Source organism: Streptomyces sp. S063 (genome assembly GCF_002832675.1).
GTDB classification, from domain to species: Bacteria; Actinomycetota; Actinomycetes; order Streptomycetales; family Streptomycetaceae; genus Streptomyces; species Streptomyces sindenensis.
Map to the genome: position 1 here is coordinate 1,599,423 of NZ_CP021707.1, position 113,752 is coordinate 1,713,174.

The 113,752-nt window shown below is 71.7% G+C and carries 101 protein-coding genes, 4 pseudogenes and 2 riboswitches (2 of these 107 only partly in view); of the genes and pseudogenes, 42 read left to right on the plus strand and 63 right to left on the minus strand.

Annotated elements, in window-relative coordinates; translation table 11 throughout:
* A protein-coding gene (ileS, locus tag CCZ36_RS07150) for an isoleucine--tRNA ligase (protein WP_128817226.1) crosses the window boundary here: on the plus strand, window positions 1-1,744 show its 3' portion. The gene continues 1,400 nt to the left of window position 1, outside the view; the window shows 1,744 of its 3,144 coding nt (coding positions 1,401-3,144); its start codon lies beyond the left edge, outside the window; the stop codon is at window positions 1,742-1,744.
* Between the two features lie 269 nt (window positions 1,745-2,013).
* Here ileS and CCZ36_RS07155 read toward each other — a convergent pair whose 3' ends face one another.
* From CCZ36_RS07155 to rsmH, 16 genes and pseudogenes are all read right to left on the minus strand, one after another.
* Window positions 2,014-3,156 carry a DivIVA domain-containing protein gene (locus CCZ36_RS07155; RefSeq protein WP_128817227.1) on the minus strand — a complete coding sequence of 381 codons (1,143 nt, stop codon included), beginning with the start codon at window positions 3,154-3,156 and terminating at the stop codon, window positions 2,014-2,016.
* Window positions 3,157-3,205: 49 nt separating this feature from the next.
* On the minus strand, window positions 3,206-3,490 hold the full coding sequence (locus CCZ36_RS07160) for a YggT family protein (protein ID WP_006123846.1): 285 nt from the start codon (window positions 3,488-3,490) through the stop codon (window positions 3,206-3,208).
* A 91-nt stretch (window positions 3,491-3,581) separates the two neighbouring features.
* Entirely contained in the window at window positions 3,582-4,223 is a 642-nt protein-coding gene (locus CCZ36_RS07165; protein WP_030805820.1) for a cell division protein SepF, read from the minus strand.
* 125 nt (window positions 4,224-4,348) lie between these two features.
* Window positions 4,349-5,068 (minus strand): YggS family pyridoxal phosphate-dependent enzyme, encoded by a 720-nt coding sequence (locus CCZ36_RS07170; RefSeq protein ID WP_128817228.1) that lies wholly within the window; start codon window positions 5,066-5,068, stop codon window positions 4,349-4,351.
* Between the two features lie 6 nt (window positions 5,069-5,074).
* The gene (gene pgeF, locus CCZ36_RS07175; protein ID WP_128817230.1) at window positions 5,075-5,815 is read right to left on the minus strand and encodes a peptidoglycan editing factor PgeF; all 741 of its coding nucleotides are present in this window, start codon (window positions 5,813-5,815) and stop codon (window positions 5,075-5,077) included.
* Complete coding sequence (gene ftsZ, locus CCZ36_RS07180; protein WP_128817232.1) at window positions 5,812-7,041, minus strand: cell division protein FtsZ; 1,230 nt, start codon at window positions 7,039-7,041, stop codon at window positions 5,812-5,814. Before ftsZ ends, pgeF begins: the two co-directional genes overlap by 4 nt.
* A 276-nt stretch (window positions 7,042-7,317) precedes the next feature.
* Window positions 7,318-8,112 carry a cell division protein FtsQ/DivIB gene (locus CCZ36_RS07185; protein ID WP_069744444.1) on the minus strand — a complete coding sequence of 265 codons (795 nt, stop codon included), beginning with the start codon at window positions 8,110-8,112 and terminating at the stop codon, window positions 7,318-7,320.
* Between the two features lie 62 nt (window positions 8,113-8,174).
* Window positions 8,175-9,263, minus strand: a complete 1,089-nt coding sequence (murG, locus tag CCZ36_RS07190; RefSeq protein WP_065490252.1) for an undecaprenyldiphospho-muramoylpentapeptide beta-N-acetylglucosaminyltransferase — start codon at window positions 9,261-9,263, stop codon at window positions 8,175-8,177.
* A 6-nt stretch (window positions 9,264-9,269) separates the two neighbouring features.
* Complete coding sequence (gene ftsW / locus CCZ36_RS07195; protein ID WP_206515714.1) at window positions 9,270-10,715, minus strand: putative lipid II flippase FtsW; 1,446 nt, start codon at window positions 10,713-10,715, stop codon at window positions 9,270-9,272.
* Window positions 10,716-10,778: 63 nt separating this feature from the next.
* Complete coding sequence (gene murD, locus CCZ36_RS07200) at window positions 10,779-12,221, minus strand: UDP-N-acetylmuramoyl-L-alanine--D-glutamate ligase (protein ID WP_176735253.1); 1,443 nt, start codon at window positions 12,219-12,221, stop codon at window positions 10,779-10,781.
* Window positions 12,203-13,273, minus strand: coding sequence for a phospho-N-acetylmuramoyl-pentapeptide-transferase (mraY, locus tag CCZ36_RS07205; RefSeq protein WP_030583424.1), 1,071 nt, complete (start codon window positions 13,271-13,273; stop codon window positions 12,203-12,205). Before mraY ends, murD begins: the two co-directional genes overlap by 19 nt.
* Window positions 13,270-14,690, minus strand: a pseudogene (locus tag CCZ36_RS07210) (UDP-N-acetylmuramoyl-tripeptide--D-alanyl-D-alanine ligase). The gene mraY and the pseudogene CCZ36_RS07210 overlap by 4 nt, the downstream one beginning before the upstream one ends.
* A 4-nt stretch (window positions 14,691-14,694) precedes the next feature.
* Window positions 14,695-16,410 (minus strand): UDP-N-acetylmuramoyl-L-alanyl-D-glutamate--2,6-diaminopimelate ligase, encoded by a 1,716-nt coding sequence (locus CCZ36_RS07215; protein WP_079149583.1) that lies wholly within the window; start codon window positions 16,408-16,410, stop codon window positions 14,695-14,697.
* 40 nt (window positions 16,411-16,450) lie between these two features.
* Window positions 16,451-18,456: pseudogene (locus CCZ36_RS07220) on the minus strand (peptidoglycan D,D-transpeptidase FtsI family protein).
* A 4-nt stretch (window positions 18,457-18,460) separates the two neighbouring features.
* Entirely contained in the window at window positions 18,461-19,009 is a 549-nt protein-coding gene (locus CCZ36_RS07225; protein WP_069737792.1) for an FtsB family cell division protein, read from the minus strand.
* A gap of 37 nt (window positions 19,010-19,046) precedes the next feature.
* Window positions 19,047-20,012 (minus strand): 16S rRNA (cytosine(1402)-N(4))-methyltransferase RsmH, encoded by a 966-nt coding sequence (gene rsmH, locus CCZ36_RS07230; RefSeq protein ID WP_069737791.1) that lies wholly within the window; start codon window positions 20,010-20,012, stop codon window positions 19,047-19,049.
* A gap of 429 nt (window positions 20,013-20,441) precedes the next feature.
* Between rsmH and CCZ36_RS07235 the strand changes: the two genes are divergently transcribed.
* The 4 genes from CCZ36_RS07235 (at window position 20,442) to CCZ36_RS07250 (ending at window position 26,081) form a co-directional block, all read left to right on the plus strand.
* Window positions 20,442-21,005 (plus strand): beta-class carbonic anhydrase, encoded by a 564-nt coding sequence (locus tag CCZ36_RS07235; RefSeq protein ID WP_069737790.1) that lies wholly within the window; start codon window positions 20,442-20,444, stop codon window positions 21,003-21,005.
* A 251-nt stretch (window positions 21,006-21,256) separates the two neighbouring features.
* Window positions 21,257-22,300, plus strand: a complete 1,044-nt coding sequence (locus tag CCZ36_RS07240) for an AAA family ATPase (RefSeq protein WP_069737789.1) — start codon at window positions 21,257-21,259, stop codon at window positions 22,298-22,300.
* A complete protein-coding gene (locus tag CCZ36_RS07245; protein ID WP_128817233.1) occupies window positions 22,300-23,667 on the plus strand; it encodes a DUF58 domain-containing protein in 1,368 nt (455 codons plus the stop codon). The genes CCZ36_RS07240 and CCZ36_RS07245 overlap by 1 nt, the downstream gene beginning before the upstream one ends.
* A complete protein-coding gene (locus tag CCZ36_RS07250) occupies window positions 23,664-26,081 on the plus strand; it encodes a transglutaminase TgpA family protein (protein ID WP_128817235.1) in 2,418 nt (805 codons plus the stop codon). The genes CCZ36_RS07245 and CCZ36_RS07250 overlap by 4 nt, the downstream gene beginning before the upstream one ends.
* 288 nt (window positions 26,082-26,369) lie before the next feature.
* Here the strand turns inward: CCZ36_RS07250 and CCZ36_RS07255 are convergent, their stop codons facing one another.
* From CCZ36_RS07255 to CCZ36_RS07265, 3 genes are all read right to left on the minus strand, one after another.
* Complete coding sequence (locus CCZ36_RS07255; RefSeq protein ID WP_006123866.1) at window positions 26,370-26,774, minus strand: DUF3040 domain-containing protein; 405 nt, start codon at window positions 26,772-26,774, stop codon at window positions 26,370-26,372.
* A 247-nt stretch (window positions 26,775-27,021) separates the two neighbouring features.
* The gene (locus tag CCZ36_RS07260) at window positions 27,022-27,780 is read right to left on the minus strand and encodes a methyltransferase (protein WP_069737787.1); all 759 of its coding nucleotides are present in this window, start codon (window positions 27,778-27,780) and stop codon (window positions 27,022-27,024) included.
* A gap of 105 nt (window positions 27,781-27,885) precedes the next feature.
* A complete protein-coding gene (locus tag CCZ36_RS07265; protein WP_006123869.1) occupies window positions 27,886-28,413 on the minus strand; it encodes an SAV_6107 family HEPN domain-containing protein in 528 nt (175 codons plus the stop codon).
* Window positions 28,414-28,581: 168 nt separating this feature from the next.
* Here CCZ36_RS07265 and CCZ36_RS07270 point away from each other — a divergent pair.
* The 5 genes and pseudogenes from CCZ36_RS07270 to CCZ36_RS07290 all read left to right on the plus strand — a co-directional run bounded on the left by CCZ36_RS07270 (window position 28,582) and on the right by CCZ36_RS07290 (window position 34,624).
* Window positions 28,582-29,381, plus strand: a pseudogene (locus CCZ36_RS07270) (ATP-binding cassette domain-containing protein).
* Window positions 29,353-31,440: a YhgE/Pip family protein gene (locus CCZ36_RS07275; protein ID WP_069737785.1), complete on the plus strand. Its 2,088-nt coding sequence runs from the start codon at window positions 29,353-29,355 to the stop codon at window positions 31,438-31,440. Before CCZ36_RS07270 ends, CCZ36_RS07275 begins: the two are co-directional and overlap by 29 nt.
* Window positions 31,441-31,493: 53 nt before the next feature.
* Window positions 31,494-32,105, plus strand: a complete 612-nt coding sequence (locus CCZ36_RS07280) for a TetR/AcrR family transcriptional regulator (protein ID WP_030805877.1) — start codon at window positions 31,494-31,496, stop codon at window positions 32,103-32,105.
* A 361-nt stretch (window positions 32,106-32,466) separates the two neighbouring features.
* The gene (locus CCZ36_RS07285) at window positions 32,467-33,084 is read left to right on the plus strand and encodes a DUF4126 domain-containing protein (protein ID WP_128817237.1); all 618 of its coding nucleotides are present in this window, start codon (window positions 32,467-32,469) and stop codon (window positions 33,082-33,084) included.
* 31 nt (window positions 33,085-33,115) lie between these two features.
* Complete coding sequence (locus CCZ36_RS07290) at window positions 33,116-34,624, plus strand: phytoene desaturase family protein (RefSeq protein ID WP_206515715.1); 1,509 nt, start codon at window positions 33,116-33,118, stop codon at window positions 34,622-34,624.
* A 121-nt stretch (window positions 34,625-34,745) separates the two neighbouring features.
* Here the strand turns inward: CCZ36_RS07290 and CCZ36_RS07295 are convergent, their stop codons facing one another.
* The 6 genes from CCZ36_RS07295 to CCZ36_RS07320 all read right to left on the minus strand — a co-directional run bounded on the left by CCZ36_RS07295 (window position 34,746) and on the right by CCZ36_RS07320 (window position 39,634).
* A complete protein-coding gene (locus CCZ36_RS07295) occupies window positions 34,746-35,681 on the minus strand; it encodes a US12 family protein (RefSeq protein ID WP_069743786.1) in 936 nt (311 codons plus the stop codon).
* Between the two features lie 49 nt (window positions 35,682-35,730).
* A complete protein-coding gene (gene metF / locus CCZ36_RS07300; protein ID WP_128817239.1) occupies window positions 35,731-36,648 on the minus strand; it encodes a methylenetetrahydrofolate reductase [NAD(P)H] in 918 nt (305 codons plus the stop codon).
* A 136-nt stretch (window positions 36,649-36,784) separates the two neighbouring features.
* Window positions 36,785-37,444 carry a thiamine phosphate synthase gene (thiE, locus tag CCZ36_RS07305; protein ID WP_069743785.1) on the minus strand — a complete coding sequence of 220 codons (660 nt, stop codon included), beginning with the start codon at window positions 37,442-37,444 and terminating at the stop codon, window positions 36,785-36,787.
* 103 nt (window positions 37,445-37,547) lie between these two features.
* Window positions 37,548-37,913: an Rv2175c family DNA-binding protein gene (locus CCZ36_RS07310; protein ID WP_069737780.1), complete on the minus strand. Its 366-nt coding sequence runs from the start codon at window positions 37,911-37,913 to the stop codon at window positions 37,548-37,550.
* Window positions 37,914-37,995: 82 nt separating this feature from the next.
* Window positions 37,996-39,171: an NAD(P)/FAD-dependent oxidoreductase gene (locus tag CCZ36_RS07315; protein WP_234427720.1), complete on the minus strand. Its 1,176-nt coding sequence runs from the start codon at window positions 39,169-39,171 to the stop codon at window positions 37,996-37,998.
* 118 nt (window positions 39,172-39,289) lie between these two features.
* A complete protein-coding gene (locus tag CCZ36_RS07320) occupies window positions 39,290-39,634 on the minus strand; it encodes a hypothetical protein (RefSeq protein ID WP_069743782.1) in 345 nt (114 codons plus the stop codon).
* A gap of 109 nt (window positions 39,635-39,743) precedes the next feature.
* Window positions 39,744-39,857: riboswitch (TPP riboswitch) on the plus strand.
* Here CCZ36_RS07320 and thiO point away from each other — a divergent pair.
* From thiO to CCZ36_RS07345, 5 genes are all read left to right on the plus strand, one after another.
* Entirely contained in the window at window positions 39,854-41,059 is a 1,206-nt protein-coding gene (gene thiO / locus CCZ36_RS07325; RefSeq protein WP_128817243.1) for a glycine oxidase ThiO, read from the plus strand. (Overlaps the previous riboswitch by 4 nt.)
* On the plus strand, window positions 41,056-41,319 hold the full coding sequence (gene thiS, locus CCZ36_RS07330; RefSeq protein ID WP_237302603.1) for a sulfur carrier protein ThiS: 264 nt from the start codon (window positions 41,056-41,058) through the stop codon (window positions 41,317-41,319). The genes thiO and thiS overlap by 4 nt, the downstream gene beginning before the upstream one ends.
* Window positions 41,320-41,321: 2 nt before the next feature.
* Window positions 41,322-42,116: a thiazole synthase gene (locus tag CCZ36_RS07335; protein WP_069737776.1), complete on the plus strand. Its 795-nt coding sequence runs from the start codon at window positions 41,322-41,324 to the stop codon at window positions 42,114-42,116.
* A gap of 152 nt (window positions 42,117-42,268) precedes the next feature.
* On the plus strand, window positions 42,269-44,203 hold the full coding sequence (gene pknB, locus CCZ36_RS07340) for a Stk1 family PASTA domain-containing Ser/Thr kinase (protein WP_128817245.1): 1,935 nt from the start codon (window positions 42,269-42,271) through the stop codon (window positions 44,201-44,203).
* Window positions 44,204-44,209: 6 nt separating this feature from the next.
* The gene (locus CCZ36_RS07345; protein WP_069737774.1) at window positions 44,210-45,082 is read left to right on the plus strand and encodes a deoxyribonuclease IV; all 873 of its coding nucleotides are present in this window, start codon (window positions 44,210-44,212) and stop codon (window positions 45,080-45,082) included.
* A gap of 53 nt (window positions 45,083-45,135) precedes the next feature.
* On the opposite strand, the gene CCZ36_RS07350 is transcribed toward CCZ36_RS07345, so the two are convergent.
* Window positions 45,136-45,768, minus strand: coding sequence for a sulfite oxidase-like oxidoreductase (locus CCZ36_RS07350; protein ID WP_069737773.1), 633 nt, complete (start codon window positions 45,766-45,768; stop codon window positions 45,136-45,138).
* A gap of 158 nt (window positions 45,769-45,926) precedes the next feature.
* Between CCZ36_RS07350 and bfr the strand changes: the two genes are divergently transcribed.
* A complete protein-coding gene (gene bfr, locus CCZ36_RS07355) occupies window positions 45,927-46,406 on the plus strand; it encodes a bacterioferritin (protein WP_007451289.1) in 480 nt (159 codons plus the stop codon).
* A 15-nt stretch (window positions 46,407-46,421) separates the two neighbouring features.
* Here the strand turns inward: bfr and CCZ36_RS07360 are convergent, their stop codons facing one another.
* Together CCZ36_RS07360 and CCZ36_RS07365 are read right to left on the minus strand one after the other, a co-directional pair.
* The gene (locus CCZ36_RS07360) at window positions 46,422-46,664 is read right to left on the minus strand and encodes a (2Fe-2S)-binding protein (RefSeq protein ID WP_128817247.1); all 243 of its coding nucleotides are present in this window, start codon (window positions 46,662-46,664) and stop codon (window positions 46,422-46,424) included.
* A gap of 163 nt (window positions 46,665-46,827) precedes the next feature.
* Entirely contained in the window at window positions 46,828-48,174 is a 1,347-nt protein-coding gene (locus CCZ36_RS07365; RefSeq protein ID WP_069737831.1) for a class II 3-deoxy-7-phosphoheptulonate synthase, read from the minus strand.
* Between the two features lie 102 nt (window positions 48,175-48,276).
* Between CCZ36_RS07365 and CCZ36_RS36885 the strand changes: the two genes are divergently transcribed.
* Both CCZ36_RS36885 and CCZ36_RS07375 read left to right on the plus strand, forming a co-directional pair.
* A complete protein-coding gene (locus tag CCZ36_RS36885; RefSeq protein WP_107403777.1) occupies window positions 48,277-48,345 on the plus strand; it encodes a trp operon leader peptide in 69 nt (22 codons plus the stop codon).
* Window positions 48,346-48,481: 136 nt separating this feature from the next.
* A complete protein-coding gene (locus CCZ36_RS07375) occupies window positions 48,482-50,425 on the plus strand; it encodes an anthranilate synthase family protein (RefSeq protein ID WP_128817249.1) in 1,944 nt (647 codons plus the stop codon).
* 15 nt (window positions 50,426-50,440) lie between these two features.
* On the opposite strand, the gene CCZ36_RS07380 is transcribed toward CCZ36_RS07375, so the two are convergent.
* The 4 genes from CCZ36_RS07380 to CCZ36_RS07395 form a co-directional block, all read right to left on the minus strand.
* Window positions 50,441-51,436 carry a 2-hydroxyacid dehydrogenase gene (locus CCZ36_RS07380; protein ID WP_069737770.1) on the minus strand — a complete coding sequence of 332 codons (996 nt, stop codon included), beginning with the start codon at window positions 51,434-51,436 and terminating at the stop codon, window positions 50,441-50,443.
* 84 nt (window positions 51,437-51,520) lie between these two features.
* On the minus strand, window positions 51,521-52,225 hold the full coding sequence (locus tag CCZ36_RS07385; RefSeq protein ID WP_069737769.1) for a response regulator: 705 nt from the start codon (window positions 52,223-52,225) through the stop codon (window positions 51,521-51,523).
* Window positions 52,222-53,475 carry a MacS family sensor histidine kinase gene (macS, locus tag CCZ36_RS07390; protein ID WP_069743777.1) on the minus strand — a complete coding sequence of 418 codons (1,254 nt, stop codon included), beginning with the start codon at window positions 53,473-53,475 and terminating at the stop codon, window positions 52,222-52,224. The genes CCZ36_RS07385 and macS overlap by 4 nt, the downstream gene beginning before the upstream one ends.
* A gap of 49 nt (window positions 53,476-53,524) precedes the next feature.
* On the minus strand, window positions 53,525-54,262 hold the full coding sequence (locus CCZ36_RS07395) for a lysophospholipid acyltransferase family protein (RefSeq protein WP_176734666.1): 738 nt from the start codon (window positions 54,260-54,262) through the stop codon (window positions 53,525-53,527).
* Window positions 54,263-54,501: 239 nt separating this feature from the next.
* On the opposite strand from CCZ36_RS07395, the gene CCZ36_RS07400 reads away from it, so the two are divergent.
* Window positions 54,502-55,281, plus strand: coding sequence for an alpha/beta hydrolase (locus CCZ36_RS07400; RefSeq protein WP_010070450.1), 780 nt, complete (start codon window positions 54,502-54,504; stop codon window positions 55,279-55,281).
* A complete protein-coding gene (locus CCZ36_RS07405) occupies window positions 55,274-55,969 on the plus strand; it encodes a hypothetical protein (protein ID WP_128817251.1) in 696 nt (231 codons plus the stop codon). Before CCZ36_RS07400 ends, CCZ36_RS07405 begins: the two co-directional genes overlap by 8 nt.
* A gap of 1 nt (window position 55,970) precedes the next feature.
* Here the strand turns inward: CCZ36_RS07405 and CCZ36_RS07410 are convergent, their stop codons facing one another.
* The 6 genes from CCZ36_RS07410 to CCZ36_RS07435 all read right to left on the minus strand — a co-directional run bounded on the left by CCZ36_RS07410 (window position 55,971) and on the right by CCZ36_RS07435 (window position 60,935).
* Window positions 55,971-56,726, minus strand: coding sequence for an endonuclease/exonuclease/phosphatase family protein (locus tag CCZ36_RS07410; RefSeq protein ID WP_069737764.1), 756 nt, complete (start codon window positions 56,724-56,726; stop codon window positions 55,971-55,973).
* Between the two features lie 80 nt (window positions 56,727-56,806).
* Window positions 56,807-57,748, minus strand: coding sequence for an ROK family glucokinase (locus CCZ36_RS07415; protein ID WP_069737763.1), 942 nt, complete (start codon window positions 57,746-57,748; stop codon window positions 56,807-56,809).
* A gap of 75 nt (window positions 57,749-57,823) precedes the next feature.
* Window positions 57,824-58,294 (minus strand): DUF5304 domain-containing protein, encoded by a 471-nt coding sequence (locus tag CCZ36_RS07420; protein WP_069737762.1) that lies wholly within the window; start codon window positions 58,292-58,294, stop codon window positions 57,824-57,826.
* Window positions 58,295-58,376: 82 nt separating this feature from the next.
* On the minus strand, window positions 58,377-59,564 hold the full coding sequence (locus tag CCZ36_RS07425; protein WP_128817253.1) for an ArsA family ATPase: 1,188 nt from the start codon (window positions 59,562-59,564) through the stop codon (window positions 58,377-58,379).
* Window positions 59,565-59,569: 5 nt separating this feature from the next.
* Entirely contained in the window at window positions 59,570-60,019 is a 450-nt protein-coding gene (locus tag CCZ36_RS07430; RefSeq protein WP_069737760.1) for an SRPBCC family protein, read from the minus strand.
* A gap of 109 nt (window positions 60,020-60,128) precedes the next feature.
* Complete coding sequence (locus CCZ36_RS07435) at window positions 60,129-60,935, minus strand: metallophosphoesterase family protein (RefSeq protein ID WP_069737759.1); 807 nt, start codon at window positions 60,933-60,935, stop codon at window positions 60,129-60,131.
* Between the two features lie 278 nt (window positions 60,936-61,213).
* Here CCZ36_RS07435 and CCZ36_RS07440 point away from each other — a divergent pair, with 278 nt between their 5' ends.
* Entirely contained in the window at window positions 61,214-63,010 is a 1,797-nt protein-coding gene (locus CCZ36_RS07440) for an AMP-dependent synthetase/ligase (protein WP_069737758.1), read from the plus strand.
* A 110-nt stretch (window positions 63,011-63,120) separates the two neighbouring features.
* Here the strand turns inward: CCZ36_RS07440 and CCZ36_RS07445 are convergent, their stop codons facing one another.
* Window positions 63,121-64,263 carry a glycosyltransferase family 4 protein gene (locus tag CCZ36_RS07445; protein ID WP_069737830.1) on the minus strand — a complete coding sequence of 381 codons (1,143 nt, stop codon included), beginning with the start codon at window positions 64,261-64,263 and terminating at the stop codon, window positions 63,121-63,123.
* Window positions 64,264-64,371: 108 nt separating this feature from the next.
* On the opposite strand from CCZ36_RS07445, the gene CCZ36_RS07450 reads away from it, so the two are divergent.
* Window positions 64,372-65,631, plus strand: a complete 1,260-nt coding sequence (locus CCZ36_RS07450; protein ID WP_128817255.1) for a glycosyltransferase 87 family protein — start codon at window positions 64,372-64,374, stop codon at window positions 65,629-65,631.
* Here CCZ36_RS07450 and CCZ36_RS07455 read toward each other — a convergent pair.
* The 5 genes from CCZ36_RS07455 to CCZ36_RS07475 all read right to left on the minus strand — a co-directional run bounded on the left by CCZ36_RS07455 (window position 65,607) and on the right by CCZ36_RS07475 (window position 71,135).
* Window positions 65,607-66,863 (minus strand): hypothetical protein, encoded by a 1,257-nt coding sequence (locus CCZ36_RS07455; protein WP_128817257.1) that lies wholly within the window; start codon window positions 66,861-66,863, stop codon window positions 65,607-65,609. The two genes, CCZ36_RS07450 and CCZ36_RS07455, sit on opposite strands and share 25 nt — an antisense overlap.
* A gap of 16 nt (window positions 66,864-66,879) precedes the next feature.
* Window positions 66,880-67,908, minus strand: coding sequence for a C40 family peptidase (locus tag CCZ36_RS07460; RefSeq protein ID WP_069737756.1), 1,029 nt, complete (start codon window positions 67,906-67,908; stop codon window positions 66,880-66,882).
* Between the two features lie 264 nt (window positions 67,909-68,172).
* The gene (locus tag CCZ36_RS07465) at window positions 68,173-69,198 is read right to left on the minus strand and encodes a C40 family peptidase (RefSeq protein WP_069737755.1); all 1,026 of its coding nucleotides are present in this window, start codon (window positions 69,196-69,198) and stop codon (window positions 68,173-68,175) included.
* Window positions 69,199-69,491: 293 nt separating this feature from the next.
* On the minus strand, window positions 69,492-70,853 hold the full coding sequence (locus tag CCZ36_RS07470; protein ID WP_069737754.1) for an NYN domain-containing protein: 1,362 nt from the start codon (window positions 70,851-70,853) through the stop codon (window positions 69,492-69,494).
* 39 nt (window positions 70,854-70,892) lie between these two features.
* Complete coding sequence (locus CCZ36_RS07475) at window positions 70,893-71,135, minus strand: hypothetical protein (RefSeq protein ID WP_003969643.1); 243 nt, start codon at window positions 71,133-71,135, stop codon at window positions 70,893-70,895.
* A 194-nt stretch (window positions 71,136-71,329) separates the two neighbouring features.
* On the opposite strand from CCZ36_RS07475, the gene CCZ36_RS07480 reads away from it, so the two are divergent.
* Complete coding sequence (locus CCZ36_RS07480) at window positions 71,330-72,079, plus strand: rhomboid family intramembrane serine protease (RefSeq protein ID WP_128817259.1); 750 nt, start codon at window positions 71,330-71,332, stop codon at window positions 72,077-72,079.
* On the plus strand, window positions 72,076-72,357 hold the full coding sequence (locus CCZ36_RS07485; RefSeq protein ID WP_003969641.1) for an Lrp/AsnC family transcriptional regulator: 282 nt from the start codon (window positions 72,076-72,078) through the stop codon (window positions 72,355-72,357). Before CCZ36_RS07480 ends, CCZ36_RS07485 begins: the two co-directional genes overlap by 4 nt.
* Before the next feature lie 64 nt (window positions 72,358-72,421).
* Here CCZ36_RS07485 and CCZ36_RS07490 read toward each other — a convergent pair whose 3' ends face one another.
* From CCZ36_RS07490 to ctaE, 6 genes are all read right to left on the minus strand, one after another.
* Window positions 72,422-73,801: an aminotransferase class V-fold PLP-dependent enzyme gene (locus tag CCZ36_RS07490; protein WP_128817261.1), complete on the minus strand. Its 1,380-nt coding sequence runs from the start codon at window positions 73,799-73,801 to the stop codon at window positions 72,422-72,424.
* Between the two features lie 288 nt (window positions 73,802-74,089).
* Window positions 74,090-74,207: riboswitch (SAM riboswitch) on the minus strand.
* A gap of 96 nt (window positions 74,208-74,303) precedes the next feature.
* A complete protein-coding gene (gene trpD, locus CCZ36_RS07495; RefSeq protein WP_069737751.1) occupies window positions 74,304-75,368 on the minus strand; it encodes an anthranilate phosphoribosyltransferase in 1,065 nt (354 codons plus the stop codon).
* A 124-nt stretch (window positions 75,369-75,492) separates the two neighbouring features.
* Window positions 75,493-77,142: a cytochrome bc1 complex cytochrome b subunit gene (gene qcrB, locus CCZ36_RS07500; RefSeq protein WP_069737750.1), complete on the minus strand. Its 1,650-nt coding sequence runs from the start codon at window positions 77,140-77,142 to the stop codon at window positions 75,493-75,495.
* Window positions 77,139-78,191 (minus strand): cytochrome bc1 complex Rieske iron-sulfur subunit, encoded by a 1,053-nt coding sequence (gene qcrA / locus CCZ36_RS07505; protein ID WP_069737749.1) that lies wholly within the window; start codon window positions 78,189-78,191, stop codon window positions 77,139-77,141. Before qcrA ends, qcrB begins: the two co-directional genes overlap by 4 nt.
* Window positions 78,188-78,997 (minus strand): cytochrome bc1 complex diheme cytochrome c subunit, encoded by an 810-nt coding sequence (qcrC, locus tag CCZ36_RS07510; RefSeq protein ID WP_069737748.1) that lies wholly within the window; start codon window positions 78,995-78,997, stop codon window positions 78,188-78,190. Before qcrC ends, qcrA begins: the two co-directional genes overlap by 4 nt.
* Before the next feature lie 55 nt (window positions 78,998-79,052).
* Window positions 79,053-79,673: an aa3-type cytochrome oxidase subunit III gene (gene ctaE, locus CCZ36_RS07515; protein WP_003969635.1), complete on the minus strand. Its 621-nt coding sequence runs from the start codon at window positions 79,671-79,673 to the stop codon at window positions 79,053-79,055.
* Window positions 79,674-79,872: 199 nt separating this feature from the next.
* Between ctaE and CCZ36_RS07520 the strand changes: the two genes are divergently transcribed.
* Entirely contained in the window at window positions 79,873-80,274 is a 402-nt protein-coding gene (locus CCZ36_RS07520; RefSeq protein WP_069737747.1) for a response regulator transcription factor, read from the plus strand.
* An 84-nt stretch (window positions 80,275-80,358) separates the two neighbouring features.
* Here the strand turns inward: CCZ36_RS07520 and CCZ36_RS07525 are convergent, their stop codons facing one another.
* The 4 genes and pseudogenes from CCZ36_RS07525 to ctaC all read right to left on the minus strand — a co-directional run bounded on the left by CCZ36_RS07525 (window position 80,359) and on the right by ctaC (window position 84,849).
* Window positions 80,359-81,612, minus strand: coding sequence for a L,D-transpeptidase (locus tag CCZ36_RS07525; RefSeq protein ID WP_069737828.1), 1,254 nt, complete (start codon window positions 81,610-81,612; stop codon window positions 80,359-80,361).
* A gap of 141 nt (window positions 81,613-81,753) precedes the next feature.
* Window positions 81,754-82,152, minus strand: coding sequence for a cytochrome c oxidase subunit 4 (locus CCZ36_RS07530; RefSeq protein ID WP_010057805.1), 399 nt, complete (start codon window positions 82,150-82,152; stop codon window positions 81,754-81,756).
* Window positions 82,149-83,885, minus strand: a complete 1,737-nt coding sequence (ctaD, locus tag CCZ36_RS07535; RefSeq protein ID WP_069737746.1) for an aa3-type cytochrome oxidase subunit I — start codon at window positions 83,883-83,885, stop codon at window positions 82,149-82,151. The genes CCZ36_RS07530 and ctaD overlap by 4 nt, the downstream gene beginning before the upstream one ends.
* Window positions 83,882-84,849, minus strand: a pseudogene (ctaC, locus tag CCZ36_RS07540) (aa3-type cytochrome oxidase subunit II). The gene ctaD and the pseudogene ctaC overlap by 4 nt, the downstream one beginning before the upstream one ends.
* A 273-nt stretch (window positions 84,850-85,122) precedes the next feature.
* On the opposite strand from ctaC, the gene CCZ36_RS07545 reads away from it, so the two are divergent.
* Entirely contained in the window at window positions 85,123-86,511 is a 1,389-nt protein-coding gene (locus CCZ36_RS07545; protein ID WP_128817263.1) for a cysteine desulfurase/sulfurtransferase TusA family protein, read from the plus strand.
* A gap of 15 nt (window positions 86,512-86,526) precedes the next feature.
* Here the strand turns inward: CCZ36_RS07545 and CCZ36_RS07550 are convergent, their stop codons facing one another.
* A complete protein-coding gene (locus CCZ36_RS07550; protein ID WP_006123924.1) occupies window positions 86,527-87,501 on the minus strand; it encodes a carbohydrate kinase family protein in 975 nt (324 codons plus the stop codon).
* A gap of 156 nt (window positions 87,502-87,657) precedes the next feature.
* On the opposite strand from CCZ36_RS07550, the gene CCZ36_RS07555 reads away from it, so the two are divergent.
* Both CCZ36_RS07555 and CCZ36_RS07560 read left to right on the plus strand, forming a co-directional pair.
* On the plus strand, window positions 87,658-87,855 hold the full coding sequence (locus tag CCZ36_RS07555; RefSeq protein ID WP_006123925.1) for a hypothetical protein: 198 nt from the start codon (window positions 87,658-87,660) through the stop codon (window positions 87,853-87,855).
* 206 nt (window positions 87,856-88,061) lie between these two features.
* Window positions 88,062-89,504, plus strand: coding sequence for a hypothetical protein (locus CCZ36_RS07560; protein WP_128817265.1), 1,443 nt, complete (start codon window positions 88,062-88,064; stop codon window positions 89,502-89,504).
* 91 nt (window positions 89,505-89,595) lie between these two features.
* On the opposite strand, the gene CCZ36_RS07565 is transcribed toward CCZ36_RS07560, so the two are convergent.
* A complete protein-coding gene (locus CCZ36_RS07565) occupies window positions 89,596-89,952 on the minus strand; it encodes an iron-sulfur cluster assembly accessory protein (protein WP_006123927.1) in 357 nt (118 codons plus the stop codon).
* A gap of 252 nt (window positions 89,953-90,204) precedes the next feature.
* Here CCZ36_RS07565 and nadA point away from each other — a divergent pair, with 252 nt between their 5' ends.
* Window positions 90,205-91,383, plus strand: coding sequence for a quinolinate synthase NadA (gene nadA / locus CCZ36_RS07570; RefSeq protein ID WP_069737827.1), 1,179 nt, complete (start codon window positions 90,205-90,207; stop codon window positions 91,381-91,383).
* Window positions 91,384-91,582: 199 nt separating this feature from the next.
* Window positions 91,583-92,008 carry a hypothetical protein gene (locus CCZ36_RS35595; RefSeq protein ID WP_237302604.1) on the plus strand — a complete coding sequence of 142 codons (426 nt, stop codon included), beginning with the start codon at window positions 91,583-91,585 and terminating at the stop codon, window positions 92,006-92,008.
* Window positions 92,009-92,105: 97 nt separating this feature from the next.
* On the opposite strand, the gene CCZ36_RS07580 is transcribed toward CCZ36_RS35595, so the two are convergent.
* The 5 genes from CCZ36_RS07580 to CCZ36_RS07600 all read right to left on the minus strand — a co-directional run bounded on the left by CCZ36_RS07580 (window position 92,106) and on the right by CCZ36_RS07600 (window position 98,750).
* Window positions 92,106-95,261 (minus strand): efflux RND transporter permease subunit, encoded by a 3,156-nt coding sequence (locus tag CCZ36_RS07580; RefSeq protein ID WP_128817267.1) that lies wholly within the window; start codon window positions 95,259-95,261, stop codon window positions 92,106-92,108.
* A gap of 185 nt (window positions 95,262-95,446) precedes the next feature.
* On the minus strand, window positions 95,447-96,175 hold the full coding sequence (locus CCZ36_RS07585) for a response regulator (RefSeq protein WP_069737742.1): 729 nt from the start codon (window positions 96,173-96,175) through the stop codon (window positions 95,447-95,449).
* A complete protein-coding gene (locus CCZ36_RS07590; RefSeq protein WP_128817269.1) occupies window positions 96,172-97,500 on the minus strand; it encodes a sensor histidine kinase in 1,329 nt (442 codons plus the stop codon). The genes CCZ36_RS07585 and CCZ36_RS07590 overlap by 4 nt, the downstream gene beginning before the upstream one ends.
* Window positions 97,501-97,675: 175 nt before the next feature.
* On the minus strand, window positions 97,676-97,954 hold the full coding sequence (gene pspAA, locus CCZ36_RS07595) for a PspA-associated protein PspAA (protein ID WP_006123934.1): 279 nt from the start codon (window positions 97,952-97,954) through the stop codon (window positions 97,676-97,678).
* Between the two features lie 10 nt (window positions 97,955-97,964).
* Window positions 97,965-98,750 carry a PspA/IM30 family protein gene (locus tag CCZ36_RS07600; RefSeq protein ID WP_069737741.1) on the minus strand — a complete coding sequence of 262 codons (786 nt, stop codon included), beginning with the start codon at window positions 98,748-98,750 and terminating at the stop codon, window positions 97,965-97,967.
* A 319-nt stretch (window positions 98,751-99,069) separates the two neighbouring features.
* Here CCZ36_RS07600 and CCZ36_RS07605 point away from each other — a divergent pair, with 319 nt between their 5' ends.
* The 3 genes from CCZ36_RS07605 (at window position 99,070) to CCZ36_RS07615 (ending at window position 101,620) form a co-directional block, all read left to right on the plus strand.
* A complete protein-coding gene (locus CCZ36_RS07605) occupies window positions 99,070-99,669 on the plus strand; it encodes a DUF3043 domain-containing protein (RefSeq protein WP_069743760.1) in 600 nt (199 codons plus the stop codon).
* 83 nt (window positions 99,670-99,752) lie between these two features.
* Window positions 99,753-100,460 carry a methyltransferase domain-containing protein gene (locus CCZ36_RS07610; protein WP_079134263.1) on the plus strand — a complete coding sequence of 236 codons (708 nt, stop codon included), beginning with the start codon at window positions 99,753-99,755 and terminating at the stop codon, window positions 100,458-100,460.
* Between the two features lie 71 nt (window positions 100,461-100,531).
* The gene (locus tag CCZ36_RS07615; RefSeq protein ID WP_128817271.1) at window positions 100,532-101,620 is read left to right on the plus strand and encodes a S1C family serine protease; all 1,089 of its coding nucleotides are present in this window, start codon (window positions 100,532-100,534) and stop codon (window positions 101,618-101,620) included.
* A gap of 69 nt (window positions 101,621-101,689) precedes the next feature.
* Here CCZ36_RS07615 and CCZ36_RS07620 read toward each other — a convergent pair whose 3' ends face one another.
* Window positions 101,690-101,899: a hypothetical protein gene (locus CCZ36_RS07620; protein ID WP_010057779.1), complete on the minus strand. Its 210-nt coding sequence runs from the start codon at window positions 101,897-101,899 to the stop codon at window positions 101,690-101,692.
* 78 nt (window positions 101,900-101,977) lie between these two features.
* Here CCZ36_RS07620 and CCZ36_RS07625 point away from each other — a divergent pair, with 78 nt between their 5' ends.
* From CCZ36_RS07625 to CCZ36_RS35060, 3 genes are all read left to right on the plus strand, one after another.
* The gene (locus tag CCZ36_RS07625) at window positions 101,978-103,180 is read left to right on the plus strand and encodes a bifunctional adenosylcobinamide kinase/adenosylcobinamide-phosphate guanylyltransferase (RefSeq protein ID WP_128817273.1); all 1,203 of its coding nucleotides are present in this window, start codon (window positions 101,978-101,980) and stop codon (window positions 103,178-103,180) included.
* Window positions 103,181-103,382: 202 nt separating this feature from the next.
* The gene (gene cobT, locus CCZ36_RS07630; protein WP_069737736.1) at window positions 103,383-104,498 is read left to right on the plus strand and encodes a nicotinate-nucleotide--dimethylbenzimidazole phosphoribosyltransferase; all 1,116 of its coding nucleotides are present in this window, start codon (window positions 103,383-103,385) and stop codon (window positions 104,496-104,498) included.
* Window positions 104,499-104,642: 144 nt separating this feature from the next.
* Window positions 104,643-105,392 (plus strand): hypothetical protein, encoded by a 750-nt coding sequence (locus CCZ36_RS35060; RefSeq protein ID WP_069737735.1) that lies wholly within the window; start codon window positions 104,643-104,645, stop codon window positions 105,390-105,392.
* Here CCZ36_RS35060 and CCZ36_RS07640 read toward each other — a convergent pair.
* On the minus strand, window positions 105,340-106,104 hold the full coding sequence (locus tag CCZ36_RS07640; protein WP_069737734.1) for a hypothetical protein: 765 nt from the start codon (window positions 106,102-106,104) through the stop codon (window positions 105,340-105,342). The genes CCZ36_RS35060 and CCZ36_RS07640 overlap by 53 nt on opposite strands.
* 88 nt (window positions 106,105-106,192) lie before the next feature.
* On the opposite strand from CCZ36_RS07640, the gene CCZ36_RS07645 reads away from it, so the two are divergent.
* The 6 genes from CCZ36_RS07645 to aceE form a co-directional block, all read left to right on the plus strand.
* A complete protein-coding gene (locus CCZ36_RS07645; protein WP_069743755.1) occupies window positions 106,193-106,975 on the plus strand; it encodes an adenosylcobinamide-GDP ribazoletransferase in 783 nt (260 codons plus the stop codon).
* A 202-nt stretch (window positions 106,976-107,177) separates the two neighbouring features.
* Window positions 107,178-108,725 (plus strand): leucyl aminopeptidase, encoded by a 1,548-nt coding sequence (locus CCZ36_RS07650; protein WP_069743754.1) that lies wholly within the window; start codon window positions 107,178-107,180, stop codon window positions 108,723-108,725.
* A gap of 333 nt (window positions 108,726-109,058) precedes the next feature.
* Window positions 109,059-110,447 carry a dihydrolipoyl dehydrogenase gene (gene lpdA / locus CCZ36_RS07655; protein WP_010070471.1) on the plus strand — a complete coding sequence of 463 codons (1,389 nt, stop codon included), beginning with the start codon at window positions 109,059-109,061 and terminating at the stop codon, window positions 110,445-110,447.
* Between the two features lie 62 nt (window positions 110,448-110,509).
* Window positions 110,510-112,312, plus strand: coding sequence for a 2-oxoglutarate dehydrogenase, E2 component, dihydrolipoamide succinyltransferase (gene sucB / locus CCZ36_RS07660; RefSeq protein ID WP_128817275.1), 1,803 nt, complete (start codon window positions 110,510-110,512; stop codon window positions 112,310-112,312).
* 148 nt (window positions 112,313-112,460) lie between these two features.
* On the plus strand, window positions 112,461-113,084 hold the full coding sequence (locus CCZ36_RS07665) for a GntR family transcriptional regulator (protein WP_128817277.1): 624 nt from the start codon (window positions 112,461-112,463) through the stop codon (window positions 113,082-113,084).
* A 268-nt stretch (window positions 113,085-113,352) separates the two neighbouring features.
* Window positions 113,353-113,752: the start of a pyruvate dehydrogenase (acetyl-transferring), homodimeric type gene (gene aceE, locus CCZ36_RS07670; RefSeq protein WP_069737912.1), read on the plus strand. Its footprint extends 2,273 nt past the window's final position; 400 of the gene's 2,673 nt are visible here — the first part of the coding sequence; the start codon lies at window positions 113,353-113,355; the stop codon falls past the right edge of the window.

Genomic DNA, 113,752 nt, shown 5'->3' on the forward strand with positions numbered 1-113,752 from the left:
GCGCTGCGAGGACAACCACCTGACGTGCGTGGGCTCGCGCGCCGAACTGAGTGAACTCACCGGCAGGGACCAGTCGTCCCTCGACCCCCACCGCCCCTTCATCGACGAGATCACCTTCACCTGCACGCAGGAGAACTGCCAGCTGGAGGCGTATCGCGTCCCGGAGGTCATCGACGCCTGGTACGACTCGGGTTCGATGCCGTTCGCGCAGTGGGGCTACCCGTACAAGAACAAGGAGATCTTCGAGAGCCGCTACCCGGCGCAGTTCATCTCGGAGGCCATCGACCAGACCCGCGGCTGGTTCTACACGATGATGGCGGTCGGCACGCTGGTCTTCGACAAGTCGTCCTACGAGAACGTGGTCTGCCTGGGCCACATCCTGGCCGAGGACGGCCGCAAGATGTCCAAGCACCTGGGCAACATCCTCCAGCCGATCCCGCTGATGGACCAGCACGGGGCGGACGCGGTGCGGTGGTTCATGGCGGCGGGCGGCTCCCCGTGGTCGGCACGCCGGGTGGGCCACGGCACGATCCAGGAGGTCGTCCGCAAGACGCTCCTGACGTACTGGAACACGGTGGCATTCCAGGCCCTGTACGCACGTACCTCGTCCTGGGCCCCGTCGGCGGCCGACCCGGCGCCGGCGGACCGTACGGTCCTGGACCGCTGGCTGCTGAGCGAACTCAACGCGCTGGTCGACCAGATGACCGTCGCGATGGAGGGTTACGACACCCAGCGCGCCGGCAAGCTGCTCTCGGCGTTCGTGGACGACCTCTCCAACTGGTACGTACGCCGCTCGCGCCGCCGCTTCTGGCAGGGCGACAAGGCGGCGCTGCGCACGCTGCACGAGGTCGTCGAGACGGTGACCCGGCTGATGGCCCCGCTGACCCCGTTCATCACGGAGCGGGTGTGGCAGGACCTGATCGCGCCGGTCACGCCGGACGCCCCGGAGTCGGTGCACCTGGCGTCGTGGCCCAAGGCGGAGGTTTCGGCGATCGACCCGACCCTCTCCTCCCAGATGGCGCTGGTGCGCCGCCTGGTGGAGCTGGGCCGGGCGACGCGGGCGGAGTCGGGCGTGAAGACGCGCCAGCCCCTGTCCCGGGCCCTGGTAGCGGCGAACGGCTTCGAAGCGCTGCCCGCCGGCCTTCGGGCGCAGATCACGGAAGAGCTGAACGTCACATCGCTGGCCTCGCTCTCCGAGGTGGGCGGCTCGCTGGTCGACACCACGGCGAAGGCGAACTTCCGGGCGCTGGGCAAGCGGTTCGGCAAGGGCGTGCAGGCGGTGGCCAAGGCGGTGGCGAACACGGACGCGGCCGCGCTCTCCCTCGCCCTGCGCGAAGGCACGGCGTCGGTGGAGGTGGAGGGCGAGCAGATCACGCTCTCCCCCGACGAGGTGATCATCACGGAGACCCCGCGCGAGGGCTGGTCGGTCGCCTCGGACTCGGGCGCGACAGTGGCCCTGGACCTGGAGATCACCCCCGAGCTGCGCCGGGCGGGCCTGGCCCGTGACGCGATCCGCCTGATCCAGGAGGCCCGCAAGAACAGCGGGCTCGACGTGGCGGACCGCATCGCCGTCCGCTGGACGTCGACGTCCGAGGCCACGCGGGAGGCGCTCACGGAGCACGCCCCCCTGATCTCGGACGAGGTCCTGGCCGTGGACTACGCGGAGGGAGAGGCGGACGAGACGTACGGCACGCCGTTCGAGGACGAGGGCCTGGCGCTGACGTTCCGCCTGCGCAAGCGGTAAGGGAAGCAGCCCGCACGAAGAGGAGAAGGGCCCGCCGGAACGATTCCGGCGGGCTTTTCCCGTACCTCCTCAGGGGCTCCGCCCCCGAACCCCCGCGCCTCGATCGCCGACGAGGCTGGATGTGCCCTTCCGCGCCCGAGAACCCCAGGCCGGGCCATATCCAGCCCGTCCGGCGGTTCAGGACCCACGGCAAAGGGCCGGGCCCCGGGAAATCCCGGGGCCCGGCCCTTTGCCTGCCGACGGCTACGCGCTCAGCGAGCGCACACCGCTCAGTTGTCGTCCTCGTCGATCAGGAACCCACGCATCGGCGAAGGCGCCTGCTGCATCGGCTGCGGCGCCTGCGGCCGCACCGGCGCCATCGGCTGCGTCATGGCCGGCGACATCTGCTGCTGACCACCGTAGGACGGTCCGCTGCCCATCGACTGACCGCCACCCATCTGCTGGCCGCCGTGGCCACCGTGGTTGGAGCCGCCCATGGAGTGGCCCATCGCACCCGCACCGGCCGGGGCCAGCGAGGGGGACGGCGGCAGCGAAGCGGCGGCCGGCGTCCGCGGCGGGGCGAGCGAGTCGTCCGCCTGGGTCTCCAGCTGACGCAGCTGGCTCTCCAGGTAGGACTTCAGACGCGTACGGTACTCGCGCTCGAAGCCACGCAGGTCCTCGACCTTGCGCTCCAGCGTCGCGCGGGCCGACTCCAGCGAGCCCATCGCCACACGGTGCTTCTCCTGCGCGTCCCGCTCCAGGGCGTCGGCCTTGGCACGTGCGTCGCGCTCCAGGCCCTCGGCGCGGCTGCGCGCCTCGCCGACGATCTTGTTGGCCTCGGAACGGGCCTCCGCGATCGCCTGGTCGGCGGTCTGCTGCGCGAGAGAGAGGACACGGGCGGCGCTGTCGCCACCGGGGCCCTGCCCCTGCTGCTGCATCTGCGGCGGCTGCATCTGCTGCTGGGGGTGCTGACCCATGGGGCCGCCCATCGGGCCGCCCATGGGACCGCCCTGCATCGGGCCGGGGCCGTGCGGGCCCTGCGGACCGGGACCGTGGCCACCCTGGGGGCCATGGCCACTGGGACCTGCGGGCAGCTGCGGCGCGCCACCGGGCAGCTGGGGCGGACCCATCTGCGGGGGCTGCTGCTGCTGCGGCGGTCCAGATATGGCGGCGGGAACGGGCGCGCCGGGGCGGTCCTGCTGCTCCGGGGGCTTGCGCATGCCCTGCTGCTGCTGTTGCTGCTGCTGGTTCTGCGCGGCGGCGCGCGTCGCAGCGGCCAGTTTGGCGCGCAGGTCCTCGTTCTCACGGAGCAGACGGGTCAGCTCCGCTTCGACCTCGTCGAGAAAGGCATCGACCTCGTCCTCGTCATAGCCTTCTCGGAGGCGGACGGTCGTGAACTGCTTGTTCCGCACGTCCTCGGGGGTCAACGGCATCTCTTCTTCACCTCTACGTAGTCGTCGGCAGTCGGCAAGACCGTATCGCTCACAACCTGACCACAACGCTGATCAGGATGTAGACGATGATCATCAGAACGAAGAAGGACAGGTCGAGTGCCACGCCCCCGAGACGCAGCGGCGGAATGAACCGCCGCAGAAGCTTGAGCGGTGGATCGGTGACAGTGTAGGTGGCCTCAAGTACGACCACCATCGCCTTGCCGGGTTGCCATGAACGTGCGAACTGGAAGACGTAGTCCATGACCAGCCGGAAGATCAGCACGATGAGGAAACACATCAGCGCGATATAGACCACATCCAGTGCGACGCCCATGTCTCGCGCTTCCCTCTCCCCTGGCTCTCGTCAGCTCCGGCCTCTCGGCCGGCACCGGCCTCGCGGCCGGGTCGTTCCCGGTGTCGTGTTCTCAGCTCTGGTTGAAGAATCCGCCCTCTGCGATGCGGGCCTTGTCCTCCGCCGTGACATCGACGTTAGCAGGCGACAACAGGAACACCTTCTGCGTCACGCGTTCAATGCTGCCATGGAGACCGAAGACGAGTCCTGCGGCAAAGTCGACAAGTCGCTTCGCGTCCGTATCGTCCATCTCCGTGAGATTCATGATCACCGGAGTGCCCTCACGGAAGTGTTCCCCGATGGTACGGGCCTCGTTGTAGGTCCTGGGGTGCAGCGTGGTGATGCGGTACGGCTCCCGCTCGGACACGACCTTGGGCATGATCACCGGTGCGTTCTTCTCCATGTTCGGGCGTTCAGGTGTGATGGATGCCACGGGTGCGATCCGGGCGGGTCGCACGCTTTCCGCAGGGAGCTGAACCGGCTCGCGCTGGGCGGGCGGCTGCACTACTCGTACCGGTTCATCCCTTTCGCGCTCCCGCTCGCGGTCGCGCTCCCGGTCTCTCTCCACCTGGTGCGGGGGCTGGTGCCGCCGCCGGTCGCGCTCGGGCTCCGGCTCAGGTTCGAATTCGTCGTCGGGGTCGAACCCCGGACCGTCGTACCCATCGTCCTCCACGAGGCCGAGGTAGACCGCCATCTTGCGCATCGCGCCGGCCATGCTCCGAGTCCTCCGCTCTGTGGTGGATCGGCATTCGTCACCAAGTGCCAGCGATCCACTGTGGTCTGCCCGCTAGAAGTGGGAATGACCATATTTTCTGCTGTGGTCCGACTTGCTTCGCGACGTTACCCGAGCCGGGGTCGGACTCCGAGTACCGCCGTACCGACGCGTACATGTGTCGCTCCGGCCGCCACCGCGTCCTCCAGGTCCCCGCTCATACCGGCGGAGACCATGGTGGCAGCCGGATGACCGGCGCGCAGGCGGGATGAGATTTCCATCAGCCGGTCGAACGCGGCCCGTTGCCGGCCGGCGTACTCCCCGGCCAGCGGCGCCACGGTCATCAGCCCGTCGAGCCGGAGTCCGGGAGCCGAGTCGATCGCGGCCGCCAACTCCTCGACCCCGTCCGGCGCGACACCGCCGCGCTCACCGCGCTCGCCGCTCTCCGCGTCCAGCGCGACCTGGATCAGACAGCCGAGTTCGCGCTCCCCGCGCACCGCGGCGGCGGAGAGAGCGGTGACCAGCTTGGCGCGGTCCACCGACTGCACCACATCGGCATAACCGGTCACAGAACGAACCTTGTTCGTCTGCAATTGTCCGACAAAGTGCCATGTCAGCGAAAGATCCGCACAAGCGGTCGCTTTGGGAGCGGCGTCCTGGTCACGATTCTCCGCGACATGGCGCACACCGAGTTGATGCAGGATCCGCACATCGCTCGCGGGGTAGGTCTTCGTGACCACGATCAGGGTCACTTCCTCACGCCCGCGACCCGCGGCGGCACAGGCGGAGGCGATCCTTTCCTCCACCTGTGCGAGATTCGCCGCGAGTTGAGCCTTACGGTCCGTCATGCCCTATCAGTCCAACCAGACATATCCGGCGAGCCGCCCGGTGATGCGGTCGCGGCGGTACGAGAAGTGGTCGCCCGATTCCCGGGTGCAGTACGGCGAGGAGTGCCGGTCCGTCACACCGAGAGCGGCGAGCTGGGCGTGGACCCCGCCGGTGACGTCCACCGCCGGCGTTCCCCAGCTGGTCTCGGACCAGGTGCCGGGGACGGCCTCGGCGACCTCGGCCCGCATCTCCTCCGGTACTTCGTAGCACCGTCCGCAGACGGCCGGTCCGGTGTGCGCGGTGATCCGGGAGGGGTCTGCGCCGAGCGCGATCATCGCCTCGACCGCCGCCGGTACGACTCCGGCGACCAGTCCCGGCCGCCCGGCGTGCGCCGCCCCGACGACTCCGGCGACCGGGTCGGCGAGGAGGACGGGCGTGCAGTCGGCGGTGAGGACCGCGAGCGGCAGCCCGCGCCGGGCGGTCACCACCGCGTCCACGGCCGGAATCTCCGCGTCCGTACCCCAGGGTCCGTCCACCACCGCGACGTCCCGGCCGTGCACCTGGTTCATCCAGACGACGAGCGCCGGGTCGATACCGAGGTCGCGCGCCGCACGCTCCCGGTTCGCGCCGACGGCGGCGGGGTCGTCTCCGACCGCGCCGCCGAGGTTGAGTTCGCCGTACGGAGCGGCGCTCACTCCGCCCCACCGGTCGGTGAAGGCGAAATGAGCGCTGCCCGTGACGGTTTCCGTCCGGTGCTGATCTATCACTTCAAGAAGTCCGGTACGTCCAGCTCTTCGGCCTGGGTGTCCTGGTAGGGACGGGCCGGCGGGACGTGCGGCGGGGAGACGGGCGGGAGCGTGCTCTCACCCGAGGCCGGAGCCGGCGCCGGGGCGGGCTCGGCCGGGGCCGGGCTCTCCTCGCGCGGGGGCACGGAACCGAGTCCGCCGGACGGACGCGCGGGCTCGGGGGCGGACCTGGCCGGGGCGGCCGGCTCCTCGCGCTTGGCGCTGTTCGCACCGAGGACGTTCTCCCGGCGGGCCGGCGGCTGACCGCCGTCGAAGCCCGCGGCGATCACGGTGACCCGGACCTCGTCGCCCAGGGCGTCGTCGATGACGGCGCCGAAGATGATGTTGGCCTCGGGATGGGCCGCCTCGCTCACCAGCTGGGCGGCCTCGTTGATCTCGAAGAGACCGAGGTCGCTGCCGCCGGAGATGGAGAGCAGGACCCCGCGGGCGCCGTCGATGGAGGCTTCCAGGAGGGGCGAGGAGATCGCCATCTCCGCCGCCGCCACCGCGCGGTCGTCGCCGCGCGCCGAGCCGATGCCCATGAGTGCCGATCCGGCCTCGGACATGACCGACTTGACGTCGGCGAAGTCGAGGTTGATCAGGCCCGGGGTGGTGATGAGGTCGGTGATGCCCTGGACACCCGAGAGCAGCACCTGGTCGGCCGACTTGAACGCGTCGAGCACGCTGACCTGGCGGTCCGAGATGGACAGCAGGCGGTCGTTGGGGATGACGATGAGGGTGTCGACCTCTTCGCGGAGTTCGGCGATGCCGTCCTCCGCCTGGTTCGCGCGCCGCCGGCCCTCGAAGGTGAACGGGCGGGTGACCACGCCGATCGTCAGGGCGCCGAGCGAGCGGGCGATGTTGGCGACGACGGGTGCGCCGCCGGTGCCGGTGCCGCCGCCTTCTCCGGCGGTGACGAAGACCATGTCGGCCCCCTTGAGGACCTCCTCGATCTCCTCACGGTGGTCCTCTGCCGCCTTACGACCGACGGCCGGGTTCGCCCCGGCGCCGAGGCCCCGGGTGAGTTCGCGGCCGACGTCGAGCTTGACGTCGGCGTCGCTCATCAACAGGGCCTGTGCGTCCGTGTTGATCGCGATGAACTCGACGCCCTTGAGACCGACCTCGATCATTCGGTTGATGGCATTGACACCACCGCCGCCGACACCGATGACCTTGATGACTGCGAGGTAGTTCTGCGGTGCTGCCACGTCGAAGGCCTCTCGCCTCGAGTTACGTGTCGTCGCTCTGCGGTGGCCCCGCGGCGACGACTGATGTCGATGGGGACGGTCCGAACGCCGACCCAAACCCTAACGCTGAAGTTTAGGGTTACCAGTGTGTCTGCTTCCTGGACTCTTCCGAACAGGACACTAAGTCGACAAGTGGCGCACGTTCAACGAACACGCCGAACCTCCCGTTTTTCTTTTCACCCTATGTGATCACCCGTAGCGCTGACCAACCAGGGTGCTGGCCAGCACAAATACCCGTCAACTCCCCGATACCGCCGGGGCGGTGGGAGCGCTTACGTCGAACTGTCCCGCTTTGGGCGCCGCCTTCATGAGCGCGGTGAGGACGAGCGCCTTCGCCGTGCCGTTCTCGCCGCTGCCCCAGATCACCTCGCGATCCCGGGCGAGCCGCAGGGAGATCGCGTCGAACGAGGCGACCCGGACGACCTCGGTGTCCTTGGCGACGGCCGCAGGAAGGTCGCCGGTGACCCGGACCGCTTCCCGCAACAGACGGTCACCCCCGAAGCGGCGGAGGCTCGCGGACGGTTCGGGCTTCAGTTCCAGCAGGGGCACACCCTTCGGCGCCGTGTCCACCGTGGCGTAGCGCACGCCCTTGGCGTCCACTTCCACGAACTTCCCGCCCTTTTCGACCAGAAGGACCGGCTTTCGCTCCGTCACCTTAAGGCTGATTCCGTCCGGCCAGGACCGAACGACATCAACTCTGTCGATACGGGGCAACTTCTGGCGCAACCGGTGTTCCATCGCGTCGGTGTCCACGGAGACCAGCGGGGCGCCGATCGGTGTCGCGGCAACCGCTTCCACTTCTTCGCGCGTGAGAACCTCGGCGCCGCTCGTGGTGACCTTCTCGACCCGGAACCAGGAGGACCCGTAGAGCGCCCAGATCACGAACGCGATGAGGAGGGCGGCCGCGGCGCCGATCAGGATCAGCAGCAGCCGACGGCTGCTCCGGGACCCCTCGGGGCCGATGTGCGGCGGGCGCGCGGAGGTGTCCGCCCGCCCGGGTGCACCGCGCTGGGCGGTCGTCGGTCCGGCCACGCTCGCTCCTTCGCCGGACCCGGGACGCCCGCCCCGGGTCCGCACCGCATCGCGCCGCACGCCTAGTGACGCGAGGCGATCGCTTCGTACACCATGCCGACGAGCAGGTCGTCGGCGTCGCGCCGGCCGAACTCTGCGGCGGCGCGGGACATTTCGTACAGCCGGTGGGGGTCCGACAGCACCGGCAGGACGTTGGACTGCACCCACTCGGGGGTGAGCGCCGCGTCGTCCACCAGCAGGCCGCCGCCGGCGTTGACCACCGGCTGGGCGTTGAGCCGCTGTTCGCCGTTGCCGATGGGCAGCGGGACGTAGGCGGCGGGGAGCCCGACGGCGGAGAGTTCGGCGACGGTCATCGCGCCCGCACGGCAGAGCATCATGTCGGCCGCGGCGTACGCGAGATCCATCCGGTCCACGTACGGTACCGGGATGTAGGGCGGCATCCCGGGCATGTTGTCGATGCGCGGCAATTCGTTCTTCGGGCCGACCACATGGAGGATCTGGATCCCCGAGCGCTGGAGCAGCGGCGCGACCCGCTGGACCACCTCGTTGAGATGGCGCGCCCCCTGCGAGCCGCCGGAGACCAGCAGCGTGGGCAGGTTGGGGTCGAGGCCGAAGGAGGCGCGGGCCTCGGGGCGGACCCGGGCGCGGTCCAGGGTGGCGATGGTGCGGCGCAGCGGGATGCCGATGTAGCGGGCGCCGCGCAGCTTGCTGTCCGGGGTGGAGACGGCGACCCCGTGGGCGTACCGCGAGCCGATCTTGTTGGCCAGGCCCGGGCGGGCGTTGGCCTCGTGGACCACGATCGGCACCCCGGCCCGCTTGGCGGCCAGGTAGCCGGGCAGGGCCACATAGCCGCCGAAGCCGACCACGCAGTCCGCCTTGGTGCGCTCCAGGACCTGCTCGGCGGCCTTGATCGTGCCGCGCAGCCGGCCCGGGACGGTGATCAGTTCGGGCGTGGGCTTACGGGGCAGTGGCACGGCGGGGATGAGTGCCAGCTCGTACCCCCGCTCGGGTACGAGCCTGGTCTCCAGGCCGCGTTCCGTTCCGAGGGCCGTGATTCCCACGGTCGGGTCCTGCCTGCGCAGGGCGTCTGCGAGGGCAAGCGCGGGCTCGATGTGTCCGGCGGTCCCCCCGCCGGCGAGTACGACATGCACCGAAATTCACCGCTCTCCGGACGAACGCTTCTTGACGCGCCGTCTCATCGTCTTCCATCTCACCCCGGGCCTCCGCATGGCCAGGGCCGCCTTCGCCGCGGGGTCCTCCCGTGCGAAGGCGATCATCAGCCCGACCGCGAACATCGTCGGCAGCAGGGCCGATCCCCCGTAGGAGAACAGCGGGAGCGGGACCCCGGCGATCGGCAACAGGCCGAGCACCGCACCGATGTTGATCACGGCCTGGGCCGTGATCCACGTGGTCACGCCTCCCGCGGCATACCTCACGAAGGGGTCCTCCGTACGTCCGGCCACGCGGATACCCGCATAGCCTAGAGCCGCGAAGAGGGCGAGCACGGACAGCGTCCCCGCCAGACCCAGTTCCTCACCGGTGATCGCGAAGATGAAGTCGGTGTGAGGTTCCGGGAGTTGGCCCCATTTTTCCACACTCGCACCCAGCCCGGAACCGAACCATCCGCCGGACGCCAGAGCATAGATTCCGTGGGCCGCCTGCCAGCAGCCGCCCTCCGGGTCTGGCTCGCTCACACCCATGCAGGCGAGCCGGGACATCCGGTTGGGGCTGGTTCTGATCAGCAGGAACGCGAGGACGGCGGCGAAGCCGAGGACTCCGGCGAAGAGGCGGGTGGGGGCGCCGGCCAGCCAGAGCAGACCGAACAGGATCGCCGTGAGAATGATCGCTGTTCCCATGTCGCCGCCGAGCATGATCAGTCCGAGCAGCATGAAGGCGACCGGGACGAGCGGCACGAGCATGTGCTTCCACTGCGTCAGCAACCGCTTGTCCTGCTTGCGGGCCAGCAGGTCCGCCCCCCACAGGATGAGCGCCAGCTTGCCGAACTCGCTGGGCTGGAGCTGGAACGGGCCGCCCAGGTAGATCCAGTTCTGGTTGCCGTTGACCGACATCCCTATCCCCGGCACCTGGACCAGGACCATCAGGAAGACGGTGACCATCAGTATCGGGTAGGCCAGGCCCCGGTGGAGTTTCACGGGCATCTTGGCGGCGATCAGCATCAGCCCGCCCCCGATGGCGGCGGCGAGGAACTGCTTGCCGAAGAAGTACGTCGAGGGCTTGCTGATGTCCAGCGCCTTGATCATCGAGGCGGAGTAGACCATCACCAGGCCCAGCACGGTGATCAGGAGGCTGGAGCCGAGGATCACGTAATAGGCGGTCAGGGGTCGGTCCCAGGCCCGCCGCGCCCGCTCGTAGGCCCGCCGCGGTCCGCCGCCGCGCCCCGAGCGCGGGGTACGGGAGCCGGATCCGCCGCGTCCGGAGCCACGGGCTGTCTCGGGGCGCCGGGCGCCGGTGGCGAGCCGGCCGCGCAGGGCCAGCCCGGGGGGCAGGGGGACGCCGGCGGGGGCGGGCGCCGCGGTGAGGGGGCGGGGTGCCGGGGCCCGTGCGCTCTCCCGCCGTACGGCGAATCTCTCGTCGGCCGGCATTGTCGCTGTCCCCTCCACTGCTCGTACCCGGGGCCCGTGACCCGGGGCGCGGAGCCCGGTCGGTCAGGCGCTCTCGTCGGCGCGTGCCCGGACCGCGTCCGCGAACGCCTCGCCCCGCTTGTTGTAGTTGGTGAACATGTCCATCGAGGCACAGGCCGGGGCCAGCAGTACCGTATCGCCCGGCCGGGCGAGCTCGGCGGCCCGCGCGACCGCTTCGGACATCGCCCCAGTGTCGGTCCGGTCGAGGTCGACCACCGGGACCTCCGGGGCGTGTCGCGTCAGGGCTTCGCGGATCAGGGCGCGGTCGGCGCCCATCAGCACGACGCCGCGCAGCCGCTTCGCCGCGCCGGTGACCAGCTCGTCGAAGGTGGCGCCCTTGGCCAGTCCGCCCGCGATCCAGACGATGGAGTCGTAGGCGGCCAGGGAGGCCTCGGTGGCGTGGGTGTTGGTGGCCTTGGAGTCGTCCACGTAGGCGACTTCGCCGATGTCCGCGACGTGTTCGATGCGGTGGGCGTCGGGGCGGAAGGCGCGCAGCCCGTCGCGGACGGCGGCCGGTTCCACGCCGAAGGCGCGGGCGAGGGCGGCGGCGGCGAGGGCGTTGGCGATGTTGTGCGGAGCCGGCGGGTTGACGTCGCCGACCTCGGCCAGCTCCTGGGCCTGCTTCTGCCGGTTGGCGACGAACGCCCGGTCGACGAGGATGCCGTCCACCACGCCGAGCTGGGAGGGGCCGGGGGCGCCGAGGGTGAAGCCGATGGCGCGGCAGCCCTCCTCGACGTCGGCCTCGCGGACCAGGTCCTCGGTGGCCGGGTCGGCCACGTTGTAGACGCAGGCCACGGTGTTGCCCTCGTAGACGCGGCCCTTGTCGGCGGCGTACGCCTCCATCGAGCCGTGCCAGTCGAGGTGGTCCGGGGCCAGGTTGAGGACGGCGGCGGAGTGGGCGCGCAGGGAGGGCGCCCAGTGCAGCTGGTAGCTGGAGAGTTCGACGGCGAGGACGTCGTACTCCGTCTCGCCGAGCACGGCGTCCAGCAGCGATACGCCGATGTTGCCGACGGCCGCGGTGCGCAGGCCCGCCGCCTCCAGGATGGAGGCCAGCATGCGTACGGTCGTGGTCTTGCCGTTGGTGCCGGTGACCGCGAGCCAGGGGGCGGCCTTCCTGCCGTTGTCGCCGCGCAGGCGCCAGGCCAGTTCGACGTCGCCCCAGACCGGGACGCCCGCCTCGGCGGCAGCCAGGAAGAGCGGCTTGTCCGGCTGCCAGCCGGGGGCGGTGACGACGAGTTCCGTGGACGGCGGCAGGGTCGCGCCGTCGCCGAGGCGCACGGTGATGCCGAGCGCCTCCAGTTCGGCCGCCTGCGCGCGGGCGCGTTCGTCGTCGCCGTCGTTGACGACGGTGACAAGCGCGCCACGCTCGTGCAGGGCGCGGGCGGCGGGGATTCCGCTGACGCCGAGCCCGGCGACGGTGACGTGCTTGCCCTGCCAGTCCACGGTGCTCACTTCTTGGCTGCCCATCCCGCGTAGAAGAGGCCGAGTCCGACGATCACGCACATGCCCTGGATGATCCAGAAGCGGACCACGACCAGGACCTCGGACCAGCCCTTGAGTTCGAAGTGGTGCTGGAGCGGCGCCATGCGGAACACGCGCTTGCCGGTCATCTTGAACGAACCGACCTGGATGACCACGGACATGGTGATCATCACGAAGAGGCCGCCGAGGATGGCGAGCAGGAACTCGGTGCGCGACAGGATCGCGAGACCCGCGAGCGCGCCTCCGAGGGCGAGCGAGCCGGTGTCGCCCATGAAGATCTTGGCGGGCGAGGTGTTCCACCACAGGAAGCCGAAGCAGGCGCCCATCAGGGCCGCGGCGACGACGGCGAGGTCGAGCGGGTCGCGGACCTCGAAACAGGCGCTGGGGTTGGTCAGGTTGTCCGCGTTGGCGCAGGACTCCTGGAACTGCCAGAGGCCGATGAAGGTGTAGGCGCCGAAGACCATCACCGAGGCGCCGGTGGCCAGTCCGTCGAGGCCGTCGGTGAGGTTCACGCCGTTGGACATGGCGAGGATCATGAACAGCGCCCAGACACAGAACAGCACCGGGCCGATCGACCAGCCGAAGTCCTCGACGAACGAGAGCCGGGTGGAGGCCGGGGTGTAGTTCATGGAGTTGGGGAACTGGAGCGAGAGCACCGCGAACGCGATGCCGACGATCAGCTGTCCGGCCATCTTCGCCTTGGCCCGCAGACCCAGCGAACGCTGCTTGACGATCTTGATGTAGTCGTCGAGGAAGCCGACGAGGCCCATGCCCGCCATGAGGAAGAGCACGAGGACACCGGAGTACCGGATGTCCTCACCCGTGATGACCTTCGCGAGGAGGTACGCCACGATCGTCGCCAGGATGAAGGCGATGCCGCCCATCGTGGGCGTGCCCTTCTTGCTGCCGTGGGTGCGCGGGCCGTCGTCCCGGATGAACTGCCCGTAGCCCTTGCGGGCCAGCAGCTTGATCAGCAGCGGGGTACCGACCAGGGTCAGGAAGAGCCCGATGGCCCCCGCGAAGAGGATCTGCCTCATCGGCCGGCGACCTCGCCCTCGGTCGAGTTCTCCAGCAGTGCCTGGGCGACCTTCTCCAGGCCGACCGACCGGGACGCCTTCACCAGCACGACGTCTCCCGGGCGCAGTTCACTGCGCAACAGGTCGACGGCCGCCTGCGCGTCGGACACGTGCACCGACTCCTCACCCCACGAACCCTCGTTATATGCGCCCAGTTGCAGCCAGGAGGCTTCTCTCCCCCGACAGCGACGAGCTTGCTGACGTTGAGCCGGACGGCGAGCCGTCCGACCGCGTCGTGCTCGGCGAGCGACGCGTCACCGAGCTCGGCCATCTGACCGAGCACCGCCCAGGTGCGTCCCCCGTCGGCCCCTCGGGCCTGGCCCATGGCGGCCAGCGCACGCAGTGCGGCTCTCATGGATTCGGGGTTCGCGTTGTAGGCGTCGTTGACGACCGTCACACCGTCCCCGCGCTCGGTGACCTCCATGCGCCAGCGGGAGAGGGTGCCCGCCTCCGAGAGCGCCTCGGCGATCTCGGTCACGGACATGCCCAACTCATGGGCGACGGCGGCCGCGGCGAGCGCGTTCGACACGTGGTGCTCACCGTACAGGCGCATGGTCACGTCGCTGCACCCGGTGGGTGTGTGGAGCTCGAAGGCGGGCCGCCCGTCGGGGGTCATCCGGACCTTCTCGCCCCGTACGTCCGCTTCGTGGGCCTCTCCGAAGAGCAGGACGCGGGCCTTGGTGCGCGAGGCCATCGCACGGACGAGCGGGTCGTCCGCGTTCAGCACGGCGCAGCCGTCCTCGGGCAGGCCCTCCACCAGCTCGCCCTTGGCCTGGGCGATCGCCTCGCGGCTGCCGAACTCGCCGAGGTGCGCGGAGCCGACGTTGAGCACCAGACCGATGCGCGGCGGAGTGAGTTCGGCGAGGTAGCGGATGTGGCCGATGCCGCGAGCGCCCATCTCCAGGACCAGGTGCTCGGTCTCGGCGGTGGCGCTCAGCGCGGTGATCGGCAGCCCGATCTCGTTGTTGAGGGAGCCGGGCGTCCAGACGGTCGGGCCCTTGCGCTGGAGGAGCTGCGCGATCAGGTCCTTGGTGGACGTCTTGCCCGCCGAGCCGGTGAGGGCGACGACCGTCGTGCCGAGGCGTTCCACGGCGGCCCGGGCGAGGGCCCCGAGCGCGCCGACGACATCGTCCACGACGATCGCCGGAACGCCGACGGGGCGGGCCGCCAGCACGGCTGCCGCGCCCGCCTCGACGGCGCGCTGGGCGTAGTCGTGGCCGTCGACCCGTTCACCGGCGAACGCGGCGAACAGGCTGCCGGGTGCGACCTCGCGGGAGTCGATGACGACGGGTCCGGTCACGGTGACTGCCGGGTCCGGTATGTCGTGCGGCTGCCCGCCGACGATTTCGGCGATCTCGGCGAGGGAAAGGGTGATCACTTGGTCATCCCTGACTGTTGTTCTCGTGGTGAGGGGCACGGTCGGCGCCGGGGTGCGCCAGGGACCGTTCGATGGCTGCGTGCAGGACCTTGCGGTCGTCGAAGGCGCGGACCACTCCGTGGACGTCCTGGCCCTGCTCGTGGCCCTTGCCCGCCACCAGGACGGTGTCGCCCGGTTCGGCGCGGGCGACGGCGGCGGCGATGGCGGCGGCCCGGTCGGCGTCGACGAGCACGTCGCCGCGTTCGTGGACGGGGACCTCTGCGGCGCCGGAGAGCATCGCGGCGAGGATCGCCAGGGGGTCCTCGGAGCGGGGGTTGTCGGAGGTCAGCACGGCGGTGTCGGCGAGCCGGGCCGCGGCGGCGCCCATCGGGCCGCGTTTGGTGGTGTCGCGGTCGCCGCCGCAGCCGAGGACGATGTGCACCTTGCCCTCGGTGACCTTGCGCAGGGAGCGCAGGACGGACTCGACGGCGTCGGTCTTGTGCGCGTAGTCGACGACGGCGAGGTAGGGCTGTCCGGCGTCCACCCGTTCCAGCCGGCCCGGGACCCCGGGCACGGCGGCGACGCCGTCGGCGGCGGTCTGCGGGTCGACGCCCGCGACGGCCAGCGTGACGATCGCGGCGAGGGTGTTGGCGACGTTGAACGGGCCGGGCAGCGGGGCGCGGGCGGTGATCCGCTCGCCCTTGGGGCCGACGGCGGTGAAGGTGCTGTCCTGCGGGCCGACCTCGACGTCCTCGGCGTGCCAGTCGGCGTCCGGGTGGCCCTCGGCGGAGAAGGTGGTGACGGGGACGCCGGACTCGGTGATGAGCCTGCGGCCGTACTCGTCGTCGAAGTTGACCACGCCGCGGTGGCTGCGCTCGGGGGTGAAGAGCTGCGCCTTGGCCTGGAAGTAGTCCTCCATGCCGGAGTGGAACTCCATGTGCTCCGGGCTGAGGTTGTTGAAGACGGCGACGTCGAAGACGCAGCCGTCGACCCGGCCGAGCACCAGGGCGTGGCTGGAGACCTCCATCGCGACGGCCTCGACGCCGCGTTCGCGCATGACGGCGAAGAGGGCCTGGAGGTCGGTGGCCTCGGGGGTGGTGCGCTCGGACTTGATGCGCTCGTCGCCGATCCGCATCTCGACGGTGCCGATCAGCCCGGTGGGGCGTCCGGCGGCGCGCAGTCCGCCCTCGACGAGGTACGCGGTGGTGGTCTTGCCGGAGGTTCCGGTGATCCCGATCTGGAGCAGGCCGATACCGGGCCGCCCGTAGATGTCGGCGGCCAGCTCGCCCATCACGGCCCGCGGGTTCTCGACGACGAGGACCGGCAGGCCGGTGGCCGCGGCGCGTTCGGCGCCGGTGGGGTCGGTGAGGACGGCGACGGCGCCCAGGCCAGCGGCCTGGGCCGCGAAGTCGGCGCCGTGCATACGGGCGCCGGGCAGGGCCGCGTACACGTCTCCGGGTCGCACGGCCCGCGAGTCGTGCGTGATGCCGGTGACGTCGCCGCTGCCGTTGGTCTCGACGGCGAGCCGGTCGGCCAGCTCGCCGAGGGGGGTGGGCCGGAGCCGGTCCGGTCGGGGCGCTCCCGGGTAGGTCACAGGCGCGTCCTTCTGAGAGGTTTGGGACTGATCAGCGTGGGGCACGGCGGTGAGCGTACCGGGCCGGTGCGGGCTCTCGCGAAGCGAGGGACCCTGGTTCCGGCGGTTCTCGTTCCGGTTCCCGGGGTCGGGGGTGATCGTTGTCACTGAGGGTTCCCTTGGAGGAGATGCTCGCGCATCCCCGTGTTCACTCGCCGGGTTTGAAGGACACCGGCAGCCGGGGCGGCTCGCTGCCGGACGGTGGGGTCTGGAGCGTCTTGAGCGCGAACTCCATGACCTGCTTGTAGATCGGGCCGCAGATCTGGCCGCCGAAGTAGCTGCCCTTGGTGGGGTTCTGGATCGCGCAGTAGACGGTGATCTGCGGGTTGTCGGCGGGGGCGAAGCCCGCGAAGGAGGCGGTGTAGCCCTTGTAGACGCCGCGGACGGGGTCGACCCGGTTGGCGGTTCCGGTCTTGCCCGCGACCCGGTAGCCGGGGATGGCGGCCTTGGTGCCGGTCCCCTCGCGGTCGTCGACGACGGATTCCAGCATGGTCGCCAGGGTCTTGGCGGTCTTCTCGCTGACCACCCGGTTCTCCTCGGGGGCTTCGGCCGGTGTGAAGCGGCCGTCGGGCCCCTTGGTTCCGCGTACGAGGGTGGGGGCGATCCGGACGCCTCCGTTGGCGACCGTGGAATAGACCGAGGCGGCCTGGACGGCGTTGACGGAGAGGCCCTGGCCGAAGGGGATCGTGTACTGCTGCGAGGTCGACCAGTCCTTCGGGTGGGCCAGCAGGCCGGGTGACTCGCCGGGGTAGCCGAGCCCGGTCTTCTTGCCGAGGCCGAACTTCCGCAGGTAGTCGTAGAGGACCTTGTTCGACTCGGCCTGGGTCTTGCCGAGCTGACCGGTCGCCAGGATGGTGCCGATGTTGCTGGACTTGGCGAGGACCCCGTTGAGCGTGAGGTACCAGGTGGGGTGGTCGACGTCGTCCTTGAAGAGCCGGTCGCCCCGGTGCAGCCGGTTGGGGACGGTGACATGGGTGCCGGGCGTGGCGGCCCCCTCCTCCAGCACGGCCGCGATCGACATGACCTTGCTGGTGGAGCCGGGCTCGTACACGTCCTGGAGGGCCGCGTTGCCGAGCGAGGCCGAGGTTGCCTGGGAGAGGTCGTTGGGGTCGTAGCCCGGGGCGTTGGCCATGGCCAGCAGCTCGCCGGTCCTCGTGTTCTGCACGATGACGTAGCCGCGGTCGGCCTTGGACTTGGCGACCTGGTCGCTGATGGCCTTCTGCGCGGCCCACTGGATATCGCGGTCGATGGTCAGCTCGATGTCGGAGCCGGGCACGGCCGGGATCTCGCTGCTGCCCGCGGTGGGGACCCGTCGGCCGCCCGCCTGGGCGTAGCGGATCTTGCCGTCCTCGCCCGCCAGCTCCTTGTCCAGCTGTGACTCCAGGCCGCCGCCGCCCTTGCCGTCGGCGCTGACGAAGCCCAGTATCCCGGCGGCGAGGTCCCCGTTGGGGTAGACGCGCTTGGTGGTCGGCTCCTGGAGGACACCGGCCAGGACGTTGGCTCCCGGGCCGCCCTTGAGCTTGTCCTCGGACGCCTTCTCGGCGAAGACGGCCTTGAGGTCCTTGATCTGCTTCCAGACCTGGGGGGTCTGCCGGTGGGCGAGGACGGTGTAGCGGCTGTTGGCCGAGAGCTGCTTGACGAGCTTGTCGACGTCCTTGCCGAGGATCGGGGCGAGGAGCGCGGCAGCCTGCTGGGGGGCGTCGGGGCCTTGCTCTCCTCGGGCGTGAAGAGCTTGGGGTCGGCCGTGATGTTGTGCGCGTCCATGCTGGTGGCGAGCGCGACGCCGTTGCGGTCGGTGATCTCGCCGCGTTCGGCGGCGACCGTGTACTCCAGGTAGCGGTTCTTCTCGGCCTTGGCCGCGTACGCGCTGGCGTCGACGGCCTGGACCTGGAGCAGCCGGGCCACGAAGGCCAGCATGACCAGCGTCAGCCCGAGGCTGACGAGCCGCAGCCGGGGGCGCGGGCTGCCGAGGCGCAGGGAGCGGGGTGCGGTGCCGCGCCGGGTGGTGCTCCCCCGGGCGGGGCGGGGGCGGCGGGCCGGTGGGCGCGCGCCGGGGCGGCCGGACCGGGATGCCCCGTCGCCGGATCGGGATGCTCCGTTGCGGGGGCGGGCCGGTCCGGGTACGCGGCGGCGCGGCGGTTCCTTGGGCGGCACTGCGTCACCTGCCGGGGCTCGTCGGGGGCGGGCTGTCGTCCGCCGAGGGGGCGGCCGCGAGGTCGGGCCGGGGCTCGGACACGGAGGGCGAGGGGGAGCCGGAGGGGCCGGCCGAGGGGTCGGCCGCCGGGTCGTCAAGGTCCGGTGAGGCGCTGGGGCTCGGACTCGGGCTGGGCGGCGGGGCGGTCGCCTCCACGGGGTTGCCGCGGACCGTGCCGTCGGGGTTCAGGAAGGCGGGGCTGCCGCCGGGGACCATGCCCAGCTCCCGGGCGCGCTTCTCCAGGGCGTCGGGCTGGGACCGGCTGTCGACGTCGCGCTGGAGGGCCTGCTGCTCGTCGGTGAGCTCGGTGGTGTCCCGCTTCAGCTCGCTGAGCCGGAACGATCCCTCGTTGAGCGCGGAGTTCAGCAGGAGCAGGGTGATGAGTCCGCCGCCCAGCAGCAGGACGACCAGCAGGACGAAGGGGGTGCGGGCCGCGGTGCTGGGCCCGGTGGACGGCATCAGCCGGGCGAGCCGGGCGACCCGCCCCTTCAGCGGTGCGGCCGGTTTGCTCACCCCGCGACTCCCCCGGTACGGCGTCCGGCCCCGGTGCTCATCGCTCCTCCTCGCGGATGCGCTGAGCGCCGCGCAGCCGGGCGGGGGCGGCGCGCCGGTTCTCGGCGACCTCCTCCTCGGTGGGCAGCTCGGCGCCCCGGGTGAGCTGCTTCAGGCGGGGCTGGTAGCGCTCGGGGACGACGGGCAGTCCGGGGGGCGCGGTGTTGGCGGCGCCGGCCGCGAAGACCTGCTTGACCAGCCGGTCCTCCAACGAGTGGTACGAGAGCACCGCGATGCGGCCGCCGACGGCGAGGCTGTCGACGGCGGCCGGGATGGCCCGCTCCAGGACGCTCAGCTCGCCGTTGACCTCGATGCGCAGGGCCTGGAAGGTCCGCTTGGCGGGGTTGCCGCCGGTGCGCTTGGCGGCCTGCGGCAGCGCGTCACGGATCAGCTCGACGAGCCGGGCGCTGTTGCTGAACGGCTCCTTCTCGCGCTCGCGCACGATCGCGGAGACGATCCGCTTGGCCTGCTTCTCCTCGCCGTACGCGCGCAGGATCCGCACGAGCTCGCCGGGCGGGTAGGTGTTGAGCACCTCGGCGGCGCCCATCCCGGTGGACTGGTCCATGCGCATGTCGAGCGGGGCGTCCTGGGCGTACGCGAAGCCGCGGCCGGCCTCGTCGAGCTGCATGGAGGAGACGCCGAGGTCGAACAGGACGCCCTGGACCTTCGGGATCCCGAGCCGCGCGAGGACGTCGGGGAGTTCGTCGTAGACCGCGTGGACGAGGGTGGCCCGGTCGCCGTAGGGGGCGAGCCGTTCGCCGGAGAGGCGGAGGGCTTCCTTGTCACGGTCCAGGGCGATCAGCCGGGCGGTGGGGAAGGCGGCGAGCAGGGCCTCGCTGTGGCCGCCGAGGCCGAGGGTGCAGTCGACGACCACGGGCTGCGGGTGGGCCGGGTCCTGGAGAGCCGGGGCCAACAGGTCCAGACACCTCTGGAGCATCACCGGGACGTGTCGGGTCTGGCTCAATGCGCCCTCTCAGGCTCTGTCCCGCGCGGCCGGCACGTACGTCCTGGTCCCCGCCCGCTCTGAAGGGGAGGCCCGCCGGCGCCGGGGAAGGGGCGTCGGCCGACCGAGAGCGGGAGAGGGCCGGGTCGCACGTACGCCGCACATCACGGGGGAAATACGGAATATGCAGGAGGTGCGGGGAGGTGCGTTGGGGCGGTGGGGCGGGAATTCGGGTGTTGACTTCGCGTTACTTTAGTCCACCCTGCCATTCGATCGATTCGCGATCAACGAACCGCGCAGCGCGTCGCGCCACCCGACCGGATGCGTCGAACTCACTCGAACAGGTGCGTCCGGCGGGTCCTGTGGGTTAGCTCACAACAAGCCGTGTTGACGTTCTTTGTCCGCTCTCACAGCCCGCCCGTGCCAGGTGGGAAGGCTAACGTCGTATCCATGTCGACTTCTGCTCACTCCCCCGCCGAGTCCGTGACACCCACCGCTGCGGCGGTCCGCGAGGGGGGCCAGGTCACCGACCGCCTCGTCGCGCTGAACTCCCAGTACGCGAAGGACTTCCGCGATCCGGGCATGGACGCGCGTCCCGTCCTCCAGGTCGCCGTCGTCGCCTGCATGGACGCCCGTCTCGACCTGCACGCCGCGCTCGGTCTGGAGCTCGGTGACTGCCACACGATCCGCAACGCGGGCGGTGTGGTCACCGAGGACGTGATCCGCTCGCTCACCATCAGCCAGCGGGCGCTCGGCACCCGCAGCGTCGTTCTCATCCACCACACCAACTGCGGTCTGGAGTCCCTCACCGAGGACTTCCGGCAGGACCTGGAGCGCGAAGTGGGCCAGCGTCCGGCCTGGGCCGTGGAGGCCTACACGGACGCCGACCAGGACGTGCGCCAGTCGATGCAGCGGGTGCGGACCTCGCCGTTCCTGCTGCACACCGACGATGTGCGCGGGTTCGTCTTCGACGTGACCACCGGTCTGCTGCGGGAGATCGACTCCGTTTCCTGAACGGATCCCCGTCGCTTCCCGGCCCTCCGCTGCACCTCACGCACGCATCGCCGCGCCCTGCGGCACCGGAATCGTGACAGACACTGCCTTTTCACACCCACTTATCCACAGGCGAGTGACACGAAGCGGTAACGGCAACAAGAATGCGGGTGTGACCTCCCCCGGGTCTTCCGGAGGGGTGTCCGATTTTTCGGGGTGGGCCGCGCGGGTACGCGCGACGGCCCCTGCGCAAAAGGGCCGAGGAGGGCCGGGTGACGACCTATGACGATCGAGCGAGCCTCACTGATCTGACCACCACCGCAGAGCGGGTGCGCAGGTCGGTGGAGGGTGTGATCGAGGGCAAGCCCGAGGTCGTACGGCTATCGCTGACCGTGCTGCTCGCCGAGGGGCATCTCCTCATCGAGGACGTGCCCGGGGTCGGCAAGACCATGCTGGCCAAGGCGCTGGCCCGGTCCATCGACTGTTCGGTGCGGCGGATCCAGTTCACGCCGGACCTGCTGCCCTCGGACATCACCGGCGTATCGATCTTCGACCAGCAGCGGCGGGACTTCGAGTTCAAGCCGGGCGCGATCTTCGCCCAGATCGTGATCGGCGACGAGATCAACCGCGCCTCGCCGAAGACGCAGTCGGCGCTGCTGGAGTCGATGGAGGAGCGCCAGGTCACCATCGACGGGCACACCTACGAGCTGCCCGACCCGTTCATGGTGGTCGCCACGCAGAACCCGGTCGAGATGGAGGGCACCTACCCGCTGCCCGAGGCCCAGCGCGACCGCTTCATGGCCCGGGTCTCCATCGGTTATCCGAGCCCGGAAGCCGAGCTCCAGATGCTCGATGTGCACGGGGGCCTCTCGCCGCTGGACGACCTCCAGCCGGTGGCCCACGCCCACGACATCGTGAAGCTGATCGACGCCGTCCGTACGGTGCACGTCGCCGAGGCCGTGCGGCGTTACGCCGTGGAACTCGTCGCGGCCACTCGTACCCACCCCGACCTCCGGCTCGGCGCCTCCCCGCGCGCGACGCTGCATCTGCTGCGCGCCGCCAAGGCGTCCGCCGCGCTCAGCGGGCGTGACTACGCCCTGCCGGACGACGTCCAGGCGCTGGCCACCCCGGTGCTGGCGCACCGGCTGCTGCCCACCGCCCAGGCCCAGCTGAACCGCCGCACGGCGGAGCAGGTGGTCGGGGAGATCATCCAGCGCACCCCCGTTCCGACATCGGCCGGCGGCACCGCACCGCCCGCGCGGGAGCAGGGCCGCCCGCTGTACCACCAGCAGCAGCCCGGGGCACGGCGGCTGTGATGGCGGCCGGCGAGCCCGGCGCCGTGGAGGACGGCGGACGGAAGGGCGGCCTCCGGGCGGCCCTGGGCGGACTGACCACCCGGGGACGCTCGTTCCTGGCCGCCGGTCTTGCCGCCGCCGTCTGCGCGTACGTCCTGGGCCAGGGCGACCTGTTGCGGGTCGGGCTGTTGCTCGCTGTGCTGCCCCTGGTCTGCGTGACCGTGCTCTACCGCACCCGCTACCGGGTCACGGGCACCCGCCGGCTCTCGCCGTCCCGGGTGCCCGCGGGCGCGGAGGCCCGGGTGCACCTGCGGATGGAGAACGTCTCGCGGCTGCCCACGGGGCTGCTGATGCTCCAGGACCGCGTGCCGTACGTGCTGGGTCCGCGGCCCCGCTTCGTCCTGGACCGGGTGGAGGCGGGCGGTCGGCGCGAGGTGTCCTACCGGGTCCGCTCCGACCTGCGCGGCCGCTATCCGCTCGGCCCGTTGCAGCTGCGGCTCAGCGACCCCTTCGGCATGTGCGAGCTGACGCGTTCCTTCAGCGCGTACGACACCCTCGTCGTCATTCCGCGCACGGTGCCGCTGCCCGCGCTGCGGCTGGCGGGCGAGGCCTCCGGGTACGGCGACGGGCGTCAGCGCTCGCTCGCGCTCGCCGGGGAGGACGACATCATTCCGCGCGGCTACCGGCACGGCGACGATCTGCGCCGGGTTCACTGGCGCTCCACCGCGCGCCACGGCGAGCTGATGGTGCGCCGTGAGGAACAACCGCAGCGGGCCCGGTGCACGGTCCTGCTGGACACCCGGCAGATCGGCTACCGGGGTGCCGGGCCCGACTCGGCGTTCGAGTGGGCGGTCTCGGCGGCGGCCTCGGCCCTCGTGCACATGCTGGAGCGCGGCTTCGCCGTCCGGCTGCTCACCGACGACGGCACCGCGGTGCCCGGCGAGGGGACCGACGGGTACGCGGGCTCGACCCAGGAGTCCGCGGACTCGGCGGGACTGATGCTCGACACGCTCGCCGTGGTCGGCCACTCCGACGGCGGGGGCCTCAGCCGCGCCCATGACGTGCTGCGCGGCGGTAACGAGGGGCTTCTCATCGCCTTCTTCGGCGATCTGGACGAGGAGCAGACCGCGGTCGCGGCCCGGATGCGACAGCGCGCCGGGGCCGGGGTCGCGTTCGTCCTGGACAGCGCCGCGTGGGCCGGCGACGGGAGCGCGGCGGGCGCGGCCGAGGACCGGCTGCGACGGCTGCGCGAGTCCGGCTGGACGGCGGTGCCGGTGGAGCCGGGCGACGAGCTGCCCGAGCTGTGGCAGCTGGCCGGCGGGATGCGCACGGACACGCCGTCCGCCCCGAGCGGCGGCCCGAACGGTTTCGCGGGGGGATGGTCATGAGCGGGCGGGCCAGGCTGACGCTGAGCGCCTGTGCGGCGACACTGCTGGCGGCGGGGGCGCTGATCCCGCTGGTGGAGGAGGTCGGCTGGCTGGTGCAGGCGGCGGTGCTGCTCGCTGTCCAGAGCGGGGTGGGCGCCCTGGCGCGCCGGGTCCCGCTGGCCCGGACGCTGACCGTCGCCGCCCAGGCGCTGGTCACCCTGGTGCTGCTGACCCTGGTGTTCGCACGGGACCACGCCCTGCTGGGGGTGGTGCCGGGGCCGCAGGCCGTCATGCGGCTCGGCGAGCTGCTGGTCGCGGGCGGGGAGGACGTCGGTACGTACTCCACCCCGGCCCCGCTGACCGACGGCATCGAGCTGATGGTGGTCGGCGGGGTGGTCCTGATCGGCCTCGTCGTGGACGCCATGGCGGTGACCTTCCGCAGCGCGGCCCCGGCCGGGCTGCCGCTCCTCGCCCTGTACTCGGTCGCGGCCGGTCTCTCCGACGGCGGGGCGGGATGGCTGTGGTTCCTGCTGGCCGCCTCCGGCTATCTGCTGCTCCTGCTGGCGGAGGGCCGGGACCGGCTCTCCCAGTGGGGCCGTGTCTTCGGCGGGGCCTCACGGACCAGGGGCGGTCTGGCCGACGGGCTGTCCGGTACGGGCGGCGGCTCCTCCCCCGTGCGGACCGGGCGGCGGATCGGCGTGCTGGCGCTCGGCATCGCCCTGGTGGCTCCCCTCGCCCTGCCCGCCCTGGACAGCGGTCTGCTCGGCGGCAACGGCCCGGGGAACGGCAAGGGCAGCGGCGGTGGCACGATCTCCGCGGTGAATCCGCTGGTCTCGTTGCAGAACAACCTCAACCAGCCGGAGAACCGGGAGGTGATGACGTACCGCAGCAACATCGAGAACCCGCAGAACCTCTATCTCCGCATCCTGGCCCTGGACGAGTTCAACGGCAGCGAGTGGCGTTCCTCCACCCGGCGGCTGACGGACGTACCCGACCGGCTCCCCCAGCCCGCGGGGCTCGGTGGGGACGTCTCGGTCACGGAGGTCCGGACGAACATCTCCGCCTCGCGCTCCTACCAGCAGACGTATCTGCCGCTCCCCTACCCGGCGAGCGAGGTCCGGGTCGGCGGCCGCTGGCGGTACGAACCCGAGGGCCGCACCCTCGTCGGAGACGACGGGCAGACCACGCGCGGTGCGCGGTACGAGGTCGGCAGCCTGGTCGTCGAACCCACGGCGCAGCAACTCGCGGCCGCGGGTTCGCCGCCCGGGGAGCTGTCCCGGGAGTACACCCAGCTCCCCGGCTCGCTGCCGGAGGTGGTCGCCGAGACCGCCGCACAGGTCACGGAGGGCGCGGCCAACGCCTACGAGCAGGCCGTGAAACTCCAGGACTGGTTCGCCTCCGAGGGCGGTTTCACCTACGACACGACGGTCACCTCGGGCACGGGGTCGTCCGCCATCGCCCGGTTCCTCCGTGACAAGGAGGGCTTCTGCGTCCACTTCTCGTTCTCGATGGCCGCGATGGCCCGGACGCTGGGCATCCCGGCCCGGGTCGCGGTGGGCTTCACTCCGGGCACCATGAAGTCGAACGGGGCGATCTCGGTCGGGCTGCGCGACGCGCACGCCTGGCCCGAGCTGTATTTCGAGGGCGTCGGGTGGACCCGGTTCGAGCCGACCCCGAGCCGGGGCAGCACTCCCTCGTGGACCCGGCCCGAGCTTCCCACGGACACCGCGAGCGACGCGGCCGAGCCCTCCGCGGACGCGTCCACCGCACCGTCCGCCCTCCCCTCCGCCGACGACAGCTGCCCGCCGCAGTTGCGCCAGGAAGGCGGGTGCGGGCCGTCGCAGGAGGCGGGAACCGCGGTGCCGACCGACCGCGGCACCCCGCTCGGGACGGTGCTACTGGTGGTCCTCGCGGCGGTCCTGGCCCTGGTGCTGCCGTTGTCACCGCTGTGGTGGCGGACCCGGACGAGAAACCGCCGGCTGGGCTCCGGGGGCCGGACGCCCGCCGACGCCGCCGCACGGACGCTGGCCGCCTGGCGGGAGATCACCGACACGGCCTGGGACCACGGCATCGCCCCGGACGACTCGCTGACCCCCCGGAAGGCGGCGGCCCGGATCGTGCGGCTGGGCCGGCTCGACACCACCGCGGCCGAGGCGGTGCACCGGATCGCGGGCTCGGTGGAACAGGTGCTGTACGCCCCCGAGCCGCGCCCGGCGGACGGCCTGGCCGAGGACGCTACGGCGGTGCGGGCGGGACTGCGGGCCACGGCGGGCCGGGGCGCCCGGCTGCGGGCAATGCTTCTGCCCCGCTCGTCCGTCCGGGTGGTGTGGGCCGTCGCCGACCGCCGGACGGCCCTCGCGGAGCGGTGGGCGGGCCGCGCGGGGGCCGGTCGCTGGACGACCCGGCTGCGCCGCCTCACGCGCCAGCACGGCTGAGGCGGGCCGAACCCCGCCCGTGAATGCCTCCGGCCCGGACCCCGCGAACGGGTCCGGGCCGGAGGCATTCACGACTCTGCCGGAGGCATTCGCCCGGCTCAGCCGGAGGTTCCCCCGCCCCCAGACGCTCTGTCGGCTCCGGGGGGCGCCCAGTGGGCTCTACCGTCCGGGGGCCGTCCGGCAACGGCTGAGGGGCGGCCGCAACAATGCGGCCGCCCCTCACCCATCGGTGTCCTGCGTGGCGCCATCGCCCGGCTCTGTGGGAAGAACAGGGCCGACGCGTACTGCCTACTGGCCCTGTTCGTCGCGGCGGCGCTGCCACCGCTGCTCGATGCGGTTCATCATCGACCGGCGTTGTCTCGGTCGGCGGCGTGCGCCGCTGTCCCCGCCACCTGCGGCGGCCGGCTGCTGTTCACCGGGCTTGGGCGCTTTGCGCCATCCGGTGACCGCGAGCACGGCGCAGCCGAGCATGACGAGGAACCCCACCACGCTGATCCAGATCTGCTGGGCGACCATTCCGGCCATGAGGAGCGCGATACCCACCAGGAAGCCTGCGACCGCCTGGTAGACCCTTTTGCGGGTGTACGTACGCAGCCCGCTTCCCTCGAGCGCTGTCGCGAACTTGGGATCTTCGGCGTACAGCGCTCGCTCCATCTGCTCGAGCATGCGCTGCTCGTGCTCCGAGAGCGGCACGGGATCCTCCTCGTCGTCGGCCGCGGGGGCGACCGGTATGCGGCCCTTCCAGGATAGGCAGGGATTCGCCCCCGTGAAACCCGCCCTCTAGCGTTCAGCCAGTCCGGACCGCTATGTCGGCTCGGCTGTTGAGGCGTAGATTCCCCGACGACCGATCCGCCATGCCGGATGGTGTCACCCGATCATACGGGGCTTACGCCTCGTACGGGGGTCCTGAGTCCCACTCCGTGCGCAGCTTCGTTGCTGATCAGCGGCGCTTCTCACCCAGAACGTGCAGCTGGGTGGCGACCGAGTGGAACGCGGGCTGCTCGGCGGCGGCCGCTTCGAGCTTGAGGAGCGCCTCCACGGCGCCGGGCTCGGTGTCCACCAGGACGCCCGGCACGAGGTCGGCGAAGACCCGGACCCCGTGCACCGCGGCGATCTCCATTCCGGCCTCGGAGACCAGGTCGGAGAGCTGCTCGGCGGTGAACCTGCGGGGCACCGGGTCGCCCTCGCCCCAGCGGCCCGCCGGGTCGGTGAGCGCCTGCCGGGCCTCGGTGAAGTGTCCGGCGAGGGCGCGGGCCAGAACGGCTCCGCCGAGGCCGGCGGCGAGCAGGCTGAGCGCACCGGAGGGGCGCAGGGCCTCGACCGCGTTGCGCACGCCCTCGGCGGGCTCGTCGACGTACTCCAGGACGCCGTGGCAGAGCACCGCGTCGAAACCGTCGCGCTCCACGACGTCGAAGAGGCCGAGGATGTCGCCCTGGACGCCCCGGACCCGGTCGGCGACCCCGGCCTCGGCGGCGCGGCGCTCCAGCGCGAAGAGCGCGTTGGGGCTGGGGTCGACGACGGTGACCCGGTGGCCGAGCCTGGCCGCGGGCACGGCGAAGTTTCCGGTGCCGCCTCCGGTGTCCAGGACATCCAGGGCGTCCCTGCCGGCCGCCTTGACCTGACGGTCCAGAGCCTCCTTGAGGACCTCCCAGACCACGGCGGTACGGAGGGAGGCGCGGGGGCGCGGCTGGTCCGACACGGCAGATGTCTCCTCGGCACGGTGCCGCCGGGGACGGCGGAGCGTGAACAGTGCGGGTGGTGATGTGAGCGGTCACCACCCTATTGCCTCGCGCCCCCGGGCAGCTCACCCGCCGCCCGGGCGCTCCGGACGGGGCTGCGGAAGGATCGGCTGGAGCACGAGGAGCCGTTCCACCAGGCGCAGGAACATGGCCGCGTCGCGCAGCAGGTCGTCGGCGTCGCGCCCGCTGGCGGCTCCCGGCATGCCGGCCTCCGCGCGGGCCCGGCGGTCGGCGCCCGAGGCGAAGAGGGCGCTCCATTCGGTCAGCTCCGGGGCTATCTCCGGGAGGACTTCCCAGGCGCTGCGGATGCGGTCGCGGCGGCGCTTGTTCGTCTCGGGCCGCCCGCGGGCGGCCAGCACGGCCGCCGCGATGCGCAGGGCGGCGAGGTGGGCGGTGGCGTACCGCTCGTTGGGCTCGCGGAGCACGGCGGCCTCGTCGAGGCCGGAGCGGGCCTTGGCGAGCAGATCGAGGGCGGCGGGCGGTGCCGCGGCGCGGCGCAGGACGGGGTGGACATCGGCGGCCGGACCGGTCAGTGAGGGGGCAGGGCTGCCTGCGCGGCGCCGCGGGGCGGCGGCTGCGGACGAGCTGGCCATGACGAACCTCCTGTCGTCGTGTGACGGCTCCGTGGCCGTCTGTGTCCATGGTGGCGGGCACCACTGACAATCGACCCGAAGTAGGCCCTGACCTGCCGTTTTGCTTCGAGCGCGAGTTCGGACTACTTTTTTGCACTGACTGGTCAGTTTAAAAAGGGGAGGATCTCTGTGGAGAGCCCGCACGGCGCGGCTGTCAGCGCCGAGGACTTCGGACTGGAGGGACCACGCGGCCGGGTCTTCCGGAACGTGACGTTCAGCGCCGAGCCGGGGAGCTGGTGGCCATCGAGGGCCCGTCGGGATCGGGCCGCACCTGTCTGCTGCTCGCCCTGACCGGCCGGATGCGCACCACCGAGGGCCACGCGGAGACCGGCGGGCTGCTTCTGCCGAAGCAGGCCGCCGCCGTCCGCAGAATCGCCGCCCTGGGCCCGGTGCCGGGCGTCAGCGAGTTGGACCCCGCCTTCACCGTCGCCGAGCACCTGGGCGAACGCGCACTCCTCCAGGGCCGTTACGGATCGCCCCTGCGCGCCCTGCTGCGCCCGCGCGCCGAGCGCCGGGCCGCCGCCGAGGCCCGGGTGGACGAGGCCCTGGAGGCCGCCGGCCTCGACCCCGCCACGCTCCCGAAGTCGGGGCGCACCTCCGTACGCGACCTGGAACGCCTTGAGGCGCTGCGGCTGTCCGTCGCGCTGGCGCTGATCGGCAAGCCGCGGCTGCTGGCCGTCGACGACACCGACCTCAAGCTCTCGGACGCCGAACGCGAGCAGGCCTGGGCGTTGCTGCGCTCCGTGGCCGACGCCGGGACGACGGTGCTCGCCGTGTGCAGCGAGGCCCCCGGGAACGCCCGGGTCGTGCGCACCGCACCGGCCCCCGAAGAAGCCGACGTCGAAGAACCGGCCGGTGAAGACGCCACCCCCGAACCCACCACCGAGAAGGAGACGGCCGATGCGTTCGCCGAAGCTCGCCGCGCTTGAGCTGAAGCGGTTCGGCCGGGGGAAGCTGCCGGCCGCCGCGCTCGTCGCCCTGCTGCTCCTGCCGCTGCTCTACGGCGCCCTGTACCTGTGTTCGTTCTGGGACCCGTACGGGAAACTCGACAAGCTGCCCGTCGCCCTGGTCAACGACGACAAGGGGGCCACCAGCGACGGCAAGCGGATCACCGCCGGGGACGAGATCAGCGAGAAGCTGCTCGACTCCAAGGTCTTCGCCTGGCACGAGGTCAGCTCCGCCGAGGCCGAGAAGGGCGTCGAGGAGGGCACGTACTACCTCTCGCTGACGATGCCGTCGGACTTCAGCAAGAAGATCGCCTCCAGCGGCGGGGACTCCCCCGAGACCGGCGCGCTCCAGGTGCGGACGAACGACGCCAACAACTACATCGTCGGGCAGATCTCCAAGACGGTCTTCGGCGAGGTGCGCAACGCCGCCTCCACGAACGCCTCCCGGGGTTTCCTGGACCGCATCTTCATCAGCTTCTCCGATCTGCACGACAAGACCGCCGAGGCGGCCAAGGGCGCCGACGACCTCAAGGGCGGCATTTCCAAGGCGAAGCAGGGCTCCAAGGACCTCGCGGACGGCCTCAAGGACTCCAAGGCGGGCAGCAAGAAGCTCTCCGACGGGATCGTGAAGCTGAACCAGGGCTCGCGCGACCTCGCGACCGGCTCCCGCCAGGTCGCCGGGGGCACCCAGGTCCTGGCCGACAAGGTCAACGGGATCGCCGGTGACGTACGGCCGTTCTTCAAGGACAACGGGAAGTCCATCCAGGACACCGCCCGGCTGGTCGCCGACACCTCGGGGGCCGTACGGCACAACCTCGACGTGCTGGTGAAGACCGCGCCCACCGCGGCGACCCGCGCCCGGAAGGCCGCCGACGAGCTGGCCGAGATCCACCGGACCCAGTGCGAGGAGGCCGAGGAGCCCGACGCCACCGCCTGCCCGCCGCTGGAACGCGCCAAGGTCACCTCCGAGGACGCCGCGAAGATCGCCGCTGATGTGAACACCCTGGTCACCAACCAGAACGGCGATCTGAAGAAGCTCAGCACCCAGCTCACCGCGTTCCAGAAGCAGGCGGAGGCCCTCGCGAAGCGCGCCCCGACGCTGGACGACGACCTGGCGTCCGCCGTGGCCAAGGTCAACGAGCTCAACACCGGCGCCCACAAGGTCGCCAAGGGCGCGCAGGCGCTGCACACGGGTCTCGGTACCGCGCGGACCGGCTCCAGCAACCTCGACACGGGTGTCGGCAAGCTGAAGACCGGGGCGGAGAATCTGGACGGCGGGCTGTTCCGGCTCGGCGACGGCTCGGCCGAACTGGCCCAGGGCCTCAACGACGGCGTCGACAAGATCCCGGACTACGACAAGAAGGACCGCGACGCGCGGACCGACGTCATGGCCGACCCCGTCCAGCTGGCCTCCAAGTCGCTGCACGCGGCCCCCAACTACGGCACCGGCTTCGCCCCGTACTTCATCCCGCTGTCCCTGTGGGTCGGCGCGATGGTGGCGTACATGCTGATCCAGCCGATGAACCGGCGGGCGCTCGCCGCCGGCGCCTCCTCCTGGCGGATCGCGTTCGCCGGCTGGCTCCCGGTCGCCGCCATCGGCGCGGCCCAGGTCGCCGCCCTGATGGCGGTCCTGCACTGGGGCCTCGGTCTCCAGATGGCCCACGCCGCCGGAACGATCGGCTTCCTGGCCCTGGTGACCTGCTGCTTCGCCGCGATCGTGCAGTGGCTGAACGCCTGCTTCGGGGCGGCGGGGCGGATCCTGGTGCTGGTCGTCCTGATGCTCCAGCTGACCTCGGCCGGGGGCACGTACCCCGTCCAGACCAGCCCCGGCTTCTTCGGCGCGATCCACCCGTACCTCCCCATGACGTACGTCGTCGAGGGGCTGCGCAGGCTGATCACGGGCGGCCCGCTCACCCCGGTCTGGCTGGGCTGCGCGGTGCTGGCGGCCTTCACCGTCGGGGCGCTCGCCCTGACCGCGTTCACCGCCCGACGCAAACAGGTGTGGAGCCTGAGCCGGCTGCACCCGGAGCTGAGCCTGTGAGCGCGCCCGCGGTCGCGTCCCCGGGTAGGCCGGGGCCTGGAAGAATCGGCCCCATGGAAAGCAGTGGCACCACGCGCCGCCAGGCCACCCGGCAGAAGCTCTACGAGGCGGCGGTGACGCTCATCGCCGAAAAGGGCTTCTCGGCGACCACCGTCGACGAGATCGCCGAGCGGGCCGGGGTCGCCAAGGGCACGGTCTATTACAACTTCAAGAGCAAGACCGAGCTGTTCGAGGAGTTGCTCCGGCACGGCGTGGGACTGCTCACCGCATCCCTGCGGGCCGCCGCCGAGGAGTCCGAGGAGCGGGGCGGCACCCGGGTCGAGGCGCTGGACGCGATGATCCGGGCCGGGCTCGCCTTCATCGACCGCTACCCGGCCTTCACCCAGCTGTACGTGGCCGAACTCTGGCGCACCAACCGCGCCTGGCAGTCCACGCTGCTGGTGGTGCGTCAGGAGGCCGTGGCGGTCGTCGAGGGCGTCCTGCGCGACGCCGTGCGCAGCGGGGAGCTGAGCGAGGAGATCGACATCCCGCTGACGGCCGCCGCGCTGGTCGGGATGGTGCTGGTGGCGGCGCTGGACTGGCAGGCGTTCCAGCCGGAGCGCTCGATCGACGAGGTCCACTCGGCGTTGTCGCTGCTGCTGCACGGGCGGGTCAGCGGGCACTGAGGCCGCGCCCGGGGGGCGCCGGGAACGCCGAAGACGCCGGCCGATGAGGTTCGCATCCCCCGCGAACCTCATCGGACCGGCGTCTTCCGTGCTTGCCGGAAACCCGTTCCCCGTGACCCCGTATGTCCCCCGTGGCCCCCGGACTCCGTCGCGCACCCCCGTTGCGTCGGGGGAACCGCGCCGTTCCGCCGCCCCGTGCCGGCGGTCCTGGCGCAGCGCCCCTTCCGTGGTCATCACTCTGCCGTCCGCGCAGGTCGGGGCCTATCCGCGCTGCTACTCATCTGTGCTCCTAGGTACGGATACTCAGAGCACCGCACCGAACCCCACCCGGTCCCCGACCGGGGTCGTTACGATCACCTGCGTGTCTGTCATCCCTCTCGTGTTCACCAGCGGCTGGGCCAGCGGGATCAACGCGTACGCGGTGGTCCTGCTGCTCGGCGTCTTCGGCGCCACCGGCGTCTTTGACGAGGTGCCCGCCGCCCTGCAGCGCACCGACGTCCTGATCGTGGCCGGGGTGCTGTTCCTCTGCGAGGCGATCGCGGACAAGATCCCGTACGTGGACTCGGTCTGGGACACGGCGCACACCGTGATCCGGCCGGTGGCCGGGGCGGTGATCGCCGCGCTGCTGGCCGGGGAGAGCGGTTCGCTGCCGGAGCTGGCGGCCGGTGCGATCGGCGGGTCCACCGCGCTGATGAGCCATCTGGTCAAGGCGGGCACGCGGATGGCCGTCAACACCTCTCCGGAGCCCTTCAGCAACGTCGCGCTGAGCGTCGCGGAGGACCTCGGGGTCGCCGGGGTCGTCACGTTCGCCATATTCAATCCGGTGGCAGCCGCCGTGATCGCGGCCGTGCTGCTGGTGCTGGGCATCGTCACAGTGGTCTTCCTCGCATCGCGGATCCGCCGCTTCCTGCGCCGCCGGGCCCAGCGGCGCGAGGAGAAAGGCCTGGCCGGGACGGGCGCGCACTGGCCTCCCGGCTGAACTGCCGGTGCCGGTCGATAAAGTCACCCGCATGGCACGAATTGCGGTGATCGGCGCCGGCACGGGCGCGATGGCGGCGGCCGCCCGGCTGGCCGTGGCGGGCGAGAAGGTGACGGTCTACGAACGGTCCGCGAGCTACGGCGGCTCGGTCGGCCGCCATGAGCACGAGGGCTTCGTCTTCGACACCGGGCCCGGGCTGCTGCACCTGCCCGCCGTCCAGCGGGACCTCTTCGTGAAGACCGGCAAGGAGTCCCTGGAGCAGTGCGTGACGCTGACCCAGGTCGATCCGGCGAGCCGCCATCTCTTCGCGGACGGCACCGCGGTCTCCCTGCCGAACGCCTCCCGGGCCGGGGTGTCGGCCGCCCTGGACGGAGCGCTGGGCGTGGGTTCGGGGGCGCGCTGGAGCGACTTCATGGACCGGGCCCGGGACGCCTGGGACCGCTCGCGGCGCCCACTCCTGGAGGAGCCGCTGCGCACGGACCACCAGGTGCTGGGGCGCGATCCGTATCCGGCGGTGCGGCAGCGTCGGCTGCTGCGCCCGGCCCGGCAGGCGGCCACGGTCGCGGAGATCGGCGCGTGGGAGCTGGCGGACCCGCGTCTGGCGGCCCTGCTCGACGGGTACGCGCTCGCCCACGGCCTCGACCCGCGTACCGCCCCCGCGAGCGCCGCGCTGTTGCCGTACATGGAGCAGACCTTCGGCAGCTGGTACGTGCTGGGCGGGATGCGGGAGCTGGCCCGGGCGGTGTACGAGCGGTGCGTGGCCCGCCGGGTGGAGTTCGTCTTCGGCGCCGAGGTGGTCCGGGTCGTCGAGAAGGACGGCCGGGCGGCGGGCGTGGAGCTGGCGGGCGGTGAGGTGGCCGAGGCCGACCGGGTGGTGCTCGGGGTCCGGCCTCGCCCGGATCTGGTGCCGGGCCGGCAGGTGTGGGGCGCGGGCGATGTGCCGGTCCGGGCGGGCGCGGGCGCGGCGGGCCGGTTCACGGTGCTGCTGTCGCTGCGCGGGGCCCGGGAGGCGGACGCGGTGCACCGGACCGTGGTGCACAGCGGGGACGGGGCGGCGGAGTGGGAGGCCGTGTTCGGGGGCCGGGTCGCCGGCCACCCCACGGTGACGGTGCTGCGCCCGGACGATCCGGCGACCCGGCCGGACGCGGAGCACGAGGCGGTGACGCTCACCGCGACGGTGGCTCCGCAGGGCCCGGTCGACTGGCGGGACGCGGAGGTGCGGCGGCGGTTCGCGGACCTCCTGGTGGAGCGGGCGGGCGCGGCCGTGCCCGGGCTGCGGGAGCGGATCCTGCACACGGAGATCCGTACGCCGGCGGAGACCGAGGCGGAGACGGGAGCCGAGGGCGGTGCGGTGCCGCCGCCCGCGCTCGCCGGGGCCGGCGGCGCGTATCTGCACCCGGGCAATCTCACCCGGCTGCCGGGGCTGTATCTCGCGGGCGGCTGGGCGCATCCGGGCGGAGGTCTCGCGCACGCCGGGATGTCGGGGACGCTGGTGGCCGGGCTCGTGGTGGAGGGTGACGACTTCCGCGGCTCGCGCTGAGGGGCCCGGCTGCCGGGCCGCGCCGTTCGGGCGGCGGCCGGTCGGCGCCGCCTTCGGCTCCGCCGCCGATACGGGGTCGGAGCAGCCGCTGTGCCGCCGGGTCGCCCCGGCGGCGGCGCGCTCAGTAGCGGTACTGCTCGTTCTGGCCGGTGTCGTAGCCGTTGCCGTACGGGGCGGGCCCGGCGGGCTGCTCCGGCGGCTCCGGGGGGTACTGCTCGGCGTCGCGCTGCTGCGGGACCCAGACTCCGCCGGGCGGGGTGTCCGTGGCGTATGCCCCCGTGCCGTACGGGTCCGCGCCGTAGCTCTGGGCGTAGGGGTCGGCGTAGCTCTGCTGTCCGCCCTGGCTGTCGTAGCCGTCGCCCGTGCCGTAGGCGTCGTAGCCGTAGGAGGGGGCTTGGTTGGTGGTGCCGATGTACGGGTCGGAGTAGGCGGCGTAGCTCTGCTCGCCGGTGCCGTAGTCGTACGTTCCGGTGTAGGGGTCCTGGGCCTGCTGCGGGCCGTAGCCGGTGTACGGGTCGTACGCGGCGTACTGCGGCTGGGCCGAGGGGTCCGCGTCGTTGCCCTGGTCCTGGTGGGCGGGGCCGTCCGCGTCGTAGCCGGTGCCCCCGTACACGCCGTACTGGCCGGTGTCGTCGGGGAGCGGCTCCGTGGCGTAGACGGACGGGGCGGGCGGGGCTGCCGGGGGCCCGTCGTAGTCGGCGGGGGCGTCCGGCGCCGAGACCTCCAGGTCCGAGACCTCCAGCGTGGGTTCCTTCGTCGCCGCGCCCTCGCCGCCGCCCTTGCGCCGACGGCTCTCCCCCGGGGTGCCGCCTATGGCCCAGCCGGTGGAGAAGCCGCGTCGGAAGGACAGCGTCACAAAGGTCTGGCCGGTGGCGAAGGCGAGCGTGCCGACGACGATGACCGGGACGGAGGCCAGCAGCACCCCGACCACCACGCCGAGGAAGCCGGCGAAGGCGAGCAGTCGCCAGCGCAGTCGTGCCTTGTACTGCAGCAGCACCTCGCCGAGCAGCCACAGTGCCACCAGACCGAATGCGATGTAGAGGACCGTCCAGCCCACGCCCGCCCCCTCCTTCGGCCGTCACCGCTTCGGGGGCGGGTACGACCGGTCACGACTGCTTGTGCAGTCCGAGTTTTTCGTAGATTTCGAGCGTAGCCGTCGAGTTGTTGAGCGTGATGAAGTGCAGCCCGGGCACACCCTCGGACAGCAGCTTCGCGCAGAACTCCGTTGCGAACTCGATGCCAATGGAGCGTACAGCGGCGGGATCGTCCTTGGCTGCGAGGATGCGCTCTTTCAACGACGCGGGCACGGTCGCGTTGCTGAGCTGGGAGAACTTTTCCAATTGCTTCACGCTGGTGAGGGGCATGACCTCGGGGATCACCGGCGTTTCGCAACCCGCAGCGACCACGCGGTCACGCATCCGGAGATAGTCCTCCGGGCGGAAGAACATCTGAGTGATCGCGTAATCCGCGCCCGCCCGGCACTTGTCCACGAAATGACCGATGTCCGTCTCCCAGTCGGTGGACCGGGGGTGCATCTCGGGAAATGCCGCGACGCCGACGCAGAAGTCGCCCGACTCCTTGATGAGGCGGACGAGGTCGGCGGCGTACCTCACGCCCTGCGGATGCTCCACCCACGGGCCCATCGGGTCGCCCGGCGGGTCACCGCGGACGGCGAGGATGTTCCTGATGCCCGCGTCGGCGTACTGCCCGACCATGTTGCGCAGCTCGGCGATGGAGTGATTGACCGCGGTGAGGTGGGCGACGGGGGTCAGCGTGGAGTCCGCCGCGATCTCCTGCGTGGCCTTGACCGTCCCGGCCCGGGTGGAACCGCCGGCGCCGTACGTCACGGAGACGAAACTCGGCCGGACCGCCTCGACCCGGCGCAGCGCGTTCCAGAGGTTGCGCTCGCCCTTCTCCGTCTTGGGCGCCCAGAACTCGAAGGAGTACGACGTCTTGCCGGTCGCCAGCAGCTCACGCACGGTGCGCGCGTGATCCGTCCTGGTGGAAGCTGTTCCAAGGGCCATAAGGGGAGATTAACCAGGGGGCGGACGCTCCCCCAACCAGAGCGGGAAACTTTGTCTGGTTTTGCCGGAGTGTTGTCCACTCCTCGGACACTCCCGGACAGCGGCCCGGGATGCCCGTCGCCCGTACACCCGGGGTTCAGACCGTGTGCTCCCGGACGCGGCGGGCCAGTTCGGCGGTGGCGGCGGCCGGGTCGTCGGCCTCGGTGATCGCCCGGACGACGACGACGCGGCGGGCCCCGGCGTCCAGCACCTGGTCCAGATTGCCCGCGTCGATCCCGCCGATCGCGAACCAGGGGCGCCGGCTGCCGAGCGAGGCGGCGTAGCGCACGAGGTCGAGGCCGGGTGCGTGACGGCCGGGCTTGGTGGGGGTGGGCCAGCAGGGGCCGGTGCAGAAGTAGTCCACGCCGTCCTGGGCGACGGCGGCGTCGACCTCGGCCTCGGCGTGGGTGGAGCGGCCGATCAGCCGGTCGCCGCCGATGATCGCGCGGGCGGCGGGGACGGGCAGGTCGCCCTGGCCGAGGTGGAGGACGTCGGCGCCGATGGCGTGGGCGACGTCGGCGCGGTCGTTCACGGCGAGGAGCTTGCCGTGCCGGCGGCAGGCGTCGGCGAAGACCGCGAGGTGGTCCAGCTCCTCGGCGGCCTCCATGCCCTTGTCCCGGAGCTGGACGATGTCGACGCCGGAGGCGAGCACGGCGTCCAGGAAGGCGGGGAGGTCGCCCTGGCGCTTGCGCGCGTCCGTGCACAGGTAGAGCCGGGCGTCGGACAACTGCTCGCGAGGCGTGGACGGCGTGGACATCGTGGATCTCCCCCGTGGTCGTCACGGCGGAGCGGGTCCCCCGTGGTCGTGACGGTGCGCGGGCCGTGTCGGACGGCCCGCGCACCGCTTCCTGTCGTATCGGTCAGACGGCGAGCGCCTGGGCGCGGCGCTTCACCTCCGTCCCGCGATTCTCGCTCAGCGCCTGCGCGGGGGTGCCGGGCAGGGTCGGGTCGGGAGTGAAGAGCCACTCCAGCATCTCTTCCTCGGAGAAGCCGTCGTCCTTCAGGAGGGTCAGGGTGCCGGAGAGGCCCTTGACCACCTTGTCGCCGTCGATGAAGGCGGCGGGCACCTGGAGCGTCCGGTTCTCACCACGGCGTACGGCGATGAGCTGGCCCTCCTTGACCAGCTGGCGTACGCGCGTCACCTCGACATCGAGCATCTCGGCGATGTCGGGGAGGTGGAGCCAGGCAGGGACGAGAGCATCGGTCTTTGCGTCAATCTCGGTCACAGGGACAAGCGTGCCACCTGGGACTGACAGCCGGTACCCGGGCCGACCGTACGGGGGGCGCCGGCGCCGGCCGCCGGGGCGGTCAGAGGGCGGCGGACTTCAGCGGTACGGCGGGGTCGGCGGCCTTCTCCGGGTCGAGGACGGCCCCCGACTCGATGAGCCTGCGGCCCTGGGCCAGATCGCGCGGGCGGCCCACGGCGAGCACGGCGACGAGCGCGCCCTCGCTCAGCCAGCACACCGACCAGGCCGCGTCCGCCGCGTCGCCGCGCCACAGCAGGGTGTCGGCGTCGGCGTGGTGGCCGGCGTACTGCACGAAGCGGCCGAACTGCTCGGACCAGAAGTACGGGACGGGGTCGTGGACCGGGAGCGGTTCGCCGCTCTCCGCCGCCATGATCGCGGCGGCCGCGGTGCGCGGCCCTTGCAGGGCGTTGTCCCAGTGGTGGACCAGGAGGCGGGTCCCGTAGCGGGCGGAGGGGAAGGAGGCGCAGTCGCCGACCGCGTACACATCGGGCAGCGAGGTGCGCAGGGCGCTGTCGGCGGTGACCGAGCCGTCCTGGCCGAGCGCGATCCCGGAGCCCGCCAGCCAGCCGGTGGCGGGGCGCGCGCCGATGCCGACGACCACGGCCCCGGCGGGCAGGGTGCGGCCGTCCGCGAGGACCACGGCCCCCTCCTCGACGCGCTCGACCCGGGCCCCGGTGAGGAGTTCGGCGCCGCTCTCGGCGTACCAGGCGGCCATCGGGGCCGCCACCTCGGCGGGCAGGGTGCCCGCGAGCGGGCGGGCCGCGGCCTCGACGACGGTGACGGCGCAGCCCGCGGCGCGGGCGGCGGTGGCGAACTCCGCGCCGATCCAGCCCGCGCCGACGACGACCACGTCGTGCTGCCGGTCCAGGACGGGCCGCAGCCGGGCGGCGTCGTCGAGGGTGCGCAGCAGATGGACGCCGGGCACGCCCTCGGTGCCGGGCAGGGCGATGGGCTCCGCGCCGGTCGCGAGGACGAGGGAGTCGTAGGGGACGGGGCCCTCGGCGGTGTCCAGCACATGGGCGGCGGCGCGCAGGGCGGTGACGTCCAGGCCGAGGCGCAGGGTGATGTCCAGCGCCTCGAAGTCGACGTCGAAGGCGGAGTCCTCGGCCTTGCCCAGCAGCACGGCCTTGGACAGCGGCGGGCGGTCGTAGGGCTGGTGGGGTTCGGCACCGATCAGGGTGACGGGACCGGTGAAGCCCGCCTCGCGCAGGGCGACGGCGCTCTGCACGCCCGCCATGCCCGCGCCGACGATCACGACGTTCCGGGCGGGACTCTTCTCCGTCTGCTGCTCGCTCACCTGTCCACCTTAGTCACCTGACGATACGTCAGGAAGATGGCCGGCTGGACGACGGCCGTCAGCAAGAGGCCACTTCCTCCACCACGCTCGTCCCGCTGCCCTCCTGGGACTCCCACCGCCACCGTTCCTCCAGCCGGACCCGGCCGTCCGCGAGGTCGACGACGGTCGAGAGGCAGTGCCCGGAGGAGGTCGTTCCGTCCTGCTTGAGCTGGACGTAGCGGAAGTCCAGCGCGTCCCCGTCCCGGGTGCCGACGAGATGGCCGCGGACCACGTCGCCGCCCGTGTACTCGGCCCAGATCCGGCCGCCCTGCTCGTGGTACGTGAAGCGGGTACGGGTGCCGACCTGGCCCGGGGCCTGGTCGGCGACGGGCGCGAGGACGAGACCGTCGAGCGAACGGGCCATGATGGCTGCTCCCTTGGCAGTGCGGTGGGCAGGGGGGAGGGCCCGTCGTCGAACTGCCGTCGCCGCCCGGCGGGCGGCAGGTTGACGACAGGCCCTAGGGTGGCCAACGTAGAACACTCGCGGGAGCCCGGACGCACCGGGCTGAGAGGGAGGCTGAACGGCCTCCGACCGTACGAACCTGCTCCGGGTCATGCCGGCGAAGGGAGGGGTTGGACACCCATGTGCGCCTCGGGGAACACCTCAGGAGCCTCAAGGAGAACCGCCGGATCCGACGTCCTCGTCATCGGGGGCGGCATCATCGGCCTCGTCACCGCGTGGCGGGCCGCGCAGCGCGGGCTGACCGTCACCGTGGCCGATCCCGCACCGGGCGGCGGGGCCGCGCAGGTCGCGGCGGGCATGCTGGCCGCCGTCACCGAACTGCACTACGGCGAGCAGATGCTGCTCGGACTCAACCTCGCCTCCGCCGCCCGCTATCCGGCGTTCGTCGAGGAGCTGGAGGAGGCGAGCGGCCGGGACACCGGCTTCCGGAGCTGCGGCACGCTCGCCGTCGCCCTGGACTCCGACGACCGGGCGCATCTGCGCGAACTGCACGCCCTCCAGGAGCGTTCGGGCCTGGAATCGGTCTGGCTCACCGGCCGGGAGTGCCGTCGGCTGGAACCGATGCTCGCCCCCGGCGTCCGGGGCGGCCTCCGGGTCGACGGTGACCACCAGGTGGACCCGCGCCGCCTCGCCTCGGCGCTGCTGACGGCGTGCGAGCGGGCCGGGGTCGCGTTCCGCCGGACGACCGCCGAGCGGCTCACCCTCGGCGAGGGCCGAGCCACCGGGGCGGCGCTGGGCGACGGTACGGAGTTCGCGGCCGATCAGGTCGTGCTCGCCGCCGGCAGCCTCAGCGGCCGGTTCGCGGGGCTTCCGCCGGAGCTCGTGCCACCGGTCCGCCCGGTCAAGGGCCAGGTCCTCCGGCTCACCGTGCCCCCGGCGTACGCCCCCTTCCTCAGCCGCACCGTGCGCGCCGTGGTCCGGGGCGGCCACCTCTACCTCGTACCGCGCGAGAACGGCGAGCTGGTCGTCGGCGCCACCAGCGAGGAGATGGGCTGGGACACCACGGTCACCGCCGGCGGGGTGTACGAGCTGCTGCGCGACGCCCATGAGCTGGTCCCCGGCATCACCGAGCTGCCGCTCACCGAGACCCGGGCGGGGCTGCGTCCCGCGTCGCCCGACAACGCCCCGCTGCTCGGCCCGACCGCCCTGCCCGGTCTTCTGCTCGCCACCGGTCACCACCGCAACGGCGTCCTGCTGACACCGGTCACCGGGGACGCGATGGCCGACGCCCTGACCACCGGCGAGCTGCCCGAAGCGGCCCGGCCCTTCGCCCCCGGTCGCTTCGAGCCCGCCGCCGCCCCCGTACTCCAGGAGCAGCCCGTATGAGCCAGCAGCCAGCAGCGCCGGAGGCCGGCGCCGTGCCGGAAGCCACCGCGACCGCCGCCGTTTCCGTCTCGGTGAACGGGGAAGCCCGTGCCCTTCCCGCCGGGACCGACCTGGACGCCCTGGTCGGCACCCTCACCCAGGCCCGGTCCGGGGTCGCCGCGGCGGTCAACGAGAGCGTCGTCCCGCGCGGCCAGTGGGCCGCCACGACGCTCGGCGACGGCGATCGCGTCGAGGTCCTGACGGCCGTACAGGGAGGCTGACCATGTCGGACGACGTCTTCACGCTGGGGCCCGCCACGTTCGGGTCCCGGCTGATCATGGGCACCGGCGGGGCCCCGAGCCTGGAGGTGCTGGAGCGGTCGCTGATCGCCTCGGGCACCGAGCTGACCACGGTCGCGATGCGCCGGCTCGACCCGACCGTGCAGGGGTCGGTGCTCTCGGTGCTGGAGCGGCTCTCCATCCAGGTCCTGCCGAACACCGCGGGCTGCTTCACCGCCGGTGAGGCGGTGCTGACCGCCCGGCTGGCCCGGGAGGCGCTCAACACCGACTGGGTGAAGCTGGAGGTGGTGGCCGACGAGCGGACCCTGCTTCCCGACCCGATCGAGCTGCTGGACGCGGCGGAGATCCTGGTCGACGACGGGTTCACGGTGCTGCCGTACACCAACGACGACCCGGTCCTCGCCCGGAAGCTGGAGGACGTGGGGTGCGCGGCGATCATGCCGCTGGGCTCCCCCATCGGCTCCGGGCTCGGCATCCGCAACCCGCACAACTTCGAACTGATCGTGGAGCGGGCCGGCGTCCCGGTGATCCTGGACGCGGGGGCCGGGACCGCATCGGACGCGGCGCTGGCGATGGAGCTGGGGTGCTCCGCCGTGATGCTCGCCTCGGCGGTGACCCGGGCCCAGGAGCCGGAGCTGATGGCGGGTGCGATGCGTCACGCGGTGGAGGCGGGTCGGCTGGCCCACCGTGCCGGTCGGATTCCTCGCCGCCACTTCGCCGAGGCGTCGTCGCCGGTGGACGGGCGGGCGGTGCTCGATCCGGAGCGGCCGGCGTTCTGAGCCGCGGCACGTGTTCCGGGGCGCTGCCCCCCGGACCCCCGCTCCTCGATCGCCGGAGGGGCTTGGATCGCCTGTCACGGATCGGCTGCAGAACCGCCCCGTGAGTGCACCGGCCCGTCCGGGGTGTCGGTGGCGGCTCGTAGACTCTCGGGGTGGACACGACCCTCCAGGACCCGCTCGTCGGGCAGCTGCTCGACGGCCGGTATCGCATCGAGGCGCGCATCGCCGTCGGCGGGATGGCCACGGTCTACCGGGCCGTGGACACCCGCCTGGACCGGGTGCTCGCCCTCAAGGTGATGCACCCGGCGCTCGCCACCGACGTCTCGTTCGTCGAGCGCTTCATCCGGGAGGCCAAGTCGGTGGCCCGCCTGGCTCACCCCAACGTCGTCGCGGTCTTCGACCAGGGCGCCGAGGGCGCGTACGTCTATCTCGCGATGGAGTATGTGGCGGGCTGCACCCTGCGTGACGTGCTGCGCGAGCGCGGCGCCCTCCAGCCCCGGGCGGCGCTGGACATCCTGGAGCCGGTCCTCGCCGCGCTCGGCGCCGCGCACCGGGCCGGGTTCGTGCACCGCGACATGAAGCCGGAGAACGTCCTGATAGGGGACGACGGCCGGGTGAAGGTCGCCGACTTCGGCCTGGTCAGGGCGGTCGGCACGGCCACCGACACCACCGGTTCGCTGCTGGGCACGGTGTCGTATCTGGCCCCCGAGCAGATCGAGCACGGCACCGCCGACACCCGCAGCGATGTGTACGCCTGCGGGGTCGTGCTGTACGAGATGCTCACCGGCGCCAAGCCGCACACCGGCGAGAACGCCGCCCAGGTGATCTACCAGCACCTCAACGCCGACGTCCCGGCCCCGTCCGCCGTCGTGCCGGGGCTCCCGGTCGCGCTGGACTCCCTGGTGGCGAGCGCGACCGCCCGCAACCCCGAGGTGCGTCCGCACGACGCGGTGCTGCTGCTGGCCGAGACCCGTGAGGCCCGCGCCGGGCTGACCGACGCCGAGCTGGACGCCGTACCGCCGCAGGCGCTGTCGGACTCCCACGACGGCGCGGACGACCGAACGAGCGTGATCCCTCGGGCCCTCCCGGAGGACGGCGACGGGGGCGGGGTGCACCGCACCAGCCGCCTGGCGATGCCTCCGGCGGGACCCGATGCCGCGCCCCGGCGCCCGGCCGGCCGGCGCGGTCCGTTCGCCGGGCCGCACCGCAAGCTGATCATCGCGCTCGCCGCCGTCCTGCTGACCCTGGGGATCGGCACGGGCGTCTGGTACATCAACTCCGGCCAGTTCACCCAGGTCCCCTCGCTGCTCGGGCAGACCCAGCAGACCGCCGAGAAGCGGCTCGCGGACGCCGGGCTCGGGCTGAAGGGCGTGGACCGGGTCTTCAGCGACACGGTCGAGCGGGGCGAGGTCGTCAGCAGCGAGCCCGCCTCCGGCGACCGGATCCGGGGCAACGGCTCGGTGCGGCTCGTCGTCTCACGGGGGCCGGAGATCGTGCGGGTGCCCGATGTGGTGGGTGCTTCCCTCGCGGACGCCCGGCGTTCCCTGAAGAAGGTGGGGCTGGTCCCGGGGATGGTGACCAGGGAGTTCAGCGAGGGGGTGGACCGGGGCGAGGTGATCCGCACGGATCCCCGCGCCGGTACGGACCGCAATCCGGACACGGCCGTGGCGCTCGTCGTCAGCAAGGGCGCGCCCATCGACGTCCCGGACGTCACCGGGCTCTCCGCCGAGGATGCCACCGCCGAGCTGGAGGCCGAGGGGCTGCGGGCCGAGGTGCTGCCCGGCCGGGTGCACTCCCCCGAGGCGGCGGGCGATGTGGCCGAGCAGTCCCCCGGCGAGGGGACCGAGGCCGCCGAGGGCGACACGATCCAGCTGACCGTCTCCAAGGGCCCCCGGATGCTGGACGTCCCCGACGTCACCGGCCGGGACGTCGACGAGGCACGGAGCACCCTGGAGGAGGCGGGCTTCGAGGTGAAGGTCGACCGGCCGTTCCTCTCGTTCAGCGACACGATCGCGAGCCAGTCCGTCGACGGCGGCGAACAGGCCCCCGAGGGCTCCACGATCACCATCAAGACCAAGGGGTTCTAGAACCTGATGAACTCTCCGCGGAACCCGGTGGGCGGGCATGTCCCGGTGGCCGGCGGCCTCGCCAAGGTGGGCCTTGAGTACGCGCGCGAGCTGGCGGCGGAGACCGTGCAGGTCTTCGTGGCGAATCCGCGCGGCTGGGCGACGCCCGCCGGGAACCCGGCGCAGGACGAGCTGTTCCGCGCCGCGTGCGCGGCGGCCTCGATGCCGGCGTACGTCCACGCCCCGTATCTGATCAACTTCGGCTCGCACACCCAGGCGACGGTGGAGAAGTCCGTGGAGTCCCTGCGCCACTCGCTGCGGCGGGCCAGGGAGATCGGCGCGCTGGGCGTGGTGGTGCACACCGGTTCGGCGACCGGCGGGCGGCCGCGCGCCGAGGCGCTGGCCCAGGTGCGGGAGCACATGCGTCCGCTGTTGGACGAGCTGACCCATGACGACGACCCGGATCTGCTGCTGGAGTCGACGGCGGGCCAGGGCTTCTCGCTCTGCTCCCGGACCTGGGACTTCGGACCGTACTTCGAGGCGCTGGACTCCCACCCGAAGCTGGGCATCTGCCTGGACACCTGCCACATCTACGCCGCCGGACACGACCTGACCGGTCCGTCGGGGATGCGGCAGACGCTGGACCTGCTGGTGGAGACGGTCGGCGAGGGGCGGCTGAAGCTGATCCACGCCAACGACTCCAAGGACGTCGTGGGCGCCCACAAGGACCGGCACGAGAACATCGGCGCCGGTCATATCGGGGCGGAGCCGTTCGCCGAGCTGTTCGCCCATCCGGCGACCGAGGGCGTACCGCTGATCATCGAGACGCCCGGCGGCAAGGAGGGGCACGCGGCGGACGTGGCCCGGCTGAAGAAGCTGCGGGAGAGCCGCCGGAGCTGAACCGGCCACGGGGAAGCCGGTGCGGCGGCTCCGGACCGTCACGGGAGCCGGCGCTACAGCTCCGGGCCGTCGCCCGGCTCCTCCTGGTAGGAGTAGCGCTGCTCGGACCAGGGGTCGCCGATGTTGTGGTAGCCCCGCTCCTCCCAGAATCCGCGCCGGTCCGCCGTCATGTACTCGATGCCGCGGACCCATTTGGGGCCCTTCCAGGCGTACAGGTGCGGGACGACGAGACGGAGCGGGAAGCCATGCTCGGCGGTGAGGAGTTCGCCGTCCTTGTGGGTGGCGAAGAGGGTGCGCTCGGAGGCGAAGTCGGCCAGGCGCAGGTTCGAGGAGAAGCCGTACTCCGCCCAGACCATCACATGGGTGGCGTCGGCGGCGGGCGGCGCCAGTTCGAGGATCGCGCTCGCCGGGACTCCGCCCCATTCGGCGCCGAGCATGCTGAACTTCGTCACGCAGTGCAGATCGGCGACGACGGAGGAGAACGGCAGCGCCGAGAAGTCCTGGTGGCTCCAGCAGTGCTTGTCGCCGTCGGCGGTGGCCCCGAAGACCCGGAACTCCCAGCGGTCGGGCTTGAACTTGGGAACGGGCCCGTAGTGGGTGACCGGCCATCCGCGCTGCAGTCGCTGTCCTGGTGGAAGCTCCGACTGTTCCGCTCCGCGATTCTCCCGGCTTTCCGGCTGACCCATGTCTCCATGGTGACAGACAGGCAGGGGTGGTCATGACCAGGGAGGACCCTCATAGGGGCAACTCGTACTAAGCGTGCACTTACTGGACGGCCGCTGGGCACGGTGCGAGGATCTGGCCAACTTGCCAGATCGATCACCGGTTGGAAGGAGCCTTTGCCATGCAGGGCGACCCCGAGGTCCTTGAGTTTCTCAATGAGCAGCTGACCGCCGAATTGACTGCCATCAACCAGTACTTCCTGCACGCGAAGATGCAGGACAACTTCGGGTGGACCAAGCTCGCCAAGTACACCCGGGCCGAGTCCTTCGACGAGATGAAGCACGCCGAGATCCTCACCGACCGGATCCTGTTCCTGGACGGGCTGCCGAACTACCAGCGACTCTTCCACGTCCGGGTGGGCCAGACGGTCACCGAGATGTTCCAGGCGGACCGCCAGGTCGAGGTGGAGGCGATCGACCGCCTCAAGCGCGGTATCGAGGTAATGCGCGGCAAGGGCGACATCACTTCCGCGAACATCTTCGAGTCGATCCTCGAGGACGAGGAGCACCACATCGACTATCTCGACACCCAGCTGGAGCTGGTCGAGAAGCTCGGTGAGCCGCTCTACATCGCCCAGCTGATCGAGCAGCCGGAGAGCTGACCGCCGGCCGGCCGCTCAGGCGGCGTCGGAGCGGGCGGGGCGCGCGACGGCGGCGACCACGGGTTCCTGCCGCTGATCGAGCATCTCGCGGCGCGGGCAGTCGCCGCGTCCCAGCAGAGCCTGGATACGGCGCACGCATCCGCCGCAGTCCGTGCCGGCCTTGCAGGCCGACGCGATCTGCCGGGGTGTGCAGGCACCGGCGTCCGCATGCTTCTTGACCTGGGCCTCGGTGACGCCGAAGCAGGAACAGACGTACATGCGGTTCACCTCCCTGCGGGTCGGTCGCTGATGCCGCCCCGGTCTTCGTCGGTGAGGCTAACCTAACCTTACCCGCCCCCCGGGTGGCGCAAAAGCCCTGGGTACGACTGTGGGGCACGGATCACATGGATCCGTGCCCCACAGGTGCGTCCGGCGGAGACTTCTACTGGTCGCGGTACATCTCGGCGACGAGGAAGGCCAGGTCGAGCGACTGGCTGCGGTTGAGCCGGGGGTCGCAGGCCGTCTCGTAGCGCTGGTGCAGATCGTCCACGAAGATCTCGTGGCCGCCGCCCACGCACTCGGTGACGTCGTCGCCGGTCAGCTCCACGTGGATGCCGCCCGGGTGGGTGCCGAGGCCCTTGTGTACCTCGAAGAAGCCCTTGACCTCGTCCAGGACGTCGTCGAAACGGCGCGTCTTGTGGCCGGAGGCGGCCTCGAAGGTGTTGCCGTGCATCGGGTCGGTCACCCAGGCGACGGTCGCGCCCGAGGCGGTGACCTTCTCGACCAGCTCGGGGAGCTTGTCGCGGACCTTGTCGGCGCCCATGCGGACGATGAAGGTCAGCCGGCCGGGCTCGCGCTCGGGGTCGAGGCGGTCGACGTAGGCGAGCGCCTCGTCGACGGTGGTCGTCGGGCCGAGCTTGATGCCGATGGGGTTGCGGACCTTCGAGGCGAACTCGATGTGCGCGCCGTCCATCTGGCGGGTGCGCTCACCGATCCAGACCATGTGGCCGGAGGTGTCGTACAGCTCGCCGGTGCGCGAGTCGGTGCGGGTCAGCGCCGTCTCGTAGTCCAGCAGCAGCGCCTCGTGCGAGGCGTAGAACTCGACCGCCTTGAACTCGGCCGGGTCGGTGCCGCACGCCTTCATGAAGTTGAGCGCGTTGTCGATCTCGCGGGCCAGGGCCTCGTAGCGCTGGCCGGCGGGGGACGACTTCACGAAGTCCTGGTTCCAGGCGTGGACCTGGCGCAGGTCGGCGTAACCGCCGGTGGTGAAGGCGCGCACCAGGTTCAGCGTGGAGGAGGACGCGTGGTACATCTGCTTCAGCCGCTGCGGGTCCGGGACCCGTGCCTCCTCGGTGAAGGCGAAGCCGTTCACCGAGTCGCCGCGGTAGGTCGGCAGGGTCACGCCGTCGCGGGTCTCGGTCGGCTTGGAGCGCGGCTTGGAGTACTGGCCCGCGATCCGGCCGACCTTGACGACCGGCACGGAGGCGGCGTAGGTCAGGACGGCGCTCATCTGGAGCAGCGTCTTCAGCTTGGCCCGGATGTGCTCGGCGGACACGGCGTCGAAGGCCTCGGCACAGTCGCCGCCCTGGAGCAGGAACGCCTCGCCCTTGGCGACGGCTCCCAGACGGGCGCGCAGCTGGTCGCACTCGCCCGCGAAGACGAGCGGCGGATACGACGCGAGGTCCGCGAGTACATCGCGCAGCGCCTCGGAGTCGGGGTACTCGGGCTGCTGCGCCGCGGGAAGGTCTCGCCAGGTGTTGCCACCGGCGACGGAGGTATTGGCGTTCACGGTCACGCAGACAACATTACGGGGTCCGGGAGAGCGTCCATTCGAGCGCTCAATAGGTGAGACACCCGCTTCGGCGCCGGGGTCGTCCGCTAAGGTCGGGGCATGTCGACGCGACAGATCCGGATCTCGATCCAGAACTGGTGGTGGACCGCTCATCCGGCGGCCCGCTGATTCATCGCGCTGACACTTCGCGAAGGCCGCCCGAGGGGCGGCCTTTTCCGTGTCCAGGAGCCGTTCCTCTCCCTGTGAACCCGTACGGATCCCCTGTGGGTCCTCCGTACGGGCCGTCCGGAAGGAAGCTGCTCCCATGTCCCAGACCTCGTCCCGATCCGCCTCCGCCCTCATCGGCCGGCTGCTGGCGGAGGACGCCCCGCCGTTCGCCCTGCTGCGCCGCCGGACGCCCGGCCGTGACCACGATCACGTCGAACTGCTGATCGGTGGGGTGCGGGAGGTCGACCGGCTGGCCGACCTGCCGGTGGGCGCGTCGCCGGCGCTGGCCCTCGTGCCGTTCCGGCAGATCGCCGAGCGCGGCTTCGACGTCCGCGACGACGGGACGCCGCTGAGCGTGCTGGTCGCCGACGAGTGTCATGAGCTGGAGCTCGCGGAGGTGCTGGCGGCGCTGCCCGCGCACGAGGTGACCGTGTCGGACCTCGGCTTCGATGTGCCGGACGAGGAGTACGCGGACATCGTGCGGAGCGTGATCCGGGACGAGATCGGGCAGGGCGAGGGCGCGAACTTCGTGATCCGGCGGACGTTCCGGGGCGAGATCCCCGGCTTCGGGCGGGCGGACGCGCTGGCGCTGTTCCGGCGGCTGCTGGCGGGCGAGCGGGGCGCGTACTGGACGTTCGTCGTGCACACAGGTGGCAGCGGGCCCGAAGGGGCCTCCGCCTCGGGGCGGGCGACGGGTGGGCGGACCCTGGTGGGGGCCAGCCCCGAGGTGCATGTGCGGATGTCGGGCGGGACGGTCGTGATGAACCCGATCAGCGGGACGTACCGCTACCCGGCGGAGGGTCCCACCGCGGCAAGCCTGCTGGCGTTCCTCGGCGACCGCAAGGAGAGCGAGGAGCTGTCCATGGTGGTGGACGAGGAGCTGAAGATGATGTGCACGGTGGGCGACATGGGCGGAGTGGTGGTCGGGCCCCGGCTCAAGGAGATGGCCCATCTCGCGCACACCGAGTACGAGCTGCGCGGGAAGTCCTCGCTGGACGTGCGGGACGTGCTGCGCGAGACGATGTTCGCGGCGACCGTGACCGGCTCCCCGGTGCAGAACGCGTGCCGGGTGATCGAACGGTACGAGTCCGGGGGCCGCGGCTACTACGCGGGGGCGCTGGCCCTGCTGGGCCGGGACGCGAACGGGGCGCAGACGCTGGACTCGCCGATCCTGATCCGTACCGCCGACATCGCTCCCGACGGTTCGCTGAAGGTGCCGGTCGGGGCCACGCTCGTACGCCACTCGGATCCGGCGGGCGAGGTCGCCGAGACGCACGCCAAGGCGGCCGGGGTGCTGGCCGCCCTCGGGGTGCGGCCGGGGCGCCCGGCGGCGGAGGCGGACCGGCCGCGCCTGGCCGCCGACCCCCGGGTGCAGGCGGCGCTGGACGACCGGCGCGGCGGGCTCGCCCCGTTCTGGCTGCGGATGCAGGAGCGCGTCCGGGACCTGTCCGGGCACGCCCTGGTGGTGGACGGCGAGGACACGTTCACCGCGATGCTGGCCCATCTGCTGCGGGCGTCCGGTCTTGACGTCTCGGTACGCCGGTACGACGAGCCGGGGCTGCGCGAGGCGGTCCGGGCGCACGAGGGGCCCGTGGTGCTGGGCCCCGGCCCGGGGAACCCGGGTGACCTCACCGACCCGAAGATGCTGCTGCTGCGGGAGCTCGCCGCCGAGCTGCTGCGCGACCACCGGCACGGGCTGCTGGGGGTCTGCCTCGGGCACGAGCTGATCGCGGCGGAGCTGGGCCTGGAGATCGCCCGCAAGGCGGTGCCGTACCAGGGGGCGCAGACGCGGATCGAGCTGTTCGGGCGGCCCGAGACGGTGGGGTTCTACAACAGCTTCACCGCCCGCTGCGACGGTCCGGCCGCCGCCGAGCTGGCCGCGCACGGGGTCGAGGTGAGCCGTGACGAGGAGAGCGGCGAGCTGCACGCGCTGCGCGGGCCGGGCTTCGCCTCGGTGCAGTTCCACCCGGAGTCGGTGCTGACCGTGCGGGGCTCGGCGATTGTGACGGAGCTGCTGGCGGGGCTGCCCGTGGCGGGCTGAACGGGCCGGGGCCGCTCAGCTCCTCGGCACGAGGACGTTCTCGCTGGTGCGGCGGGCCAGGTAGTCGGTGACGTTCTTGACGGTCGCGTCGATGATCTGGCCCACCGCGTCCTCGGTGTAGTACGCCTGGTGCGAGGTGACCACGACGTTGGGGAAGGTCACCAGGCGGGCGAGGGTGTCGTCGTCGATGCCCTCCAGGGACTTGTCGAGGAAGAACAGCCCGGCCTCCGCCTCGTACACGTCGAGTCCGACGCCGAGGAAACGGCCCGCGCGGAGTTCGGTGACCAGGGCGGCGGTGTCGATGAGGCCGCCGCGGCTGGAGTTGACGAGGATCGCGTCGTCCTTCATCGCCTTGAGGGCGCCCTCGTCGATGATGTGCTGGGTGGCGGTCAGCAGCGGTACGTGCAGACTGATGAGGTCGGCCTCGGCGAACAGCCGCTCCTTCTCCACGTACTCCATGCCCAGCCCGACGCAGGCCGGGTTCTCCACGACGTCCCAGCCGAGCAGTTTCATGCCGAAGCCGTGGGCGATCCGGGTGAACGCCTCGCCGATCTTGCCGGTGCCGAGCACGCCGACGGTTCGGCCGCGCATGTCCCGGCCGAGCAGCCCGTCGAGGCGGAAGTCGAAGTCCCGGGTGCGGCCGGCGGCCCGGACGATGCGCCGGTTGACCGCCATGGCGAGGGTCCAGGCGAATTCGGCGACCGAGTACGGCGAATAGTAGGAGACCCGGGCGACGCGCAGGGCGAGCCGCTCGGCGACCTCCAGGTCGATGTTGTTGAAGCCGGTGGAGCGCTGGGCGATCATCTGCGTGCCGCCCGCGGCGAGCGTCTGGAGCACCGGGGCGCTCAGGTCGGCGTTGACGCTGGTGGAGATGATCTCGTGGCCGGCCGCGATGAGGGCGGTGTCCCGGTTGAGGAAGACGTCGAGGCAGCGGACCTCGTGCAGCCCCTCGAAGGCCTTCTCGATCAGGGGCTTCTCGTCGGACTGCACACCGAAGGCCAGGATTTCCACGGGTTCTCCCGAGCTGTGTCTGGGGACGGAGCAGGGCAGGGCCGGTCAGCGCGAATATACGGCCACGGCCCCGCCCCCGCCGGATCAGACGTCGTCGAGGCCACGCTCGATGGCGTACCGCACGAGCTCCACCCGGTTGTGCAGCTGGAGTTTGCCGAGGGTGTTCTGCACATGGTTCTGGACTGTGCGGTGCGAGATCACCAGGCGTTCGGCGATCTGCTTGTACGAGAGCCCCTTGGCGACCAGCCGCAGCACCTCGGTCTCCCGGTCGGTGAGCTGCGGCGCCTTGGGCTCGTCGGACGCCACGGGTGCGGGGTCGGAGGCGAGCCGGCGGTACTCGCCGAGGACCAGGCCGGCCAGGCCCGGGGTGAAAACCGGGTCGCCGGCCGCGGTGGAGCGGACGGCGTCGGTCAGCTCCTGGGTGGAGGCGGACTTCAGCAGATAGCCGGTGGCCCCGGACTTCACCGCCTCCAGGACGTCGGCGTGCTCGCCGCTCGCGGAGAGGACCAGGACCCGCAGGCCGGGGTGGGAGCCGACGAGTTCCTTGCAGACCTGGACGCCGGGCATGCCGGGGAGGTTCAGGTCGAGGACCAGGACGTCCGGGCTCACCGCCTTGGCCCGGCGGACCGCCTGCGGGCCGTCCCCGGCGGTCGCGACGACGTCGAAGCCGGACTCGGTCAGGTCGCGGGCGACCGCGTCGCGCCACATGGGGTGGTCGTCGACGACCATGACCCTGATGGGCCGGTCCGCCGACCCCCGCTCGTCCTGTGGTGTGTTCTGCGTGCTCATCGGCCCGTTCCTGCCTTCCCCCGGGAAACCTTCGGTGCTTTGGGAACCTTCAATTCGACCTCGCAGCCCTGTCCGGGCACCGAGATCAGCTCTGCCGTGCCGCCCAGGTCGCGCAGCCGGCCCCGGATGGAGAGCGCCACCCCGAGCCGTCCCTCCCCCTCCGCCTGGTCGAGCCGTCCCTCGGGGATGCCGGGGCCGTCGTCCCGGACCGTGACGATCACCTCGTCCGGCTCGTCCTCGACCAGGATCCACGCCTGGGCGTCCGGGCCCGCGTGTACCCGGACGTTGTCGAGGGCGGCGCTGACGGCGGCGGCCAGCTCCCGGGCCGAGGCGGCGGGGAGCAGCACCGGGGCGCCCGGCTCGGCGAAGCTGGTCCGGGATCCGGCGTGCGGGGCGAGCAGGGCGCGCAGATCGCAGGGGGCCTGGTCGGCGGGGCCCGCCTCTTCGTCGACCTCGATCGTGCGGACCACGGCGCCCTCGGCGGCGTCCTCCGAGACCCGGGTGGGGGGCACCAGGCCGCTGGAGACCAGGGTGCGCAGGGCGACCTCCTGCTCCCCGGCCATCCGGCCCAGGTCGGCCGCCTCGCCGCCGATGGCGGCGCCGCGGCGCTGGACCATGGCGAGGACCTGGAGCACGCTGTCGTGGATGTCGCGGGCGAGCCGTTCGCGTTCGCGGGTGGCGGCCTCGATCTCCAGGGCGCGGGCGAGGGTGCGCTCACTGGCGCGGGCGACCTCGACGACGTACCCGATGGCGATGGAGGCGACCCAGACCAACAGGACGTTGTGGTAGGTGTCCCGGCTGGGCTCGCCGCGCTGGATGATGTTGGCGGCGGCGACGAAGGTGGAGGCGAAGGCCGCCCACCGCCAGCCGCCCTTGATGGCGAAGGCGAGGACCGCGCCGGCCGTCCAGATCGACGGCAGGGTCGGGCCGTCGAAGGACTGGGAGTCGACGTCGGCGAGCGGGGTGAGCAGGATGCCGGTCAGCGCGACGACGAGGTCGGCGCCGAGGAAGCGCTTGGTGCAGTTCGCCGCCGAGCGGACCTTGGGCAGGGTGGCGAGCGTCCACACGGCGAGGAACGCCAGATAGGCGACGGCGATCCAGGGCCGCTCGAACCTCTCCCGCCCGACGTTGTCCTTGCCGAAGATCGCGAGCAGTACCGCGTAGATCATCGTCAGGACGCGGTAGCCCGTCAGCGCACGCCACAGCGGCAGCTCGACCGACATCCGTACGACCCGCTCACGCTTGGCCATGCCCCACCCCCCGGACGGTGAACGACGCGGTTACGCGCCGGACCGTTCCTTATCCGTTCTCGTTGCCCGCGGCGGCCTGCTTCCGCTCCCGCTTGGCCTCCTCGGCCCTGGCCTTCGCCTCGTCGGCGAGCTGGCGCTTGGCGGCGGTGGCGTAGATGTCCACGTACTCCTGGCCGGAGAGCTTCATGATCTCGTACATCACCTCGTCGGTCACCGAGCGCAGGATGAAGCGGTCGCCGTCCATGCCCTGGTAGCGGCTGAAGTCCAGCGGCTTGCCGATCCGGATGCCGGGGCGCATGAGCTTGGGCACCACCTGGCCGGGCGGCTGGATCTTCTCGGTGTCGATCATGGCGACCGGGATGACGGGGGCGCCGGTGGCCAGGGCCACCCGGGCGAGACCGCCGGGCTTGCCGCGGTAGAGGCGGCCGTCGGGCGAGCGGGTGCCTTCGGGGTAGATGCCGAAGAGGTTGCCGCTCTCGATGACCTGGATGCCCGCCCTGATCGCCGCCTCACCGGCGCCACGGGCTCCGGAGCGGTCGACGGGGAGCTGGCCGACGCCCTTGAAGAAGGCGGCGGTGAGCTTGCCCTTCACCCCGGGCGAGGTGAAGTACTCGGCCTTGGCGATGAACGTGACCTTGCGGTCCAGCACGGCCGGGAGGAAGAACGAGTCGGAGAACGAGAGGTGGTTGCTGGCGAGGATCGCGGGCCCACGCTCGGGGATGTTCTCCAGGCCCTCCACCCACGGCCGGAAGGCGAGCTTCAGGGACCCGCCGATGGAGAACTTCATGGCACCGTAGATCAACTCTGGTTCCTCCTGTGTGCTGTCGCTAGAGATTAGCCTGTGCCGTCGTCGCGGCCGTTGCCCGGCATGGGGAGACCCGGCGTCCGGGCCGGGCCGTGCGGGGCGCCGCGTGAGGGCGTGACGGCCCTGGTCGGTGTCGGTCCGGTCGCGTACGGTGAAGTCATCCGTCAAGCACTCCCCCAGGTGCGCCCTCCCCCGCCCCGTCCCACGAACAGGAGACCCTGGTGCCGGTCCTCCCTGGAGCCGAGCCGTTCCGCCACGAGGGCGGAGAGGTCGGCGTCCTCCTCTGCCATGGCTTCACCGGATCCCCGCAGTCGCTGCGCCCCTGGGCCGACTATCTCGCCGAGCGCGGACTGACGGTCTCGCTGCCGCTGCTGCCCGGCCACGGCACCCGCTGGGAGGACATGGCGGCCACCGGCTGGCAGGACTGGTACGCGGAGGTGGACCGGGAGCTGCGGGTCCTCACCGAGAAGTGCGAGCAGGTCTTCGTCTTCGGGCTGTCCATGGGCGGCGCGCTGTCCCTGCGGCTCGCGGCCAAGCACGGAGACGCGATCAGCGGTCTGGTGCTGGTGAACCCGGCCAACAAGGTGCACGGCCTCTCGGCGTACGCACTGCCGGTCGCCCGCCACCTCGTCCGTACGACGAAGGGGCTGGCCGACGACATCGCGCTGCCCGGCTCCCACGAGGTGGGGTACGACCGCGTCCCGCTGCACTGCGCCCACTCGGTGCGGAAGTTCTTCCGGCTGGTCGACGGGGAGCTGCCCCAGGTGACCCAGCCGGTGGTGCTGCTGCACAGCCCGCAGGACCATGTCGTGCCGCCCGCCGACAGCGCGCGGATCCTCAGCCGGATCTCCTCCACGGATGTTTCCGAGATCCTGCTGGAACAGAGCTACCACGTGGCGACGTTGGACCATGATGCGGAGCGGATCTTCGATGAGAGCTACCGGTTCATCGGCCGTCTCGCACCGAACGTCGGGATGAAGGGGAGCACGTCCGGTGGCTGAGCACGACGCGGATCGCACAGGCAGCGACGAGGAGCGCGAACCGCGCCCCACGGAGCCGGCGGCCGTCCCGGAGGGGACGAAGCCGGCGGGGGCCGAGGGAGCGGAGCAGGAGCGGGCGGTCGACGAGGACGCGGCGTGGGCCGCGATCGTCGCGGGGTACGGGGAGGAACCGCCGGACCCGCCGGGCGCCAAGCCGTTCAAGTCCATCGAGGACCTGGCCCTGCTGGAGGACGACCAGCGCAATGTGACGGGGTCCGGCGACGGTCCGGCCGGTGACCCGGCGGACAAGGGGTCCGGCAAGACGCCCCCGAAGCCGTCGGAGAAGAAGCCGCTGGGCAGCTCGGTGGTCTTCGCGCCCGGCGTCGCGGGCCCGCGTGACTACGAGCTGCCCGAGTCCAAGGACGACGGCATCGACCAGCCGGACGACGGGGACGAGGGCCACTTCGTGCCCCCGGAGCCGCCGCCGCTGCCGGAGGCCGACGTCACGGCGAAGTTCGCCTGGCTCGCGGTGATCGGCGGGCCGGTGCTGATGCTGATCGCGGTGCTGCTCCAGTGGGAGATGACGTGGTGGCTCACCACGATCTGCATCGGCGGCTTCCTCGGCGGCTTCGCCACCCTGGTGGCCCGGATGCCGAGCGACGACGATGACGACACCTTCGGCGACCCGGGGCGGGGCGCGGTCGTGTAGCTCACCGCGTGGCAGGCACTCTGAGGGCGGCCAGGACCGGCAGATGGTCCGTGGCCGCCCTCAGGTCTGTGTCACTGACCCCGGGGAGCCCGGCCGGCACCCCGCAGCCGAGCACCTCGATGCCCGGGGTCGCGAAGACGGCGTCGATGCGCTTACGGGGCTCGTCGGGCGGGAACGTCAGCTCGCCGCCCCACGGGGCGACGGCCCGGCAGTCCTGGAGCGGCCCGGCCAGATGCCGGAACGCCTTCCCCGTCGGTACGTCGTTGAGATCGCCGCCCGCCACGGCGTGCTCCACGCCCATCGAGGCGAGCCGCTCCAGCAGCCGGCCGGCCTGGGCGAGGCGTTCGTCGCGCTGGAGGCTCAGATGGCAGCTCAGCACCCCGAGCCGGGCCCCGGCGATCCGGACGACGGCGGTGGCGAAGCCCCGGCGGTGCAGGCCGGGGGTGAGGGGCAGCAGGACGTCCTCGGTGCGCTCGACCCGTGCGCGCAGCGAGCACAGCAGCAGAGGCCCGGCGGCGGTGGCCCCGCCGCTCAGCACCACCAGGTCGCTGCTCCTGGCGAGCCGGGCGGCGGCCTTGCGCCAGCGGAAGAAGCGCGGGGCCTCCTGGACGAGGACCAGATCGGGTGCGCAGGCGCGGATGACGCGGGCCAGGGCGGCGGTGTCGTCGTGCATCGAGCGGACGTTGTAGCTCAGCACCCGGATCACGGCTGAACCGTCCGGCTCGGTACGGGAGTCGGGCAGCGGCGTCAGGACCATGCGGCCCACGATACGGCGGACGCCCGCCGCTGCCCCGGAGGGCGGCGGCGGGCGTCCGAAGGCGTCGTGCCGTACCGGACTCAGCCCTGGCGGGCCAGGTCGGCCGCGCCCACCAGCCCTGCCTTGCCGCCGAGTTGCGCAGCGAGCACCTGGGCGTGCGGGCGCCATTCGCCGCCGATCAGCCAGCGCCGGAACGACTTGCGGATCGGGTCGAGGACTAGCTCGCCCTCGTCCGAGACGCCGCCGCCGACGATGAAAGCGGACGGGTCGAACAGCGAGGCGAGGTCGGCCAGTCCGGCGCCGGCCCAGCGGGCCAGCTCGCGGAACGAGTCGGTGGCCACGGGGTCGCCCTGGCGGGCGGCCTCGCTGATGTGCTTGCCCTCGATACCGTCCACCGAGCCGTCGCCGAGGCCGAGCAGCACGGCGGCGTTCTCGGGGGTGGCGTTGGCGCGCTGCTTGGCGTACCGGACGAGGGCGCGGCCGGAGGCGTACTGCTCCCAGCAGCCCTGGCTGCCGCAGCCGCAGAGCAGACCGTCCGGGACGACCCGGATGTGGCCGAACTCGGCGGCCACGCCGAAGCGTCCGCGGCGCAGCTTGTTGCCGATGATGATGCCGCCGCCGAGGCCGGTGCCGAGCGTGATGCAGATGACGTCGTCGTGACCCTGGCCGGCCCCGAAGCGGTACTCGCCCCAGGCCGCGGCGTTGGCGTCGTTCTCGACGACGACGGGCAGACCGACGCGCTGCTCGACCTTGTCCTTGAGCGGCTCGTGACGCCAGTTGATGTTCGGTGCGAACAGGACGGTGGCGCGCTTGTCGTCGACGTAACCGGCGGCGCCGATGCCGACGGCCTCCACGTCGTGGCCCTCGCTCGCCCCGGCGACCGCCGCGCAGATCGCGTCGACGATGCCTTCGGCCGTCGGCGGGGTCGCCACCTTGAACGTCGAGAGGATCCGGCCCTCTTCGTCGACCACTCCAGCCGCGATCTTCGTGCCGCCGATATCGACGCCGATGGTGAGTCCCATGAATCCCTCAGTTTCGGTCGAGCCCCGCTAAGGCCAACCGTACCCGAGGCCGCGCCCGGTACCGGCCGGAGCCGGTCAGTCCAGGTCGATCCGTTCGGTGCCGGAAGGGCCCTCGTCGCGGGGGTCGGACGGGTCGTCGGCGGCCTTCTTCGAGGGGCCTGAACCGCCCGACGCGCCCTCGGTGGTGCGGGTCCAGCGGCTCTCCTGGCCCTCGACCGCGGAGCGGTAGGCGGCCAGCAGTTCGTTGCCCGCCGCGGCGAGGTGGTCGAAGACCTGCGGGTTGCGTTCGATGACCGGTTCGACGGCGGACCTCGCCTGCCGGATGGCCTGCTGGACCGCGCCCTGGGCGGCGACGCCGAGCAGCGGGGTCTGGAGCGAGGAGACCTTGTCGGCGACGGCGTCGACCAGCTTGCGCAGCTCCTCGGCGGCGGATCCGGGCGGCGGGCCGTACTGCGCGCGGCGGCGGGCCTTCTCGGCCGCGAGGTCCTCGGCGCAGGCGTCGGCCCACGCGTCGCCGTCGACGGGACGATCGGTGGCTTCACTCATGGCGGACTCCTGCGACGCGGGCGGCCGACGGTCGGCCTGCGGTTCACGTACTACCGACGTTACCCGAACGGCCGCACGGCGTTCAGGAGGTACGCGGCCACAGGGCCGGGTCCGGGGTGAACCGCACCCGCAGCACCCCGTCGGCCAGGGCCGCGCCGGAGACGGTGCAGCGGCGCAGCGCGGAGGCGATCCGCACGATCCGGTGGAAGGGGCCGACGGTCAGGAGCAGTTCGTCGCCCCGGCGGACCAGGCGCAGGTCCTCCTTGACGGCCCCCGGCAGCGGCAGGCACCAGGCGATGGTCGTGGTCCCGTCCTCGGCGTCCTGCTCCTCCTCGGTCCACCAGGGGTCGCCGGCCCGGCCGGGCGTCCGGTCGTCGGGGGCGGGGATCCCCAGCGCGGCCAGGTCCCCCACGCCCTCGGGGTCGCGGCCCGGGTGGGCGGCCTCGTGCACGGGGAGGTCCGGGGCAAGGTCCTGGCGCCAGTGGTCCAGGCACTTCTCCTGCTGGGCGGCGAGCGCGGCGAACCAGGGGTCCGAGGAGTGCCGGGGCAGTACGCGGGAGGCGACCAGCAGATCGGCGGTCAGCCCGTACAGGGCGAGGCCGGTCCGGGCGGTGCGCAGGGCGTCCTCGGCGGCCGGGCGGGGCTCGGCGACCAGCCGGAGCGTGGTGGCCTCGTCCTCGATGAGGGCCTGGACCGCCGCCAGCTCCTCGTCCTTGCGGGCGGCGGCCTCGTACAGCCACTGCGCGGGCATCGGGACCCCGGCGAGCTGGGCGAGGACGGGGCGCAGGGCACGGGCGGCCTGGCGTTCGGCGGGGAGCAGCCGGCGCAGATAGCGGCGGAGCTGTTCGGGGAGGGCGAGCAGGGCCAGGGCCTCGGTCAGCGGCGGGAGGTCGACGACGAGGGTGTCGTAGCCGGACAGGTCGCCCGCCACGGCCCGGCGCAGGGTGTGCAGCAGGGCGAGCTGCGGGGAGCCGGGGAGTTCGGTGAGCTCCTCGCCGTCGAGCCGGCCCGCGCCGAGCAGGTCGAGGACGCCGGAGGCGCGGTTCTGCAGCTCGGTGAGTTCGGCGCGGAAGTGCTCGCCGGAGTCGATGCGGACGTGGTCGAGGCGGTCGGTGACCGGGGTGGGTCCGGTGGCGGCCGGGAGGCCGGGTATGGCCTCGGCGGAGAGCAGCAGGGTGCGGCTGCCGTCGTCGGCGGCGGCCAGTGCGGTGGCCGCCGCGACGGTGGTACGGCCCGCGCCGCCGGGGCCGGTGACCAGGACCGTACGCATGTCGCTCAGGCCTGGGGGGCGGACTCGACGCGCTTCTTCAGACCGGCGAGGGCGCGGTCGATGATGACCTTCTCGGCCTTGCGCTTGATCATGCCGAGCAGCGGGATCTTGACGTCGACGGCGAGTCGGTAGGTGACCTCGGTGCGCTCGCCGCCGGCGACGGGGGTGAGGGCGTAGGTGCCGTCCAGGGAGCGCAGCATCTGGGACTTGACGAGGCTCCAGCTGACCTCGTTCTCGCCGGTCCAGGTGTAGGCGAGGACGTGGTCGTCCTTGATCGCCCCGGCGTCCAGGACGAGGCGGACCTGCTCGGCGCGGCCCTGGTCGTCGGTGGAGAGGACCTCGGCCTCCTTGACCTCGCCGGTCCACTCCGGGTAGCGGGCGAAGTCGGCGATCACGCCCATGACGTCGGCCGGTGCCGCCTCGATCGTGATGCTCGAGCTGGTGTGTTCAGCCATCGCCGTGGCCCTCCAGTGCGGTGATACCGGTCGCTGTCGGCAGGAGCCTGCCGCTGTGCAGGCTATCGCGTGCCCGGGGCGCTCCGGTCCACGGCCCGGGCTCCCGCGCTCACCAGGTCAGCGCCCAGGGCGTTCCCGTCGACGCGAAGTGGCCGACGTTGACGCACTCGGTGGTACCGATACGCATCCGGCGGACCAACGGCTGGTGTACATGGCCGAAAAGCGCGTATCGGGGGCGGGTGGTGCGGATCGCGTCCAGCAGGGCGGTGCTGCCGCGTTCGAAGCGGCGGGCGACGGTGTCGTAGGTCAGCTCGGGCACCTCGGGCGGGATGTGCGAGCAGAGGACGTCGACCGGGCCGAGCGCCTCGACCTTGGCGGCGTACTCCTCGTCGCTGATCTCGTACGGGGTGTTCATCGGGGTCCTGAGGCCGCCGCCGACGAAGCCGAAGACGCGGCCGCCGATCTCGACGCGTTCGCCGTCGAGGACGGTGGTGCCGGGGCGTGCGTACTCGGGCCAGAGGCGGGGGACGTCGACGTTGCCGTAAGTGGCGTACGTCGGGGTGGGGAAGGCCGCGAAGAGTTCGGCGTACTGCTTGCGTACGGCGCCGAGGATCTCGGTGTTGCGGTCGCGGCCGGCCCACAGCTCGCGGCCGAAGGCGCGGGCCTCGTCGTAGCGGCGGGCGGTGCGCAGGGCGACGATGCGGCTCGCGTTCTCCTCGCCGAACAGGTCGGGGAAGATGCCGCGCGAGTGGTCGGCGTAGTCGAGGAAGAGCACCAGGTCACCGAGGCAGATCAGCGCGTCGGCGCCGTCCCCCGCGCGGGCCAGGGCTTCGGTGTTGCCGTGCACGTCGCTGACCACGTGGATCCGGGTCGGCCTGGTGGCCGGTCCCCGGCTGTCCGGTTCGCTACCTCGCATGCGATCACCCTAGAGTGCCCCTCCGGCCCCTGGTAGACCCTCCGGACCTGCGGTTACTTCCACGTCGGGAGGGCAGTGCACTACTGTGCGCGAAAGGGCCACCCGCATGTGTGATGCATAAGACATCTGGCCGGAACCCCCTATCCGGAACCGAGTACCGGTGGGTAACGTCCGGGCAGTCCAGTCGTGCTCACCCCACTGAGCACCCGCCATTCTTGGACCGCAGCCGGTGCGTCACACAGAGCCGTGGCACCGGAGCCCGATGAGGAGCAGCAGTCTTGCGCGAGTTCAGCCTTCCGGCCCTGTACGAGGTCCCGACGGACGGCAACCTGACGGATCTCATCCGCCGCAATGCCGCTCAGCATCCCGAAGTCGCGGTGATGAGCCGCAAGGTGGCGGGCGTCTGGACGGACGTCAGCGCCACCCAGTTCCTGACCGAGGTCAGAGCCGCCGCCAAAGGGCTGATCGCCTCGGGTGTGCAGCCCGGCGACCGGGTCGCCCTGATGTCGCGCACCCGTTTCGAGTGGGTGCTGCTGGACTTCGCCATCTGGAGCGCGGGCGCGGTGACCGTGCCGGTGTACGAGACCAGCTCGGCCGAGCAGGTGCAGTGGATCCTCGGTGACTCCGGAGCGGTGGCGGTGCTGGTGGAGAGCGACGCGCACGCCGCGGCCGTGGCCTCCGTACGGGACTCCCTGCCGGAGCTGGCGCACGTCTGGCAGATCGACGCGGGCGCCGTGGACGCGCTCGGCAAGACGGGTGCCGAGGTCTCCGAGGAGACCATGGACCTGCGGATGGTCAGCGCCAAGGCGGACGACCCGGCGACGATCGTCTACACCTCGGGCACCACGGGCCGTCCGAAGGGCTGTGTGCTCACCCACCGCAGCTTCTTCGCGGAGTGCGGCAACGTGGTGGAGCGGCTGAAGCCGCTGTTCCGTACGGGCGAGTGCTCGGTGCTGCTGTTCCTGCCCGCCGCGCACGTCTTCGGCCGGCTGGTCGAGGTGGCCTCGGTGATGGCCCCGATCAAGCTGGGCTGCGTGCCCGACATCAAGAACCTCACCGACGAGCTGGCCTCGTTCCGGCCGACGCTGATCCTGGGTGTGCCCCGGGTCTTCGAGAAGGTCTACAACGCGGCCCGCGCCAAGGCGCAGGCGGACGGCAAGGGCAAGATCTTCGACCGGGCCGCCGACACGGCGATCGCCTACAGCCGGGCGCTGTCCACTCCCCAGGGCCCGACGCTGGGCCTGAAGCTCAAGCACAAGCTCTTCGACAAGCTGGTCTTCGGCAAGCTCCGCGCGGTGCTCGGCGGGCGGGGCGAGTACGCGATCTCCGGCGGCGCCCCGCTGGGCGAGCGGCTCGGCCACTTCTACCGGGGTATCGGCTTCACGGTCCTGGAGGGCTACGGCCTGACCGAGTCGTGCGCGGCCACCGCGTTCAACCCGTGGGACCGGCCGAAGATCGGCACGGTCGGCCAGCCGCTGCCCGGTTCGGTCGTGCGGATCGCGGACGACGGCGAGGTCCTGCTCCACGGCGAGCACCTGTTCACCGGTTACTGGAACAACGAGGCGGCCTCCGCCGAGGCGCTGGCCGACGGCTGGTTCCACACCGGGGACATCGGCACGCTCGACGAGGACGGCTACCTCGCGATCACCGGCCGCAAGAAGGAGATCATCGTGACGGCGGGCGGCAAGAACGTCGCCCCGGCCGTCATCGAGGACCGGATCCGCGCGCACGCCCTGGTCGCCGAGTGCATGGTGGTCGGCGACGGCCGCCCGTTCGTCGGCGCGCTGGTCACCCTCGACGAGGAGTTCCTGAGCCGCTGGGCCGAGGAGAACGGCAAGCCGGCCGGCTCGACGGCCCTGTCGCTGCGCGAGGACGCGGAGCTGCTGGCCGAGGTGCAGCGGGCGGTGGACGACGGCAACGCGGCGGTCTCCAAGGCGGAGTCGGTGCGCAAGTTCCGTATTCTGCCCACCCAGTTCACCGAGGATGCGGGCCACATCACCCCGTCGCTGAAGCTGAAGCGGAACGTGGTGGCGAAGGACTTCGCGGACGAGGTGGAGTCGATCTACCGCGCCTGAGGGTACGCCGAAGGGGCCCGCGCTTCTCGAGAAGCGCGGGCCCCTTCGCGTACGGCACAGAGGGCGGCGGCGCGGCGGGCGTCAGCCCCGACCGGCCGCCCCCCGTACGGTCACAACAGCGTCTTCAGCTTCTCCGCCAGCAGGTCCCAGCGCCACTTCTCCTCGACCCAGGCCCGGCCGCGCTCCCCCATCCGCTGCCGCAGCTCCGGGTCGCCGAGCAGCGTGACGATCCGGTCCGCCGACTCCTCGGGGCTGCCGCCACGCACCACCCAGCCGGTCTCGCCGTCCAGTACCGCGTCCGGGGCGCCCCCGGAGTCACCGGCCACCACGGGCAGCCCGGTCGCGGACGCCTCCAGGTAGACGATGCCCAGGCCCTCCACGTCCAGCCCGCCGCGCCGGGTCCGGCAGGGCATCGCGAAGACGTCCCCGGCCCCGTAGTGCGCGGGCAGTTCCGCCCAGGGCACGGGCCCGGTGAACCGCACCGAGTCCGCCACCCCGGTCTCCTCGGCCAGCCGCTCCAGGTCCTTGGCGTACGGCCCGCCGCCGACGATCAGCAGCACCGCGTCCGGAATCCGCGCCAGGATCGCGGGCATGGCCAGGATCAGCGTGTCCTGGCCCTTGCGGGGCACCAGCCGCGAGACGCAGACGACCACCGGGCGGTCGGTCAGCCCGAGGCGGGCCCGGACCCGGTCGCCGCCGGAGCCCGGGTGGAAGGTCTTCTCGTCGACGCCGGGCGGCAGTTGGACCATGCGGCCGGCCGCGTCGGGGGTGAGCGCGGCGGCGATCCGGGAGCGGGTGTACTCACCGAGGTAGGTGATCGTGTCCGTGCCTTCCCCGATCCGGCGCAGCAGCTGCCGGGACGCGGGCAGTTGCGCCCAGCCCGCCTCGTGGCCGTGGGTGGTGGCCACCAGCCGCCTCGCGCCCGCGCGGCGCAGCGCCGGGGCCATCAGGCCGAGCGGGGCGGCGGCGCCGAACCAGACGGAGGTGCAGCCGTGTTCGCGCAGCAGCTCGGTGGCCCGGCGGGTGACGCGCGGGGTCGGCAGCAGCATCGTCGTCCGGTCGCGGACCACGGGGTACGGCTGCTCGGCGTCGAAGGCGGCGGTGGCCGCCGCGCCCTCCTCGCCGCGCTTCCAGGTGGAGGCGTAGACGACGACCCTCTCGGGATCCAGCCGCAGCGCCATGTTGTGCAGGAACGCCTGGATGCCACCGGGGCGGGGCGGGAAGTCGTTGGTCACGATCAAGGTCTTGTCCATCGCCGCCGACAGTACCGAACGGCCGCGCTTCACCGCTCACACGCTCTGCCGACGGCATCATGAACGGCCGGAGGGGGCGGCCGGGGACGAGCGACGACGAGGGCGGCGATGACGACGGGACGAGCACCCACCGGCACCGGACCGTGGCCGTACGCGGTCTGGGCGTTGACCCGCGGCTGGCTGCTGGCCTGCGTGTTCAAGGTGGTCACGGTGGCCGGCCCGGACGTCACGGTGGACGTCTCGGTGATCTACCGGGGCTGGTACGAGGTCCTGCTGACCGGCACGTACCCGCTGGAGGACGTCACCTGGCAGTACCCGCCCGGGGCGGCCCTGGCGATCCTCTCCCCCGCCCTGCTGCCGTCCTGGGAGTACGCGACCGCGTTCTTCGTGCTGGTGCTGGTCTGCGACGCGCTGGTGCTGGGGCTGCTGCTGTACGCGGGGCGGCGGCCGGGGATGCGGGCGGCGGGTGCCTGGGCGTGGGTCGTGGGGGTGCCGCTGCTGGGCCCGACGGTCTACGCCCGCTACGACCTGATGGTGACGGCGGTCGCGGTGGCGGCGCTGCTGGCGGGGGTGCGGAGGCCGCGGGCGCTGGGGGCGCTGGCCGCGTTCGGCGCGCTGCTGAAGGGGTGGCCGGTGCTGGTGCTGGCGGGGGTGCGGAAGGGGCGTCCGACGCGCGCCGCGTGGTCCTCGGCCGCGCTGGCGGGGGCGGGTCTCGCGGCGGCGTTCGCGCTGTGGATGCCCGGGGCGTTCGCGTTCCTGGCCTTCCAGCGGGACCGGGGCACCGAGGTCGAGTCGCTGGGGGCGCTGGTCTTCCACATCGCCCGGCAGTTCGGCTGGGCTGGGCGGGTGGAGCTGCGCTACGGCTCGATGGAGTTCGTCGGGCCGCACGTGGAGCTGGTGTCGACGCTGGCGCTGGGGCTCGCGGTCCCGGCGCTGGGCTGGCTGCTGCTGTGGCGGCTGCGGGCGCGCCTCTTCGCGGTGCGCACCCCGGCCGAGGCGGCGTTCACGGCGGTGCTGCTGTTCACCGTGACCAGCCGGGTGATCAGCCCGCAGTACGTGGTGTGGCTGGTCGGTCTGGCCGCGGTGTGCCTGGCGTTCCGGGGGACGGCGATGGCCCTGCCCGCGGTCCTGGTGCTGGTGGCGGCGGGGGTGACGTTTCTGGAGTTCCCGATCGGCTTCGCAAGTGTGGTGGCGAGCGACGCGTGGGGCGTGACACTCCTGGTCGTACGGAACGGGCTGCTGGTGGCGGCCTCGCTGATCGCGGCGCGGCGGCTGTGGCGGTCGACGGTGCCGGGGAGGCCGGCGGGGCCGCGTGCGGAGGCCTCCCCGGGCGCGGCCGAAGGTCAGCCGAGCCGGGTGGCGAGGTAGTCGCGCCAGTCGGCGGTGAACTGCTCGGAGGTGGTGCCGAGCACCGCCCCCAGGGCCTTCTCCACCGCTCCCTCGCGCCCGTCGTGCGCGCCGACGGTCTCGTAGAAGGCGATCAGCTTCTCCTTGCCCCAGCGCTCGGCGATCAGCTCGCAGGCCAGCCAGCCGCCCTCGTACGCCCCCGCGAGCTTCGCCGGGTCGCCGTCGAAGCCGAAGTCCGGGTCGGCGGGGAGTTCGGCGGGGGTCCGGCCGCCGCGGACGGCCTCGGCCAGTTCGGGGGCGATGGTGTCGGCGGCGCGGTCCTCGCCCCGGTAGGCGGTCCAGTCGGCGAAGCCCTCGGAGAGCCAGACGGGCGTGGCGGTCGAGGTGCTGGCCCGGGTGGCGACATGGGTCGTCTCATGGGTCAGGACGATCCGCTGTCCGAAGCTGCCCAGGGTCGCGTACGCCTGCGGGTTGACGATGACCCGGTCGGCGATGGCGGGGCGTTCGCCGGTGCCTCCCACCTCGCCGGTGGTGACGGCGGCGATGCCCCGGTAGCTGTCCTCGGTCGAGCCGAGCAGCCCCGCCATGGACTCGACGGAGTCCGGGACGAGGACCACCACCCGGCGGTTCCAGGGGCGCGGCCAGGCGTCCGAGACGGCCGGCACGGCGAGGTCCACGGCGTCGGCGATCTGCCGCAGCTCCTCCTCGCCCCGTCCGACGCCCAGGACGATGCTGTGGGCGCCCTGGACGACGTCCACGTCCCCCTGCTGCCACAGCTGCCTGGAGGCGCCCTTGGCGGGCCGGTCCGCGGTGATGTACCAGCGGTCGCCGTCGCGCATCAGCTCCAGAACGCGGCGGGTGGCGACCGGGGCGGTGTCGTAGCCCTCGATCCGGTAACGCAGCTCCACCTCGGCGGTGGCCCACTGTCCGTCCTGCTCGGTGATGTCCTTGACGTCGTACGTCCACGACTTCAGCGGCACGTCGGCGAGCCGGTCCAGCTCGGTGCGCTGAGCGGCCCGCAGCTTCGCCGCGTCCGGGGCGAGGCCGTCGAGGTAGCCCGCCGGATCGCGGGCGAGGACGGCCGCGGCGCGGCGCTCCAGGGTGGCGTCGAGGGCCCCGGCGGTGAGGAGGGTGTCCGGGTCGGTGGAGGCCGTGCAGGCGGACGCGGTCAGGAGCGCGGCGAGCAGCAGGCCCGCCGCACGCCGCCGTCCCCGGGGGCCTCCCCCGCGCGCGTCACGTTCTCGTACGGCCACCCTGCCGATCGTACGGTCAGATCCGGGTGACGGAGGAGACGGGCATCATGCCGACCGGATCGTAGCGGACCGCGGCGCCCGGGTAGGGGGCGTGGATGACCTGGCCGTTGCCGACGTACATGCCGATGTGGCTGGCGTCCGCCCGGTAGGCGACGAGGTCGCCGGGCTGTGCCTGGGAGAGGGGCACCATGCGGCCCGCGTAGCGCTGGGCCTGGGAGGTGCGGGGCAGGCTCACCCCGGCCTGGGCGTAGGCCCACTGCATCAGGCCGGAACAGTCGAATCCGGAGGGCCCGTTGGCGCCCCAGACGTAGGGTTTCCCGAGCGCCTGGTGGACGGCGGCGACGGCGGACATGGCCCGGGCCGAGCCGGGGGCGACGCCGGAGAGGTCGGGCAGTGCTTCGCGGCCGGAGCGGGAGGCCCGGTCGAAGGAGGCGCGGTCCTCGGGCGGTAGCGAGGCGAGCAGCCGGCGGGCCTCGCGGAGCTTGGACTCGACGGCGCGCTTGTGCCGGCTGACGGCGGCCCGGTTGCGCTCCAGGTCGGTCAGGGCGCGGGTGGTCTCGGCGCGGTTCTGGGCGAGCCCCCGCTGCGCGTGCCGCAGTTTGTCCAGGGTCATCGCCTGGCGGGCGCCGGCCCGGTCGAGGGCGGCGGCCTGCTCCAGGTAGGTGTCCGGGTCGGCCGAGAGCAGCAGGGCGACCGACGGGTCGATGGAGCCGGTGCGGTACTGGGCGCCGGCCATCGCGCCGAGCGCGTTGCGCATCTCGTTGACGCGCTCCTGGCCCCGGGCCGTGGCGTCCTGGGCGCGGTCCGCCACACCGCGCAGCAGCTTCACGCGCTCCCCGGCCTCGTTGAACCGCTCGGTGGCCCGCTCGGCCTCCTCGTAGAGGCGGTCGACGGCGGCCTTGGCGCTCTCCCGGGTCTCCTTCGGATCGGCGCTCGCCGGGGCCCCGGTCAGGGTGGCGGCCGCGGTGGCGGCGGCCGCCGAGACGACCGTGACCCGGACGCCTCTGGTGAAGCCGGACTGTGTGCAACGGCGATGGGACACCACTGGTAGCCGCACTCCCTTCCGCTGACGCGGTGGTGCGCAGCCCCTGCCGCCCGGGCGGGCGGACGGAGTCCGGGAGCTGCGCAGCAGCCAGACAGTAATCGGACCGCTACCCGCCGGCCAAAGACCGCGCCGCGGTCGGAAGAGGGGCCCGCATGCCGCCGCCCCGCCGGTGACCTCGGTCTCCGGCGGGGCGGGGGCGTCAGCGTGGTGCGCGGCGATTCCCTCGTTCGGGCGTGCCGTGGCGCGCTGTGGGGCGCGGCCCGGTCAGATGCGGACGCCGAACTGGAAGGTGCCCAGGTAGTCCATCGACTCGTAGCGGACGACGGTGCCCGGCTTCGGGGCGTGCAGGACCTGGTTGTTGCCGGCGTAGAAGCCGACGTGCGACAGGCCGTTGAAGAAGACCAGGTCGCCCGGCTTGAGCTGGCTGCGGCCGATCCTGGTGCCGTCGTTCTGCTGGGTGTACGTGGTCCGGGTGATGTGGACGTTCGCCTGGGCGAAGGCCCACTGGGTCAGCCCGGAGCAGTCGTAGGAGTTGGGGCCCGAGCCGCCGGAGACGTACGGCTTGCCGATCTGCGTGGCGGCGGCGGCCAGGGCGGCGGCGCCGCGGTTGGACGCGGGGGCCTCGTTGCCGAGTTCGACCCGGTCGCTGGCGGCGCGGCTGGCGCGCTGCTCGTCCTGCTGCATCTTGGCCCGCTCGGCCTGCGTCAGCGTGTTGAGGAGCCGCTGGGCGTCGGCCAGCTTGCCCTGGTACTTCTTCTTGTTCTCGCCGAGCGCCTTGCGGACGTCGGCGAGGTCGCCGAGCTTGTCCTGGGCTTCCTTGCGCTGCTGGGCGAGGGTGCGCTGCTTGGACTGGATCTTCTGCAGCGCCTCGGTCTGCTTGACCGTCAGCTGGTCGAGCGCGGAGGCCTGGTCCAGGAAGCTGTCCGGGTCCGAGGCGAGGAAGAGGGCGACCGAGGGGTCGATGCCGCCGGAGCGGTACTGCGCGGTGGCGATCGAACCCAGCTCGGAGCGGAGCGTGTTGAGCTCGGCCTGTCCGCGGGCGACCTTGTCCTGGAGCGCGTCGACTTCCTTCTTCAGGTTGTCCTGCTGCTCCTTGGCGCCGTTGTACTTCTCGGTGGCGGCCTCGGCCTCGTGGTAGAGCTTGTCGACCTTCGCCTTGACCTCGCTCTTGCTCGGCTTGGGGTCGGCGTGGGCGGCCTGGGAGGTGAGGGCCACGGCCGCGGCGGCGGTAGCGGTGAGCACGGTCACGCGGGTGCGGCTCGGCTGCTTGGGACGACGGTGGGACGCCACGAAGGCGAGCTCCTTCTTCCTCAGAGCCGCCTACCGGGCTTGTGGGGGACAGAATCCCCGGCTCCGTGCACATGACGGACTCGGCGGTTCCTTCGCCGTCACCCCCAATGGGTGATCAACCGTGCGAAGGTTCGAGGCCTGACCCTAGTGACCATCTTGTGATCAGTTCAAATCCTCACAGGATTTTTCTCGTCACACCAGGCACTTCTTTACTCTCACCCCACCGCGTGTAGCGGCGACTTGACGGTACGTTCCCAGAAATCCGGCATGTCACACATGACACCCAAACCCCTTTAGACACGCGAAAGGCGCTTGAGGAGCAAGACGGACGCGACCGGCCGCGCCCCGGCCTTCGCCACACCGTCCGCCACCTCGCGGTCGGTGGAGACGACCACCACGGGCCGCCCCGGCGGTTCCGCGCGGGCCAGTTGACGGATCACCTCGTCCGCCGTGACCCCCGGCTTGCTGAACAGCACCCGTACGCCGCGCGGCGGGGCCAGCAGCACCGGGGCGGCCAGTTCGGCCCCGTCGAAGACACAGGTCATCTCGGCGCCGGTCTGGGCCGCGAGCACCGACAGCCCGCCCAGCAGCCGCAACCGCTGCTTCTCCAGCGGCATCTGGGGATAGCCGGTCTTGGTGACGTTGTAGCCGTCCACGATGAGATGCGCCTGCGGCAGGGCCAGCAACTGGTCCAGCAGCGCCGGATCGGTCTCCGAAAGGGCGCGCGCGGCAATGTCCTTGGGCGACATCCGGCCCGGCTCCAGCGCGTCCACGGTGTCGGCGGGATGGGTCGTCGCCGGAGGAAGCGCCAGCTCCCGCCGGAGCCCCGAGGCCGCGTCCAGCACGGTGTCCAGGAGCAGCCGCAGCCGCATGTCCTCCACCGAGCGGCCCTCCCGGGCGGCCCGGCGGCTCGCCTCAAGGGCCGCCTCGGCCTCCCCCAACCGTGCTTTGAGCCGGCGCGACTCGCTCTCCACGGCGGAGAGCTGGGCGGCCGACTCGGCCCGTACGGTGTCGGTCTCGGCGGCGCTGCGGCGCAATGCCGCCTCGCCGCGCTTCACCTCGCTGAGCGCGCTCCGCAGCTTGCGGTGCAGCGACTCGGACTCCTTGCGGGCCGCCTCCAGCTCGGTGCGCAGCCGCTCGGTCTCGGTACGGGTGTGGGCGCGGGCCCGCTCCAGCTCCTCGCGCAGCTGGTCGCGTTCCCGACGGGTCTCCTCGTCGGCCCGTTCCGCGTCGGCGCGCTGGACCTCCTCACCGGCCGACTCGACCAGCTTGACCCAGCCGGCCGGGCGCAGCACGTAGGCGGCCGCGGCCACGTCGAGGGGGTCGGCGGCGGCAGGCGGCGCGCCCGCCTCCAGCGCACCGGTCAGCTCGGGCTGGGACTGGCCGAGCCGCTCACCGATGCGCTGCCGGAAGACGGCGTCGCTCTCCAGCGCGGCGGCCATCGCGTTCCCCGCGAACTTCGCCCGCCGGGTCGGGGTGAACCGGGCGTACTGCCGTAGCTGGGCGGGCAGTTCGGCGACGGTCAGGGCGCCGAAGGCGTCCGAGACCAGCGCGATCACCCGCCGTCGCACACCCTCGGGCAGCGGACGGCCGAGCGCCTCTGCACCGCCGTCGGCCTCACCGGCCGGTCCGGCGCCGCTGGTCGGCTGATCCACCGTCCGTCACCCCATAGATATGTCGAAGGGTGCGCTCCCTCAGGAAGCTGCACCCGGCCTGTCCACCAGTTCGATCTGGTCCACCGCGTTGCACCAACGACAGCGGACCGACTCGATGGTCTCACTGACGACCTCCCGCTCCTCGACACTCGACTCACCGGCCAGGTCGAGGTGCACGTACTCCACGACCTTGGAGGAGCGGGTCACGTCGAAGCGCGTGAGGTTGCCGCACAGGGTGCAGCGCCAGCGGGTCGAGTCCGTCGGCAGGGGAACCGTCGTCATCGTTAGCGTCCTCTTTCGTCGTCTCCGGGAGCCCGCGCCGGGCGCGCCGCCGCGACTCCACCTGTCTACGTCAAGGATCTCGCGGTGCGCCGTCGAACTGCGGAAGTCCTGGCGTAACCCTACGGCCTCGCGTATAGGCATGGGCACGGCGAGGCGCTCCGTCCCCTTCTCGACCGGTACGTCATGCTCTGTACATGATCGAGTGGCGGCAGGCCGACTGGCGGACCACGGCCGGCAGGATCCGGGACGCGGCGGTGGGAAGCGGCGCCCCGGTCACGTACGGGCTGATCGGCGTCTGCGGGGTGGTCTTCCTGATCAGCCCGCTCTCCGGGTTCGGGGGCGCCGCCCACCGGAGCGAGGAGGCGCTGCTCACCGCGCAGGCCGCGTACTTCGAGCGGTGGGGGGTGATCCCCGCCGAACTGTGGGAGGGCTCCGCGCACGCCCTGATCACCCCGTTCACGGCGCTGTTCGTGCACGGCAGCTGGCTGCACCTGCTGGGGAACCTGCTGTTCCTGTACGTGTTCGGCGCGATGGCCGAGGAGCGCATGGGGCGGGTGCGGTTCGCGCTGTTCTACGTGGGCTGCGGCTATGTGGCGCTGGTCTGCTACGCGGCGGCGCACGCGGACTCCGAGCAGACGCTGGTCGGGGCGTCGGGGGCGATCTCGGCGGTGCTGGGCGCTTTCCTGTACCTCTTCCCCAAGGCCCGGGTGACCAGCCTGTTCCCGTTCCTCTTCTTCCTGCCTCTGCGCTTTCCCGCCTGGATCGTGCTGATCTTCTGGTTCGTCCTCCAGTGGGCGGCGGCGCAAGGGGCGGAGGCGGGGCCCGGCGTGGCGTATCTGGCGCATGTGGCCGGGTTCGCGGCGGGGTTCCTCTGCGCCTGGGTGGGCTATGGGCGGAGAGCTAGAGTGAAGGTTCCAGCCACCGAGGGAGACAGCCAGCCGTGATCACCGCGATCGTGCTCATCAAGACCAGTGTGGACCGGATTCCGGAGATCGCCGAGGCCATCGCCGCGCTGGACAGTGTCAGCGAGGTCTTCTCCGTCACCGGCACCTACGACCTCATCGCCATGGTCCGGGTCGCCCGCCACGACGACCTCGCCGATGTCATCCCCGGCCGGATCAGCAAGATCCCGGGTGTCGAGGGCACGGACACCCATGTGGCGTTCCGTACGTACTCCCAGCACGACCTGGAAGCGGCGTTCGCCATCGGTCTCGACGCGTAACTCCGGACGTACGCCGGCCGGGGACGGGCAGCGCTCCCGTCCCCGGCCGAGGTGTTCTCAGGCCTCAGGCCTGCGCCGCCTCGCCCCGGTCCGGGACGCAGCGGCCGTCCTCCGTGCGGTACTTCCACTGGGCGCCCTCGCGGACCAGCTCGGTCACCGCGCGCAGGAAGCGCTCGATGTGCTCGTCGGGCGTGCCGGCCCCGAAGCTGACCCGGATGGCGTTGAGCGACCGCTCGCCCGGCTCGGCCTCGGGGGCGCCGCACTCCCCCGGCTCCTGCGGGTCACTGCCGAGGAGGGTGCGCACGAGCGGGTGGGCGCAGAAGAGACCGTCGCGCACCCCGATGCCGTACTCGGCGGAGAGGGCGGCGGCGAAGTGCGAGCTGTTCCAGCCGCGCACCACGAAGGAGATGACGCCGACCCGGGGCGCGTCGTCGCCGAACAGCGAGAGCACCCGCACCTCGGGGACCTCGGCGAGCCCTTCGCGGACCCGGGACACCAACTCCTGCTCGCGGGCGACCAGGTTGTCGAAGCCCGCCTCGGTGAGGGCCTTGCAGGCGGAGGCGATGGAGTAGACGCCGATGACGTTGGGCGAACCGGCCTCGTGGCGGGCGGCCGTGGTGTGCCAGTCGACGTCCACGCCGCCGTCGGCGCGCCGGGCGACCTTGCGGGACGCGCCGCCGCCGGCGAGGTACGGGTCGGCGGCCTGGAGCCAGTCGGCGCGGCCGGCCAGGACCCCGGAGCCGAAGGGCGCGTACAGCTTGTGGCCGGAGAACGCGACCCAGTCGACGTCCAGTTCGGCGATGTCGACGGGGTGGTGCGGGGCCAGCTGCGCGGCGTCCAGGACGATGCGGGCGCCGTGGGCGTGGGCGGTGGCGGCCAGTTCCCGCACGGGCCACAGCTCGCCGGTCACGTTGGAGGCGCCGGTGACGCAGACGAGGGCGGGGCCGTAGGGGTCGCGGTCGGCGAGCGCGCGCTCCAGGCTCTCGACGGCCCGGCCCGGGGTGCGGGGGGCGTCGAGGTAGGTGACCTGGGCGTCCCGCCAGGGCAGCAGGGACGCGTGGTGCTCGGTCTCGTACACGAAGACCTGGCAGTTCGCGGGGAGCGCGGCGGCCAGCAGGTTGAGGGAGTCGGTGGTGGAGCGGGTGAAGACCACCTGGTCCTCGGCACGGCAGCCGAGGAACTCGGCGACGGTGCGACGGCTGTTCTCGAAGAGGTCGGTGGAGAGCTGCGAGAGGTAGCCGGCGCCGCGGTGGACACTGCCGTAGTACGGGGCGTACGCGGCGATGTCGTCCCAGACCCGCTGGAGGGCGGGGGCGCTGGCGGCGTAGTCGAGCGCGGCGTAGGTGACCTCACCGCCCGTGACGAGCGGAACGGTGACGTCCCGGCCCAGAACGGGCAGCGGGGCACAAACCGACGGGTCAAGGGCAGCGGTGGACACAGACATGGCGAACTCCCGTAACAGGCAGGCGAGATCAACGCGTCGACGGATACACGGCGGCGCGGAGAAGGAAGGAAAAGGGTGCGCTGAAGAAGGGCGGTCAGCTCAGGGCACGAAGATGCCCTGGGACGAGCCCTAGGGCCTGCCGTCACCTTCCCGTCGTCGCCCGAAGGGCGGCCAGGAGTCGCCCGGCAGACGGGAATGTGGCGCGACAGGCCCTAGCGCATTCGCTTGCTCACAAGAGGCTCCCTAGGGACCAGGACCCCGGGGGCTGGCATCCGCTGGATGCCGAGGGGCCCGCGCTTGCCGCAGACCTCGCTGCCTGCGGCCCGGTCTTCACCCGGGGCACCCCGCCACGGACGGAGGGTTGCCGGACAGCGGGCCGGGGCCGTAGTCGCTGTCACTCATGACCTGCGCAGCATCTTGCCATACGTAGGCACACGCGCAAGGGCGCAGTCCGGATTCCGGACTGCGCCCTGCCTCACACCGTGTGCGTCGGGGGTCGACCTCAGGCGTTGCTGGCCGCCACCCAGCGCTCCAGCGCCCGCTTGGCCGCCCCGGAGTCGATGGACTCGGCCGCCACCGCGATCTTCGCCGCGAGCTGCTCGGTCAGCGTGCCGGGGCCGGCGTCCAGGGCGACCAGGGCCGCCGCGGAGTTGAGCAGCACCGCTTCCCGCACCGCGCCCTCCTCGCCGTCCAGCAGGCGACGGGCCACATCGGCGTTGTACGAGGCGTCCGCGCCACGCAGCGCTTCGACGGGGACGATGGGCAGCCCGACGTCGCGCGGGTCGAACGCCTCCTCGCGGACCGCGCCGTCGCGCACCACCCAGACCCGGGAGGTGGCGGTGGTGGTCAGCTCGTCGAGGCCGTCGTCGCCGCGGAAGACGAGGGCGGAGTTGCCCCGGTCGGCCAGCACGCCCGCGACGATGGGCGCCATCCGGGCGTCGGCGACCCCGACGGCCTGGGAGCGCACCTGGGCCGGGTTGGTGAGGGGGCCCAGGATGTTGAACGTGGTCTGCGCGCCGAGCTCCTTGCGTGCCTTGGCGGCGTACCGCAGGGCGGGGTGGAACTTCACGGCGAAGCAGAAGGTGATGCCCGCCTGCTCGGCGACCTCGACCACCCGGCGCGGGGTCAGCTCCAGGTTGACGCCGAGCTTCTCCAGGACGTCGGAGGAGCCGCTCGCGGAGGACGCGGCCCGGTTGCCGTGCTTGACGACCTTGGCGCCGGTGCCGGCGATGACGATCGCGGACATGGTGGAGATGTTGACGGTCTTGGCCAGGTCGCCGCCGGTGCCCACGATGTCGACGGTTCGGCCGGGCACCTCGATGGTGTTGGCGTGCGCGTACATCGCGCGGACCAGGCCGGTGACCTCGTCGACGGTCTCGCCCTTGGCCCGCAGCGCCACGGCGAACCCGGCGATCTGCGCGTCGGTGGCCTCGCCGCTCATGATGCGGTCCATGGCCCAGGCGGTCTCCTCGGAGCTGAGGTTCTCGCCGCGCAGCAGGGGGTTCAGGAGGCCGGGCCAGGAGCGGTCCGCCACGCTGTCGCCGCCGTTCGGGGTCACAACGTTCATGGTCCGCTCCAGGGTCCACAGCCGGTAAGAAGGATCGGGCTCCACCCTATCCAGCCCCGGGTACCGCGAAGAGCCCCGTCCAGCGAATGGACGGGGCTCTCGCGGTGGCGATCAGGTCAGGTGATCAGTGGTGGCCGTGGCCCTCGCTGATCTCCTTGTACTCCTCGGCGGTCGCCTTGGGGATCTGGTTCCCGTCGGCGAAGTAGCCCTTGCTGAGCTTGGCGCGCAGCTTCTGGACCGGGGAGATCTTGCGCTTGACGCCGTTCTCGTCGACCGCGGGGCCGAGTTCGAGCGGCTTGTACTGCTCGTGCGCCGTGAGCGTGTGCAGCTGCTCCCGGCTGAGCGGCTCGTGGATCTCCACGAACTCACCGTGCGGCAGGCGCTTGATGATGCCGGTCTCGCGACCGTGCAGCACCTTCTCCTTGTCGCGGCGCTGGAGACCGAGGCAGATCCGCTTGGTGACGATGAACGCGATGACCGGTCCGACGAAGAAGAAGATCCGGACGAACCAGGTGATCGAGTTGATCGACAGGTGGAAGTGCGTGGCCCACAGGTCGTTTCCACCGCCGACGAGGCCGATGAAGTACGCCGTGATCCAGGCGACGCCGAAGCCCGTACGGGTCGGGGCGTTGCGCGGGCGGTCCAGGATGTGGTGCTCGCGCTTGTCGCCGGTGATCCAGGACTCGATGAACGGGTACACCGCGATCGAGGTGAGGACCACGCCGAAGCCGACCAGCGGGATGAACACGCCCAGGGCGAGCGTGTGGCCCCACAGGTTGATCTCCCAACCCGGCATCACTCGGACCAGACCCTCGGCGAAGCCCATGTACCAGTCGGGCTGGGCGCCGGTGGACACCTGGTCGACCCGGTACGGGCCGAGCGCCCAGATCGGGTTGATCGTCGCGATGGCCGAGATGATCGCGATGATGCCGAAGACGAGGAAGAAGAACCCTCCGGCCTTCGCCATGTACACGGGCAGCAGCGGCATGCCGACGACGTTCTTGTTGGTCCGGCCGGGACCCGCGAACTGCGTGTGCTTGTGGTAGAAGACCAGGATCAGGTGGGCCACGAGCAGGCCGAGCATGATGCCCGGCAGCAGCAGGATGTGGATCGAGTAGAACCGGGCCACGAAGTCGTGGCCGGGGAACTCGCCGCCGAACAGGAACATCGAGATGTACGTACCGACGATCGGCACGGACAGGATCGCGCCCTGGGTGAAGCGGACACCCGTACCGGAGAGCAGGTCGTCCGGGAGGGAGTAGCCGGTGAACCCGGTGAACATGCCGAGCACGAACAGCAGGAAGCCGAAGAGCCAGTTGATCTCGCGCGGCTTGCGGAAGGCGCCCGTGAAGAAGACGCGCATCATGTGCACGAACATGGCGGCCAGGAAGATCAGCGCGGCCCAGTGGTGGATCTGCCGCACGAGCAGACCACCGCGGACCTCGAAGCTGATCTTCAGGGTCGAGGCGTAGGCCTCGGACATCCGGATGCCCTGCATGGGCTCGTACGGACCGTGGTAGACGATCTCGCCCATGCTCGGCTGGAAGAACAGCGTCAGATACACACCCGTGAGGATGATGATGATGAAGCTGTAGAGCGCGACCTCACCGAGCATGAAGGACCAGTGGTCCGGGAAGATCTTGCGCATGTTGGCCTTGGCCAGGCCGTAGATGCCCAGTCGGCCGTCCGCCCAGTCGGCCACCCGCTCGCCGGCCGGAGCCTTGCGTGCGCCCGCCGGTTCGGCGGCGGAGGGGTTCTTTGTCGCAGTACTCATCCGCGCTCCCAGAAGGCAGCACCGACGGGCTCGTCGAAGTCGCCGAGCGCCTCGAGGTTGCCCTCGCTGTTGACACCGATCCGCAGCTGCGGAAGGGGGTGGCCGGCCGGACCGAAGATGACGCGAGCGCCGTCGGAGAGGTCGAAGGTGGACTGGTGGCACGGGCAGAGCACGTGGTGCGTCTGCTGCTCGTACAGGCTGATCGGGCAGCCGACGTGGGTGCAGATCTTGGAGAACGCGACGATGCCCTCGTGGGCCCAGTCCCGCTGGCGCTTGTCCTTGATGTCGTCCGGCTCGATGCGGACGATCATCAGGGCCGCCTTGCCCATCTGCGTCTGGAAGTCGTGCGACTCCGGGTCGAGCCCCTCGGGCATGGCGAAGGCCAGCGACCCGACGGTGATGTGCTCGGGGCGCAGCGGCTTCATCGTGTTCATGTTGATGAGCTGCTTGCCCTCCGCCCACAGGGTCGTGCGGAGCTTCTTCTCCGGCAGCGGACCGAGGTCGCGCAGCAGGACCACACCGGAGAGCGGCACCAGGGCCAGCGCACCGAACATGGTGTTGCGGATCAGCTTGCGACGGCCGATCGCGGACTCCTCGGCACCGGCCTTGAAGTCGGCCATGACCTGGGCCTTGACCTCAGGCGTTGCCTCGATCGGGTGACGCTCGGCGGCGACCTCGACGTCGGACATCAGGGTGCGCGCCCAGTGGACGGCTCCCGCGCCGATGAAGAAGAGCGCCGCTCCCAGGGTGAGACCCAGGGAGAAGTTGAGCGGGCTCACATGGCCGAAGGGCCAGATGTAGACGATCTTGTCCACCGGGAAGATGACGTAGGAGGCGATGAAGCCCACCGTCGCCAGCATCGAGAGGGTGAACATGAGCGCGACGGCGCGCTCCGAGCGCTTCGCTGCGCGTTCGTCCAGGTCCTGGATGCGCGGCTTGTGGGCCGGCAGCCCCGGGTCGGCGAACGGGTCGTCCGTACCCTCGACCGCGCCGTGCGCGGTCTCCTGCACCACGGGCAGGCTGTCTTCTGGAATCTGTTGGCTACTCATGACTTCTTGGCCTTAGCGGTGTGGGCCGCGACCCAAACGGCGGCTGCGACAAGCGCGCCGAGTCCGAAGACCCAGGCGAACAGACCTTCGCTGACCGGACCGAGGCCGCCGAGGGCCAGACCGCCGGGGCTCGCCGTCTCGTCGCCGTTCACGGACTCGATGTACGCGATGATGTCCTTCTTCTCCTGCTCCGGCATCGTCGTGTCGGGGAAGGAGGGCATGCTCTGCGGGCCGGTCTGCATGGCCTCGTAGATGTGCTTCGGGCTCACACCTTCGAGGTCCGGTGCGTACTTGCCCTCCGTCAGGGCTCCGCCCTTACCGGTGAAGTTGTGGCACTGGGCGCAGTTGGTGCGGAACAGCTCGCCGCCGTTGGCGACGTCCGCGCCCGCCGGGTCGACCTGCTTGTCGGTCGGGGTGACCGGACCGGCGCCGAGCGACGCGACGTACGCCGCGAGCTGGTCGATCTCAGCCTGGCTGTAGATGACCTTCTTCTTCGGTACCTGGGCGCCCGGCTGCTGCGCGGGCATACGGCCCGTACCGACCTGGAAGTCGACGGCGGCGGAGCCCACGCCCACGAGGGACGGCCCGTCGGTGGTGCCCTGACCGCCGGTTCCGTGGCAGCTGGCGCAGCCTACGGCGTAGAGCTTCTTGCCCTCTTCGATGGCGAGGGACTGGGCGGTTTCATCGGCCTGCGCCTTGCCCGCAGGCGCAAACGCGGCGTACAGCCCCCCGGTAGCCGCCAGCGCGAGGAGTAGTACGACGACCGCCGCCAGCGGATGGCGTCGTCGTGCGGAGAGCTTTTTCACGGATTACCCCGGTGTCAGGATCTTCTGCGTCGATGGTGGGCGGGTGCGAGCCCGGTTACTTGATCATGTAGATCGTTGCGAACAGGCCGATCCATACGACATCGACGAAGTGCCAGTAGTAGGACACGACGATGGCGGCGGTGGCCTGATCGTGGGTGAACCTCTTGGCCGCGTACGTTCTGCCGAGGACCAGCAGGAAGGCGATGAGACCGCCTGTCACGTGCAGACCGTGGAAGCCGGTGGTCAGGTAGAACACCGAGCCGTAGGGGTCGGACGAGAGGGAGAGCCCCGCGTCCTTGACCAGCTCGGTGTACTCCAGGACCTGGCCGCCGATGAAGATCGCACCCATCACGAACGTGATGATGAACCAGGTGCGGAGCTTCTTCACATCGCCCCGCTCGGCGGCGAAGACGCCGAGCTGGCAGGTGAGTGAGGAGAGCACCAGGATCGTGGTGTTCGTCGCCGAGAACGGGAAGTTCAGATGATCGGACATCTCCTTCCAGTAATCGGGTCCCATCACCGATCGCAGGGTGAAGTACATCGCGAAGAGGGCCGCGAAGAACATCAGCTCGGAACTCAACCAGATGATGGTTCCGACGCTGGTGAGGTTCGGCCGATTGACCGACGGGTGCGCGTGCCCGGTTTCTACTGTCGTTGCTGTCGCCACGACCGACATTATGTCGGTCGCTTATCCCGCCCTCACCCCGGGGGGTGCCGTTCGGTGTGTCCGTACCGTCGGCAGGGGTCCTGCCCTGCGCCGAACGGCCCATCGGATCGTCGTCATTACCGGTGCTGACGGCCGGTCGGGCGGAGTACGATCCGCGCATCGGTTCATGCCCCGAGAGCCCCGACGACGTCGATGTCACGGAGGAACAATGCAGGCGACCGCCACGGTCCTGGTCTACAGCGACGACGCCAACATCCGCGAGCAGGTGAGGCTGGCAGCCGGTCGCAGGCCTGCCGCGGACGTCCCACCGGTGGAGTTCCTGGAGTGCGCGACGCTCCCGGCCGTTCTGAAGGCCCTGGACGGCGGCGGCATCGACGTGTGTGTGCTGGACGGGGAGACTGCTCCCGTCGGCGGCATGGGCGTCTGCCGCCAGATCAAGGACGAGATCTTCCACTGCCCGCCGGTCCTCCTGCTGATCGGCCGCCCGCAGGACGCGTGGCTGGCCACCTGGAGCCGCGCGGAGGCCGCTGTGACGCTGCCCGTGGACCCGGTCGAGTTCGCCGACGCCCTGGCGGCCCTGCTGCGGCAGCGGCTCGCCGTGGAGGCCTGAGACCGCCCGAGGCGCAAAGGAGCCCCCACGGGCCCCGTAGGAGGGCGTGGGGGCGCTCCTCGGCCACTTCGCGGGCCCTGCCGGTCAGACGTGGGGCCGCAGCCGGGCGGTCTGCAGCGTCTGCGGGCTGTCCGGCGCCCCTTCGTGCAGCGCGCTGCCCTGCTGCCACTTCTCCCAGGAGAGGTTCCAGTCGCCGAACCCGTTGCCGAACGGGTCCATGTCCTCGCCCTGGCTGCCGACGACCTTGACGATGTCGCCCTCGCGAACGGTGTCGAAGAACCATTCGGCGTTGCTGGTGCTCATGCCGGTGCAGCCGTGGCTGACGTTGGCGTTGCCCTGGGAGCCGGTGGACCAGGGGGCGGCGTGGACGTACTCGCCGCTCCAGGTCACCCGGGTGGCCCAGTAGACCGGCAGGTCGTACGACTCCGAGGAGCCGGCGGCGATGCCGATGGACTCGCCGCGCATCCGTACGAACTGCTCCTTGGCGAGCACCACCTTGACCCCGTTGCGGGTGGAGAATCCGGGCTTGCCGGTGGTGACCGGAATGGTATTGATCACTTCTCCGTTGCGGTACACCGTCAGGCTGTGGTTCGCCGCGTCGGTGATGGCCTCGATCCGGTCGCCGGTGGTGAGCTCGAGGGGCTTGGCCTCGGCTCCGTAGAGCGCGTTGGTCACCTTGATGCCGGCCAGGTTCGAGCGCACCTCGATGGTGGCGTTCGCCGGCCAGTACTCCTTCGGACGGTAGTGCAGCTTCTTGTCGTCGACCCAGTACCAGGAGCCGGTGGTGGCCGGGGTGGAACGGACCTTCAGGGCGCGCTCGACGGTGGCCCGGGACGCCTTGTCGGTGATCGGAGCGCTGAGTTCCGCCGTGATGGGCTGTCCGACGCCGTAGGTGCCCGCCTCCGGGCCGAAGGCCACCTTCAGCAACTTCTTGGGCGAGGAGGTGTCGAAGGAGAGCGTACGGACGCCTGGGGCGCCGTCGGCGTTCTCGGTGGAGACCCTGACGGTGTATCCGGTGCCGGCCGCGAGCGGGGCGGTGGAGCGCCACCGCCTGCCGTCGGCGGAGAGCTCGCCCGCGAGGTGGCGGCCGCCGGTGTCCACGGCGCTGACGTCGGTGATGCGCCCGTCGTCACCCTTGACGGTGACTTCCAGGGGCTTGTCGGGGTCGGCCTTCTCCTTGTCGGAGGGGCCGTTGAAGGAGATCTGGTCGCCCGCGTCGTAAGGCTTCGTGGAGAGCGGGTGGTCGTCGGACGAGCCACAGGCGGTCGCACCCGCGGCGAGGGTCACGGCCAGGAGGGTGCAGCTCACTGCGGTGCGGATGCGCGGCGTGTGGTTCATGCGCTCCACGCTAGGAAGACTCCTCCGTTCCAGCGCGTTCAGTGACTGCAAACGGGCGAAAGGCCCGCGTCGCTTACGGCGGCGCGGGCCTTTCGTGGTGTAGCGGGTGTCACCGCGCGGGCGGTGGCACGGGGCGCGGTGTCACTGGGTGCGGTTCTCGCCCCGGTAGTACTCGAAGACCCAGCCGAAGAGGCCGATCAGGAGCAGGGGGGCGGAGAAGTAGAGCAGCCACCAGCCGAAGACGACGCCCATGAAGGCGAAGGCCCCGCCGACCGCCAGGGAGAGCGGCTGCCAGCTGTGCGGGGAGAAGAACCCCAGCTCGCCCGCCTCGTCGGCGACATCGGCTTCCTTGTTGTCCTGGGCCATCGCGTCGACCCGGTTGGCCGTGAAGGCCAGGTAGAAGCCGATCATGATGGCCAGGCCGAAGGCCAGGAAGAGGGCCGTGGTGCCGACCGGCTCCTTCGACCACACGCCGTACACGACGGCCATGCCGAGGATGAAGACGCTCAGCCAGATGAACATCTGTCCCTGGATCTTCACTTGCCTGCCTCCTTGCCGCCGGCCAGAGCCTTGTCCGACTCGGAGTCATGGCCGAGCTGCTCCAGCGCGGTGATCTCCGGGTGGTGCAGGTCGAACGCCGGGGATTCGGAACGGATCCGCGGCAGGGTGAGGAAGTTGTGCCGCGGCGGCGGGCAGGAGGTCGCCCACTCCAGCGAACGGCCGTAACCCCACGGGTCGTCGACCTCGATCTTCTTGCCGTACTTCGCGGTCTTCCAGACGTTGTAGAAGAACGGAAGCATCGACAGGCCGAGCAGGAACGAGGAGATCGTCGAGATCGTGTTCAGAGCGGTGAAGCCGTCGGCGTCGAGGTAGTCCGCGTAACGCCGCGGCATGCCCTCGGCACCGAGCCAGTGCTGCACCAGGAACGTGCCGTGGAAGCCCACGAACAGCGTCCAGAACGTGATCTTGCCGAGCCGCTCGTCCAGCATCTTGCCGGTGAACTTCGGCCACCAGAAGTGGAATCCGGAGAACATCGCGAAGACCACGGTGCCGAAGATGACGTAGTGGAAGTGCGCGACGACGAAGTACGAGTCGGAGACGTGGAAGTCCATCGGGGGCGAGGCGAGGATGACGCCGGTCAGACCACCGAAGGTGAAGGTGATCAGGAAGCCGACGGCCCAGAGCATCGGTGTCTCGAAGGACAACGACCCCTTCCACATCGTGCCGATCCAGTTGAAGAACTTCACACCCGTTGGTACGGCGATGAGGAACGTCATGAAGGAGAAGAACGGCAACAGCACACCGCCGGTGACGTACATGTGGTGCGCCCACACCGTCACGGAAAGGCCGGCGATGGCGATCGTCGCGGCGATCAGACCGATGTAGCCGAACATCGGCTTGCGGCTGAAGACCGGGATGACCTCGGAAATGATTCCGAAGAAGGGCAACGCGATGATGTACACCTCTGGGTGTCCGAAGAACCAGAAGAGGTGTTGCCAGAGCAATGCGCCGCCATTGGCGGAGTCGAAGATATGCGCACCGAATTTACGGTCCGCCTCCAGCGCGAAGAGCGCGGCGGCCAGAACCGGGAAGGCCAGCAGGACCAGAACACCGGTCAGCAGGACGTTCCAGGTGAAGATCGGCATGCGGAACATCGTCATGCCGGGGGCGCGCATGCAGATGATCGTGGTGATGAAGTTGACCGAGCCGAGGATCGTGCCGAAGCCGGAGAAGGCCAGACCCATGATCCACATGTCGGCGCCGATGCCCGGCGAGCGGACCGCGTCGTTGAGCGGCGCGTAGGCGAACCAGCCGAAGTCGGCCGCCCCCTGCGGGGTGAGGAACCCGGCCACCGCGATGAGCGAGCCGAAGAGGTAGAGCCAGTACGCGAACATGTTCAGCCGCGGGAACGCCACATCGGGCGCACCGATCTGCAGCGGCATGATCCAGTTGGCGAATCCGGCGAACAGCGGCGTCGCGAACATCAGCAGCATGATCGTGCCGTGCATCGTGAACGCCTGGTTGAACTGCTCGTTCGACATGATCTGCGTGCCCGGACGGGCCAGCTCGGCGCGCATGAAGAGCGCCATGAGTCCGCCGATGCAGAAGAACGCGAACGAGGTGACCAGGTAGAGCGTGCCGATCGTCTTGTGGTCAGTGGTGGTCATCCACTTGACGACGACGTTTCCGGGCTGCTTGCGCCGCACGGGCAGTTCGTCCTCGTACGAGTCGTCTGCCGGAGCGGCACCCTGAGGTTCGTTGAGGATGCTCACAGTTGGTTCTTCTCCGCATTCCTGGCCGGGTCCGTCTGCGCGATCCCTGCCGGCACGTAGCCCGTCTGACCCTTCTCAGCCAGCTCCTTGAGGTGCTGCTGGTAACGCTCCGGGGAGACGACCTTGACGTTGAAGAGCATCCGGGAGTGGTCGACGCCGCAGAGCTCGGCACACTTGCCCATGAAGGTGCCCTCGCGGTTGGGGGTCACCTCGAACACGTTGGTGTGGCCCGGAATGACGTCCTGCTTCATGAGGAACGGCACCACCCAGAAGGAGTGGATGACGTCACGCGAAGTGAGGACGAAGCGGACCTTCTCCCCCTTCGGCAGCCACAGGGTCGGACCCGGGTTGCCGTTCTGCGGGTTGCGGGTCCCGGGGATGCCCACGTCGTAGACGCCGCCGGCCCCTCGGGGAAGTCCTTCTGGTACTTGTCGGGGATGGCGTTGAGCTCCTTGGGGACCTCGGGGCCCGCTGCGGGCTGGCCATCCACCTTCTCGATGTAGTTGAAGCCCCAGCTCCACTGGAAGCCGACCACGTTGATCGTGTGGGCCGGCTTGTCGGAGAGCTCGAGGAGCTTCGACTCATCACGCGCGGTGAAGTAGAAGAGCACCGAGACGATGATGAGGGGAACCACTGTGTACAACGCCTCGATGGGCATGTTGTACCTGGTCTGCGGAGGTACCTCCACCTTGGTCCGGCTACGCCGGTGGAAGAAGACGCTCCAGAGGATCAGCCCCCAGACAAGGACACCCGTGACGAGCGCTGCCGCCCACGAGCCTTGCCAGAGGGAGAGGATCCGAGGGGCCTCTTCCGTTACCGGGGTGGGCATACCGAGGCGGGGAAAATCCTCCCAGTTGTATGAACAACCGGAGGCCGTCGCCAGGACCAGGCCCGCAGTCAGCACCTGCGGCAGCTTCCGCCGCATCGGGCGCCGCGACGAGCGGTCGGAGCCGTTGGGACTCACGTAGCGCCTTCCCGAGAGTCTCGCCCGCACGGTCGGCGCGCCCGTATGTCTCTGGTCGGTCGCCGGCCCTGACGCGGGCAGGGGTTTGGATGTTTATGCGGACCAAACCCTACTGGACGCTATTTGGGGTCGCGCGGGGAGGGTGCCCAACGCGCCGCCCGACACCCCCTTGGGGTGGAATGTGGGCCTCCGGACCCCGTCTGACGCCCATTCGACCGTCCGGGAGGAGCGGCCCCCGGCGAGGTGGCGCCGGGTGCGGGCTAGCGTGGCGGGGTGCCCTACTTCGATGCCGCCTCCGCCGCCCCCCTGCACCCCGTCGCACGCCAGGCCCTGCTTGCCGCGCTCGACGAGGGCTGGGCCGATCCCGCCCGTCTGTACCGGGAGGGGCGGCGGGCCCGGCTGCTCCTGGACGCGGCCCGGGAGGCGGCCGCGGAGGCCGTCGGGTGCCGCCCCGACGAGCTGGTCTTCACCTCGTCCGGGACCACGGCGGTGCACGCGGGAATTGCCGGGGCTCTTTCGGGCCGTCGGCGTGTCGGCCGCCATCTGGCCCACTCGGCGGTCGAACACTCGTCGGTGCTCCATTCGGCGGCGGCCCACGAGGCGACGGGCGGTTCGTGCACCGAGGTGCCGGTGGACCGGTTCGGGGCGGTGGACCCGGCGGCCTACGGCGCGGCGCTGCGGGCGGACACCGCGCTGGCCTGTCTCCAGTCGGCCAACCACGAGGTGGGCACCGAGCAGCCGGTGGCCGAGGTCGCCGCGCTCTGCGCCCAGGCCGGGGTGCCGCTGCTGGTGGACGCGGCCCAGTCGCTCGGCTGGGGGCCGGTCCCGGCGGGGTGGTCGCTGCTGACGGCGAGCGCGCACAAGTGGGGCGGGCCGGCCGGGGTCGGGCTGCTCGCGGTCCGCAAGGGGACCCGCTTCTCGCCGCAAGGACCGGCCGGGGAACGGGAGTCGGGGCGGTCGCCGGGGTTCGAGAACCTGCCGGCGATCGTGGCGGCGGCGGCCTCGCTGCGCGCGGTACGGGGCGAGGCGGCGGCGGAGGCGGTGCGGTTGCGGGCCCTGGTGGACCGGATCCGGAGCGTGGTGGCCGAGCGGGTGCCCGATGTGGAGGTGGTGGGCGATCCGGTGCGGCGGCTGCCGCATCTGGTCACCTTCTCCTGTCTCTATGTCGACGGGGAGACCCTGCTGCACGAGCTGGACCGGAGGGAGTTCTCCGTATCGTCCGGTTCGTCCTGCACGAGCAGCACGCTGACGCCGAGCCATGTGCTCAGGGCGATGGGGGTGCTCTCGGAGGGGAATGTCCGGGTGTCGCTGCCGCCGGGCACGGCCGGGGCGGACGTGGACCGTTTCCTGGAGGTGCTGCCCGGGGTGGTCGCGGAGGTGCGGGAGCGGTTCGGGGCGCCGGTGTCCGCGTCCGCGCCCCCCTCCCCCGCGCCCGCCGCGTCCCTGGTGGTCGACGCGCTGGGCCGCCGCTGCCCGATCCCGGTGATCGAACTCGCAAAGGTGATCGAGGAGGTAGCGGTGGGCGCCACGGTGACGGTGCTCGCCGACGACGAGGCGGCGCGCCTGGACATCCCGGCCTGGTGCGAGATGCGCGGTCAGGAGTACGTGGGCGAGGAGCCGGCGGACCGGGGTTCGGCCTATGTGGTCCGCCGGCTCGGCTGAGTCAGAAGGCGCCGTTCACGCCAGGTGCTGCTGGACCTCGGCGGCGGCCTCGTGGCCGTAAGCCTTGGTGAAGCGGTCCATGAAGTGGGTGCGGCGCAGGGTGTACTCCTGGGTGCCGACCGTCTCGATGACCAGGGTGGCGAGCATGCAGCCGACCTGGGCGGCCCGCTCCAGGCCGACGCCCCAGGCGAGACCGGAGAGGAAACCGGCGCGGAAGGCGTCGCCGACGCCGGTGGGGTCGGCCTTGGTGTCCTCCTCGGGGCAGCCGACCTCGATGACCGGCTCGCCGGCCCGCTCGATCCGGACACCGCGGGCGCCGAGGGTGGTGACGCGGTGGCCGACCTTGGAGAGGATCTCCTCGTCGCTCCAGCCGGTCTTGGACTCGATGAGCCCCTTCTCGTACTCGTTGGAGAAGAGGTAGGTGGCGCCGTCGAGGAGGATGCGGATCTCCTCGCCGTCCATCCGCGCGATCTGCTGGGAGAAGTCGGCGGCGAACGGGATGTTCCGGGAGCGGCACTCCTCGGTGTGGCGGAGCATCGCCTCGGGGTCGTCGGCGCCGATGGAGACGAGGTCGAGGCCGCCGACGCGGTCGGCGACGCTCTTCAGCTCGATGAGGCGGGCCTCGCTCATCGCGCCGGTGTAGAAGGAGCCGATCTGGTTGTGGTCGGCGTCGGTGGTGCAGACGAAGCGGGCGGTGTGCAGGACCTCGGAGATACGGACCGAACCGGTCTCGACGCCGTGCCGGTCGAGCCAGGCGCGGTACTCGTCGAAGTCGGCCCCGGCGGCGCCCACCAGGATCGGCTTCGTGCCGAGCAGGCCCATCCCGAAGCAGATGTTGGCGGCGACACCGCCGCGGCGGACGTCGAGGTTGTCGACCAGGAAGGAGAGGGAGACCGTGTGCAGCTGATCCGCGACCAGCTGGTCGGCGAAGCGGCCGGGGAAGGTCATGAGGTGGTCGGTGGCGATCGAGCCGGTGACTGCAATACGCACGGGGAGACTGCTCCTGCGGAAGGCGAAGGGCCGTGAGTGCGCCCTCCGGGACGACGTGACAGTTCACGCTACCGGGTGACCGGACCTCCAGAAAAAGGGAAAACTACCCGATAGTAGGGCTTTCTACCTGAGCTCGACCGTGGTTACGGTGCGGATATGTCGAAGCACACCGCATTGCCCGAGTCGGAACTGAGCCTGGCCGCACTGCGCGGTGACTGCGCGCGGATGGCTCCGCACTGGAGGGCGCCGGTGAAGAGCGCCCCGGTCCCGGTGAAGCCGTCCCTGATCAGCGGGGTGACGGTGCCCCCCTCGTCGGCGCGGCTGATCGACGCGATGTCCGAGTACGGGGACTGAGGACCGGCGAGGACCGGGGGGGCCTGACCTCGCGACGTCGCCTTTCGGCCTTTCCGCGCCAGTTCCGGCGCGAATCGTGCGGCGCCCGCGTCCGGGCCTCCCCCGGCCGGTGGAACCGTACGCTCCTCGGCTCCGTCCCACCGGTGACCCCGTCCGGGGGCACGCGGTAGGCGCCGCGACGGCAACGCAGGCGAAGGAGCGATCCGGTGAGCACCGAGCGACCCGACAACGACGTGACCGGCCCCCGGCGGCGGCGTCCGCCGCTCGCGGTGGCCTCGGTGGCCGCGGCCGTGCTGCTGGCAGGAGGCGGCGGGGCGTACTGGGCCTCGACCGCCTCGGGCGACGGCGGCGGGGCCGACAGCGCCGCGGCGGCGAAGAAGCAGGCCCCCATGCTGGCCCTGGACGCCGCGGCGGACGGACCGGGCTCCCCGTCCTCCGCCTCGGACTCCCCGCCCGCCGGCATCGCCCCGGGTGAACCGGATCCGGGCGGCCCGCCGGTGATCTACCGGGCCGCGGGCGAACTCCCCGACGGTCCGGACGAGGCGGCCGTCCACCACGCCAAGGGCACGGTGGCGTCGGCCGATGTCGCCCGGCTGGCGAAGGCGCTGGGCATCCCGGGCACGCCGCGCACCGAGGGCACCTCGTGGGTGGTCGGCGACGACGACGGCCCCGGCGCGCTCCTGAAGGTGGCCAAGCAGGCCCCGGGCACCTGGACGTTCGCCCGCACCACCCCGTCCAAGCCCTGTGAGCCGGGCACGATGTGCGCGAACGGCGCCTCGGAGCCCGGCGGCGACCCGGTGAGCGAGAAGGCGGCGAAGGCGGCCGCGGCCCCGGTGCTCAAGGCGGCGGGCCAGGACGACGCGGCGCTGAACGCGGGCCAGCTGATGGGCGACGTCCGCGTGGTGAACGCCGATCCGAAGGTCGACGGGCTCCCGACGTACGGCTGGTCGACCGGGGTCCAGGTGGGCCCGGACGGCAAGGTGACCGGCGGCAGCGGGCACCTGAAGGCGCTGGAGAAGGGCGCCACCTACCCGGCGGTCGGCGCGGACGAGGCGCTGAAGCAGCTGAACGACGCGAGCCGGGGCAGGGGCGACGGCGGCCGGGACATCGGCGGCTGCGCCACTCCCGTACCGCTGGAGGGCGAGCCGAAGCCTCCCGCCGATCCGCAGTGCGTGCCGTCGAACGGCAAGCGGGCGCCGGTGACGCAGACGGTCGAGGACGCGGTGTTCGGTCTCGCGCTGAACTACGTGGACGGCCGGCAGACGCTGGTGCCGTCCTGGCTCTTCACGGTCCGCCAGGCCCCCGGCGGCCCGGAGAACACGGTCACACAGGTGGCGGTGGACCCGAAGTTCATCGAGAAGCCGGACGCCCCGACGACGCCCTCCGGGGACCGGAAGGTGACCTCGTACGGAGCGGACGGGCGGACCCTTGAGGTGACCTTCTGGGGCGGGGTGTGCAGCACGTACACGGCGAGCGCCCAGGAGAGCGCGGGCCAGGTGCGCGTCACGGTGACGGAGAAGCCGCAGGAGGGCAAGAAGGCCTGCATCATGATCGCCAAGGAGCTGACCCGGACGGTGACGCTGGAGAAGCCGCTGGGCGACCGTACGGTGATCGACGCGGCCTCGGGCGGCGCGGTGCCGCGCGGCTGACGCGGACGTCGGCGCGGGACGTACGGAGGCGGCCCCGGGAGTGATTCCCGGGGCCGCCTTACGTATGCCGTGTGTCTCCCGCTCGCAGGTCTTAGCTGAACGAGTCGCCGCAGGCGCAGGAGCCGGTGGCGTTGGGGTTGTCGATCGTGAAGCCCTGCTTCTCGATGGTGTCGACGAAGTCGATGGAGGCGCCGCCCAGGTACGGGGCGCTCATCCGGTCGGTGACGACCTTGACGCCGTCGAAGTCCTTCACCACATCGCCGTCGAGCGAGCGCTCGTCGAAGAAGAGCTGGTAGCGCAGGCCCGAGCAGCCGCCGGGCTGAACGGCGACGCGCAGCGCCAGGTCCTCGCGGCCTTCCTGCTCCAGCAGGGCCTTGACCTTGGCTGCGGCGGCGTCGGACAGGAGGATGCCGTCGCTCACGGTGGTGGTCTCGTCCGATACGGACATCTGCTTCTCTCCCGGGTTGTACGGACTGCTTGCCGACGGTTCAACCGTCTCAGCCCCGGAATCATTCCGGGCCAAGCGCGTGTCTGTTCCTTTTCATGCTCGCACACCCGCTCGCCCGGGGGATGCGTCACATCGACGCTATCGGCATCGTCAAAGTGACACGAAGCGGCTATCATAGATAGCGTCAAATAGACGAAAAGGCGCGTTCGCCGAAGTCGCAGAGCAGAACGCAGAGAAGAAAGGGTGCGTGACGTGACCACGGCCCAGCCCCTGGACGTAACTCCCACACCCCTCGCGCTGCTGCTGCTCGGCCGCGAGGCCGACCCGAGGAGCGAGCGCGGCGTCGAATGCCCCGGCGACCTCCCCTCCCCGTCCGACCCGGACCTGGTGGAGCGCGCCCGTGCCGCGAAGGAGAGGCTCGGGGACAAGGTGTTCGTCCTCGGCCACCACTACCAGCGCGACGAGGTCATCCAGTTCGCGGACGTCACCGGCGACTCGTTCAAGCTGGCCCGCGACGCCGCCGCGCGCCCGGAGGCGGAGTACATCGTCTTCTGCGGTGTCCACTTCATGGCCGAGTCCGCGGACATCCTGACCACCGACGCCCAGGCGGTCGTGCTGCCCGACCTGGCGGCCGGCTGCTCGATGGCCGACATGGCCACCGCCGAGCAGGTCGCCGAGTGCTGGGACGTGCTGACGGAGGCCGGGGTCGCCGACCAGGTGGTACCCGTCTCGTACATGAACTCCTCCGCCGACATCAAGGCCTTCACCGGCAGGCACGGCGGCACGATCTGCACCTCCTCGAACGCGAAACGCGCCCTGGAGTGGGCCTTCGAGCAGGGCGAGAAGATCCTCTTCCTCCCCGACCAGCACCTGGGCCGCAACACGGCCGTGCGGGACATGGGGATGAGCCTCACCGACTGCGTCGTCTACAACCCGCACAAGCCGAACGGCGGCCTCACCGCCGAGCAGCTGCGGGACGCGAAGATGATCCTGTGGCGCGGCCACTGCTCGGTCCACGGCCGCTTCTCGGTCGAGTCGGTCGAGGACGTGCGCGCCCGGATCCCCGGCGTCAACGTGCTGGTGCACCCGGAGTGCAAGCACGAGGTCGTCGCCGCCGCGGACTACGTGGGCTCGACGGAGTACATCATCAAGGCCCTGGAGGCGGCCCCGCGCGGCTCGAAGTGGGCCATCGGTACGGAGCTGAATCTGGTACGCCGCCTGGCGAACCGTTTCGCCGACGAGGACAAGGAGATCGTCTTCCTCGACAAGACGGTCTGCTTCTGCTCGACGATGAACCGCATCGACCTGCCGCACCTGGTCTGGACCCTGGAGTCGCTGGCCGACGGCAAGCTGGTCAACCGGATCGAGGTCGACCCGGAGACGGAGAAATACGCCAAGCTCGCGCTGGAGCGGATGCTGGCACTGCCGTAACGGGACACCGGCCCCCGCCGGAAACCCTCGGAAGCCCCGGTATGCCGCTGGTCGGCGTGCCGGGGCTTTCGCGTGCACCGGGAGCCGTGGCCGGGATGCGCCCCTCGGCCGGGCCGCCCTGTCCCCGGCGCGGGAGGCGGTCGAGCTCCTGCGCGACCGGGGGGACGACCTGCTGCCCGAGCTGGCCCGCGCCCTCCAGGTGCTCGGCACGCACCTGGAGCGGTGCGGCGACGACGAGGGGGCGGTGGAGGCGTTCCGGGAGGCGGTGGCCCTCCACCGGTCCCTGGCGCTGGAGACCCCGGCAGCCCTGCTCTCCGCTCTCGTCCCCGCCGTGGACGACCTGGGCCGGGCTCTCGCCCGTACCGGCGAACACGCGACGGCGATCGAGGAGTTCGACGAGACCGTCAAGGAGTTCGAGGAGTCCGGTCCCTCGGCCGCCCGGTGCCTGGCCGTGGAGCGGAGCGCCTTCCTGCTGCCCTGGTCCTCGCGGGACCACCGAGGGCTTCGAGCCGGACGACCTCGCCGCGCTCCTCCACAGGGCCCCGAGGAGACCCGGGCCCGGCTCCCCGAACAGCGCGAGGAGATGGGGCACCGGATCGTCCGGGCGCTGGGCGGGGACGTCTGAGGGCTCCTGAAACCGCCGTACGCACGTGAGCGCTCGCCGTACGCGGAAGGGGCCTGCCCCACGCGAGTGCGTGGGACAGGCCCCTGTCTCTTTCTGGTCAGGCCTGCGCGGGCTCGGTCTCGTGGACCTTCTCCGGCTCCGGCCGGTCCGGGCCGCCCGCCCTGGCCGCGCGCCTGGCGGCCTTCTTCTTGGCGCGGCGCTCCTTGCGCAGCTCGACCATCGCGTACAGCGTCGGCACGAGCAACAGGGTCAGCAGCGTGGAGCTGATCAGACCGCCGATCACCACGACGCCCAGCGGCTGCGCGATGAAGCCGCCCTCGCCGGTGACGCCGAGCGCCATCGGGAGCAGGGCGAAGATGGTCGCGAGCGCCGTCATGAGGATCGGGCGGAAGCGGTGGCGGCCGCCCTCGATGACCGCTTCCATGATCCCGAGGCCCTGGGCCCGGTACTGGTTGATCAGGTCGATCAGCACGATCGCGTTGGTGACCACGATGCCGATGAGCATCAGCATGCCGATCATCGCGGGGACGCCCAGCGGGGTGCCCGTGATGAGCAGGAGGGCCAGCGCGCCGGTCGCCGCGAACGGCACGGAGACCAGCAGGATCAGCGGCTGGACGAGCGACCGGAACGTCGCCACCAGCAGCATGAAGACGATCGCGATGGCCGCCAGCATGGCGAGGCCGAGCTGGGCGAAGGCCTCGTTCTGGTCCTCGGTGACGCCGCCGATGGTGGCGGTGGCGCCCTCCGGCAGGTCCAGGGCGTCGATCTTCTTGGCGAGATCGGTGCTGACCGCGCCGGTGTTGTCGCCGACGGGCTTGGCGGTGACCGTCGCGGAGCGCTGTCCGTCGATCCGGGTCATCGAGACCGGGCCGGGGACGACCTTCACGTCGGCGATGTCACCGAGCTTGACGGGTCCGAGCGGCAGGGCCTTCAGCTCGGCCACGGTGGTGGCCGGCTTCGAGGACCGGATGACGATGTCGCGCTCGGTGTCGTCCAGCGTCGCGGAGCCGGCGGGCGTGCCGCGGACGGCTCCGGCGACGATTCCGCCGAGGGCGGCGGAGTCGAATCCGGCGGCGGCCGCCTTGTCGTTGGCGGTGACCGAGATGCGCGGGACGCTCTGCGCCAGGTCGCTCTGGACGTCGGTGACGTCCTTGAGGGTGGCGACCTCGTCGCGGACCGCCTCGGACGCCTTCTTCAGGACGTCGCCGTCGGCGGCCTTGACCACGACGCTCAGATCCTGGGAGCCGAAGCCGTCGCCCGCGGCGATGGTGGTGTCGCCGATGCCGTCGAGCTTGCCGAGGGCCTCGTCGATGCGGTCCTGAGCGTGCTCGTAGTCCGCGGCGTCCTTCAGGGTGACCTGGTAGGAGGCCTGATTGGAGCCGGTGCCGCCGCCGAAGGCGGCCATGAAGCCGGAGGAGCCGACGGTGACCTGGTAGTCCTTGACGCCCTTGTCCTCGGTCAGGACCTTCTCGACCTTGCGGGCGGCCTCGTCGGCGGCTTCCAGACTGGTGCCGGGGGCGAGTTCCTGCTTGACGGTCAGGACCTCCTGCTCACCGGCGTCGAAGAAGTTCGTCTTCAGCAGCGGGACCATGCCGAAGGTGCCCAGCAGCACGGCGACGGCGATGACGAGGCTGGTGATCCGGCGGCGGGTCGCGAAGCGCAGGACCGGGACGTAGATCCGCTGGAGCCTGCTGGCCGCTTCCTTCTCCTCGGCCAGGCGCCGGGCCTCCGCCGCGTCCTCGGGGGTGCCCTTGGGCGCGCGAAGGAACCAGAACGACAGGACCGGCACCACGGTGAGCGAGACCAGCAGGGAGGCCAGCAGCGCCGCGGTGATGGTCAGCGAGAACGAGCCGAAGAGCTGGCCGACCATGCCGCCGACCAGACCGATGGGCAGGAAGACCGCGACGGTGGTCAGGGTCGCGGAGGTGACCGCTCCGGCGACCTCCTTGACCGCGTTGATGATCGCCGCGTGGCGCTCCTCGCCGTAGCCGAGGTGACGCTTGATGTTCTCCAGGACCACGATCGAGTCGTCGACGACCCGGCCGATGGCGATGGTGAGCGCGCCGAGGGTGAGCATGTTGAGCGACAGGTCGCGGGTCCAGAGCACGATCAGCGCGAGGACGATCGAGAGCGGGATGGAGACCGCGGTGACCAGCGTCGAGCGGATCGAGGCGAGGAAGACCAGGATCACGACGACCGCGAAGACCAGGCCGAGCGTGCCCTCCGTGGTCAGACCCGAGATCGACTTGGAGACGGCGGGACCCTGGTCGGAGACGACCGTCAGTTCGGCGTCGGCGCCGAGGTCCTTGCGGAGGTCGGGGAGCCTGTCCTTGACGGCGTCCGAGATGGCGACGGCGCTGCCGTCCTTGTCCATCGTCGCCATCACGGCGAGGCTCGGCTTCCCGTTGGTGCGGGTGATGGAGACCGCCGTGGACGGCTCCTGCTCGACCTCGGCCACGTCACCGAGGCGCACCGGCTTGCCCGGCCCGTCCGCGCCGCCCGCCGGGTCCTTGGCGACGACCTGGAGGTCCTCGATCTGCTTCAGGGAGGTGTAGGGGCCGCCGACCTGGATGGTGCGGCTCTTGCCGGACTCGGAGAAGGAGCCGGCCGGGACGGTGGCGCCGCCCGACTGGAGGGCCTGGGCGAGCGTGCCCGCGTTCAGGCCCGCCGCGGCGAGCTTCCTGTCGTCGGGGACGACGGAGACCTGGAGGTCCTGGACGCCGTCCACGGTGACCTGGCCGACGCCCTCGATGTCCTGGAGGGCCGGGACGACCGTGCGGTCGAGCTGATCGGCCAGCGTCTGCTGGTCCTTGTCGGAGGTGACGGCGAGGACCACGGTCGGGATGTCGTCCGTGGAGCCGGCGATGACCTGCGGGTCGACCTCGGAGGGCAGCTGGGCGCGGGCCCGGTTCACCGCCTGCTGGATGTCCGCGACGAGCTGCTTGGTGCCCTCGTCGCCGAAGTCGAAGGTCGCCATGATGAGGGCGTTGCCCTCGCTGGCGGTGGAGGTGACGGACTCGACGCCGTCGACGGCCTTGAGGGAGTTCTCCAGCGGTTCGACGACCTGCTTCTCGACCACATCGGGAGACGCACCCTGATAGGGCGCCAGCACCGAGACCATCGGCAGTTCGATGGTCGGCAGCAGCTGCTGCTTGAGCTGCGGGATCGCTATCGCGCCGAAGACCAGCGCGACGATCGAGATCAGCCCGATCAGGGCCCTTTGCGCGAGGCTGAATCTGGACAGCCAGGACATGGGTGGGTCTCTCTTCTGTGGCGTACGCGGCAGAGGGCGGGGAGGGGGAACATCGGGGACCACCCCTCCAGCCCAGTCCTACGATCTCCGTTCCGCGCCGCCGAAACGTCGCCCGCCGGGCTGCTTTCTTATGCCGCGCATACCGCAGGTGGAGTACATCGCCGTACGCCGTCCCCGCGTCCGGGTCAGTCCGCGCGGGGACGCACCAGACCCGACTCATAGGCGATGACCACCAGTTGGGCCCGGTCCCGGGCGCCCAGTTTCGCCATCGCCCGGTTCACATGGGTCTTGACGGTGAGCGGGCTGACCGCCAGCCGCTCGGCGATCCTGTCGTTGGGGTGGCCGCCCGCGACCTGCACCAGCACCTCGCGCTCGCGGCCGGTGAGCGCGGCCAGCCGCTCCGCGTACTCCGCGCCGTCCGGTCCCTCCTGCGAACTGCCGCCCTGGGCCAGGAACGTGGCGATGAGCCCCTTGGTCGCCGCCGGGGAGAGAAGCGCCTCGCCGGCCGCGGCGATCCGGATGGCGTTGAGGAGTTCGTCCGGCTCCGCGCCCTTGCCGAGGAAGCCGGAGGCCCCGGCGCGCAGCGACTGGACCACGTACTCGTCGACCTCGAAGGTGGTGAGCATGACCACCCGCACCGCGGCCAGCTCCGGATCGGCGCTGATCATGCGGGTGGCGGCGAGCCCGTCGGTGCCCGGCATCCGGATGTCCATGAGCACCACGTCGGCGCCCGTGGCGCGGGCCAGCTCGACGGCCTGGGCCCCGTCGGCGGCCTCGCCGACCACCTCCATGTCCGGCTCGGAGTCCACCAGCACCCGGAACGCGCTGCGCAGCAGTGCCTGGTCGTCGGCGAGCAGCACCCTGATCGGCGCTTTCCGCGCCTCGGGCGTCGATGCCGGAGTCGGCTGGGTCATCGGCAGAGCCCCGTCCCGCCCGCTGTGCCCGGCCGGTCCGGTTCACCCGTACGGGCCTCGACCGGAAGGATCGCATGGACCCGGAACCCACCGCCGTACCGAGGTCCCGCGGTGAGGGCCCCGCCGAGGGCGGTGACGCGTTCCCGCATGCCGACCAGGCCGTGGCCGCCGCCGGCGGGCCCGTCGCCGTCGCCGTCGCCCGCGCCGCCGCCGTCCGGTCCGGCCCCGCCGCCGGGTGCGGCTCCGGGGCTCCGGCCCGCGCTCCCCCGGCCGTTGTCGAGCACGGTGACCTCGGCGGTCGCGCCGACCCGTACGACGCTCACCTCGGCCTGGGCTCCGGCGCCCGCGTGTTTGCGGACGTTGGTCAGGGCCTCCTGGATGACCCGGTAGGCGGCGAGGTCGACGGCGGCGGGCAGCCGGTCACGGTCGGCGCAGGCCACCTCGACGGGGAGCCCGGCGTTGCGGAAGGTGGCGACCAGTTCGCCGAGGACGGCGAGCCCGGGGGCCGGTTCGGTGGGTGCCTCGGGGTCGCCCTGCTGGCGCAGGAGGCCGACGGTGACGCGGAGCTCGTTGAGGGCGGAGCGGCTGGCGTCGCGGACGTGCGCGAGCGCTTCCTTGGCCTGGTCCGGGCGCTTGTCCATGACGTGGGCGGCGACCCCGGCCTGGACGTTGACGAGGGCGATGTGGTGGGCGACGACGTCGTGCAGGTCCCGGGCGATCCGCAGCCGCTCCTCGGCGACCCGGCGGCGGGCCTCCTCCTCCCGGGTGCGTTCGGCCCGCTCGGCCCGCTCCCGGATGGCGTCGACGAACGCGCGCCTGCTGCGTACGGCGTCCCCGGCGGCGGAGGCGAGACCGGTCCAGGCGAAGACGCCGAAGTTCTCCTGGCTGTACCAGGGGGTGGAGCCGAAGACCATCGCGGCCGCGGTGAGCCCTCCCATCGTCAGCAGCCCGACCCGCCAGGTCGTCGGACGGTCGGTCCGCGAGGCGACGGTGTAGAGGGCGATGACGGTGCTCATCACCACCGGGGCGGGCGGGTCCATCAGGACGTACTCGACGGCCGCGAGCGCCGCGGTGACGGCGAGGACCTGCATCGGGCGCCGCCGCCGCAGGACGAGGGCCGCGGCGGCGAGGGTCATCAGGAGCACGCTGAACAGCTCGGGGGTACGGGCCCCGAAGGCGGGCCGCCCGTGGCCGTCGCCCGGGTCGGTGAACGAGCCGCAGATCATCGCGACGAGGGTGCAGAACGCCAGGGTCGCGTCGAAGGCGAGCGGATGTTCCCGCAGCCAGCGGCGGGCGCGCGCGAAGCCGGACGAGAGGGTGGTCACGTCCAGCAACGGTACGCGGCCGGTCGTCGGCGGTGTGCGCCTTCCCCCGAGAGCGGGCGGGGCCACCGGCCGGGACCGGCCCGGGCCGGAAACACCCCTGCCCCGCGGCCGGTGGACCGACGCGGGGCAGGGGTGCCGGGCCGACAGGCCCTGGGTGCTGGTGAGCGGCCGGAGGTCAGTTGGGGATGAGCCCGTCGTCGCTGAGCATGGCGCGCACGTCTTCGAGGGTGGCGTCGGGAGCCGGCAGGATCAGCTCGGACGGTTCCAGGGAGTCGTCCGGCAGCGGAGTGCCGAGCTCGCGCACCTTGTCCAGGAGTGCGTGGAGGGTCGTGCGAAAGCCGGGGCCGTCACCGCTCTCCATCTCCTTGAGCAGGACGTCGTCGAGTTCGTTCAGCTCGACGAAGTGACTGTCGGCCAGCTTGACCTGGCCCTCCCCCATGATCCGTACGATCATGACGCTGCCCTTACTGCTTGTCGAACTTGTGCGGGGACGACTGCTGCGACTGCTGGGAACCGCCCTGGGCGCCGCCCTCGATGGCCTGCTGCGAGGACGAGGAGCCGCCGGCCAGCTCGGCCTTCATGCGCTGGAGCTCCAGCTCCACGTCGCTGCCGCCGGAGATCCGGTCCAGCTCGGCGGCGATGTCGTCCTTCGCCGTGCCGGTCGGGTCGTCCAGGGCGCCGGAGGCGAGCAGCTCGTCGATGGCGCCGGCCCGCGCCTGGAGCTGCTGCGTCTTGTCCTCGGCCCGCTGGATCGCCAGGCCGACGTCGCCCATCTCCTCGGAGATGCCGGAGAAGGCCTCGCCGATCCGGGTCTGGGCCTGGGCCGCCGTGTAGGTGGCCTTGATGGTCTCCTTCTTGGTGCGGAAGGCGTCGACCTTGGCCTGGAGGCGCTGCGCCGCGAGGGTGAGCTTCTCCTCCTCGCCCTGCAGCGTGGTGTGCTGCGTCTCCAGGTCGGTGACCTGCTGCTGGAGGGCGGCGCGCCGTGAGAGCGCCTCGCGGGCCAGGTCCTCGCGACCCAGCGCCAGCGCCTTGCGGCCCTGGTCCTCCAGCTTGGCCGACTGGCCCTGCAGCTGGTTCAGCTGCAGCTCCAGGCGCTTGCGGGACGTCGCCACGTCGGCGACGCCGCGACGCACCTTCTGAAGCAGCTCCAGCTGCTTCTGGTACGAGTAATCCAGGGTCTCGCGCGGATCCTCGGCCCGATCAAGGGCCTTGTTTGCCTTCGCGCGGAAGATCATCCCCATACGCTTCATGACACCGCTCATGGGCTTCGCGCGCCCCCTTCTGACGGACTGAGCTCCAGCACTCCCGATAGAACCCACAGTACGGGCCCTGCCTCTATTACCGCACTGTTCGGGCACCGATGTGCTCCTCCCCAAGGACGAGTGCGTGCGGCGAACGCTCCCGCCCAGGGTGTAGGTGAGGCTCCGGGACCGTCCCGTGACGGACTTCCGAACAGCCGGTAAACGCCCGTATCGCCCGGTCGGGGCCCTTGTGGGCACCCTGTCCGTTGCCGGATCGTGCCCGCCCGCGTCGCCGGGCCCGCACGCCGACCCCGTACCCTTGGGTTTTGTGTTCCGTAGCCGTGCCAAGACAGAGAAGGCCCCCACCGACAAGGTGACGGCGGACCTCTCCCAGCAGCCCCGCGACCCGCAGGCTCCCAAGGGTCGCCCCACCCCCAAGCGCAGCGAGGCCCAGACGCAGCGGCGTCGTGCCGCGTCCGCGGCGCCCGCCGACCGCAAGGCGGCCATGAAGCGCCAGCGCGAAGCGCGCCGCGCCGACCTGGCCCGGCAGCGCGAGGCGCTCGCGTCGGGCGACGAGCGGTACCTGCCGGTCCGCGACAAGGGCCCGGTCCGCCGTTTCGTCCGCGACTACGTGGACTCGCGCTTCTGCGTCGCCGAGTGGTTTCTGCCGCTCGCCGTGATCATCCTGATCCTCAGCGTGATCCAGGTGCAGAACATCCAGAGCATCTCGCTGCTGCTGTGGCTCGGCGTGATCATCCTGATCGTGATCGACTCGATCGGTCTGTCGATCCGCCTGAAGAAGCAGCTCCGCGAGCGCTTCCCGGACACGCCGAAGCGCGGAGCCGTCGCGTACGGCCTGATGCGCACGCTCCAGATGCGCCGGCTGCGGCTGCCGAAGCCGCAGGTCAAGCGCGGAGAGCGGCCCTGAGCACGGAGACCTCCGGCTTCACCGGGGTCTCCTCGGCGTGGCTGGCGGGTCTCGACGGCGTACGCAACAAGGTCCGTCAGGAGCTGGTCGCCCGGCAGCTGGACGAGCAGATAGCGGGGCGGTTCCCGGTGGGCCGGCGGCTGCGCGTCCTGGACGTCGGCATGGGCCAGGGAACCCAGGCGCTGCGCCTGGCGCGGGCCGGTCACTCGGTGACCGGTCTGGAGTCGGACGCGGAGATGCTGGCGTCGGCCCGGGCGTCCTTGGCGAGCGAGCCGGAGGGCATCCGGGAGCGGGTCAGGCTGATCGAGGGCGACGGCCGGGAGACCGGCGTGCACTTCCTGCCCGGCAGCTTCGACGTGGTGCTGTGCCACGGCGTCCTGATGTACGTCGAGGAGCCGGACCCGATGCTGGCCGGGCTCGCCCGGATGCTGGCCCCCGGCGGTCTGCTCTCCCTGCTCGTGCGGAACGCGGACGCGCTCGCGATGCGCCCGGGGCTCGCCGGTGACTTCGGCGCGGCCCTGGCGGCCTTCGACACCGCCGCGTACACCAACCGCCTCGGCCTCACGGTGCGGGCGGACCGGCTCGACGCCCTGCGGGCCACGCTCGCCGGAATCGCCGCCCCGCTGCACGCCTGGTACGGGGTGCGGGTCTTCACGGACAACGTCGGCAACGACGTGGAGCTGTCGGCCGAGGAGCTGGAGCGGGTCCTGACCCTGGAGGACCGGGCCGGGCGGACCGACCCGTACCGGGGCGTGGCGGCGCTGCTGCACCTGTGCGGGGTGCGCGGCTAGCCGGAGGGCGGCGGGCCCGTTCGGCCCATCAGCACGGGCCCCCGAACGGGCCCGGCACGAGACTTTCGGACATGGACGCCTCCCTCTCCCGCAGCCGGACGCGCAGGCTGCTGCTTCCCCTGTCCGCGGCCGTCTGCGCCACCGCCCTGGCGGGCGGCTGCTCCGGTACGGGGCCGGTGGCACAGGCCCCCGAGGCCAGTGCGTCGAGTACGGCGCAGGGTGCGGTGAAGCGCGCCCCCGGGGATCTGGAGAACGCCTACCAGGGCGTCATCAACGACGTACTACCGTCGGTGGTGCAGATCGATGCCTCGGAGGGGCTCGGCTCCGGGATCGTGTACGACGACAGGGGGCACATCGTCACCAATGCCCATGTGGTCGGTGATGAGAAGAAGTTCAAGGTCAGCGTCGCCACCGGGGAGGCGGTGCTGAACGCCACCCTGGTCTCCTCCTACCCGGAGCAGGACCTGGCCGTGATCAAGCTCGACGAGGTGCCGGACGGGCTGCGGGCCGCGAAGTTCGGCGACGCGGAGAAGGTCGAGGTCGGGCAGATCGTCCTGGCGATGGGCTCGCCCCTGGGCCTGTCCAGCAGCGTCACCCAGGGCATCGTCTCCGCGCTCGGCCGGACGGTGAGCGAGAGCCGGTCGGGCGGTGGCACGGGCGCGACGATCGCCAACATGGTGCAGACGTCCGCGGCGATCAACCCGGGCAACAGCGGCGGTGCGCTGGTGAACCTCGACAGTCAGGTGATCGGCATCCCGACCCTGGCCGCGACCGATCCGCAGATGGGCGACAGCGCGGCACCCGGCATCGGCTTCGCGATCCCCGTCTCGATGGTGCGGACGGTCGCCGACCAGATCATCAAGGACGGCAAGGTCACCGACTCGGGCCGGGCCGCGCTGAACATCACCGGCCGCACGGTCGTCGACGACAACTACCGCCCCGCCGGGGTGGCGCTGGTCAGTGTGGAGCGGGGCGGCGCGGCGGCCGACGCGGGGCTGCGGCCCGGGGACACCATCACGAAGATCGGGGACACCGAGGTCACCACGATCACCTCGCTCTCCGAGGCGCTGGCCGGCGAGAAGCCGGGCGAGAAGGTGACCGTGACGTACACGCGGGACGAGGACAGCCGGACGGCGGAGGTCACGCTCGGGGAGATCTGAGCCCCCGGAGACCCGGAGACAGGGAGTGCGGTACGGGTCTCCCGCACCGCACTCCCTGTCGGCCGTGCGTCAGGCGCCGTCGGCCTGCAGGCTCATCGGGCCGTAGATCTTGGTCGTGTCCTCGAAGAGCGTCACCTGTGCGGCACCGCCCTCCAGCAGCTCTTTCCAGTACTCACCGATCCAGGACTCCGCGTCGCCCTGGGTGGTGAACTCCTCCGGCTGCAACGCCGGCTCCGTCTCCGTACCGTCGGACTTCTCGAACCGCCACGTCCACGCCATGTCCGCCTCCTGGGTCGCGTTGCTGCCCGAAGCCTAGCCGGGCGGGCGGCCGGAGCGGGGACACGGGAGGATCAAGGCGTGGAACTGACACTGCTCGGCACCGGAGCCCCCGACGGGCTGCCGCGCCCCTCCTGCCCCTGCGCGGTCTGCGCGTCGGCCCGCGGCCCATGGGCGCGGGCCGCTACGGCGTTGCTGGTCGACGACGCGCTGCTGCTGGACCTCACCCCCGGCGCGATGTTCGCGGCCGCCCGTGCGGGGCACTCGCTGGGCGCGGTCCGCCAGGTGCTGCTGACCCACCCGCACGACGGGCCCGCCGTCGAACTGCCCGCCCTGCTGCCGCCCGCCGCGCGGGTCCCGGACGGCCAGGTGCTGACGCTGATCAGCGGGCACCGGGTGCGGGCGGTGGCGATGGACTCCCCGGGGACCGGGTACGAGGTGACCTCCCCGGAGGGCGAGCGGCTGCTGTACCTTCCGCCGGGCACCGCCCCCGCCGGGCTGCCCGAGCGGATGGAACGGCCGTACGAGATGGTCGTCCTCGATGTGATCGGGCGCCCCGACGCGGTGGCGCGGCTGCGGGCGGCCGACGCGGTGGGCCCGACGACCGAGGTGATCGCGGTCCACCTGGACCACGACGCCCCGCCGGGCCCGGCGCTGGAACGGCGGCTCGCGGCGGCCGGGGCGCGGGCGGTGCCGGACGGGACGACGCTGGTGGTGGGCGAGTACCACGCGGTGCCGGACGTGCCGCGCCGGGTGCTGGTGACCGGGGGCGCGCGGTCGGGGAAGTCGCTGGAGGCGGAGCGGCGCCTGGAGACGTTTCCGGAGGTGGTGTACGTGGCGACCGGCGGCCGCCGGGACGGGGACCCGGAGTGGGCGGCCCGGATCGGACTGCACCGGGAGCGCCGGCCGGGCGCCTGGCGGACCCAGGAGACCTGTGAGCTGACGGGGCTGCTGGCGGCGGACGGGCCGCCGCTGCTGATCGACTGCCTGTCGCTGTGGCTGACCGACGCGATGGACCGGGTGGGGGCCTGGGAGGACGAGCGGTGGCACGACGGCGGCGAGGCCGCGTTGCGGGAGCGGGTCGCGGAGCTGGTCGGCGCGGTGCGGGAAACCCGGCGGCCGGTGGTGCTGGTGACCAACGAGGTGGGGTCGGGGGTGGTCCCGGCGACGGCGGCGGGGCGGCGGTTCCGGGACGAGCTGGGGCGGCTGAACGCGGCGGTGGCGGCCGAGTGCGAGCAGGTGCTGCTGGTGGTGGCGGGGCAGGTGCTGGTGCTGCGGGGGTGAGGGGGCGAGGGGGTGAGAGGGCGTCAGCCGGGTGAGGAGGCGTCCGCGCTCGGGCCCCAGGCTGCCGTGGGGCGCGGGCGTGACCGGTTACGCCGCTCGCGGCCCGTTCCTCCCCCAGGACCGACCGGTACTGTTCCCGCTGGGGCCCGCCGCCGGGTTCCCTGACCCGGATCCGACCTGACGACCCGCGAGGCAGACCTCCGTGAACCTGGACGACTTCTCCGACCTGATCCAACGCCCCGACGGGGGTGTGCGGCGCGATGCCGAGGAGCGCCGAGAGCGGCTGGCCGTCCCACCGGGAGCGCTCGGGCGCCTGGACGAGCTGGGCGAATGGCTCAGCGCCGCGCAGCAGTCCGTGCCGGTCAAGGCCGTCGAGCAGCCGCGTCTGGTGCTCTTCGCCGGTGACCACGGGGTGGCGGAGCTGGGCGTCTCGGGCCGGCCGGCGGGCAACGCGTACGAGCTGGTGCGGAGCGTCCTGGACGGGTCGAGCCCGGTCGCGGTGCTGGCCCGGCGGTTCTCGGTGCCGACGCGGATCGTGGACGTCTCCCTGGACTGCGATCCGGAACTGCTGCCCGAGTCCGTGGTGCGGCACCGGGTGCGGCGGGGGTCGGGGCGGATCGACGTCGAGGACGCGATGACCGCGGAGGAGGCCGAGCAGGCGATCCGCCTCGGTATCGCGATCGCGGACGAGGAGGCGGACTCCGGCACCGATCTGGTGGTGCTCGGCGACCTCAGCGTGGGCGGTACGACGGCCGCGGCGACCCTGGTCGCCGCGCTCTGCGGAACGGACGCCTCCGTGGTGACCGGGCGCGGCGGCGCGGGCATCGACGACCTGGCGTGGATGCGGAAGTGCGCGGCGGTCAGGGACGCGTTGCGCCGGGCCAGGCCGGTGCTGGGCGACCAGGTGGAGCTGCTGGCCACGTCGGGCGGGGCGGATCTGGCGGCGATGACGGGGTTCCTGCTGCAGAGCGCGGTGCGCCGGATGCCGGTGATCCTGGACGGGGTCGTCTCGGCGGCCTGCGCGCTGGTGGCGCAGCGGGCGGCGTTCCGGGCGCCGGACTGGTGGCTGGCCGGTCAGGTCAGCGGGGAGCCCGCGCAGTCCAAGGCGCTGGACCGGATGGCGTTGACCCCGCTGCTGGACCACGGGGTGACGGTGGGCGAGGGCAGCGGCGCGCTGCTGGCCCTGCCGCTGGTGCAGGCCGCGGCGGCGCTGGCCGCCGAACTCCCGGAGCGCGAGCCGGAGAAGGCCGAGGACGCGGAGGCCGAGAACGAGGAGGCGGCGGAGGCCGAGGACGCGGCGGCCGTCGACCGGGCCTGAGGGCCGCTCCCCCCGCGGGGACGAGATCGGCGTCACCCCGGCGCCGCTCAACTTCGCGCTGCCCCGGTCCGTCTTCGGAGGGGATCCGACCGACGAACCGAGCGACCGACCGGGGGCCCTTTCCATGCTGTTCCTGACGAGCGGATGAACCGTCTCTCCGCGCTGCGCCGGGCGGCCGTACGGGAGTGGGGCCCGCTGTTCACCGCCGTACGGCAGCGGCTCGCCGAGCGCGGGGCGCGGGCGCTCGCGCTGACGCTGACCGCGGTGGCGCTGACGGCAGTCGTCCAGGTGACGCAGAACCAGGCGTGGGGCTACGAGCCGGTGCGGAACCTCGGAGCCGTACGCGCCGAGGACCCGATTCCGCTCGCTCTCCTGCGGACCCCGCTGTCGCTGTTCGTGCCCGCGCTCCATCTGCCGGTGTGGGGCGCCCTGGCCCAGATCCTGCTGGTGTTCGGGGTGGCGGAGGTGTGCCTGGGGCGGTGGCGCACGCTCGCGGTGGCGTACGGTGCGACGCTGGCCGGGACGCTGTACGCCCGCGTCGGCGTGGCCCTCGGGCCGGGGTCGTTGCTGGGGCTGCCCGCCTCGGACGCCCAGGTGGTGGACACCGGGCCCTCGGCGGCGGTCGTCGGGCTCGCGGTGTACGTCTGCCACCAGCGGCGCGCCTGGTTCACCGGGGCGCTGGTGGTCCTCGCGATGGTGGTGGAGGTCCTGGTGAAGGACAATCTGGCGGGCCGCGAGCATCTGGCCGCCATCGCCGCCGTCCTGGTGGTGTGCGGCGTACGGGAGTGGCGCGGGCGCCGGCGCGACGCCCGGGACCCCGGTGCGGGGGGCGGCGCGGTGGTCAGGACGTGGGGCCGGGCGGCAGCGGAACCCGGTCCGGGGCGCCGCCGATGAGGTCCTGGAACTTCCGGCGCGGCCCGGCCCAGCGCACATCGTGGTGGTAGGCCCGCAGCATCGCCCGGGAGCGGGCCCGGTGGCGGTGGCCGTAGAGGCGCCGGGCCCACGGGGACGCGGGGCGGGCCAGCCGGATCGCGCCGACCAGCGCGACGAACGGGACGAGGGTGCCGAGCACCGCCATCCGCAGCTTGCCCTTGAACAGGCAGATCAGGACGAAGCAGAAGTTGATCACGTACGTCGTGATGACGCCGAGGCGGCCCTGCTGCTCCTCGTCGGTGACGTCGTCGACGCCGAGCGGGGAGAAGCCCGCCAGGACCAGCAGCACGAGCGAGGCGGTCAGCACCACCACCTCGACGCTCTGGCGGCCCTCCTCGGTCCAGTACACGTCGTCGAGATGCAGGATCAGGGCGAACTCGTCGAGCACCAGACCCGCCCCCACCCCGAAGATCACCGCGAAGATTCCGGCGGCCACGCCGTGCCGCCCGCTCGCCACCGCGCCGAACCCGCCGACGACGGAGAGGACGACGCCCGGCACCACGTGGTGGATGTGCATTCCGCCGGGGGTGACGTTGCGGAAGGGGCCCTTCCCGGCGCGGATCATGCGAGTGACGGTGCGGGTGATCGCGAAGGTCAGGACGAAGGCGGCCAGCGCGAGGAGCAGCGGCAGCTTGCCCGGCTCCGCGATGTTGTCGTGCCACCAGTGACCCATGCCACCCACTCCCGATATGTCAGATTTCACAGCGATCAGCCCGTTTCGACCAATCTATCGGTGCGGCCCAGCGGCTAGCCTGCGCGCGGTGACCTCCCTGAACAGCCACGGCATACGTTTCGCCTTCGGCACCCTGACCGTGCTGCCGGTCCGGGTGACCCGCTGGGACCGCGCGACCGCCCGCTCCGGCATGCTCTGCGCCCCGCTCGCCGGGCTGGTCGTGGGGCTGCTCGCCGCCGCACTCGGCTCGCTGTCGCTGCCGGCCGGCTCGGGGCCACTGCTCGCGGCGGTGGCCTCCGTCGCGGTGCCGGCCGCCCTCACCCGGGGGCTGCATCTGGACGGTCTGGCGGACACGGCGGACGGGCTGGGCAGCGGGAAACCGGCCGAGGACGCGCTGCGGATCATGAAGCAGTCGGACATTGGGCCGTTCGGTGTCATCACGCTGCTGTTGGTGCTGCTGGCGCAGGTCGCGGTCCTCTTCGAGCTGTACGGGCAGGGCTGGGCGCACGGGGCCCTCGGGACCGTCGTCGCGGCCGTCGCCGCCCGCCTGGCGCTGACGCTGGCGTCCCGTCAGGGCGTCCCGGCGGCCCGGCCGGAGGGGCTCGGGGCGACGGTGGCGGGCACGGTTCCGGCCGGACGGGCGCTGCTTGCGGCGGTGCTGACGGTGGTCTTGTGCGCGGCGGCGGGCGCCATGTTCGGGCCGTACGGGGCGCTGCGCCACGGGCTCGCGGTGCTCGGCGCTCTCGCCGCCGCCGAACTGCTGCTGCGGCACTGCGTGCGGCGGTTCGGCGGGGTCACCGGGGATGTCTTCGGCGGCGTGGAGGAGACCGCGGCGACGGCGGCCCTGGTGGTGCTGACGTTCGGGACCTGACGGCACCGCACGGACCGGAGGCTGCTACCCGGCCGCCTCACCGGCCGGAAAGACGGCCGGGAAGGCCCGCCGCCGTCACGGAGCAAGAAGTGCGCGCGTAGGCTCATTCCCGGCACATCGTCGGGGCGTCTACGATGCGCCGGGCACGGCCGGCCCACCCCTCGGTCGAACTCGAACTCAACGGAAGCGAGATTTCACCACCGTGACTGCTCTCACTCTCAGCACTGCCGGTGCGGCGACGCTGCGCGCCGACGCACTCGTCGTCGGCGTCGCCAAGGGCGTCAAGGGACCGGTCCTGGCGCCCGGCTCCGAGGCCGTGGACAAGGCGTTCGACGGCAAGCTCGCCGCCGTCCTCGCGACCCTGGGTGCCACCGGTGCCGAGGGCGAACTGACCAAGCTGCCCGCCGCGTCCGGCCTCAAGGCCCCGGTCGTCGTCGCGGTCGGCCTGGGTGCGGTCCCGGACAAGGAGGACTCCTACGACGCCGAGGCGCTGCGCCGCGCGGCGGGCACCGCCGCCCGTGCGCTGTCCGGCTCGAAGAAGGCGGGCTTCGCGCTGCCCGCCGGCTCCGTCGAGGACGCCGCCGCCGTCGCCGAGGGCGCACTCCTCGGCTCGTACGCCTTCACCGCCTACCAGGGCGGCGAGAACAAGCTGGCCCCCAAGGACGCCAAGTCCAAGGACAGCGGCCCGAAGCAGCCGCTCGCCGAGGTGGCCCTGCTCGGTGGCAAGCCGCGCGACAAGGCCTACAAGGCCGCCGTCGAGCGCGCCCTGGCCCTGGTCGAGGAGATCAACCGGGCCCGCGACCTCATCAACACCCCGCCGAACGACCTGTACCCCGAGTCCTTCGCCGCCGTGGCCGCCACCGCGGGCAAGGAGCACGGCATCAAGGTCCAGGTCCTCGACGAGAAGGCCCTCGTCAAGGGCGGCTACGGCGGCATCCTCGGCGTCGGCCAGGGCTCCACGCACGGCCCGCGCCTGGTGAAGCTCGCCTACACGCACCCGAAGGCGGAGAAGACCCTGGCTCTCGTGGGCAAGGGCATCACCTACGACTCGGGCGGCATCTCGCTCAAGCCGGCCGGCCACAACGAGACGATGAAGTGCGACATGAGCGGTGCCGCCGCCGTGTTCGCCGCCGTCGTCACCGCCGCCCGCCTGGGCCTGAAGGTCAACGTCACCGGCTGGCTGGCGCTGGCCGAGAACATGCCCTCCGGCAACGCCACCCGCCCCGGTGACGTGCTGCGCATGTACAGCGGCAAGACCGTCGAGGTGCTCAACACCGACGCCGAGGGCCGGCTCGTCCTGGCCGACGCTCTGACCCGCGCCTCGGAGGAGAAGCCGGACGCGATCGTCGACGTGGCGACCCTGACCGGCGCGATGGTGATGGCGCTCGGCAACCGTACCTTCGGCATCATGGCCAACGACGACGCCTTCCGTACGTCGGTCCACGAGATCGCCGAGGAGGTCGGCGAGGCCTCCTGGCCGATGCCGCTCCCCGCCGACCTGCGCAAGGGCATGGACTCCCCCACCGCCGACATGGCCAACATGGGCGAGCGGATGGGCGGCGGCCTGGTGGCCGGCCTGTTCCTGAAGGAGTTCGTGGGCGAGGGCATCGCCTGGGCGCACCTGGACATCGCCGGTCCGGCCTACCACGAGGGCGCTCCGTACGGTTACACGCCGAAGGGCGGCACCGGCTCCGCGGTCCGCACCCTGGTGCGGCTCGCCGAGCGCACCGCCGACGGCGACCTGGGCTGAGCGACCAGCCGTGTACGGCCCCGGGCACAGGTCCGGGGCCGTACGTGTTGTCCGGGCGGTATCGGTAAGGAGAGGGCGGGGTTTCGCTCTCGACGAACACCGACCGAATCCGTAGGTATCTACGCAGCAGTAACGCTCCGGAACGGACGATCATCCGTCCCGGACCCGGGCCCCGCGTCCCGCCCACCGTCGACAAGTGCGAAGATGGGTTCTCGGCAGGACAGGGCCCCCACCACAGGGCCGAAGACAAAAGCGGCCGCACACCAGCCGACCGGCCGGTCACACCCCAGCGACGGGGCCCGGCGTACGGCGCACATGCATGGAGGACGTGACGTGGCGAACGACGCCAGCACCGTTTTCGACCTAGTGATCCTCGGCGGTGGCAGTGGCGGTTACGCCGCGGCCCTGCGCGGAGCGCAGCTGGGCCTGGACGTCGCCCTGATCGAGAAGGGCAAGGTCGGCGGCACCTGCCTGCACAACGGCTGCATCCCCACGAAGGCCCTGCTGCACGCGGGCGAGATCGCGGACCAGGCCCGTGAGTCGGCCCAGTTCGGCGTGAAGGCCACCTTCGAGGGCATCGACATGGAGGCCGTCAACAAGTACAAGGACGATGTGATCTCGGGCCTGTACAAGGGTCTGCAGGGTCTCATCGCCTCGCGCAAGGTCCACTACATCGAGGGTGAGGGCAAGCTCTCCTCGCCGACCTCGGTGGACGTGAACGGCCAGCGCATCCAGGGCCGCCACGTGCTGCTGGCGACCGGCTCCGTGCCGAAGTCGCTGCCCGGCCTGGAGATCGACGGCAACCGGATCATCTCCTCGGACCACGCGCTGAAGCTGGACCGCGTCCCGAAGTCCGCGATCGTGCTGGGCGGCGGCGTCATCGGCGTCGAGTTCGCCTCGGCGTGGAAGTCCTTCGGCACCGAGGTCACGATCGTCGAGGGCCTCAAGCACCTCGTCCCGGTCGAGGACGAGAACAGCTCCAAGCTTCTCGAGCGCGCCTTCCGCAAGCGCGGCATCAAGTTCAACCTCGGCACCTTCTTCGACAAGGCCGAGTACACGCAGGACGGCGTCCGTGTGACGCTGGCCGACGGCAAGACCTTCGAGGCGGAGATCCTCCTCGTCGCGATCGGCCGCGGCCCGGTCTCGCAGGGCCTCGGTTACGAGGAGCAGGGCGTCGCGATGGACCGCGGCTACGTCCTGGTCGACGAGTACATGCAGACCAACGTCCCGACGATCTCGGCGGTGGGCGACCTCGTCCCCACCCTCCAGCTCGCCCACGTCGGCTTCGCCGAGGGCATCCTGGTGGCGGAGCGTCTGGCCGGTCTCAAGACCGTCCCGGTCGACTACGACGGCGTGCCCAAGGTGACGTACTGCCACCCCGAGGTCGCCTCCGTCGGCATCACCGAGGCGAAGGCCAAGGAGATCTACGGCGCGGACAAGGTCGTCGCCCTCAAGTACAACCTCGCGGGCAACGGCAAGAGCAAGATCCTGAAGACCGCGGGCGAGATCAAGCTCGTCCAGGTCAAGGACGGTGCCGTGGTCGGCGTCCACATGGTGGGCGACCGCATGGGCGAGCAGGTCGGCGAAGCCCAGCTGATCTACAACTGGGAGGCGCTGCCCGCCGAGGTCGCCCAGCTCATCCACGCACACCCGACGCAGAACGAGGCGATGGGCGAGGCTCACCTGGCGCTGGCCGGCAAGCCCCTCCACGCCCACGACTGATCCCCCGGTCCCGGGCGCGACGACCGACCACTTCCGCATTTTCGTAAGGAGCAACTGAAACCATGTCGGTTTCCGTAACCCTTCCGGCGCTCGGCGAGAGCGTCACCGAGGGCACTGTCACCCGTTGGCTGAAGGCCGAGGGCGAGCGCGTCGAGGCCGACGAGCCGTTGCTCGAGGTCTCGACCGACAAGGTCGACACCGAGATCCCGGCCCCCGCGTCCGGCGTTCTGTCGTCCATCAAGGTCGCCGAGGACGAGACCGTCGAGGTCGGCGCCGAGCTGGCCGTCATCGACGACGGCTCCGGCGCTCCGGCCGAGGCCGCGGCTCCGGCCGCCGAGCCCGCGTCCACCCCGGCCCCGCAGGCCGAGGAGGCGCCCACCGCCCCGTCGACCGAGACCGAGGCTCCGGCCCAGGCCCCGACGGCCGAGGCGACCACCGGCGGTTCGTCCGCCGAGGGCACCGACGTCACCCTCCCCGCGCTCGGCGAGAGCGTCACCGAGGGCACCGTCACCCGCTGGCTCAAGGAGGTCGGCGAGGAGGTGGCCGAGGACGAGCCGCTGCTCGAGGTCTCCACGGACAAGGTCGACACCGAGATCCCCGCCCCGGTCGCCGGTGTGCTGCTGGAGATCGTGGTCGGCGAGGACGAGACCGCCGAGGTCGGCGCCAAGCTCGCCGTCATCGGCGCCCCGGGCGCGGCTCCGGCCGCCGCTCCGGCGCAGCCCGCCGCCCCGGCCCAGGAGGCCCCAAAGGCCGAGGCCCCGAAGCAGGAAGAGGCTCCGAAGCAGGAAGAGGCTCCCAAGGCTGAGGCGCCCAAGCAGGAGGCCCCCGCTCCGGCCGCCCCGGCCCCGGCGGCCCCCGCCGCCCCGGCCCCGGCTCCGGCGCAGCCCGCCCCCGCCGCCCCGGCGCCGGCCGCCCCGGCCGCGCCCTCCGGTGACGACGGCGCATACGTCACGCCGCTGGTCCGCAAGCTCGCGTCCGAGAACAACGTGGACCTGAGCGCGGTCAAGGGCACCGGCGTCGGTGGCCGTATCCGCAAGCAGGACGTCGTCGCCGCCGCGGAGGCCGCCAAGGCCGCCGCCGCCGCTCCGGCCCCGGCTGCCGCTCCGGCGGCCGCCAAGGCGCCGAAGCTGGAGGCCTCCCCGCTGCGCGGTCAGACGGTCAAGATGACCCGGATGCGCAAGGTCATCGGCGACAACATGATGAAGGCCCTGCACTCGCAGGCCCAGCTGACCTCGGTCCTCGAGGTCGACATCACCAAGCTGATGAAGCTGCGCAACCAGGCGAAGGCCGCGTTCGCCGCCCGTGAGGGCGTCAAGCTGTCCCCGATGCCGTTCTTCGTGAAGGCGGCGGCCCAAGCGCTGAAGGCCCACCCGGTCATCAACGCCCGGATCAACGAGGACGAGGGCACCATCACGTACTTCGACTCGGAGAACATCGGCATCGCCGTGGACGCCGAGAAGGGTCTGATGACCCCGGTCATCAAGGGTGCGGGCGACCTGAACATCGCCGGTATCTCCAAGAAGACCGCGGAGCTCGCGGGCAAGGCGCGCGGTGGCGGCCTGACGCCGGACGACATGTCCGGCGCCACCTTCACCATCAGCAACACCGGTTCGCGCGGCGCCCTGTTCGACACGGTCATCGTGCCGCCGAACCAGGCCGCCATCCTGGGCATCGGCGCGACGGTCCGCCGTCCCGTGGTCATCGACCACCCGGACCTCGGCGAGACCATCGCGGTGCGCGACATGACCTACCTCTCGCTCTCCTACGACCACCGTCTGGTGGACGGCGCGGACGCCGCCCGCTACCTGACCTCGGTCAAGGCGATCCTGGAGGCGGGTGAGTTCGAGGTCGAGCTCGGCCTCTGAACGCCCCGGCTGTAACCAGCCTCACCAGCGGCGCCCCCGCCCGGAACCCTTCCGGGCGGGGGCGCCGCCGTATTGTCTAAACATCACAAGCGGCCTGCCGCGCCCGTGATGATGTAGGCAGCACCGGTCTGCCCTGAAGGAGCCCTCCATGACCCCGCCCGTCGTCCACTCGCTGCGCGAACAGATCCGCGAGCACATCGTGGAGGGGATCGTCAGCGGGCGCTGGAAGCCGGGCGAGCGGATCGTGGAGCGCCGCATCGCCACCGAGCTGGAGGTCAGCCAGACGCCGGTGCGCGAGGCGCTGCGGGAGCTGGAGACGCTCCGGCTGATCGAGTCGGCCCCGAACAAGGGCGTCCGGGTCCGCAATCTGACCGCCGCCGACCTGGAGGAGAGCTACCCGGTCCGGGCCGGCCTGGAGCAGATCGCGGCCGAGCTGGCGGCCCCCCGGCTCGGCCAGGACTGCTCGGCGCTGGAGCCTCATGTGGCGGCGCTGTACGAGGCGGACCGGCTGGCCGACGGCGAGGCCCAGGTGCGGCACACGGTCGGCTTCCACCGGGAGATGGTGCGGGCCGCCGGGAACGCGGTGCTGCTGCACACCTGGGAGGGGCTGGGCATCGAGGTGTTCACGGCCCTGTCGATCCGCTGGCTGGGCACGGTGCAGAAGTCGTACGCGGAGGAGCACCAGGCGCTCATCGACGCGTTCCTCGCCCAGGACCCGCAGATCGGGGCCCTGGTGAAGGCGCATGTGCTGGGTTGCGCGCCCCGGGCCTGACCCCTTCCGCGCAGCTCCGATCATCTGGCGCGCGACCTGCTCTTCCGTGCAGGTCAGCGCCCTTTTTGCGCGCTATTTCGCGTCACTCCGTGCCCTGTTTCGAGGCACCCCATGCCACTTTTCTTCGTATCGAGAAGTTTTGCCTTCAATCCTTTGATCGATCATCGATCAGCGTCTTACAGTTCACTTCGCGGGCCCACCGGCCCCATCGCTCTGTCCTGCCAGATAGAGCCTTCTCCACCCCCCTCCTCTCCGGAAGGCGGCGATCATGACCGACCCCGTAGGAAAGCTTCCGAGCGAGCTCGACCAGCTCCCGGACCGTGACCCCGAGGAGACCGCCGAATGGGCGGCCTCCCTGGACGCCGTCACCAAGGCTGCCGGCCCGCACCGCGCCGCGTACCTGATGCGCCGCTCGCTGCAGCACGCCGAGGGCGCCGGTCTCGCGCTGCCCAAGCTGCTGGAGACCGATTACGTCAACACCATCCCGACCGCCGCCGAGCCCGCGTTCGACGGCGACCTGGAGATGGAATCGAAGATCACCGCGTGGAACCGCTGGAACGCGGCCGCGATGGTGACCCGGGGCTCGCGGTTCGGGGTCGGCGGCCACATCGCCACCTTCGCCTCGGCGGCCTGGCTCTACGAGACCGGCTTCAACCACTTCTTCCGCG

Excerpts from the sequence above, each read along its gene's own strand:
- CCZ36_RS07155 (WP_128817227.1), bottom strand. The coding sequence starts at position 3,156 with ATGCCGTTGACCCCCGAGGACGTGCGGAACAAGCAGTTCACGACCGTC.
- CCZ36_RS07160 (WP_006123846.1), bottom strand. The coding sequence starts at position 3,490 with ATGGGCGTCGCACTGGATGTGGTCTATATCGCGCTGATGTGTTTCCTC.
- CCZ36_RS07165 (WP_030805820.1), bottom strand. The coding sequence starts at position 4,223 with ATGGCCGGCGCGATGCGCAAGATGGCGGTCTACCTCGGCCTCGTGGAG.
- CCZ36_RS07170 (WP_128817228.1), bottom strand. The coding sequence starts at position 5,068 with ATGACGGACCGTAAGGCTCAACTCGCGGCGAATCTCGCACAGGTGGAG.
- ftsW (WP_206515714.1), bottom strand. The coding sequence starts at position 10,715 with ATGCCGGCCGACGAGAGATTCGCCGTACGGCGGGAGAGCGCACGGGCC.
- murD (WP_176735253.1), bottom strand. The coding sequence starts at position 12,221 with ATGGGCAGCCAAGAAGTGAGCACCGTGGACTGGCAGGGCAAGCACGTC.
- mraY (WP_030583424.1), bottom strand. The coding sequence starts at position 13,273 with ATGAGGCAGATCCTCTTCGCGGGGGCCATCGGGCTCTTCCTGACCCTG.
- CCZ36_RS07235 (WP_069737790.1), top strand. The coding sequence starts at position 20,442 with ATGTCGACTTCTGCTCACTCCCCCGCCGAGTCCGTGACACCCACCGCT.
- CCZ36_RS07245 (WP_128817233.1), top strand. The coding sequence starts at position 22,300 with ATGGCGGCCGGCGAGCCCGGCGCCGTGGAGGACGGCGGACGGAAGGGC.
- CCZ36_RS07250 (WP_128817235.1), top strand. The coding sequence starts at position 23,664 with ATGAGCGGGCGGGCCAGGCTGACGCTGAGCGCCTGTGCGGCGACACTG.
- CCZ36_RS07265 (WP_006123869.1), bottom strand. The coding sequence starts at position 28,413 with ATGGCCAGCTCGTCCGCAGCCGCCGCCCCGCGGCGCCGCGCAGGCAGC.
- CCZ36_RS07275 (WP_069737785.1), top strand. The coding sequence starts at position 29,353 with ATGCGTTCGCCGAAGCTCGCCGCGCTTGAGCTGAAGCGGTTCGGCCGG.
- CCZ36_RS07280 (WP_030805877.1), top strand. The coding sequence starts at position 31,494 with ATGGAAAGCAGTGGCACCACGCGCCGCCAGGCCACCCGGCAGAAGCTC.
- CCZ36_RS07290 (WP_206515715.1), top strand. The coding sequence starts at position 33,116 with ATGGCACGAATTGCGGTGATCGGCGCCGGCACGGGCGCGATGGCGGCG.
- metF (WP_128817239.1), bottom strand. The coding sequence starts at position 36,648 with ATGGCCCTTGGAACAGCTTCCACCAGGACGGATCACGCGCGCACCGTG.
- thiE (WP_069743785.1), bottom strand. The coding sequence starts at position 37,444 with ATGTCCACGCCGTCCACGCCTCGCGAGCAGTTGTCCGACGCCCGGCTC.
- CCZ36_RS07315 (WP_234427720.1), bottom strand. The coding sequence starts at position 39,171 with ATGGCGGGCGTGCAGAGCGCCGTCGCCCTGCGCGAGGCGGGCTTCACC.
- CCZ36_RS07320 (WP_069743782.1), bottom strand. The coding sequence starts at position 39,634 with ATGGCCCGTTCGCTCGACGGTCTCGTCCTCGCGCCCGTCGCCGACCAG.
- thiO (WP_128817243.1), top strand. The coding sequence starts at position 39,854 with ATGTGCGCCTCGGGGAACACCTCAGGAGCCTCAAGGAGAACCGCCGGA.
- thiS (WP_237302603.1), top strand. The coding sequence starts at position 41,056 with ATGAGCCAGCAGCCAGCAGCGCCGGAGGCCGGCGCCGTGCCGGAAGCC.
- CCZ36_RS07335 (WP_069737776.1), top strand. The coding sequence starts at position 41,322 with ATGTCGGACGACGTCTTCACGCTGGGGCCCGCCACGTTCGGGTCCCGG.
- CCZ36_RS07345 (WP_069737774.1), top strand. The coding sequence starts at position 44,210 with ATGAACTCTCCGCGGAACCCGGTGGGCGGGCATGTCCCGGTGGCCGGC.
- CCZ36_RS07350 (WP_069737773.1), bottom strand. The coding sequence starts at position 45,768 with ATGGGTCAGCCGGAAAGCCGGGAGAATCGCGGAGCGGAACAGTCGGAG.
- bfr (WP_007451289.1), top strand. The coding sequence starts at position 45,927 with ATGCAGGGCGACCCCGAGGTCCTTGAGTTTCTCAATGAGCAGCTGACC.
- CCZ36_RS07360 (WP_128817247.1), bottom strand. The coding sequence starts at position 46,664 with ATGTACGTCTGTTCCTGCTTCGGCGTCACCGAGGCCCAGGTCAAGAAG.
- CCZ36_RS07375 (WP_128817249.1), top strand. The coding sequence starts at position 48,482 with ATGTCCCAGACCTCGTCCCGATCCGCCTCCGCCCTCATCGGCCGGCTG.
- CCZ36_RS07385 (WP_069737769.1), bottom strand. The coding sequence starts at position 52,225 with ATGAGCACGCAGAACACACCACAGGACGAGCGGGGGTCGGCGGACCGG.
- macS (WP_069743777.1), bottom strand. The coding sequence starts at position 53,475 with ATGGCCAAGCGTGAGCGGGTCGTACGGATGTCGGTCGAGCTGCCGCTG.
- CCZ36_RS07395 (WP_176734666.1), bottom strand. The coding sequence starts at position 54,262 with ATGAAGTTCTCCATCGGCGGGTCCCTGAAGCTCGCCTTCCGGCCGTGG.
- CCZ36_RS07410 (WP_069737764.1), bottom strand. The coding sequence starts at position 56,726 with ATGGTCCTGACGCCGCTGCCCGACTCCCGTACCGAGCCGGACGGTTCA.
- CCZ36_RS07415 (WP_069737763.1), bottom strand. The coding sequence starts at position 57,748 with ATGGGACTCACCATCGGCGTCGATATCGGCGGCACGAAGATCGCGGCT.
- CCZ36_RS07420 (WP_069737762.1), bottom strand. The coding sequence starts at position 58,294 with ATGAGTGAAGCCACCGATCGTCCCGTCGACGGCGACGCGTGGGCCGAC.
- CCZ36_RS07425 (WP_128817253.1), bottom strand. The coding sequence starts at position 59,564 with ATGCGTACGGTCCTGGTCACCGGCCCCGGCGGCGCGGGCCGTACCACC.
- CCZ36_RS07430 (WP_069737760.1), bottom strand. The coding sequence starts at position 60,019 with ATGGCTGAACACACCAGCTCGAGCATCACGATCGAGGCGGCACCGGCC.
- CCZ36_RS07435 (WP_069737759.1), bottom strand. The coding sequence starts at position 60,935 with ATGCGAGGTAGCGAACCGGACAGCCGGGGACCGGCCACCAGGCCGACC.
- CCZ36_RS07445 (WP_069737830.1), bottom strand. The coding sequence starts at position 64,263 with ATGGACAAGACCTTGATCGTGACCAACGACTTCCCGCCCCGCCCCGGT.
- CCZ36_RS07450 (WP_128817255.1), top strand. The coding sequence starts at position 64,372 with ATGACGACGGGACGAGCACCCACCGGCACCGGACCGTGGCCGTACGCG.
- CCZ36_RS07475 (WP_003969643.1), bottom strand. The coding sequence starts at position 71,135 with ATGACGACGGTTCCCCTGCCGACGGACTCGACCCGCTGGCGCTGCACC.
- CCZ36_RS07480 (WP_128817259.1), top strand. The coding sequence starts at position 71,330 with ATGATCGAGTGGCGGCAGGCCGACTGGCGGACCACGGCCGGCAGGATC.
- CCZ36_RS07490 (WP_128817261.1), bottom strand. The coding sequence starts at position 73,801 with ATGTCTGTGTCCACCGCTGCCCTTGACCCGTCGGTTTGTGCCCCGCTG.
- trpD (WP_069737751.1), bottom strand. The coding sequence starts at position 75,368 with ATGAACGTTGTGACCCCGAACGGCGGCGACAGCGTGGCGGACCGCTCC.
- qcrB (WP_069737750.1), bottom strand. The coding sequence starts at position 77,142 with ATGAGTACTGCGACAAAGAACCCCTCCGCCGCCGAACCGGCGGGCGCA.
- qcrA (WP_069737749.1), bottom strand. The coding sequence starts at position 78,191 with ATGAGTAGCCAACAGATTCCAGAAGACAGCCTGCCCGTGGTGCAGGAG.
- ctaE (WP_003969635.1), bottom strand. The coding sequence starts at position 79,673 with ATGTCGGTCGTGGCGACAGCAACGACAGTAGAAACCGGGCACGCGCAC.
- CCZ36_RS07520 (WP_069737747.1), top strand. The coding sequence starts at position 79,873 with ATGCAGGCGACCGCCACGGTCCTGGTCTACAGCGACGACGCCAACATC.
- CCZ36_RS07525 (WP_069737828.1), bottom strand. The coding sequence starts at position 81,612 with ATGAACCACACGCCGCGCATCCGCACCGCAGTGAGCTGCACCCTCCTG.
- CCZ36_RS07555 (WP_006123925.1), top strand. The coding sequence starts at position 87,658 with ATGTCGAAGCACACCGCATTGCCCGAGTCGGAACTGAGCCTGGCCGCA.
- CCZ36_RS07565 (WP_006123927.1), bottom strand. The coding sequence starts at position 89,952 with ATGTCCGTATCGGACGAGACCACCACCGTGAGCGACGGCATCCTCCTG.
- CCZ36_RS07580 (WP_128817267.1), bottom strand. The coding sequence starts at position 95,261 with ATGTCCTGGCTGTCCAGATTCAGCCTCGCGCAAAGGGCCCTGATCGGG.
- CCZ36_RS07585 (WP_069737742.1), bottom strand. The coding sequence starts at position 96,175 with ATGACCCAGCCGACTCCGGCATCGACGCCCGAGGCGCGGAAAGCGCCG.
- pspAA (WP_006123934.1), bottom strand. The coding sequence starts at position 97,954 with ATGATCGTACGGATCATGGGGGAGGGCCAGGTCAAGCTGGCCGACAGT.
- CCZ36_RS07600 (WP_069737741.1), bottom strand. The coding sequence starts at position 98,750 with ATGAAGCGTATGGGGATGATCTTCCGCGCGAAGGCAAACAAGGCCCTT.
- CCZ36_RS07615 (WP_128817271.1), top strand. The coding sequence starts at position 100,532 with ATGGACGCCTCCCTCTCCCGCAGCCGGACGCGCAGGCTGCTGCTTCCC.
- CCZ36_RS07620 (WP_010057779.1), bottom strand. The coding sequence starts at position 101,899 with ATGGCGTGGACGTGGCGGTTCGAGAAGTCCGACGGTACGGAGACGGAG.
- CCZ36_RS35060 (WP_069737735.1), top strand. The coding sequence starts at position 104,643 with ATGAACCGTCTCTCCGCGCTGCGCCGGGCGGCCGTACGGGAGTGGGGC.
- CCZ36_RS07640 (WP_069737734.1), bottom strand. The coding sequence starts at position 106,104 with ATGGGTCACTGGTGGCACGACAACATCGCGGAGCCGGGCAAGCTGCCG.
- sucB (WP_128817275.1), top strand. The coding sequence starts at position 110,510 with ATGTCGGTTTCCGTAACCCTTCCGGCGCTCGGCGAGAGCGTCACCGAG.
- CCZ36_RS07665 (WP_128817277.1), top strand. The coding sequence starts at position 112,461 with ATGACCCCGCCCGTCGTCCACTCGCTGCGCGAACAGATCCGCGAGCAC.